Source organism: Aeromonas sp. 2HA2, assembly GCF_029237345.1.
GTDB classification, from domain to species: domain Bacteria; phylum Pseudomonadota; class Gammaproteobacteria; order Enterobacterales; family Aeromonadaceae; genus Aeromonas; species Aeromonas salmonicida.
In genome coordinates, this window is sequence record NZ_JAACGB010000005.1 from 1 (window position 1) to 111,892 (window position 111,892).

At 60.0% G+C, this 111,892-nt stretch carries 104 protein-coding genes, 2 tRNA genes and 1 riboswitch (1 of these 107 cut by a window edge); of the genes, 57 read left to right on the forward strand and 49 right to left on the reverse strand.

Going from position 1 to position 111,892, the window contains the following annotated elements; all coding sequences use genetic code 11:
• Positions 1–161: 161 nt before the first annotated feature.
• The 8 genes from mltB to GWQ29_RS08710 all read right to left on the reverse strand — a co-directional run bounded on the left by mltB (position 162) and on the right by GWQ29_RS08710 (position 9,041).
• On the reverse strand, positions 162–1,250 hold the full coding sequence (gene mltB / locus GWQ29_RS08675) for a lytic murein transglycosylase B (RefSeq protein WP_275919225.1): 1,089 nt from the start codon (positions 1,248–1,250) through the stop codon (positions 162–164).
• Positions 1,251–1,399: 149 nt separating this feature from the next.
• The gene (locus tag GWQ29_RS08680; RefSeq protein WP_005309725.1) at positions 1,400–2,005 is read right to left on the reverse strand and encodes a CDP-alcohol phosphatidyltransferase family protein; all 606 of its coding nucleotides are present in this window, start codon (positions 2,003–2,005) and stop codon (positions 1,400–1,402) included.
• A gap of 36 nt (positions 2,006–2,041) precedes the next feature.
• Positions 2,042–2,689, reverse strand: a complete 648-nt coding sequence (locus GWQ29_RS08685; RefSeq protein ID WP_275919226.1) for an ATP-binding cassette domain-containing protein — start codon at positions 2,687–2,689, stop codon at positions 2,042–2,044.
• Positions 2,690–2,705: 16 nt separating this feature from the next.
• On the reverse strand, positions 2,706–4,388 hold the full coding sequence (locus GWQ29_RS08690) for an ABC transporter permease (RefSeq protein WP_275919227.1): 1,683 nt from the start codon (positions 4,386–4,388) through the stop codon (positions 2,706–2,708).
• Positions 4,388–5,572, reverse strand: coding sequence for an ABC transporter substrate-binding protein (locus GWQ29_RS08695; RefSeq protein ID WP_275908593.1), 1,185 nt, complete (start codon positions 5,570–5,572; stop codon positions 4,388–4,390). Before GWQ29_RS08695 ends, GWQ29_RS08690 begins: the two co-directional genes overlap by 1 nt.
• 22 nt (positions 5,573–5,594) lie before the next feature.
• Positions 5,595–7,760, reverse strand: coding sequence for a bifunctional TVP38/TMEM64 family protein/FAD-dependent oxidoreductase (locus GWQ29_RS08700; RefSeq protein WP_275919228.1), 2,166 nt, complete (start codon positions 7,758–7,760; stop codon positions 5,595–5,597).
• On the reverse strand, positions 7,760–8,353 hold the full coding sequence (locus tag GWQ29_RS08705; protein ID WP_275919229.1) for a carboxymuconolactone decarboxylase family protein: 594 nt from the start codon (positions 8,351–8,353) through the stop codon (positions 7,760–7,762). The genes GWQ29_RS08700 and GWQ29_RS08705 overlap by 1 nt, the downstream gene beginning before the upstream one ends.
• A complete protein-coding gene (locus GWQ29_RS08710) occupies positions 8,343–9,041 on the reverse strand; it encodes a DUF1499 domain-containing protein (protein ID WP_125596402.1) in 699 nt (232 codons plus the stop codon). The genes GWQ29_RS08705 and GWQ29_RS08710 overlap by 11 nt, the downstream gene beginning before the upstream one ends.
• Before the next feature lie 51 nt (positions 9,042–9,092).
• Between GWQ29_RS08710 and GWQ29_RS08715 the strand changes: the two genes are divergently transcribed.
• The gene (locus GWQ29_RS08715) at positions 9,093–9,653 is read left to right on the forward strand and encodes a peptide-methionine (S)-S-oxide reductase (protein WP_275919230.1); all 561 of its coding nucleotides are present in this window, start codon (positions 9,093–9,095) and stop codon (positions 9,651–9,653) included.
• A 19-nt stretch (positions 9,654–9,672) separates the two neighbouring features.
• Here GWQ29_RS08715 and GWQ29_RS08720 read toward each other — a convergent pair whose 3' ends face one another.
• Positions 9,673–9,951 carry a peptidylprolyl isomerase gene (locus tag GWQ29_RS08720; RefSeq protein ID WP_005309750.1) on the reverse strand — a complete coding sequence of 93 codons (279 nt, stop codon included), beginning with the start codon at positions 9,949–9,951 and terminating at the stop codon, positions 9,673–9,675.
• Between the two features lie 78 nt (positions 9,952–10,029).
• On the reverse strand, positions 10,030–10,404 hold the full coding sequence (locus GWQ29_RS08725; RefSeq protein ID WP_275919231.1) for a hypothetical protein: 375 nt from the start codon (positions 10,402–10,404) through the stop codon (positions 10,030–10,032).
• A 14-nt stretch (positions 10,405–10,418) separates the two neighbouring features.
• On the opposite strand from GWQ29_RS08725, the gene GWQ29_RS08730 reads away from it, so the two are divergent.
• The 3 genes from GWQ29_RS08730 (at position 10,419) to GWQ29_RS08740 (ending at position 16,634) form a co-directional block, all read left to right on the forward strand.
• Positions 10,419–10,712: a hypothetical protein gene (locus tag GWQ29_RS08730; protein WP_275919232.1), complete on the forward strand. Its 294-nt coding sequence runs from the start codon at positions 10,419–10,421 to the stop codon at positions 10,710–10,712.
• A 269-nt stretch (positions 10,713–10,981) separates the two neighbouring features.
• The gene (locus GWQ29_RS08735; RefSeq protein WP_275919233.1) at positions 10,982–12,757 is read left to right on the forward strand and encodes an autotransporter assembly complex family protein; all 1,776 of its coding nucleotides are present in this window, start codon (positions 10,982–10,984) and stop codon (positions 12,755–12,757) included.
• A gap of 61 nt (positions 12,758–12,818) precedes the next feature.
• Complete coding sequence (locus GWQ29_RS08740; protein WP_275919234.1) at positions 12,819–16,634, forward strand: translocation/assembly module TamB domain-containing protein; 3,816 nt, start codon at positions 12,819–12,821, stop codon at positions 16,632–16,634.
• Between the two features lie 127 nt (positions 16,635–16,761).
• Here GWQ29_RS08740 and GWQ29_RS08745 read toward each other — a convergent pair.
• Both GWQ29_RS08745 and GWQ29_RS08750 read right to left on the reverse strand, forming a co-directional pair.
• Positions 16,762–16,846 (reverse strand) — tRNA-Tyr (locus tag GWQ29_RS08745).
• 54 nt (positions 16,847–16,900) lie between these two features.
• A tRNA-Tyr gene (locus tag GWQ29_RS08750) sits at positions 16,901–16,985 on the reverse strand.
• A gap of 125 nt (positions 16,986–17,110) precedes the next feature.
• Here GWQ29_RS08750 and GWQ29_RS08755 point away from each other — a divergent pair.
• Positions 17,111–17,620 (forward strand): VC2046/SO_2500 family protein, encoded by a 510-nt coding sequence (locus GWQ29_RS08755; protein WP_275919235.1) that lies wholly within the window; start codon positions 17,111–17,113, stop codon positions 17,618–17,620.
• Between the two features lie 101 nt (positions 17,621–17,721).
• Here the strand turns inward: GWQ29_RS08755 and raiA are convergent, their stop codons facing one another.
• Positions 17,722–18,060, reverse strand: a complete 339-nt coding sequence (gene raiA, locus GWQ29_RS08760; RefSeq protein ID WP_005309768.1) for a ribosome-associated translation inhibitor RaiA — start codon at positions 18,058–18,060, stop codon at positions 17,722–17,724.
• A gap of 370 nt (positions 18,061–18,430) precedes the next feature.
• Between raiA and GWQ29_RS08765 the strand changes: the two genes are divergently transcribed.
• From GWQ29_RS08765 to yciA, 5 genes are all read left to right on the forward strand, one after another.
• Positions 18,431–20,929, forward strand: coding sequence for an EAL domain-containing protein (locus tag GWQ29_RS08765; protein WP_275919236.1), 2,499 nt, complete (start codon positions 18,431–18,433; stop codon positions 20,927–20,929).
• A 103-nt stretch (positions 20,930–21,032) separates the two neighbouring features.
• Positions 21,033–22,949: a transglycosylase SLT domain-containing protein gene (locus GWQ29_RS08770; protein ID WP_275919317.1), complete on the forward strand. Its 1,917-nt coding sequence runs from the start codon at positions 21,033–21,035 to the stop codon at positions 22,947–22,949.
• 179 nt (positions 22,950–23,128) lie between these two features.
• On the forward strand, positions 23,129–24,127 hold the full coding sequence (locus tag GWQ29_RS08775; protein WP_058395010.1) for a LacI family DNA-binding transcriptional regulator: 999 nt from the start codon (positions 23,129–23,131) through the stop codon (positions 24,125–24,127).
• Between the two features lie 259 nt (positions 24,128–24,386).
• Positions 24,387–25,199: an NAD-dependent epimerase/dehydratase family protein gene (locus tag GWQ29_RS08780; protein WP_275919237.1), complete on the forward strand. Its 813-nt coding sequence runs from the start codon at positions 24,387–24,389 to the stop codon at positions 25,197–25,199.
• Between the two features lie 149 nt (positions 25,200–25,348).
• The gene (yciA, locus tag GWQ29_RS08785; RefSeq protein WP_005309782.1) at positions 25,349–25,747 is read left to right on the forward strand and encodes an acyl-CoA thioester hydrolase YciA; all 399 of its coding nucleotides are present in this window, start codon (positions 25,349–25,351) and stop codon (positions 25,745–25,747) included.
• Between the two features lie 6 nt (positions 25,748–25,753).
• Here the strand turns inward: yciA and GWQ29_RS08790 are convergent, their stop codons facing one another.
• Positions 25,754–25,978: a hypothetical protein gene (locus tag GWQ29_RS08790; protein WP_034523267.1), complete on the reverse strand. Its 225-nt coding sequence runs from the start codon at positions 25,976–25,978 to the stop codon at positions 25,754–25,756.
• A 111-nt stretch (positions 25,979–26,089) separates the two neighbouring features.
• Between GWQ29_RS08790 and GWQ29_RS08795 the strand changes: the two genes are divergently transcribed.
• Positions 26,090–26,935, forward strand: coding sequence for an endonuclease/exonuclease/phosphatase family protein (locus tag GWQ29_RS08795; RefSeq protein WP_011898910.1), 846 nt, complete (start codon positions 26,090–26,092; stop codon positions 26,933–26,935).
• Between the two features lie 85 nt (positions 26,936–27,020).
• On the opposite strand, the gene GWQ29_RS08800 is transcribed toward GWQ29_RS08795, so the two are convergent.
• Complete coding sequence (locus tag GWQ29_RS08800) at positions 27,021–28,568, reverse strand: LysM peptidoglycan-binding domain-containing protein (protein WP_034523263.1); 1,548 nt, start codon at positions 28,566–28,568, stop codon at positions 27,021–27,023.
• A 69-nt stretch (positions 28,569–28,637) separates the two neighbouring features.
• Positions 28,638–29,402 (reverse strand): hydroxyacylglutathione hydrolase, encoded by a 765-nt coding sequence (gloB, locus tag GWQ29_RS08805; protein ID WP_125596376.1) that lies wholly within the window; start codon positions 29,400–29,402, stop codon positions 28,638–28,640.
• 71 nt (positions 29,403–29,473) lie between these two features.
• On the opposite strand from gloB, the gene GWQ29_RS08810 reads away from it, so the two are divergent.
• The gene (locus GWQ29_RS08810; protein ID WP_005309825.1) at positions 29,474–30,196 is read left to right on the forward strand and encodes a methyltransferase domain-containing protein; all 723 of its coding nucleotides are present in this window, start codon (positions 29,474–29,476) and stop codon (positions 30,194–30,196) included.
• On the opposite strand, the gene rnhA is transcribed toward GWQ29_RS08810, so the two are convergent.
• Positions 30,184–30,648, reverse strand: a complete 465-nt coding sequence (rnhA, locus tag GWQ29_RS08815) for a ribonuclease HI (protein ID WP_005309827.1) — start codon at positions 30,646–30,648, stop codon at positions 30,184–30,186. The genes GWQ29_RS08810 and rnhA overlap by 13 nt on opposite strands.
• A gap of 75 nt (positions 30,649–30,723) precedes the next feature.
• Here rnhA and dnaQ point away from each other — a divergent pair, with 75 nt between their 5' ends.
• Positions 30,724–31,458 (forward strand): DNA polymerase III subunit epsilon, encoded by a 735-nt coding sequence (gene dnaQ, locus GWQ29_RS08820; protein ID WP_021137882.1) that lies wholly within the window; start codon positions 30,724–30,726, stop codon positions 31,456–31,458.
• Positions 31,455–32,711: a TIGR03503 family protein gene (locus GWQ29_RS08825; protein WP_058395004.1), complete on the forward strand. Its 1,257-nt coding sequence runs from the start codon at positions 31,455–31,457 to the stop codon at positions 32,709–32,711. The genes dnaQ and GWQ29_RS08825 overlap by 4 nt, the downstream gene beginning before the upstream one ends.
• Before the next feature lie 79 nt (positions 32,712–32,790).
• Here the strand turns inward: GWQ29_RS08825 and GWQ29_RS08830 are convergent, their stop codons facing one another.
• Complete coding sequence (locus GWQ29_RS08830) at positions 32,791–34,308, reverse strand: HD domain-containing phosphohydrolase (RefSeq protein ID WP_021137880.1); 1,518 nt, start codon at positions 34,306–34,308, stop codon at positions 32,791–32,793.
• A gap of 165 nt (positions 34,309–34,473) precedes the next feature.
• Complete coding sequence (gene fadE / locus GWQ29_RS08835) at positions 34,474–36,930, reverse strand: acyl-CoA dehydrogenase FadE (RefSeq protein ID WP_275919238.1); 2,457 nt, start codon at positions 36,928–36,930, stop codon at positions 34,474–34,476.
• Between the two features lie 246 nt (positions 36,931–37,176).
• Here fadE and lpcA point away from each other — a divergent pair, with 246 nt between their 5' ends.
• The 3 genes from lpcA (at position 37,177) to GWQ29_RS08850 (ending at position 39,211) form a co-directional block, all read left to right on the forward strand.
• The gene (gene lpcA / locus GWQ29_RS08840; protein ID WP_005309841.1) at positions 37,177–37,755 is read left to right on the forward strand and encodes a D-sedoheptulose 7-phosphate isomerase; all 579 of its coding nucleotides are present in this window, start codon (positions 37,177–37,179) and stop codon (positions 37,753–37,755) included.
• A gap of 17 nt (positions 37,756–37,772) precedes the next feature.
• A complete protein-coding gene (locus tag GWQ29_RS08845; protein WP_005309844.1) occupies positions 37,773–38,546 on the forward strand; it encodes a class II glutamine amidotransferase in 774 nt (257 codons plus the stop codon).
• A gap of 329 nt (positions 38,547–38,875) precedes the next feature.
• The gene (locus GWQ29_RS08850) at positions 38,876–39,211 is read left to right on the forward strand and encodes an Hpt domain-containing protein (RefSeq protein ID WP_005309846.1); all 336 of its coding nucleotides are present in this window, start codon (positions 38,876–38,878) and stop codon (positions 39,209–39,211) included.
• A gap of 50 nt (positions 39,212–39,261) precedes the next feature.
• Here GWQ29_RS08850 and yvcK read toward each other — a convergent pair whose 3' ends face one another.
• Positions 39,262–40,173 carry a uridine diphosphate-N-acetylglucosamine-binding protein YvcK gene (gene yvcK, locus GWQ29_RS08855; RefSeq protein WP_275919239.1) on the reverse strand — a complete coding sequence of 304 codons (912 nt, stop codon included), beginning with the start codon at positions 40,171–40,173 and terminating at the stop codon, positions 39,262–39,264.
• Positions 40,174–40,286: 113 nt separating this feature from the next.
• Here yvcK and GWQ29_RS08860 point away from each other — a divergent pair, with 113 nt between their 5' ends.
• Together GWQ29_RS08860 and GWQ29_RS08865 are read left to right on the forward strand one after the other, a co-directional pair.
• Complete coding sequence (locus GWQ29_RS08860; RefSeq protein WP_058395001.1) at positions 40,287–41,471, forward strand: FIST N-terminal domain-containing protein; 1,185 nt, start codon at positions 40,287–40,289, stop codon at positions 41,469–41,471.
• A 20-nt stretch (positions 41,472–41,491) separates the two neighbouring features.
• A complete protein-coding gene (locus tag GWQ29_RS08865) occupies positions 41,492–43,588 on the forward strand; it encodes an ATP-binding protein (RefSeq protein WP_059168586.1) in 2,097 nt (698 codons plus the stop codon).
• A 229-nt stretch (positions 43,589–43,817) separates the two neighbouring features.
• Here the strand turns inward: GWQ29_RS08865 and GWQ29_RS08870 are convergent, their stop codons facing one another.
• The 3 genes from GWQ29_RS08870 to narQ form a co-directional block, all read right to left on the reverse strand.
• A complete protein-coding gene (locus tag GWQ29_RS08870) occupies positions 43,818–44,393 on the reverse strand; it encodes an LON peptidase substrate-binding domain-containing protein (protein ID WP_005309859.1) in 576 nt (191 codons plus the stop codon).
• A gap of 624 nt (positions 44,394–45,017) precedes the next feature.
• Positions 45,018–45,656 (reverse strand): two-component system response regulator NarL, encoded by a 639-nt coding sequence (gene narL / locus GWQ29_RS08875; RefSeq protein ID WP_017411638.1) that lies wholly within the window; start codon positions 45,654–45,656, stop codon positions 45,018–45,020.
• The gene (gene narQ / locus GWQ29_RS08880) at positions 45,656–47,368 is read right to left on the reverse strand and encodes a nitrate/nitrite two-component system sensor histidine kinase NarQ (protein WP_275919240.1); all 1,713 of its coding nucleotides are present in this window, start codon (positions 47,366–47,368) and stop codon (positions 45,656–45,658) included. The genes narL and narQ overlap by 1 nt, the downstream gene beginning before the upstream one ends.
• Before the next feature lie 79 nt (positions 47,369–47,447).
• A riboswitch (molybdenum cofactor riboswitch) is annotated at positions 47,448–47,587 on the forward strand.
• On the opposite strand from narQ, the gene moaA reads away from it, so the two are divergent.
• From moaA to GWQ29_RS08960, 16 genes are all read left to right on the forward strand, one after another.
• Positions 47,575–48,555 carry a GTP 3',8-cyclase MoaA gene (gene moaA / locus GWQ29_RS08885; protein ID WP_005309868.1) on the forward strand — a complete coding sequence of 327 codons (981 nt, stop codon included), beginning with the start codon at positions 47,575–47,577 and terminating at the stop codon, positions 48,553–48,555. (Overlaps the previous riboswitch by 13 nt.)
• 265 nt (positions 48,556–48,820) lie before the next feature.
• On the forward strand, positions 48,821–49,330 hold the full coding sequence (napF, locus tag GWQ29_RS08890) for a ferredoxin-type protein NapF (protein WP_275919241.1): 510 nt from the start codon (positions 48,821–48,823) through the stop codon (positions 49,328–49,330).
• Between the two features lie 28 nt (positions 49,331–49,358).
• A complete protein-coding gene (locus GWQ29_RS08895; RefSeq protein WP_275919242.1) occupies positions 49,359–49,622 on the forward strand; it encodes a chaperone NapD in 264 nt (87 codons plus the stop codon).
• A 129-nt stretch (positions 49,623–49,751) separates the two neighbouring features.
• Positions 49,752–52,241 carry a nitrate reductase catalytic subunit NapA gene (gene napA / locus GWQ29_RS08900; protein WP_125596359.1) on the forward strand — a complete coding sequence of 830 codons (2,490 nt, stop codon included), beginning with the start codon at positions 49,752–49,754 and terminating at the stop codon, positions 52,239–52,241.
• Positions 52,242–52,257: 16 nt separating this feature from the next.
• Complete coding sequence (gene napG, locus GWQ29_RS08905; RefSeq protein WP_005309879.1) at positions 52,258–52,992, forward strand: ferredoxin-type protein NapG; 735 nt, start codon at positions 52,258–52,260, stop codon at positions 52,990–52,992.
• Positions 52,989–53,864: a quinol dehydrogenase ferredoxin subunit NapH gene (gene napH / locus GWQ29_RS08910; protein ID WP_275919243.1), complete on the forward strand. Its 876-nt coding sequence runs from the start codon at positions 52,989–52,991 to the stop codon at positions 53,862–53,864. The genes napG and napH overlap by 4 nt, the downstream gene beginning before the upstream one ends.
• Positions 53,864–54,319, forward strand: a complete 456-nt coding sequence (locus GWQ29_RS08915) for a nitrate reductase cytochrome c-type subunit (protein ID WP_005309884.1) — start codon at positions 53,864–53,866, stop codon at positions 54,317–54,319. Before napH ends, GWQ29_RS08915 begins: the two co-directional genes overlap by 1 nt.
• A gap of 94 nt (positions 54,320–54,413) precedes the next feature.
• Positions 54,414–55,004, forward strand: a complete 591-nt coding sequence (locus tag GWQ29_RS08920) for a cytochrome c3 family protein (protein WP_005309887.1) — start codon at positions 54,414–54,416, stop codon at positions 55,002–55,004.
• A gap of 261 nt (positions 55,005–55,265) precedes the next feature.
• Entirely contained in the window at positions 55,266–55,772 is a 507-nt protein-coding gene (gene moaB, locus GWQ29_RS08925) for a molybdenum cofactor biosynthesis protein B (protein WP_159165998.1), read from the forward strand.
• A gap of 49 nt (positions 55,773–55,821) precedes the next feature.
• Positions 55,822–56,316, forward strand: a complete 495-nt coding sequence (gene moaC, locus GWQ29_RS08930) for a cyclic pyranopterin monophosphate synthase MoaC (protein ID WP_059113847.1) — start codon at positions 55,822–55,824, stop codon at positions 56,314–56,316.
• On the forward strand, positions 56,313–56,558 hold the full coding sequence (gene moaD / locus GWQ29_RS08935; protein WP_234592804.1) for a molybdopterin synthase sulfur carrier subunit: 246 nt from the start codon (positions 56,313–56,315) through the stop codon (positions 56,556–56,558). Before moaC ends, moaD begins: the two co-directional genes overlap by 4 nt.
• Before the next feature lie 199 nt (positions 56,559–56,757).
• Positions 56,758–57,237 (forward strand): molybdopterin synthase catalytic subunit MoaE, encoded by a 480-nt coding sequence (gene moaE / locus GWQ29_RS08940; protein WP_275919244.1) that lies wholly within the window; start codon positions 56,758–56,760, stop codon positions 57,235–57,237.
• Positions 57,238–57,324: 87 nt separating this feature from the next.
• Positions 57,325–58,053, forward strand: coding sequence for a molybdate ABC transporter substrate-binding protein (gene modA, locus GWQ29_RS08945; RefSeq protein WP_275919245.1), 729 nt, complete (start codon positions 57,325–57,327; stop codon positions 58,051–58,053).
• A 217-nt stretch (positions 58,054–58,270) separates the two neighbouring features.
• On the forward strand, positions 58,271–58,951 hold the full coding sequence (gene modB / locus GWQ29_RS08950; RefSeq protein WP_275919246.1) for a molybdate ABC transporter permease subunit: 681 nt from the start codon (positions 58,271–58,273) through the stop codon (positions 58,949–58,951).
• The gene (modC, locus tag GWQ29_RS08955) at positions 58,948–60,048 is read left to right on the forward strand and encodes a molybdenum ABC transporter ATP-binding protein (protein WP_275919247.1); all 1,101 of its coding nucleotides are present in this window, start codon (positions 58,948–58,950) and stop codon (positions 60,046–60,048) included. Before modB ends, modC begins: the two co-directional genes overlap by 4 nt.
• A gap of 131 nt (positions 60,049–60,179) precedes the next feature.
• A complete protein-coding gene (locus GWQ29_RS08960; protein WP_169046417.1) occupies positions 60,180–60,959 on the forward strand; it encodes an alpha/beta fold hydrolase in 780 nt (259 codons plus the stop codon).
• 67 nt (positions 60,960–61,026) lie between these two features.
• Here the strand turns inward: GWQ29_RS08960 and moeB are convergent, their stop codons facing one another.
• Both moeB and moeA read right to left on the reverse strand, forming a co-directional pair.
• The gene (gene moeB, locus GWQ29_RS08965; protein ID WP_275919248.1) at positions 61,027–61,782 is read right to left on the reverse strand and encodes a molybdopterin-synthase adenylyltransferase MoeB; all 756 of its coding nucleotides are present in this window, start codon (positions 61,780–61,782) and stop codon (positions 61,027–61,029) included.
• Positions 61,779–63,005, reverse strand: a complete 1,227-nt coding sequence (gene moeA / locus GWQ29_RS08970; protein ID WP_275919249.1) for a molybdopterin molybdotransferase MoeA — start codon at positions 63,003–63,005, stop codon at positions 61,779–61,781. The genes moeB and moeA overlap by 4 nt, the downstream gene beginning before the upstream one ends.
• 320 nt (positions 63,006–63,325) lie before the next feature.
• Between moeA and folE the strand changes: the two genes are divergently transcribed.
• Entirely contained in the window at positions 63,326–63,982 is a 657-nt protein-coding gene (gene folE, locus GWQ29_RS08975; protein WP_059113584.1) for a GTP cyclohydrolase I FolE, read from the forward strand.
• Between the two features lie 402 nt (positions 63,983–64,384).
• Positions 64,385–66,040 (forward strand): methyl-accepting chemotaxis protein, encoded by a 1,656-nt coding sequence (locus GWQ29_RS08980; protein WP_275919250.1) that lies wholly within the window; start codon positions 64,385–64,387, stop codon positions 66,038–66,040.
• A 100-nt stretch (positions 66,041–66,140) separates the two neighbouring features.
• Here GWQ29_RS08980 and GWQ29_RS08985 read toward each other — a convergent pair whose 3' ends face one another.
• Entirely contained in the window at positions 66,141–67,883 is a 1,743-nt protein-coding gene (locus GWQ29_RS08985; RefSeq protein ID WP_275919251.1) for a formate--tetrahydrofolate ligase, read from the reverse strand.
• Positions 67,884–67,949: 66 nt separating this feature from the next.
• On the opposite strand from GWQ29_RS08985, the gene GWQ29_RS08990 reads away from it, so the two are divergent.
• The gene (locus GWQ29_RS08990) at positions 67,950–68,387 is read left to right on the forward strand and encodes a hypothetical protein (RefSeq protein WP_219598696.1); all 438 of its coding nucleotides are present in this window, start codon (positions 67,950–67,952) and stop codon (positions 68,385–68,387) included.
• Between the two features lie 14 nt (positions 68,388–68,401).
• On the opposite strand, the gene GWQ29_RS08995 is transcribed toward GWQ29_RS08990, so the two are convergent.
• Entirely contained in the window at positions 68,402–69,304 is a 903-nt protein-coding gene (locus GWQ29_RS08995; RefSeq protein WP_275919252.1) for a LysR family transcriptional regulator, read from the reverse strand.
• A 110-nt stretch (positions 69,305–69,414) separates the two neighbouring features.
• Between GWQ29_RS08995 and GWQ29_RS09000 the strand changes: the two genes are divergently transcribed.
• The 4 genes from GWQ29_RS09000 to GWQ29_RS09015 all read left to right on the forward strand — a co-directional run bounded on the left by GWQ29_RS09000 (position 69,415) and on the right by GWQ29_RS09015 (position 72,423).
• Positions 69,415–69,975, forward strand: a complete 561-nt coding sequence (locus tag GWQ29_RS09000) for a YceI family protein (RefSeq protein ID WP_058395707.1) — start codon at positions 69,415–69,417, stop codon at positions 69,973–69,975.
• The gene (locus tag GWQ29_RS09005; protein ID WP_275919253.1) at positions 69,975–70,712 is read left to right on the forward strand and encodes a hypothetical protein; all 738 of its coding nucleotides are present in this window, start codon (positions 69,975–69,977) and stop codon (positions 70,710–70,712) included. Before GWQ29_RS09000 ends, GWQ29_RS09005 begins: the two co-directional genes overlap by 1 nt.
• 186 nt (positions 70,713–70,898) lie before the next feature.
• A complete protein-coding gene (locus GWQ29_RS09010; RefSeq protein WP_275919254.1) occupies positions 70,899–72,020 on the forward strand; it encodes an adenosylhomocysteinase in 1,122 nt (373 codons plus the stop codon).
• Between the two features lie 91 nt (positions 72,021–72,111).
• The gene (locus tag GWQ29_RS09015; protein ID WP_275919255.1) at positions 72,112–72,423 is read left to right on the forward strand and encodes a SelT/SelW/SelH family protein; all 312 of its coding nucleotides are present in this window, start codon (positions 72,112–72,114) and stop codon (positions 72,421–72,423) included.
• A 107-nt stretch (positions 72,424–72,530) separates the two neighbouring features.
• Here the strand turns inward: GWQ29_RS09015 and GWQ29_RS09020 are convergent, their stop codons facing one another.
• Together GWQ29_RS09020 and pepT are read right to left on the reverse strand one after the other, a co-directional pair.
• Positions 72,531–74,297, reverse strand: a complete 1,767-nt coding sequence (locus GWQ29_RS09020) for a GNAT family N-acyltransferase (protein ID WP_275919256.1) — start codon at positions 74,295–74,297, stop codon at positions 72,531–72,533.
• A 259-nt stretch (positions 74,298–74,556) separates the two neighbouring features.
• Positions 74,557–75,780 (reverse strand): peptidase T, encoded by a 1,224-nt coding sequence (pepT, locus tag GWQ29_RS09025; protein ID WP_059113591.1) that lies wholly within the window; start codon positions 75,778–75,780, stop codon positions 74,557–74,559.
• Between the two features lie 1,077 nt (positions 75,781–76,857).
• Between pepT and speA the strand changes: the two genes are divergently transcribed.
• Entirely contained in the window at positions 76,858–78,759 is a 1,902-nt protein-coding gene (gene speA / locus GWQ29_RS09030) for a biosynthetic arginine decarboxylase (protein WP_017411628.1), read from the forward strand.
• 288 nt (positions 78,760–79,047) lie between these two features.
• Positions 79,048–79,236, forward strand: coding sequence for a hypothetical protein (locus tag GWQ29_RS09035; RefSeq protein WP_005309974.1), 189 nt, complete (start codon positions 79,048–79,050; stop codon positions 79,234–79,236).
• A 119-nt stretch (positions 79,237–79,355) separates the two neighbouring features.
• On the opposite strand, the gene GWQ29_RS09040 is transcribed toward GWQ29_RS09035, so the two are convergent.
• On the reverse strand, positions 79,356–79,643 hold the full coding sequence (locus tag GWQ29_RS09040; protein ID WP_234575901.1) for a hypothetical protein: 288 nt from the start codon (positions 79,641–79,643) through the stop codon (positions 79,356–79,358).
• A gap of 401 nt (positions 79,644–80,044) precedes the next feature.
• On the opposite strand from GWQ29_RS09040, the gene GWQ29_RS09045 reads away from it, so the two are divergent.
• A complete protein-coding gene (locus tag GWQ29_RS09045; protein ID WP_275919257.1) occupies positions 80,045–80,632 on the forward strand; it encodes a histidine phosphatase family protein in 588 nt (195 codons plus the stop codon).
• 63 nt (positions 80,633–80,695) lie between these two features.
• Here the strand turns inward: GWQ29_RS09045 and GWQ29_RS09050 are convergent, their stop codons facing one another.
• A complete protein-coding gene (locus GWQ29_RS09050) occupies positions 80,696–81,373 on the reverse strand; it encodes an HNH endonuclease (protein ID WP_275919258.1) in 678 nt (225 codons plus the stop codon).
• Positions 81,374–81,653: 280 nt separating this feature from the next.
• Between GWQ29_RS09050 and GWQ29_RS09055 the strand changes: the two genes are divergently transcribed.
• Both GWQ29_RS09055 and GWQ29_RS09060 read left to right on the forward strand, forming a co-directional pair.
• Complete coding sequence (locus GWQ29_RS09055; RefSeq protein WP_265431123.1) at positions 81,654–82,121, forward strand: hypothetical protein; 468 nt, start codon at positions 81,654–81,656, stop codon at positions 82,119–82,121.
• A gap of 165 nt (positions 82,122–82,286) precedes the next feature.
• Complete coding sequence (locus tag GWQ29_RS09060; protein ID WP_125607911.1) at positions 82,287–82,655, forward strand: VOC family protein; 369 nt, start codon at positions 82,287–82,289, stop codon at positions 82,653–82,655.
• Positions 82,656–82,772: 117 nt separating this feature from the next.
• Here GWQ29_RS09060 and GWQ29_RS09065 read toward each other — a convergent pair whose 3' ends face one another.
• From GWQ29_RS09065 to gdhA, 3 genes are all read right to left on the reverse strand, one after another.
• The gene (locus GWQ29_RS09065; protein WP_275919259.1) at positions 82,773–85,175 is read right to left on the reverse strand and encodes a family 20 glycosylhydrolase; all 2,403 of its coding nucleotides are present in this window, start codon (positions 85,173–85,175) and stop codon (positions 82,773–82,775) included.
• A 415-nt stretch (positions 85,176–85,590) separates the two neighbouring features.
• Positions 85,591–87,171, reverse strand: a complete 1,581-nt coding sequence (locus tag GWQ29_RS09070; RefSeq protein WP_275919260.1) for an alpha/beta hydrolase — start codon at positions 87,169–87,171, stop codon at positions 85,591–85,593.
• Between the two features lie 229 nt (positions 87,172–87,400).
• Positions 87,401–88,747, reverse strand: a complete 1,347-nt coding sequence (gene gdhA / locus GWQ29_RS09075) for an NADP-specific glutamate dehydrogenase (RefSeq protein ID WP_212540547.1) — start codon at positions 88,745–88,747, stop codon at positions 87,401–87,403.
• Between the two features lie 557 nt (positions 88,748–89,304).
• Here gdhA and GWQ29_RS09080 point away from each other — a divergent pair.
• Together GWQ29_RS09080 and rluF are read left to right on the forward strand one after the other, a co-directional pair.
• Entirely contained in the window at positions 89,305–89,427 is a 123-nt protein-coding gene (locus tag GWQ29_RS09080; protein ID WP_256688087.1) for a hypothetical protein, read from the forward strand.
• The gene (gene rluF / locus GWQ29_RS09085) at positions 89,417–90,451 is read left to right on the forward strand and encodes a 23S rRNA pseudouridine(2604) synthase RluF (protein WP_059168555.1); all 1,035 of its coding nucleotides are present in this window, start codon (positions 89,417–89,419) and stop codon (positions 90,449–90,451) included. The genes GWQ29_RS09080 and rluF overlap by 11 nt, the downstream gene beginning before the upstream one ends.
• A gap of 87 nt (positions 90,452–90,538) precedes the next feature.
• Here rluF and GWQ29_RS09090 read toward each other — a convergent pair whose 3' ends face one another.
• The 3 genes from GWQ29_RS09090 to GWQ29_RS09100 form a co-directional block, all read right to left on the reverse strand.
• Positions 90,539–92,419 carry an exotoxin A binding domain-containing protein gene (locus tag GWQ29_RS09090; protein WP_345893296.1) on the reverse strand — a complete coding sequence of 627 codons (1,881 nt, stop codon included), beginning with the start codon at positions 92,417–92,419 and terminating at the stop codon, positions 90,539–90,541.
• Between the two features lie 357 nt (positions 92,420–92,776).
• The gene (locus tag GWQ29_RS09095; protein ID WP_275919262.1) at positions 92,777–94,012 is read right to left on the reverse strand and encodes a cyanate transporter; all 1,236 of its coding nucleotides are present in this window, start codon (positions 94,010–94,012) and stop codon (positions 92,777–92,779) included.
• Positions 94,005–94,529 carry a nucleoside deaminase gene (locus GWQ29_RS09100; protein ID WP_275919263.1) on the reverse strand — a complete coding sequence of 175 codons (525 nt, stop codon included), beginning with the start codon at positions 94,527–94,529 and terminating at the stop codon, positions 94,005–94,007. The genes GWQ29_RS09095 and GWQ29_RS09100 overlap by 8 nt, the downstream gene beginning before the upstream one ends.
• A 109-nt stretch (positions 94,530–94,638) precedes the next feature.
• Between GWQ29_RS09100 and GWQ29_RS09105 the strand changes: the two genes are divergently transcribed.
• Positions 94,639–95,481, forward strand: a complete 843-nt coding sequence (locus GWQ29_RS09105; RefSeq protein ID WP_058395718.1) for a LysR family transcriptional regulator — start codon at positions 94,639–94,641, stop codon at positions 95,479–95,481.
• Between the two features lie 31 nt (positions 95,482–95,512).
• Here GWQ29_RS09105 and GWQ29_RS09110 read toward each other — a convergent pair whose 3' ends face one another.
• The 3 genes from GWQ29_RS09110 to GWQ29_RS09120 form a co-directional block, all read right to left on the reverse strand.
• Entirely contained in the window at positions 95,513–95,980 is a 468-nt protein-coding gene (locus GWQ29_RS09110; protein WP_219593663.1) for a GyrI-like domain-containing protein, read from the reverse strand.
• Positions 95,981–96,003: 23 nt separating this feature from the next.
• A complete protein-coding gene (gene rsmS, locus GWQ29_RS09115) occupies positions 96,004–96,159 on the reverse strand; it encodes a pleiotropic regulatory protein RsmS (protein ID WP_005310018.1) in 156 nt (51 codons plus the stop codon).
• Positions 96,160–96,243: 84 nt separating this feature from the next.
• A complete protein-coding gene (locus GWQ29_RS09120) occupies positions 96,244–96,714 on the reverse strand; it encodes an acyl-CoA thioesterase (RefSeq protein ID WP_021141144.1) in 471 nt (156 codons plus the stop codon).
• 201 nt (positions 96,715–96,915) lie between these two features.
• Between GWQ29_RS09120 and GWQ29_RS09125 the strand changes: the two genes are divergently transcribed.
• Positions 96,916–97,566, forward strand: coding sequence for a tellurite resistance TerB family protein (locus GWQ29_RS09125; RefSeq protein WP_005310022.1), 651 nt, complete (start codon positions 96,916–96,918; stop codon positions 97,564–97,566).
• A gap of 195 nt (positions 97,567–97,761) precedes the next feature.
• The gene (locus tag GWQ29_RS09130) at positions 97,762–98,220 is read left to right on the forward strand and encodes a GNAT family N-acetyltransferase (RefSeq protein WP_275919264.1); all 459 of its coding nucleotides are present in this window, start codon (positions 97,762–97,764) and stop codon (positions 98,218–98,220) included.
• A gap of 64 nt (positions 98,221–98,284) precedes the next feature.
• On the opposite strand, the gene GWQ29_RS09135 is transcribed toward GWQ29_RS09130, so the two are convergent.
• The gene (locus GWQ29_RS09135) at positions 98,285–99,727 is read right to left on the reverse strand and encodes a PLP-dependent aminotransferase family protein (protein WP_275919265.1); all 1,443 of its coding nucleotides are present in this window, start codon (positions 99,725–99,727) and stop codon (positions 98,285–98,287) included.
• A 120-nt stretch (positions 99,728–99,847) separates the two neighbouring features.
• On the opposite strand from GWQ29_RS09135, the gene GWQ29_RS09140 reads away from it, so the two are divergent.
• Genes GWQ29_RS09140 through cydX form a run of 3 tightly spaced genes read left to right on the forward strand, consistent with a single transcriptional unit; the run spans position 99,848 to position 102,684 of the window.
• The gene (locus GWQ29_RS09140; protein WP_275919266.1) at positions 99,848–101,419 is read left to right on the forward strand and encodes a cytochrome ubiquinol oxidase subunit I; all 1,572 of its coding nucleotides are present in this window, start codon (positions 99,848–99,850) and stop codon (positions 101,417–101,419) included.
• Complete coding sequence (gene cydB, locus GWQ29_RS09145; protein ID WP_265421595.1) at positions 101,419–102,546, forward strand: cytochrome d ubiquinol oxidase subunit II; 1,128 nt, start codon at positions 101,419–101,421, stop codon at positions 102,544–102,546. Before GWQ29_RS09140 ends, cydB begins: the two co-directional genes overlap by 1 nt.
• A 24-nt stretch (positions 102,547–102,570) precedes the next feature.
• Positions 102,571–102,684 carry a cytochrome bd-I oxidase subunit CydX gene (gene cydX, locus GWQ29_RS09150; RefSeq protein WP_005310033.1) on the forward strand — a complete coding sequence of 38 codons (114 nt, stop codon included), beginning with the start codon at positions 102,571–102,573 and terminating at the stop codon, positions 102,682–102,684.
• A gap of 69 nt (positions 102,685–102,753) precedes the next feature.
• Here the strand turns inward: cydX and GWQ29_RS09155 are convergent, their stop codons facing one another.
• From GWQ29_RS09155 to GWQ29_RS09170, 4 genes are all read right to left on the reverse strand, one after another.
• Positions 102,754–103,932 carry an MFS transporter gene (locus GWQ29_RS09155; RefSeq protein ID WP_275919267.1) on the reverse strand — a complete coding sequence of 393 codons (1,179 nt, stop codon included), beginning with the start codon at positions 103,930–103,932 and terminating at the stop codon, positions 102,754–102,756.
• A 422-nt stretch (positions 103,933–104,354) separates the two neighbouring features.
• Positions 104,355–105,158, reverse strand: a complete 804-nt coding sequence (gene dkgB, locus GWQ29_RS09160; protein WP_275919268.1) for a 2,5-didehydrogluconate reductase DkgB — start codon at positions 105,156–105,158, stop codon at positions 104,355–104,357.
• A 115-nt stretch (positions 105,159–105,273) separates the two neighbouring features.
• Positions 105,274–105,570, reverse strand: coding sequence for a putative quinol monooxygenase (locus GWQ29_RS09165; RefSeq protein WP_275919269.1), 297 nt, complete (start codon positions 105,568–105,570; stop codon positions 105,274–105,276).
• Between the two features lie 188 nt (positions 105,571–105,758).
• Positions 105,759–106,124 (reverse strand): VOC family protein, encoded by a 366-nt coding sequence (locus GWQ29_RS09170; RefSeq protein ID WP_275919270.1) that lies wholly within the window; start codon positions 106,122–106,124, stop codon positions 105,759–105,761.
• A 37-nt stretch (positions 106,125–106,161) separates the two neighbouring features.
• Between GWQ29_RS09170 and GWQ29_RS09175 the strand changes: the two genes are divergently transcribed.
• A protein-coding gene (locus GWQ29_RS09175; RefSeq protein ID WP_275919271.1) for an IS3 family transposase occupies positions 106,162–107,312 on the forward strand; the annotation gives its coding sequence in 2 pieces (ribosomal slippage) (positions 106,162–106,390 and positions 106,390–107,312; 1,152 coding nt in all).
• A gap of 84 nt (positions 107,313–107,396) precedes the next feature.
• Here GWQ29_RS09175 and GWQ29_RS09180 read toward each other — a convergent pair.
• The 3 genes from GWQ29_RS09180 to GWQ29_RS09190 all read right to left on the reverse strand — a co-directional run bounded on the left by GWQ29_RS09180 (position 107,397) and on the right by GWQ29_RS09190 (position 109,351).
• Positions 107,397–108,002, reverse strand: coding sequence for a DJ-1/PfpI family protein (locus GWQ29_RS09180; RefSeq protein ID WP_005310045.1), 606 nt, complete (start codon positions 108,000–108,002; stop codon positions 107,397–107,399).
• A 51-nt stretch (positions 108,003–108,053) separates the two neighbouring features.
• Positions 108,054–108,425, reverse strand: a complete 372-nt coding sequence (locus GWQ29_RS09185) for a DUF6404 family protein (RefSeq protein WP_265448538.1) — start codon at positions 108,423–108,425, stop codon at positions 108,054–108,056.
• 539 nt (positions 108,426–108,964) lie between these two features.
• Positions 108,965–109,351 carry a DUF6404 family protein gene (locus tag GWQ29_RS09190; protein ID WP_275919272.1) on the reverse strand — a complete coding sequence of 129 codons (387 nt, stop codon included), beginning with the start codon at positions 109,349–109,351 and terminating at the stop codon, positions 108,965–108,967.
• A gap of 191 nt (positions 109,352–109,542) precedes the next feature.
• Here GWQ29_RS09190 and GWQ29_RS09195 point away from each other — a divergent pair, with 191 nt between their 5' ends.
• The gene (locus GWQ29_RS09195; RefSeq protein ID WP_275919273.1) at positions 109,543–110,445 is read left to right on the forward strand and encodes a LysR substrate-binding domain-containing protein; all 903 of its coding nucleotides are present in this window, start codon (positions 109,543–109,545) and stop codon (positions 110,443–110,445) included.
• 207 nt (positions 110,446–110,652) lie between these two features.
• Here the strand turns inward: GWQ29_RS09195 and glpK are convergent, their stop codons facing one another.
• Positions 110,653–111,892, reverse strand: the 3' portion of a protein-coding gene (gene glpK, locus GWQ29_RS09200; RefSeq protein ID WP_005310059.1) for a glycerol kinase GlpK. Its footprint extends 263 nt past the window's final position; the window shows 1,240 of its 1,503 coding nt (coding positions 264–1,503); its start codon lies beyond the right edge, outside the window; it ends in the stop codon at positions 110,653–110,655.

Genomic DNA, 111,892 nt, shown 5'->3' on the forward strand with positions numbered 1-111,892 from the left:
AGTTTGTGCTGCCGGCACGAAGGGAACGAAGTTACCCCCGCTGCGTGAAGCCAAGGCCACAGAAATACAGTGTAAAAAAAGCCAATAAAAACAATGCCAGTCAGGCTTAACTGACTGGCATTAGGCCCGTTGGGCCCGTTTTTATTGGCAAGCAGCCTGACTCAGTAACCGCCTCTGGCAGCTTTTACCGCCAGCCCCAGCTGCCACACCGCCATGGCGTAGTGGGTGCTGTGGTTGTAGCGGGTGATAGTGTAGAAGTTCGGCAGGCCGTACCAGTATTGATAGCCGGTGCCGACATCCAGGCGCAGCAGGCTTGCTTCGCTGTGGTTGCCAAGGTTGCTGATGGGATTCAGACCGGCGCGGTGCAAGGTGGTGATCGGGTAACGGGTCTGGAATCCATGCTCATAGCCGGGCAGCTGGCCCTGACCACGCACCGCTACCGGTTGACCCTGCTCCCAGCCATGCGCCTTGAAGTAGTTGGCCACGCTGCCGATGGCATCCACCGGATCCCACAAGTTGGTGTGGCCATTGCCGTCAAAGTCCACCGCGTAGCGCTGGAAGCTCGATGGCATGAACTGGCCATACCCCATGGCGCCGGCGTAGGAGCCCTTGGGTTCAGTGGGGTCCATCCCCTCATCCCGGGTCATCACCAGGAAGGCCTCCAGTTCGCCGGTGAAGAATTCGGCGCGGCGCGGATAGTCGAAGGCCAGGGTCGCCAGCGCATCCAGAATACGGGTCTTGCCCATTACCCGACCCCAGCGGGTCTCCACGCCTATGATGCCGACGATGATTTCGGGCGGTACCCCATACTCCTGCTCGGCACGGTTGAGCTCGCTCTCGTACTCACGCCAGAAGTTGACGCCATTTTGCACGTTGTCCGGCGTGATGAACTTGGCGCGGTAGCGATTCCAGGCGCCGGTCGGTCCGATTGGCTTGGTGGTGGTGGGTGCCTGGGCATCCATCAGCCGTATTATCCAGTCATAACGCTGGGCCTGGGCCAGCAGTCGATGCAGCTCGACGCTGTCAAAACCGTGCTTCTCGACCATGCGTTGGACGAAGCTGTCCACGTTGTTGCGATTGGCGAAGTCTCCCTTGCTAACCCCTTGGCTGTAAGCAGATTTTATTTGTGGCGTCTGATTGATGAAGGCACTTTTGAACGGCTTGGCCACAGGTTTGGGGGCAGGCGTGCTGCTGCAACCGTAGAGCAGGGGAAACAGGGAAAGAGTGAGCACGGAGACAAGGCGACGCATAAGGTTCTCATGAGCCTGAAAAAGAGTGTCGACATGGTAAAACATTGTCATCCATGCGCAAGTGCTCAGTGCATGGATGACGGCTCAAACTCGTGGCCTGTCGATGGGCTGGTGCGCTCCGCGCCGCTATGCCCTCAGCCCGAATAACGTTACTCGCCAAGGGTATGGTAACCGCTCCAGAGCCGGGTCAGGGTGGTGACAAGACAGAGCAGGGCAAAGCCGTAGGCCAGGGTGGCAAACCCGGCAGGCCAGAGGCACATCAGCACGAACAGGGTTATGGTCTCGCTCCCCTCCGTCAGGCCCCCGAGATAATAGAGGGACTTGTGGTGATAGACGGGATTTTCAATCCCCCGCTTGCCCGCCATGATGGCAAAGGCCAGAAAGCTCGACCCCGTGCCCATGAAAGCGAACAGCAGGGTGGCGGCGGGCAGGGCGTTGGCGGGGGCGCTCAGGGCAAACCCCAGCACTACGGCGGCGTAGAAGATGAAATCGAGGGTGATGTCCAGAAAGCCGCCGCAATCCGTGATCTTCGTCTCTCGCGCCACAGCGCCATCGAGCCCGTCCAGCAGCCGGTTGAACAAGATGACGAGCAGCGCCCAGGAATAGAGCTCCAGGGCCAGCAGTGGCAGTGCCAGCATGCCGATGGCAAAGCCGGTCAGGCTTATCTGGTTGGCGCTGATCCCGGCTCGGCAGAGGGGTTTGGCCAGCCGGGTGAGGGGACTGCGAATAAGGGGAATAAGGTGGCGATCAAACAAGATGAGTCTCCTTCGCGATCAATCAGCCGCGATCAATCAGCATAGTGGGGTGAGGTGCGGGGTGAGGTGAAGGATAGCGCCGGGGGCATCTTCCTCGTCATGGGTCACCAGAATGGCAGGGATGCTCAAGGCTGTGAGTCGCTCGAACACCAGGGTGCTGAAGGCGGCGCGCAGCGGCTTGTCGAGGCGGGAAAAGGGCTCGTCCAGCAACAGGGCCCTGGGTTCTGCCAGCAAAGCCCGCAGCAGACTGACCCGAGCCCTCTGGCCGCCGGAGAGTGCTCCCGGCAGCTTGTCGGCCTGATCGACCAGCGCTACTTCTGCCAGCGTGTCCAACGCCTTTGCCCGTCTGGCCGCCGCGCCCTTGAGGGTGGCAGGCATGCCGAACATCAGGTTTTCAGCCACCGTCAGATGGGCAAACAGCAGGTCATCCTGAAACAGCATGCCGATACGCCGTGTCTGGGGGGGCAGTGAGGTGAGCAGCCGTTCACCCAGCCGTATATCCCCTTCCAGCCGGATCGGCCCCCTGGGCGGCAAGACGCCCGCCAGCGCCCCCAGCAGCGAGCTCTTGCCACAGCCACTGGGGCCCATCAGAGTCAGCACCTCACCGGGAGCAACCTGTAGCGCAGGCAGCGACAGCAGCAGGTTCTCATCGAGGTAGAGATGAAGTGGGGTTGTGCTTAGCATCGGCAGCTTCTCGTGTTCATCGGGCGTCCTTGAGCGCAGGGTTGAGCCGGGCTGGCAGCCAGAGTGCCAGCAGATAGATGACAAGGGGCAGCAGCAGTTGCAGCAGGCCGTAGAGGCCAGCCAGCCGCCGGTTGAGGCCGCTGCCAATGGCCACCGCCTCGGTAGTGATGGTGACGACTCTGCCTGCGCCAAACAGCAGGGTCGGCAGGTATTGGGCCAGACTCACCGCTGCCCCCACCGCAAAAGCAAAGAGCAGCGGACGTGCCAGCAATGGCCCTTTCACCCGCCACCAGACGCGCCAGGGGCGGGCCCCCAGGGTGAGCGCGGCCTGAGTGATGCGCGGGTCGAACTGGCGATAGGGCCCCTGCAGGCAGAGATAGACATAGGGGAAGACAAACAGCAGCTGGCTCCAGAGCACCCAGTCCCACCCAATCCCGCCCCCCAGCCAGTCAAGCCCCAGCCGGATGCCAAACAGCAGGCTGGCCTGGGGCAGCAGCAGGGGTAAACAGATGAGCCAGAGGGGCCAGGGCCGACGGCCTTGCTGGGCCTCCAGACTCAATACCGCCATCACCAGCGCCAGCAGCCCGCTCGCCAGTGCCAGCAGAGCACTCGTTACAAGCAGGGGCATCAGGCCGGGCAGGAGTGCATGCCAATGGTGGCCGCTCCACTGACCAGGCAGCAGGTCGGGAAAGGACCAGCGGCGGGTCAGCGACCAGATCACCAAGGCTGCCAGCACCGCCAGATTGATGGCCATCAGGGTAAAGGTTGTGATGCAGGTCAATCTGGCTGTCAGCGGATTTGGCACGGCGCGCCGGCCATCGAGCCAGGCGTGCTTGCCGACAGTCGTGTGGCCCCACTCCAGCAGCCGCAAACCGGCGAGCAGCAGCAGGTTGATGGCGAGCAGCAAGAGGGCGCCGCTGGCGGTGGCGCCGCGCCAGCCAAGGTCTGGATCCTGATACCAGAGCCAGAGCCGCACGGCCAGCGGGGCAGGGGCATCGGGTCCCAGCAGCAGTGCGAGATCCACCACGGCCACTCCGTACGCGGCCACCGCATAGAGGGGCAGGCGTAGAGCGGGCCAGAGCGCAGGCAACAACAGGCGCCACCAGATCTGCGGGGCACTGAAACCCAGGCTGGCGCCAAGCCACTGCTGGCGGGCCAGCTTGGCGGGTTCTTGCGCTGCCAGTGCCATCAGCAGCAGGAAAGGGGTCTCTTTGAGGATCAGCGCCAGGATAAGACCGAGCCCGACCGGGTCTTTGATGGTCTGCCAGTCCGGGGGCAGCTCAAAACCGGTCAAGGAGGGAGAGACGAGCCGCAACAACCAGCCGGAGGGGGCGAGCAGGAAAGCAAAACCGATGGCAAAGGCGACGTGGGGCAGCGCCAGCAGGGGGGAGAGCAGACGGCGCAGCAGCCGAAAGCTGCGGCTCTCTTCCCCGTTCTTGACGCTGTACGCCAGCAGTAGTGCGGTCAACAGCAGACTGCCCAGGGTGGAGGCAGCCGCAATCCAGAAGCTCAAGGCTGCCGAGTGCCAGAGCCCGGGCTGGGCCAGCAGGCGCTGAATATGCGGGCTGAGTGTCCCCTGTGTCACCAGCAGCCACAGCCCTCCCAGCAGGGGGGCGGCCAGCAGGAGGGCGCAGAGGAGGGTAAACATGGGGCGCCAGCCGAGGGTGCGGCGGATGGCGTTGCCGAGTCCTGCCGTCATCAGTGACCGTAACGCTCGGCCCAGGCCGCTTCGAGCTTGGTCTGCCAGCTGGGATGGGGTTCAGCCACCGCCTTGAAGCGCAGGGCTGGTACCTGTTTGGTGGTCGCTGGCAAGGCGTCGCTGCGCAGCACGCTGGGATCTCCCCAAAAGGCGGGCTCGGCCTTGCGGGCCTGGGCTGCCGGGCTCAGCAGAAAGTTGGCTACCACCTTGGCACCCGCGCGGGCGTTGGCGTTGAACGGGATGGCGAGAAAATGGCTGTTGGTGAGCGCCCCTTTCTCCATGGCCACGGCCACCACGCTGGGGGGCAGGGCGCCGTTTTGCACCGCACTCTGCGCTTCTTGCGGGTTGAAGCTGATGGCCATGGCCAGCTCACCGTCATCCAGCAACTGGCGAGTCTCGGCGGCGCCGGTGGGGAACAGCTTGCCCTTGCGCCAGAGCACCGGGTGCAGTTCATCGAGCCAGACCCAGAGCGGCGCTGTGAGTCTGGCAAAATCGGCATCGGTTGCCTCCCGATAGAGTGGGTCAGGAGCCGGGGTCAGCTCCAGCAATATCTGTTTGAGAAAGCTGGAGCCATGAAACTGGGGCGGCTTGGGATAGCTGAAACGACCGGGATGGGCCTTGGCCCAGGCGAGCAGCGCCTCTGCGGAGCGGGGGGGATTGCTCACCTCGTCCCTGTTCACCATCAGGTTGAGCTGGCCTATGCCCCAAGGCGCTTCCAGTCCCTCTACCGGTACCGTGAAGTCCTCATTCACCGGCAGGCTCTTGTCCACCAGGGCCAGGTTGGGCAGCTCATGGCTGAAGGGGGTACCCAACAGCCCCTGCTCCTTGAGCGCCTTGAAATTCTCGCCGTTGACCCAGAGCAGATCGATGGGGCCGCCCGTAGTTTTGCCAGCCTGTTTGTTGGCCAGCAGCTGGCTGACGCTCTGGGCTATGTCATCCACTTTCACCTGCACCAGCTTGACCTGATACTGACGCTCAAGCTCCTGCCCCGCCCACACCAGATAGGTGTTGATCTCCGGGCTGCCGCCCCAGGCGTTGAAGTAGACGGTCTGGCCCTTCGCCTGATCAAGGGTCTGCTGCCAACGGGATCCCTCGTCGGCAGTGTCATCGGCAAAGAGTGTGCCGCTTGCCAGCAGGGGCAGGGCGCACAACAGGGATTTGAGCAAAGGCAGGGTCTTGAACATGGGCGTTACCTTGGGCAAAGGGTCAGGCGCCGCGGCGCCAGTGGTGATAACGGGCCAGCAGGGCCAGCACCCGAGTGGGCTGATGGGCCCGTTTCCATTCACCGGCCACGTACTTGTTCCCCTCCATCAGGGTGGGATAGGCGTGGATGGTGGCGAGTATCTTGCCAAGCCCCAGTTGGTGGCGCATGGCGAGCACGAATTCGGCGAGCCGCTCACCGGCGTGAGTGCCCACTATGGTGGCGCCGAGGATCTTGTCGTTGCCGGGCATCGTCAGCACCTCGATAAAGCCATGGCGCTCCCCATCGGCAATGGCGCGATCCAGCTCCCCTAGCGCGAAGCGGGTCACCTCGAAGGGGATTCCTTGAGCCATGGCCTCCTTGCGGTTGAGACCCACCCTGGCAATTTCCGGGCTGGTGTAGGTCGCCGCGGGGATCACCCTGTAATCCGCCTTGAAGCGCTTGAACTGGCCGAACAGGGCATTGACGGCGGCATACCAGGCCTGATGGGCGGCAAAGTGAGTGAACTGGTAGGGTCCTGCCACGTCCCCCACCGCCAGTATGCTGGGGTAGTTGGTGGCGAGAAAACCATCGACAGCAATAGTGCCGCGTGGCGCCAGCTCGACCCCCAGCGTTTCGAGGCCGAAGCCGCTTACATTTGCAATCCGTCCCAGTGCCAGCAGCAGTTGATCCCCTTCAACCATCAGGCGTTGATCGCCCCGACACAGGTGGAGCCGGATGGGGAGGTGTTCCCCTTGCTCACTCCCTTCTTGCGGCAAATAATCGACCCGCTCGGCACGCCAGCTGGTGAGCAGGGTGACGCCGTCCGCCGCCATCTGGTGCTGCACGGCATCGGCTACGTCGCGCTCTTCACGAGGCAGCAGCTGATCGGCCAGCTCCACTTGGGTGACCGGAATGCCAAGCAGGGCGAAGCTCTGGGCCAGCTCGCAGCCAATGGGGCCGCCACCAAGCACCAGCAGGCGGCGGGGCGGGGTGCGCAGCTGCCAGACGGTATCCGAGGTGAGATAAGGCGTGTCGGCCAATCCGGGCAGATCCGGCACCAGGGGGCTTGCCCCGGTGGCGATCACGATATGGCGGCTGGTGAGGCGCTGGCCATTCACCTCCACCTCCCAGGGAGAGGCCAGTTTTGCTTCGCCCTCGATGCACTCCACGCCTAGGCCCTGATAGCGTGCCACCGAGTCGTGGGGCTCGACCTCCTTGATCACCTGTGCCACCCGCGCCATCACGGCGGCAAAATCGGCGCGGGCCTGACTCGGGCTAAAACCCAGTTCCCCGGCCCTGCGCTGCTCCGCGGCAAAGCGGCTACTTCGGATCAGTGCCTTGGAGGGAACGCAGCCGGTATTGAGGCAGTCCCCGCCCATCCTGTGCTTCTCGATGAGCGCCACCTTGGCCTTCACCGCCGCGGCAATGTAGCTGGTCACCAGACCACCGGCGCCGGCACCTATCACCAGCAGGTTGTAGTCATAGCGGCTTGGCTTTTGATAGGGGGCATGGAGGCGACGCAGGGCCAGCCATGTCATCGCCCTCTTCATCAGAAAGGGCATCAATCCCAGCAGGGTCAGCGCCACCATCAGGCCGGGGGAGAGAATATTCCCCGTGCTGGTTAATTGGCCAAGCTCGCTCCCTGCCAGCACATAGACGAAGGTGCCGGGCAGCATGCCAAGCTGGCTCACCCAGTAGTAGGTACTGACTCTGATGGGGGTGAGCCCCATCAACAGATTGACCAGAAAGAAGGGGAAGAGCGGGATGAGGCGCAGGCTCAGCAGGTAGGCGGCGCCGTCTTTTGCCATGCCGGCCTGAAACGTGGCCAGCTTGTCGCCAAAGTGCCTGAGTACCCAGTCGCGCAGCAGAAAGCGGGCGCTGAGAAAAGCCAGTGTGGCCCCGAACGTACTGGCAAAGGAGACCAGCAGCAGCCCCCAGCCAATATCGAATACAGCGCTGCCCCCCAGGGTCAGCAGGCTGGCGCCGGGCAGTGAGAGGGCGGTACTGATCACATAGATAGCCACAAACAGCAGGCAGGCGGCGACAAAATGGGTGTTGACCAGTTGTGCCAGTGCATCCTGGTGGGCCTGCAACTGGGACAGGCTCAGGTAGCGGCCGAGATCGAGGGCGAAAAAGGCGCCAATCAGGCATCCCATCACCAGCAGGAGCAGCAGGCGGGCGCGTTTCATCAGGCGTCCTTGCCGGGTTGCTGTTCTGGGGCTGCCACGGGGCGCTCAGGTTGCACCGGCAACTGGCAGAAGCCCTGGGGGGCAATATCGAGGGCCGCATTGAACTTGGCTGACATGTTCTGGAAGGCGACAAGACCGGTCAGCTCCACCATGGCATCGTCATCGAACCAGGGCTTGAGGCGAGCCGCCTGCTCGTCGCTCACCCCATCGAGCCCTGTCATGGCTTCGGTGTAGTCGAGCACCGCCTTTTCCCGTTCATCGAACAGGGGGCTGATGCGCCAGTGGGCCAGCGCCTCCACCTTGTCGCTGGAGCCCGCTCGCTTGATGAGGGTCATTGCGTTGATGTCGACGCAGAAACGGCACCAGTTGAGCTGGGAGACCCTGACCGTCACCAGGGAGCGCAGCACGGGATCGATGGGAGAGCGCTTGCGGTTGATGACACCATACAGGGTGGCCACGGCAGCAAACAGCCGTGGTGAGCGGCCCCAGCATTTGCCCGGGATCAGCACCTGACCGTAGTTGCGTTTTTGCAGCCAGAAGAAGGGGCGGATAAACCAGGCATATTCCCGGTCCGGTTTGACCTCAACGCGCATACTGATCCTCTTCAATTTTCTTCATCTTGGGTTTATAGGCGCCGCCTAACCGTTCGTTGAGCAGATCCAGAAATGCATGGATCCGTGCCCGATTCGCCCCCAGATCGCTGCGCCCCTGACGGGAGGCAGAGCGCATGTCGACTCGGGTCTCCTTGGGACCCGCGAAGACCCTCAAGGCCACGTCATCCTGAAAGCCGAACCAGCGAGAGGTGACGACGGCATCAATGCCGGTTGGGCTCGGTCGTTGCTGCCAGCCGAGCTCTTCCATCAGCTCGCTCGCCTCCGTGATCACCTCGACCGGGGAGGCTCTGGTATAGAGAGGACCGGGATTTTTCTCAAATACTTGCAAGGGGGCCGGATTTATCGGCAGATCCTGCGGGCTTCTCAGTTCGGCAGCCCAGGCAAGGGCGGGGGGATGATAGGGATCCGTGCTGACATCGTTGGTCAGCGGCATGCGCAGTGCTTGCACCACAAACAGCAGGGGCAGCAACAGGGGAACTATGCCCCACAGGCTTGGCACCTTGTGCCGGCTCCAGGGCAGGCGCAGCAAGAGACCAAGGGCGATCAGGGCGCTGACGAGACAGAGGGCGAAGCCTGCCCACCAGGGCCAGAGATGCATGCGACTGCCGAGGGCGCCAGCCAAGGGCAGCATCCAGGCCAGCAGTGGCCACCACAAATAACTGGGCATAACGGGGATCCACTGGTTATGATGGACATGTGCCCAGAAGGATAAACTTAATTGACTGATAACGTTAGTAAATTTATCTCAATCCTGCTGCTTTTCCAAAGCACACCGCTCTGGGCGGACACGGCTGTCATGGCGGCAGGGGACATGTGGCGCGCCGAGATCATATATGAAGCCGTGCCCGGCGTGACCCGGGTCGAGCCCGGTTATGTCACGCCCGAGCTGAAAGGAAAGCCGGAGGCTGAAAAGAGGGCGCTGCGGCGTCAGGCGGTACGCATCGAATACGATCCGGCTTTGGTGGGATATGGGGATCTGCTCAACATTTTCTGGCAACTGGTGGATGGCAATGATGGGGGCGGACAATATTGCAACCGTGGTCAGGCATTCGCCCCAGCGCTGTTGCCAAGGGATGATTTTCAATGGCGTCTGGCTGACATCAGCCTGACCCGCTGGCAGGCCCTGCATGGTCGGGCTAGCCGGGTATCGCTCTGGCCGGACAGCCGGTTCACGCCGGCACCCGAGATGGATAACTGGGCACAACGCCATCCTTGGCGCTTTGGCTTCTATGCCCGCCGGTGCGGCGGTTGGCCCCTGGTCTTGTCACCCGAGCTCTGAGCCATCAGTTTACGAGCGCTCAGTTGCGGTATAGCACCTTGATGAGGTGAAAGCCGAACTTGGTGCGCACAGGCCCTAGTACGGTCAGCAGTTCACCCTTGAACACGGCATCGTCAAACGGCTTGACCATGTCACCCTTCGAAAATTCCCCCAGATCCCCCGAGCGCTTGGATGAGGCGCAGGTGGAGAAGCGCTTGGCCATCTGGCCAAAGTCGGCTCCCTTGGCAAGTTTCTCCTTGATCTCCAGACACTGCTTCTCGGTCTTGACCAGGATGTGCTGGGCACAGGCTTTCTTCATTCGGGTGCTCCTCGGCGGATGGCAAATCGGGGCGCAAGATTACCCCAATTCATCGCACACGTCAGCCGGACTCTGGTATTAGCCACGCATGTGAGCCGTCAGATGTGCCCTTGGGCGTGATTGCCACAGTATCTCCAGGCCCAGCAGGGCATGCAGGCTCCAGATGGCCAAGGGGTTGAGCCAGTTGCCACCCAGTTGCAGGGTGGCCAGCGCACTGCCCGCCAGCAGCAGGGTGACACCCGGCAGGCGCCAGTGTGCCGGCAGCGGTGCCAGCATGGCTAGCCCCAGCAAAATGGCGAGCCCGAACGGCAGATTGAGCGCGGTAAAGGCCAGCGCCTGCTGGCCGTTCATGCCCGTCAGCAAGGCCAGCATGGCGCTGCAACAGGCGAGAAAAGTGATGAACTCGAGACGATCGGCAATATAGTCAGCCATCTGTTCGCTACGTGCATGCATGATGTGTCCCCTCAATGAATAACGCCAAGGCTGGCGAAGATGATGTGCGTCCCTTTGTTGATAGACCCAGTGTGGTGGAGGGAGAAGCAAGGTGGCAGCGGGATAAATCGATTGAGGTGAACGAGGCTTTGATTATTGTTACTCAACCAATTGATTTATATCGTCTAAATAGACATGCCTTCAAGGGAGGGGGACGCCAGGGCCAGTGTTTGGGGGCAGGCCATGAGGGCGGTGATGTCATTTTGACCGTTTGCCGACAATGTATGTCGCATCATCCGGAGCGCCTTGAGAGTGGGCCCCTGGCGTGAGTCGCCGTCGTTGAGGCGGTACTTCATGGCCTGACGGGCGAGGAATTCCCCTTTTTACCCCCAATGGCGCAGGTCAGTGTGGCCGGCGCGGGGGTAAAGGGGGTCACCCGGTCGGCAAAGGCTTCAATAATATGGTGAATTTCAATGCCACCCCGCTCTGATGTTGGGCTGGGGATATGCTAGGATGAGGCGCGCTTGCCATCGAGTGAGCCTCATTATCGTTCTGAATACTGCATTATTTTAATCATGTTCTTCGGGGAAATTGACGTTTGACAGGATGCAATCCGCCCCTGCCAGCAGGGATCTCACCGCCCGGACGGGCGTTCCGTCGCGGGCTTCGCGCACTTGGCCTGAGCCTCTGTCTGCTGCTGGTTGTCACGCCCGCCATGGCGGCCAAGCTCACCTATCAGATCAAGGGTCTGAGAGGGGATAACAAGAGCAACGTTGAAGCCTACCTCAATGCCCTGCCTGTCTATCAGGAACGCCAGTTCCGCCCCGCGCGCGCCAAGATCACCGAGAGCGTGCAAAAAGCCTTGCAGGTCTATGGCTACTATCAGCCCAAGATCATCCTGAGTCGCGACAAGCAGGCTCCCTCCAAGGTGGTGATAGAGGTGGATCCGGGCAAGCCTGTCATCATCTCTCGCCTCGATATTTTGCTGGAAGGGGACGCGGGCAGCGACGAGGTTTACAGTGAGCTGCTGGACAAGCTGCCCTTGAAAGAGGGCGATGCCCTCAACCACGGCAAGTACGAATCCATCAAGGCGGATCTGGGCAACCTGGGGCTGGCCCGGGGTTATTTCGATGCCAAGATCAGCAAGAGCCAGGTCAAGGTGTTCCCGGATCAGGGCACGGCCGAAATCTTCATCCTGTTCCGCTCCGGCCCCCGCTATCACTTTGGCGAGATCCACTACGACGCCACACCGGAGGCGCTGCGCCTCATTCGACCGCTCATCAACATCAAGCGTGGCGACCCTTATCTGGCGATCCGGATGGCCGAGATGTCGCAGGATGTCTCCTCCACCAAGCTGTTCAAGCAGGTGGATATCAAGCCCATGATCAGTCAGGCCGAGGGCAACCGTGTACCTGTGCAGGTCACCTTGTCCAACCGGGTTGACCACGAGATTGAGACGGGGGTCGGCTTTGCCACCGACGTGGGCCCGCGCATGAGTGCTACCTGGGAGAAGCCCTGGGTCAACCGCTATGGTCACCGTCTCAACGCGACAGCCAATGTCTCCGCCCCTCAGGCCGATCTCAGCTTCGATTACCAGATCCCGGTGGGCAACCCGCTGCGGGATTACTACTCCCTGCAAACCGGTTATCGCTATACCAACAACAACGACACCCGCTCCGATCTCGCCACCTTCAGCGTCCACCGCTGGACGCGGCGTCCGGAGACATGGGACCGCGATGTCTTCATCCGGCTTGAAAACGAAAGCTATGTGCAGGGCAAGGATGAAGGGAACAGCTTGCTGCTGATCCCCGGCGTCTCCTGGTCGCGGCTGCGGGTGCGCGGTGGTCTGGTACCGGACTGGGGCGATCGCCAGCAACTGACCCTGGAGTTTTCCGACCCTTACTGGGGATCGGATATCAGCTTCATGCGGGTGTGGGGCCGCAGCAAGTGGCTGCGCACTCTGGGGGATGATCACCGCTTCCTGCTGCGGGCCGAGCAGGGCGCCATCATTGGGGACAGCTTCTCGCTGGTACCCCCTTCCTTACGCTTCTTTACCGGGGGCGATCAGACGGTACGTGGCTACGGCTATGAGACCATCTCGCCGCGAGACAGTGATGGCAAGTTGTTGGGGGGGCGCTACGTGAGCGCCGCCAGTGCCGAATACAACTACCGGTTCAGCGACAAGTGGCTAGGTGCCCTGTTCGTGGATGGCGGCACGGCAACCGAGGATTACAGCGAAGCCTGGAAGATAGGGACAGGTGTCGGCGTGCGCTGGGTGACCCCCATAGGTCAGGTCAGGCTCGATCTGGCGGTGGGCATTTCCGAGGAAGACAAGCCGCTGCGGCTGCATTTCGCGCTGGGGCCTGAATTATGATTTCGTTTGAACGCACGTTTCTTTGGCCGCTGCGGCTGCATGTTTCGCGGGGGTCTGCACTGTGATCTGGGTAAAACGCATTTTTCTCTGGCTGATGGGGCTGGTCTTCTTGCTGCTCATCGGCGTCAGCCTGCTGGGGTTCACCCACCAGGGCAACAAGTGGCTGTGGTTGCAGGCCAGGGCTGCGCTGCCTTCCCTCAAGGGGGAGCTGGTGGCTGGCCAACTGGGCTACGGCTGGACCCTGGAAGGGGTCGGCTGGCAGGATGAACTGGTGGATGTCACTGTGGATCGGGCCGTGCTGGACTGGGATCTGGGCAAGCTGCTGCAGGGCAAGCTCTGGATAAAATCCCTGTCGGTCACCCATCCCGTGGTGAAGGTTGCCGAGTCTGAACCGACACCGGAAACGCCATCGGAGCCTTTTGTCTGGCGGCCCTTGCCGCTGAAAATCCAGATCGACAGCCTCAAGGTGGCAGATCTGGATCTGGCGGTACCCGGGGTCGCGGTAACCCTCACGTCGCTGGATATCGGTGCCTCCCTCAGTCGCAAGGGGCTCATAGTGCGTGGGCCCGTGCTCGATGGTCTGAGTGTGATCCTGGCCGAGACACCGCCTGCCAATGCAGCCAAGCCAGCTGCCGACAAGGCTGCCAGGGAGAAAGCGATCAAAGACAAGGCGACTGCAGATAAGGCTGCCACCCAACCCATGCTGAGCGCCAAGGCGCAGCAGGCGGGCAAGGGCAAGGCAGAGCAGACAGCACCCATAACCTTGCCTGCCATTCACTTGCCATTCCCGATCCAGCTGGAAGGCTTGCACGCCACCAAGCTGCACTACCAGCAAGGGGAGCTGATCGAAGGGCTCGATTTTCTGCGGTTGTCGGCCACGGCAAAAGAGGAGCGCATCGAGGTGCGCGAGCTCTCCCTGCGCCATGCCATGGCGGATCTGGCGCTCAAGGGCCATGTCCGGCTGACCGAGGATTATCCGCTGACGTTGACCCTGGATGCCAAAGCCCGCAAGGGGTTGCTGGATGGTGAACTGAAAGGGGAGCAGGCGACCCTGACCCTGGGTGGCTCAGTGGGCAAGCTGGCGCTGGCGCTGCAAGCCAAGGGGCCTGTGGCCGCCAACCTCAAAGGGTCATTGGCCCCCCTCAACCCTGACTTGCCGTTTGACCTGGCGCTGGAGTGGAAGCGCCTCGGCTGGCCCCTGCACACCGTCACCAAACAAGCAGCCAAGGACGAGCCCGGCTATCAGCTGGACAAGGGCAGCCTGACCGCCAAGGGCAAGCTCTCTGCCTACCAATTTGCCTTGAATACCGCCGGCAAGGGCACGGATGTGCCCCCCTTCAAGCTGGCGCTGACGGGCAAGGGGGATCTGGAACAACTCAACCAGATAAACCTGCTGCTCAACGCCCTGAAGGGGGAGCTCAAGCTCGATGGCAAGCTGGCCTGGAACAAGGGGGTTCGCTGGCAGGGCACCACCGAATTCAAGGAGATCAATCCCGCCGAACTGGTGCCTGAACTCAAGGGCAAGCTGGCGGGCAAGATAGTCAGCCGTTTCGAGCTGAGCGAGGCGGGTCACTGGCAGTTGCAACTGCCCGAGCTGAAAGTCGAGGGAAAGCTTAATCAGTATCCGCTCGCTATCCAGGGCGAGCTCAGCGGCAACGACAAGATGGAGTGGCAGATCCCGGCTCTGGCGCTGCAAAGCGGTCCCAACCGGTTGCAGGCCAAGGGCAGCCTCAGCCAGCAGGCGTGGCGACTGGATGCGGATCTCGATGCCCCCAATCTGACGGGGCTCTACCCTGGCCTGAAAGGGGACATAAAGGGACAGGTGCGTCTGACCGGTAATCAGAAAGCGCCGCGGGTCACCACTGAACTGGTCTCCAGCCGTCTCTATTATGCGGGCACGGATCTGAAAGGGATCGCCATCAAGGGCAATGCCCTGGTCGGTGACAAGCCGGCCGGTGAACTGGCGCTGACGGTGGCGAGTCTGGTGCAGGGAAAAACCACCCTCAGTCAGCTGGCCCTGACGCTCAGTGGCGACCTCAACCAACATGTGCTGAGTCTGACCATGAAGGGCGATCCGGTTGCAGCCAACCTCAACCTGAGCGGCGGGCTGCGCGGAGATCGCTGGCGTGGTGCCTTGTCGGAGCTCAAGCTGAAGACGCCGTTGCGGCGCTGGGAGTTGACCGACCCCTGGGCCCTTGATCTCGATCTGCCACGCCAGCGGCTGACCATGGGTGATCTCTGCCTGACCTCCCAAGGGGCCAGCTTCTGCGTCAAGGGGAGCCAGGTCTCGGCCCAGCAAGGAAGCCTGGAGTTTGCCCTAAGCGAGTTTGACCTCAAGCGCCTGCGTCCCTGGCTGCCGGAAAACTTCCGCTGGCAGGCGGTGCTCTCTGCGGATGGTCGCGCCAGCTGGCGTGGCAATCAGCCGACACTGCATGCCAATGTACGCACCACACCGGGTACCTTCGTGGCTGACGGGCTCAAGACCGATTATCAGCGCCTCGAACTGGGGGTGGACTTTGAACGCCAGCAGGCGGCGATCCGGCTCGACTTCGTCTCCAAACAGATAGGTCATATCGATACCGATCTGCTGATCAAGGATCCGGCCGGTCGTGGCACTCTATCGGGCCAGCTCAAGTTTGATGACCTCAAGCTGACGACGTTTGCACCCCTCATTCCCGAGGTGCGCTCCCTGCAGGGGGTCATCTCGGCCGATGCCCGCTTCGATGGCACACTGGCGTCCCCTCTGCTGTTCGGTCAGCTCAACCTGCTCGATGGAGAGGTGCAGACCCACTCCGACATGGTGACCCTCTCCAAGTTGGTGACCCACCTCAAGATAGAAGGCAACCGGGCCGAGCTTGACGGTACCATGCTGGTGGGCAAGGGCCCGCTGGCGCTGGGTGGCTGGCTGAGCTGGGCCAGCATGCCGGTGACCGGCAGTCTCACCATTCAGGGCAAGGAGCTGGAAGCCCAGTATCCGGGCATGGGACGGGTACGGCTCTCCCCCGACATCGCCATCTCGCTGGGAGAGGAGACCCAGGTCAGTGGTCAGGTCGATATTCCCTGGGCGCGGATCCTGGTCAAGAGCCTGCCAGAGAGTGCTGTCTCTGTCTCAGACGATGTGACCGTGATCTATGACGACCTGCCGCCTGTGCCCAAGGCGGCGCCGCTGCCGATGGCCATCAAGCTGGCCATTCGGCTCGGGGATGACGTTCGGCTCGATGCCATGGGGCTCAAGACCCGGGTGGGCGGCGGCATCAATATCAGCCAGCAGCCTTCCCGGCCACTGGCGGGCAATGGTCAGCTGGTGCTCAACGATGGTCGCTTCAGGGCTTATGGCCAGAACCTCATCATCAAGGATGGCCGCATCCTCTTCTCCGGCCCGCTCGATCGGCCCTTCCTCAACATAGAGGCCTATCGGGATCCGGATACCATAGAGGACAAGGTGACGGTCGGGGTACGGGTGACCGGGCCGGCGAGCAAGCCCAAGATCACCGTCTATTCCGAGCCGCAGATGGCACAATCCGAACAGCTCTCCTATCTGCTGCGAGGCAAGGGCCTGCAGACCAGTGGTGAAGATGGCGGTTTCAACGGCCTGCTGGTGGCCGGTGCCGTCAGCCAGGCCAATGGCGTGGTCTCCAGCCTGGGGGAATCCCTCGGCATGAGCGATGTGGCGCTCGATACCGCCGGCAGTGGCAACAACACTCAGGTGACCCTGTCGGCCTATCTGTTGCCCGGTTTGCAGTTCCAGTACGGGGTCGGTGTGTTCAGCCCCATCGCCGAGTTCAAACTGCGTTACGAGCTGATGCCCAGGCTCTATCTACAGGCCATGAGCGGCGTCGCCCAGGCGGTGGACATCTTCTACCGCTTCACCCTGTAGGGCTGGGGGATGCAAAACGGGAGGCCTTGGCCTCCCGTTTTCATGGGGGCAGTGTGAGGGTGGGTCACACGACATCCTGATGGCCAGAAATGCGAAAACCCGGCGCCAGGCCGGGTTTTCTGAAGAGTGGTGGAGGGAGAAGGATTCGAACCTTCGAAGGCAGAGCCGTCAGATTTACAGTCTGATCCCTTTGGCCGCTCGGGAACCCCTCCACGGGGTATTGCATACTTTTATTGGCCTGACTTGCGTACTGGCTGCACTTGAAATGGTGGAGGGAGAAGGATTCGAACCTTCGAAGGCAGAGCCGTCAGATTTACAGTCTGATCCCTTTGGCCACTCGGGAACCCCTCCACAAGTGCGAGGCGCATACTAACAGATCTTCTGTCGTTGTGAACCCCTTGGCAGGATTTTTCCTGCTCAAAGGATCCGATTTGCGGCCGATAAGCAATGAAACCACTATTTCCAAGAGTTATCTCATGTTACCCAGCGCGATTCGTGATCAGCTGTTGGTTGACGAGGCCCAGCTGGGGCAGCGTCTCAACCGTGATCTCCAGCATGGAGACAGGGCCGACTTTCGTCTGCACCTGGCCCTGCTGACCGATGCTGTGGAAGAGCAGCCCTGGTTCGATCCGGTGCGGGTTTCCAAGCCAGATACCCTGGTCTGGCGCAGCCATTTTGAACTACCGGCCGTGACCCCCTTGCAAGGAGGCGAGGATGATGGGGGATCTGCGCACCTCAATGAGCGGTTGCAGCAGGGGGGATCCATGGTGGATGTGAGGCTTTGGCTGGCGCTGCGATCACCACCTTTGCTCGGCCCGCAAGCTGCGCTGGATCCTGCCGTCTATGACAACCTCTCGCCCCTGGGTCGCGAGCGCTGGCAGCACAAGCTGGCGGATCAACCAAGGCGTGACGATCCCTTGCTCATGTTGCCAGTCCTCAATGCACTGCAAGAAGGGGTGGATACGCGCTTGCACTGGTTAAGTTGAGGACAGCGGCACAAGCATGAAGGGGGTCGTACAACAGTCAGCATGCAAAAAGGCGGGAAGATCCCGCCTTTGAATTCAAATTGGTGTGATGTGATTGCGGATTATGCGTCGGCTTCGTCCGGCTGGGGAATTTCCTTGGCACTGGCCGCCGCACGACGGGCAATGGGTTTTTCGATGTGACGGGTGAGCTGACGCTCCAGCTTTTGCCCCAGTTCAGTGATGGCGGCGTAGAGATCCTCGTGTTCTGCCTGGGCAAACAGTTTGCCGTTGGGGATGCCAGCAGTGGCTTCAATGATGAACATCAGACGCTCTTTGGAGACAATCACATGAGGTGTGATGAGAGGCACCTGAAGACGTTCGAGCTTTTCAAAGCGGGATTCAATGCGCTCGCGGATAGCCGGGGTAATGTCGATGATTTTGCTGGTAATTTCGATTTTCATATTGGCCCCCTTCGGGTCGTCTTGCTTGTGTCTTCACCTTCAGATTACTCATGGGGGAATAATGAAATGTGATCTGGGTCACGAAATGAGCCCTTTACTATCACGGGACATATAAATTGTGATCTTTTCCCGTTCTGCACCAAAAAGCGCTTGAGCTCCATGAAACAGGCAGGCAGTATGGGAAAACTTGGATCGTTTCTGTCCCTTCTTGGCAGCGCCGCATGTCGACCTCATGTCCGGTTTCCACCGCTTAGTCTCGCATCTTTCGCACTTCCCGCCGCACCTCGTCATCCGTAGTGCGACCTGTGAATGTGGGCGCTATCAAGTTATTCGGGCATTGAACGTGGTTGTTGTGGTGTTGGAGTAGTACATGAAACAGCAGGCCACTCAAATGATGTGGTTTTATGATCGACAACAGGAGCAGTGGAGCCTGTCCGATCATGCCTCTTACCAGCTTTGGCAAGGGGAGGGCGCACACCCCTGGGCCGGTCAGCTGGCTGCAGATGATGAACCCGGATTCTCCGATTTTCTCTCCAGACTCTATCACTCGCACCAACCGGCCCAGTTTATCGGCCATTTGAACGATGAAGAGGGGAGCGTGCGCCATGTGCTCTGGAGCGGTCAGTACATCCCCGCCCAGCAGGTTTGCTGTGGCTGGCTTGCGCCGCTCGATACCACCCGCAGCACCCCCTTGCCTGCCGAGTTATCCCAGCAGCTTCCTCTGTTGCAAGACCCCCTGCTGGCCCAGCTGGCCCAGGCACTTTCCGCCAGAACCGGGCTCGATTTTTTCGATACCCTGGTCAATCAGCTTGCCCATATTCTGGTTGCGGATGCGGTCTGGCTGGCAGAGCGTACCGGCAGCGATCGCCTCAAGGTGCTGGCCTGTCACGGCATCGACCTCAAGGAGTACGAGCTCGCTGGCATGCCCTGTCAGCAGGTTTATCGGCGCGGTGAAGCCTGTGTGGTTACCCTTGAGGCCCATTGTCAGCTCAACCCCCAACTAAAGGCGGGGCAGCGTTATTACGCCCAGCCGCTGTTTGACCGAAATGGCCAGATCCTGGGTCATCTGGCCCTGCTTTTCTCCGGCGAACTTGAGATCCCCAATCTGGGCTCAGTGTTGACCATCTTCTCCGTGCGTATGGTGGCCGAGCTGGAGCGGCTGCAGAGCGACGCCCAGTTGCGGCTCTCTGCGGTGGCGTTTGAAACTCATGAAGGCATCATCATCACGGATCCTGACTTCAAGATCCTGCGGGTCAACCATGCCTTCAGCCAGATCACCGGTTTTGACAGCCAGCGGGTGATAGGTCTGCATCTGGGCAATGAGCTTTGGTCAGGGCTTGATGGCCTTGGCTACGAGCTCAATACCCTCAACCGCTGGCAGGGGGAGACTCAGCGCCTGCACCTCGATGGGCACACCTATCCCCAGTGGGAAATCGTCACGCCTGTGCAGGATGACAAAGGCGTCATCAGCCATTTCGTCATCTGCTTCGAAGACATCTCTGAGCGCAAAGCGGCTGAGCGCCGCATTCAGGATCTTGCCTACTACGACGAGCTGACCGGCCTGCCCAATCGCCGTCAGTTGCACGAAACCCTGGCGCAGGCATTCAGCGAAGCGAGCCGTGACAACCTGATCGGGGCCCTGCTGTTCATCGATCTGGATCACTTCAAGACCATCAACGACTCCCTCGGTCACGCTACCGGCGACTGGTTGCTCAAGGAGGTATCCAGCCGCCTCAAGCGATTGGTGCGTCAGGGGGACTGCCTGGCCAGACTCGGCGGTGACGAGTTCGTGCTGCTGCTGCCCTCCCTCTCGGCCAGCCCGCCTCAAGCGGAGATGCAGGCCGACCTCATCGCCGAGCGGCTCATCAGCGAGATTGCTGCGCCTTACAACCATGGTGTGCAGGTGCTGCACATAGGTGCCAGCGTCGGTATTACCCTCTTTCCTGGGCGTGAGCAGGGGGTGGATGACTTGCTCAAGCAGGCTGATACCGCCATGTATCAGGCCAAGTCGGCGGGCCGCAAGACTCGGCGTTTCTTCGATGCTTCCATGCAGCAACAGGCGGATCGTCGCTTGCTCATTCATAACGAATTGCGCAATGCCTTGAGCCAGCAGGAGCTGACGCTCTATTACCAGCCCCAGCACATGGTGGCGGGAGGCGACATCATAGGCGTTGAGGCGCTGATCCGCTGGCAACCGCCGGGGAGGGCACTGGTCTCACCCGCCGAGTTCATTCCCATCGCCGAGGAGACGGATCTCATCGTCGACATCGGCAACTGGGTGCTGCACGAGGCGTGCGCCCAGTATGTGCTGTGGGAGGAAAACGGCATCCATATCCCCCAGCTGTCGGTCAATGTGAGTGCCAAGCAGTTCCATGCCACCGATTTTGTCGAATGCATTCATGACGTACTGGCGGCGACCGGCATGGACCCCGCCTGCCTGAATCTGGAGATCACCGAGTCGGTGGTGCTGGGGCATGCGGAAGACACCATCAGCAAGATGAGCGAGCTCAAGGCCATTGGCATCAGCTTCGCCATCGATGACTTCGGTGCCGGCTACTCCTCCCTTAGTTACCTGAAACGGCTGCCGGCCGATGAGCTCAAGATCGACCGCTCCTTCATTCAGGACATTCCCAAGGATGGCGACAACATGGCCATCGTCGAGGCGGTCATCGCCATGGCGCGTCACATGGGTTTCAACGTGACGGCAGAGGGGGTGGAATCCCGCCAGCAGCTGGAGTTCCTGCAAGCTCAGGGCTGCCATTTCTATCAGGGCTACCTCGCCTCCAAACCGCTGCCTGTGCCCTATCTGGAGCGCTATGTCCGGCGTCTGACCCACAACGACCATACCTGTGTGGTGGCAGAAAAATAGTATGGTGGGCGAGCTGTAGCCCTTGATGTTAACGGGTAGAATGAGTGGACATGACACCACCGCCAGCGGGCGGTGGCATTGCTGCTCAATGGAGACGTCTTTGGTGAAAGCCGTGCAGGGAATCATATTATCGGCGCTGTTCGTGCCAGGACTTCTGATGCCAGTCGCGGCACAGACAATGGATCAGTCCCTCTATCGTCAGGCTTATGACGCGGTACGTGCCAACGATCAGGCTCGTTTCCAGCAAATTCGTGCCCGTTTGACCCATTATCCGCTGTTGCCCTATCTGGATTATTACCAGTTGGCCTTTCGGCCCGGGGCAGCAGATTATGACAAAGTAACCCGCTTCATTCGCGAACACGGCGATACGCCGCAATCCAATCGCCTGGAGCGCAGCTACCTGACCCATCTGGCCCAGAGCCAGCAGTGGTCTCAGTTCCTGCGCTTCTACCCGGCCAAGCCGAGTTCCACCGATCTGCTCTGCATGCACTATCAGGCCCGCTACTACACGGGACAGCAGACCCAGGCCTTGCAGGAGGCAGGCAAGCTCTGGTTGAGTGGCCAATCCCGTCCCGATGCCTGTACCCCTTTGTTCCAGCTCTGGCAGCAGGCCGGATTGCGCACTCAGGAGAAGGTCTGGACCCGCATGACCTTGGCGTTTGAAGCGGAAAACCCCAACCTGATCCGCCACCTTGGAGCCCAGCTTGGCAGTGGCATGCAGCCTTATGCAGACCAGATGATCGCCTTGTTCGAGCAGCCTGCAAGGGCGATGAATCCGGCTTATTTTTCCACGGCAGCGCCCTCCCGGCGCCTGCTGTCACTGGGACTGGCCCGTTATGCCAATCAGCAGCCCGAATCCGTGTTGCGCCAGCTTGCGCAAGCTCGCTCCCGCTTTGGTTTGACGCCAGCCGAGGTGGCGCCGGTGGAGTGGGCTGTGGCCCGTCGCCTGCTGCTGGATCGATCCATTTCCCAGCGCAGTTGGGTGGATGCCACTGTCGTGCGGCTCGATGATTCGGATCTGCTGGAGCTCAGAGCCCGCCTTGCCATCTGGGAACAGGACTGGCGCGGCCTCTCCGGTTGGGTCAAGCGCATGCCGATGGCCTTGCAGAAAGAGGACCGCTGGCGTTACTGGCTGGCCCGCTCGCTGGAAGTGCAGGGGCAGAAGAAACCGGCGCGGGATCTCTATCTGGAAACTGCCAACTTGCGCGGCTTCTATGGCTTCATGGCGGCTCAGCGTACCGGCGTGCCTTATCGCATCAAGAACCAGAGTACCGGCACCAAGGTGCCTGACTGGCGTACTGCAACTCACCGCTGGCCCTTCCTGCTGCGGGTGCGTGAGCTGCTGGACATGAACGAAATCACGGCGGCGCGCGCTGAGTGGGTCCACAACATGGATCGCAACCCGGTTGCCCAGCGCATCGAGTTCGGTCATATAGCGCTCAATCAGGGCTGGCATGAGCTGGCTATTCTGGCCAGCATCCGCGCCGAAGCCTGGGATGCGATCGAGTTGCGTTTTCCCAAACCCTACAAGCAGACCTTCAGCCAGATGGCGCGGGAGCGCTCGGTCGATATGAGCCTGCTTTATGCGGTGTCGCGCCAGGAGAGCGCCCTCTACCCGCGGGCAGAATCGCCGGTGGGTGCGCGCGGCCTGATGCAGTTGATGCCGGGTACCGCCAAGGAGACAGCCAGCAAGCTGGGGGTGCCTTATCGCAATCCCGAGCAGTTGTTCGAGCCTACCCTCAATGTCAGGTTGGGGAGTGCCTACCTCAAGCGCTTGCTGGATGTGTATGACGGCAACCGTATTCTGGCGACGGCGGCTTACAACGCCGGGCCGGGGAGGGTGAAACGCTGGCGGGAGCAGAGCCGCAATCGGCCAATGGATGTCTGGGTCGAGAGTATCCCCTACAAGGAGACGCGCAACTATGTGCAGAATGTGCTGTCGTTCGATCTCATCTACCAGCACAAGCTGCAACAGCCGCTGCGCTTTATGTCTGAACGCGAGCTGAGTCACGCTTATTGAGACGGCAGCCGCCCTGGCGGCTGCCCAATTCCCTTTCCTTCCCCAAAATGGTTATTATCCCACAAGGTTTTGTTACAAAAGGAAACCTGTCAGGTGATCGCGCGCCACGTCTTGGTCTGACAGGTTCGATATAATCGCCCGATCAACACAGACAGGCTTCCCCAACAAAGGAATTGATAGTGGCAACGATTAAAGACGTTTCTCGGTTGGCCAATGTGTCCATTTCAACTGTGTCGCGGGTGATCAACAACACGGCACAAGTGGCACCAGAAAAGCGTGTGGCCGTATTGGCGGCCATGAAGGAACTGAATTTTCGTCCCAACAGTTTTGCCCAGGCGCTGGTCAGCAAACGCTCCAACTGCATCGGCGTACTGGTAGGGGACCTGTGTGGTGGCCCCTTTTTCGCCCAGATGATGCGCGGCATCGAGACCATGGTCGACAAGGCGGACAAATTCACCATCGTCATGTCCGGCAACCATGATGCGGCACGTGAGCGTCATGCCATTCAGGCGCTGCTGCAGCGCCAGTGCGATGCCTTGATCTTGCACAGCAAGGCACTGCCGGACGAGGAGCTGAGCGAACTGGTGGCAGGCAATACCCCCATTGTCTTCATCAACCGACAGGTACCGGGTGCAGAGGATCGCTGTGTCTGGCTGGATAACCAGGCCGGTATTACCACAGCGTGTCAGCATCTACTGGATGCCGGGCATAGCAAGATTGCCTTCGTGACCTCGGATGACGAAGAGTTTGTGGATGGCTTGCAGCGGATGGCGGGTTACCGCTACGCCCTGCAACGGGCGGGCATTGAGCTGGATCCTGCACTGATTGGCCGTGCCTTCGCCGATGAAAATGGCGGTTATGTGGCCATGGGCGAGCTGCTGGAGCGGGGCGTAGAGTTCACTGCCGTGCTCGGTTTCAACGACGCCATGGTGGCGGGAGCCATCTCCTGTCTGCTGGAGCGTGGCTACAAGATCCCGCAGCAGATCTCTGTGGTGGGTTTTGATGACATCCCTTATGCCCGTTACATCTACCCCAAGCTCACGACAGTGCGCTATCCCATCGAGGAGATGGGTGGCCGCGCGGCCGAGCTGGCCTTGCGTCTGCTGGATCACAAGCCGGTTGACGGGCTGACGCTCAAGTTCGAAGCAGAACTGGTCCGTCGCGAATCTGTCGCCTGATGAGATGAAATTGGCCCTGAATGGGCCATTTTTTTGCTGACTCCGCATTAAAAATTGAAACCGTTTTCAGAAATCCTTTTCAACTGTGATCCGCTTCAAAGCTTTTTGGCCAGCCTGCCACTAGCATAGGCCCCACGAATTAGGAGCCTGCGCTCCCGATTTTCCCGCTGTGGGAGGTAACTGGTCAATCCAGCTATTTCCTTCGTTACTTTCGACGGTCATCATGGATGGCCGTTTTTTTTTGCCAGGATTTTTGCCAATGACAACAGAATGCAGGAACCAGACGGGAATAGTGGGAGCCGGTTGGCTGGGATTGCCGCTGGCGCGGGCGTTGCAGGCGCAAGGCAAGGCCGTGGTAGTGACGGTCAGCTCGGCCGAGAAGGCCGAGCGCTTGACCGCCGAAGGCGTGAAGGCCTGGCCGCTGCAATTGTCGGCCCGGCTGGATGTTTTGCCACTGGTCTGCCGCGAGCTGGTGATCTGCGTGCCACCGAGCAAGACGGAGGATTACCCTGCGGCCATCGCCCGGCTATGCCAGCTGGCAAAAGCTGCGGGTGTGCAGAGAGTGCTCTTCGTCAGCGCCACTTCGGTATGGGCGCCAGGGCAGGGGGAAGGGGAGCAGCCCAGACCCGGCCACGCCAGAGGGGAGCGAATGCTCGCTGCCGAGCAGGCGGTGTTGACCGCCGGTTTTGAGTGCGCCATGGTGCTGCGCTCCGCCGGTCTTTACGGCCCGGATCGCCATCCCGGTCGTTTTCTGGCGGGCAAGACCCTCGATGGCGGAGCCCAAGCGGTAAACCTGGTGCATCTGGAGGATGTGGTGGCGGCCTGTCAGCTGATGCTGGCGCACGCAGAGAACGGGGATGCCTATAACCTGAGCGCTCCCGTGCATCCGCGCCGCGAGCAGTTCTATCCATTTGCGGCTCGCCTGCTCGGTTTGCCGGCACCCAGCTTCATCGAACCTGCCGGGATCTTTGCCCCCATCGAGGGGCAGCTTATCTGCCAGCGCCTCGGTTTTAGCTACCGCTGGCCCGATCCGGCCCACTGGTTTGCCGAGCAGGCCGCACTGGGTCACTGAGGCTGCCTCGCCTTCGTTCAATTGTGTTTCCCTGCCGGGTAACATGCGGCTCCAAAGGCCCATTTTGGCTGAGAACGCAGGGCAATTGAGGTTTGCCAAGGCGGGGCTCGCCCCCTATCATGCCGCCATTCATGATAGAGAGAGCGGTAATGATGGTAGATACAAAACGTCACCCTGACGGGGAACTGTTGCTGAGAACCCTGGCGATGCCAGCCGATACCAACCCCAATGGCGATATCTTCGGTGGCTGGATCATGTCCCAGATGGATATAGGTGGGGGCATCATGGCCAAGGAGCTGGCAAAAGGACGTATTTGTACCGTTTCCGTCGAAGGCATGACCTTTCACAGCCCGGTCAAGGTCGGTGATGTGGTGTGTTGCTACGGGCGTTGCCTGAAGATTGGCCGCAGCTCCATGCGTCTGAAGCTGGAGGTCTGGGTCAAGCCGGTGCTGCGTGCAAACGAGGCTCAACGTTACTGCGTGACCGAGGGGATTTTCACCTATGTTGCCATCGACGAGCAGGGTAAATCCCGTCCGGTACCCGTCTGATCCGGCTCAGACAAGTCGGGCGTTGATGATGGATATTTCCTGCTCAAAGCCGGTTTTTTGCCGTATCATGCGTTCCAGCATCTCTTCCGAGCCGACACACTGCTCGGTGTCGAACAGGCAGAGATCGCACTGGGGATCCCGTCTGATCTGATAGACGGTGGAAAGCTCCACTTGATGACAATTTCCTTGTTGATCATAAAATGTCACGCGGTACTGGTGCTGTCTCGCCATCGTTGAATTCCTTCTGGATGAGTCGGGCCGGACACGAGCTATGAGCCTAGTCGGCAGCGGTGACGTTTGTGATGGTCATGACACAATGCAGAGGCAGGTGGTTGTTAGCCAATGAAAAATAGTTATCGCATTCTGGGTACGTCGCTGTTGACGTTGGGGTTGGTTGGCTGTTTCGAGGTACCGGATCAGGATCATATGATCACGGCGCAGGGCATCATTCCCGGCGTCAACTGCCAGAAGCCGCCACTGGTGGCGCTGGCCTCCACCGCCTTGCCCCGCGAGTTTGGCATTACAGTCTGGAACCTCTACAAGGGTCAGCGTAAAAACTGGCGCGAGGGGCTGGACGAGTATGCCAAATCCCAGGATCTAGTGTTGTTGCAGGAGTCGGCGACCCGTCCGGACATGCTGGACTGGCTCAAAGCCGGTGAGTTTCAGTGGCAACAGTTGCAAGCCTTTACTCAGGGCGGCGTTTCATTTGGCGTCATGACGGTCGCCAAAACACCACAGGCTTTCGTCTGCGGCGTTCGTTCCCCCGAGCCTCTGCTACGCATTCCAAAATCTGGTCTGGTCAGCCTGTACCCCTTGCAGGGCGATCCTGACGGTGTGCTGGTGGTAAACCTGCATGCGGTCAACTTCGAACTGGGCATGGCCACCTTCCGCGAACAGCTCAATGACCTGACGGCTCTCATTCGCCGTCATCAGGGGCCCGTCATTCTGGCCGGGGATTTCAACACCTGGAGCGACAAACGGGAATTCTGGTTGAACAAGCTGGTGGGGGAGCTGGGGTTGCAGGAAGCCATTCCTGTGCCGGATCTGCGCCGTACCGCATTTGGCCGTCCGCTGGATCACCTCTATTACCGCAATCTGGATCTGGTAGAAGTGAGCAGCCCGGCCACCGATGCCTCGGATCACAATCCCATCATGGCGCGCTTTTCGGCCCAGGCCATCACCCCCTGATGGATGCTCCCGGATAGGAGCAGCAAGACGTGATAAAAAAACACCCCGCACTTGGCGGGGTGTTTTCGTATTGAGTGGTGAACAATCAGCTGCTGTTCTTCACGAACAGGGTCAGTTCCTGACCCGGCTTGAGATAGTCACTCTTGCCGAGCTGATTCCAGCGCATCACATCCATTACGGCGACCTGAAAACGGGCGGCAATGGCGGAGAGGGAGTCACCGCGGCGTACCTGATAGACCATGGACTTGTTGCTGCTCTTGCCCTGCTTGGGCCAGATCACCAGCTTCATGCCGGGTTTCAGAGACGATTTGGCATTGAGACCGTTCCACTTTGCCAGCTCGTCATGATTGACCCCGTGAGCCTGGCTGATGCTCCAGAGGCTGTCGCCGGAACGCACCTTGTACTGGAGCTTGCCACCGCTGCGCTTGGCGACTTGCTGCGGCTTGCTCTGAACGGCCGGACTGACAACAGCCTTGCTGCTGCCGGTCGGGATCATCAGGGTCTGGCCACGGCGCAGATTGTTGCCACGCAGGTTGTTGGCCAACTTGAGCTGTTGCACACTCACCCCGTTGTTCTGGGCGATGCGGGAGAGGGTATCGCCACTGACGACCTGATAGGAGCGGGTGCGGATACGCTCGCCCTGTGGCAGATCGGCCAGCGCCAGCTCCAGAGTATCGGCATATTCGACCGGTACCAGCAGCCGATAGGGGCCCTGGGGAGACGTCGACCAGCGGCTCAGGGCCGGGTTGACCTCTTTCAGCTGAGCCGGACGCAAGCCCGCCAGCTGAGCTGCCACATTCAAGTCGATCTGGCCTCCGGTATTGACCACCCGCAGCTGCGGTTTGTTGGCCAGTACCGGCAGGGTGACATTGTAGTTGTCCGCATTGCGGATCATGTCAGCCATCGCCAGGATCTTGGGGACATACATCCGGGTTTCGCGCGGCAGATCGAGAGACCAGTAATCGGTGGGACGACCGGCCTTCTGGTTGCGCACAATGGCGTTTCGCACGCGCCCTTCACCGGCATTGTAGGCAGCCAGAGTTTGCAGCCAGTCGCCATCAAAGAAGCGGTTCAGGTATTCCAGGTAATCCAGCGCGGCATTGGTGGAGGCCAATACATCGCGTCGGCCGTCATACCAGCTGTCCTGGCGCAGACCGAAGTTCTTGCCGGTCGCAGGCACGAATTGCCACAGGCCGACCGCATTGCTGCGGGAGCGGGCGTGGGGATCGAACATGCTCTCGATCATGGGAATGGTAATAAGCTCCATTGGCAGCTCACGCCGTTCGATTTCCTCTACCATCAGATACAGGTAGGGCTCAGCCCGGCTGGCAATGGTCGCCAGATGCTTATCGTTGCGCAGTAACCAATCACGCTGTTGGCTGACACGGGCATTGTCCTGTGGTTCAAACTGCATATCATCGCTGATACGCACCCACAGGTTATCCGTGTCATCCAGTGCGTCGATCTGTTCGTCACCGAACAGGAAGCGCGTCGAATGTTTTTTATACGCTTTTTTGTTGACTTGGGGGGACTTGATCGGCTCGATTGCCGTTAGCGCCCGGTCATCCTGATGGCTCAGGTTTTGGCAGCCGCTGAGAAACAGCGCCGCCAATAAGGCCGTTCGTACCTTCATCTCGCTCAGGTCATCTCTTGAAAAACAGCTGGCATCATAAGGGGCAATGGCCCCCTGATCAAGGTTCGTTCAAAAAACGTCCTTCCAGCTGCGCAGGACGGCGAAGGTATCCTCTGGATTTTCCAAGCATTTTAAGGCGTGTTTTTCAGCAGAAAATTTCACGGAATCCTGCTCGCAACGCAGAAAAACGTTGAAATCGCGCTCATCGCCCAGGCGAGAAGGGAGACTCGGCAGGCCCTGCTGGCGCAGTTTGCTGATCATGCCGATCCGCTGCTGGATCGCCTTGTTGTCGGGCTCGACTGCGTAGGCGAAGCGCAGGTTGGAGAGAGTGTATTCGTGGGCACAATAGATGAGGGTGTCGTCGGGCAGGGCCGCAAGCCGCTGCAGCGAGTCATGCATCTGGGCCGGGGTGCCTTCGAACAGGCGACCGCAACCGCCGGAGAAGAGCGTATCACCGCAAAACAGCATGCCATGGCCGTGGTAGGCGATATGGCCATGGGTATGACCGGGCACATGAATGACATCCAGGCTCAAACCATGCCAGTTGATCTGATCCCCGTCATCGAGCCACTGGCCATGGTGATCGGGCATGGGGTCATGTTTGGGGCCATACAATCTGGCATGGGGGAAATGCTTGAGCAGGGCGGTGACGCCGCCCACATGATCCTGGTGGTGGTGAGTCAGCAAGATGGCATCGAGCTGCAAGTCCAGGGCAGCCAGCCGATCCAGCACGGGGCCCGCATCGCCCGGGTCGACCACCAGGCAGTGATTTTCGTGTCTGATCAACCAGATGTAATTGTCGGTAAAGGCAGGAACTGTGATAACGGTATACATGAGTTAGCTTCTCTTTAGGGAGGGTATCTTATATAACTGGATGGCGTTCGCACCCCAAGTTGAGCCCCATTATGCAGTTGGCACGTACCGAACAACAAATCGAGGTCCCGACCAGCTGGTCGGCGTTACCCATGGGGGACTGGGTGGCTGCCGAGATCCAGGAGCGGCTCGATAGCTGGTGCCCACATCTGTTTGGTTATCATCTGCTTAAAGTGGGCGCTCTGAGCGCCGAGCTCTCTTGCGGTTGCTCTTCCATTCGCCACCAGATAGGGGTGGCGACCAGTGGCCGCTTGCTGGATATCAAGGGCGATCCGCTGGCCTTGCCGGTACGCACCGGCAGTGTGGATGCCTGTCTGCTTGCCCATTGCCTCGACTTCTCGCCCGATCCCCACCAGGTACTGCGTGAAGCAGAGCGGGTGCTGACCGACGATGGCTGGCTCATCGTCAGCGGCTATAACCCGCTCAGTCTGGTCGGTATTGGTCATTGTCTGCCTTTCCTGCGCCAACGTCTGCCCTGGTCGGCACGAATGTTCACCCCGGCACGGGTCACCGACTGGTTGCAACTGCTCGGTTGTGAGGTGATGTTTGACGAACGCTTCGGCTATTCGTTCATGGGCAAACAGAGCCGGATCGGCTGGTGGCGGGAGAGTGTGGGGCGGGATTACTGCAGACCGTTTGCATCCGTCTATGTAATAGCGGCGCGCAAACGGCGTTTTCCGCTCATCCCGGTGCGTCGTCGCTGGCGTTTGCCTGAGTCGATAGCGGCACCGGGCATGGCACGTCAGGGCTGGTAGCCGGTGTCTTCGGCGAGTTCCTTGCCACTGGCGGCATCGCGCGCCAGTTCATCGCAGCGTTCGTTCTCGGGGTGACCCGAGTGCCCCTTGACCCAGAGCCACTCGATCTGATGGCGGGCCACTTCGGCATCCAGCTCTTTCCAGAGATCGACGTTCTTGACCGGCTGACGATTTGAGGTCATCCACCCCTTCTTCTTCCAGCCGATGATCCACTGGGTGATCCCCTGGCGCACATACTGGCTGTCGGTGGTGAGCCGTACCTGGCAGGCGGCATTGAGGGTACGCAGCCCCATGATGGCGGCCATCAGCTCCATCCGGTTATTGGTGGTCAACCGAAAACCGCCGGAAATCTCCTTGCGGTGATCGCCATAGACCAGGACGGCGCCATAACCACCCGGGCCGGGATTACCTAGGCAGGAACCATCCGTGTATAAATCAATGTGTTTTAACATGAGCAATCGATCTTTTTTAGCGTGAGTCTTGGGGTAAACTAGCGGGTAAGGCCGAAGTTTGACATAGATTGGATCATGAACACACCCCAACTGAATCGCCAGATCATTCTGGATACTGAAACCACAGGTATGAACACAGCCGGTGGCCCCATCTATCTGGGACACCGCATCATCGAGATTGGCTGTGTGGAGGTGATCAACCGCAAGCTGACCGGTAATCACTACCACGTCTATATCAAGCCGGATCGGCTGGTGGATCCCGAGGCCATCCAGGTGCATGGCATCACGGATGCCTTCCTGGCGGACAAGCCCTCGTTCAGCCAGATCGCCAACGATTTCATCGAGTTCATTCGTGGTGCCGAGCTTATCGCCCACAACGCCCCCTTTGACGTGAGCTTCATGGACTATGAGTTCGGCAAGCTCGGACTCAACTTCAAAACCAGGGATATCTGCAGCATCACGGATACCCTGGCGATGGCGCGGGATCTTTTCCCGGGCAAACGCAACAACCTGGATGTGCTGTGCGATCGCTACGGCATAGACAACTCTCACCGCACCCTGCACGGCGCCTTGCTCGATGCGGAGATCCTGGCCGACGTTTACCTGCTGATGACGGGTGGCCAGACCAAGCTGAACCTGGCCACCGAAAGCAGTGAGAGCGAGCGCAATCAGGACACCAGTATTCGTCGACTGGAGAGCAATCGTCCGCCGCTCAAGGTAGTGCGCGCCGGCGCCGATATTGAAGCGGTGCACGAGGCCAGGTTAGATCTGGTCCAGAAGAAGGGAGGTGCCTGCCTGTGGCGGCAATGAGCAAGCTATGGAGTGGCCTGCTGCTGTTGACCTCATTGACGGTCACGGCCAACGAGGTGTTTGCCCCCTCTGACATTCCCCTGCTCGATAATCGCTTTCGCATCGATTATGGCGTGAAGGAGATTACCTTCATCGTCACGCGCAAGCCGGGCACCTCCTCCGTGATCCTGGTGCGACCCGATGGCAGCAAGCTCTATGTCGGCAAGGTCACACCACCCGAGGTGGGCTGGTTGGCGCTCAAGGACCATGATCTCATCACCATTCGAGATCCCATGCCGGGTCCTTGGCAGGCCATCGGCGAGGTAGACCCTGACAATCGGGTGCGGATCCTGTCGAACATCAAGCTTGAAACCGAGCAGTTGCCGACCCAGCTCTATCAAGGGGAGGTGATCAAACTCAAATCCTGGCTGTTGATTGACGATGCGCCGCCCAAAGACGGGTATTACCTCACGGATCTCGGCATGACGGTGAAGTTGCAGCGTTTCAACGATGATACCCAGCAGGGTGAGCCCATTCTGGATGAAGTGCTTGGCCACTACCTTGATGATGGCAAGGGGCTCGACGAGGTGCCGGGAGATGGCGTCATGACCGCCGAGGCTCTGCTCGATGTTCCGGCCGGCAAGTATCGGGCTTTGTACAGCACCGGCAATCAGGTCTTCTCCCGGGCCAGGTCTCAGGATGTCCTTGTCTATCCGCTCCCCGTCAACTTCACCTTGACGCCCCCGTCACAAGAGGTCGGTGCCCGGCTCTCTTTTTTGATCGACGGCGATGAGCTGGATCCCGCCTCCGTGGTCGTCAAAGGCAAGGCGATGAACACGACCAATGAGAGTCTGCCTTTCAGTGCTGTGGCAACCGGGTTCAAAGTCGAAGTGGATCTGTCGGCGCTCAAGGCGGTTGGTCAGTATGAGGTGAGTGCGACTCTGTTTGGGACAACCCGGTTGGGCCGCGAGATCCAGGTCATACTGCCGGTCAAATCGTTCAATATTTTCCCCGTGCAGGCGGCCCCCCCTCCGGTTACACCGGTGGCATCGGTTGCGGTACCGACCCAGGTCAAATTTGAGGAGAAAGAGAGCAGCGGCTGGTTGATATGGTTGCTAGGCGGGGCTGGGATACTGGTTGTCCTGCTCGGCGGGGTGGGATTCATCTTGCTGCAAAAGCGCCGTGCGATGAAGAAAGCGATGGCCGCGCACAAGGCCGAAAGCGAAGGGGCCAAACCCGAGGCCAAGCTGGACCTGAACTTGCCCGAACAGTAACGAACAGGCCTTCACTAAAAAGCCGCCTGTTGAGGCGGCTTTTTTATATGCGGCAGTTGGTGCACGGGTGTGAAAGGGGTCAATGATCCCCGACGTAGATATCCTTGTGCTGATCGCGGATCTCGAGGAACTTGTCCAGATTGGCCAGCATCAACTCCACCAGTTGGGGATCGAAGTGCTGTCCCTTCTCTTCTTCTATCAGCGCCAGTACCTTGTCCAGCGGCCACGCCTTCTTGTAGCAGCGATCCGACCCGAGAGCATCAAACACGTCGGCCAGCGCCACGACTCGTCCCTCCAGCGGAATGTCATCTCCCTTGAGACCACGGGGATAACCACTGCCATTCCACTTTTCGTGGTGGTTACCGGCTATGGTGGCACCTATCTGGAACAGGGCCAGGTCGCTGCCGGAGAGCATGTCCTGCCCCAGTTGGGCATGGGTTTTCATGATCTCCCACTCTTCCGGGGTCAGCTTGCCTGGCTTGTGCAAGATGGCATCCGGGACCCCGACCTTGCCGATATCGTGCAGGGGAGAGGCGCGCTTGATGAGCTCGCTCTGCTCCTCGCTCATGCCAAGCAGCTGGCAGAGCAGCTCAGTGTAGAGGGCAACCCGCTTGACGTGCAGGCCGGACTCCTTGGAGCGGGTTTCCACCAGCTCGCCGATGCGATAGATGATCTCGCGCTGGTTATCTGCAATGACCTCGTTGAGCCGGATGTTCTCCAGCGCCACTATGATGTTTTCGGTAAACAGACTCAGCAACCCCATGTCCATCTGGCTGAGCTGACGGGTGGTTTCGATGTGAAACAACAGGTGATGGCGGGGGTTCTGACAGTAGAGCACCATCTGGTTGCCATCATAGACGTTGGCACGATTGGTCATGGCCTGACGCAAAATAGCAGGAGCATCGACAAGCCGCACGGACGGGTGGCCGGGCAGCAGAGGCTCCAGGATCTGATCCCTCACCTCATAGGCAAGCTGCTTCACGTCATAGATCTGGGACTCTTCCAGATTGAGCAGAGCGCTGAGCTGTTCCTGCGCGCCCTCAACAAACTGGCGTAGCGCCCGTTTTTCGAAGATCCCCTTGGAAGCCTCAATGACCTTTTCCAGTCCCTGGCGATTGCTCTCCAGGGTACGGATGTCGCGGTATGAACGCAGGCTGGCCCGCAGCAGGGTACGCAGCTTCTGGGAGGTGAGCTCTGTCTTGTCCTTGTAATCGTTGATGTCGTAGTTGGTAACCACATCATCTTCCGGCGCTTGTCCCGGTTGCCCGGTTCGCAGCACGATACGCACCATCTTGTTTTGCAGATCTTCGCGCACGAATTTGACCACATCGAGACCGGCGTGATCGACTTCCATGACCACGTCGAGCAGCAACAAAGCTACGTCCGGGGTCTTGGCGAGCAACTCCTTGGCCTTGGCAGCTGAATAAGCATGCAAAAATTCAATGGGTTTGTTATCGAATTCAAACTTGCTCAGGGTGATCTTGGTGATGCGATGCACTTCGGGCTCATCATCCACAATCATCACCTTCCATCCAGCTTGCTGCTGTTCCTGAAGGGGCAGATCGTCATCGTCAATAATCAGGATTTGGTCATCCATCATGCAATCCTGTTTGGGATCCTGTGCTTACATTAACTGCTTCACTAAGGATAGGAAACTTATTGAGAAATAAAATTTGATCTGTGAAATCTCTTTGTTGTCATCGTGATCCAGGTCCATAAAAAACGCCTCCACATGGGAGGCGTCAGGTTCGTTTTCTGCGTATCAGGCAGCTCTGTGATAGGCCGATGGTTCGAACAGGGCCTTGTTGGCAACCAAGTCGATGGGGTCGAAATCATCGACGTTGATGGTACGCAGGCGGCTCTCTTCGGCCCGGCGCAGCAAGTCGGCCTCATTCTGGTTGAGCACACCGAGCGCCAGACCCGCATCCGCCACCTTGTCCAGTTGCATAAACAGACGCTTGATACCGTCAGCCTTGCATACTTTGTCAAACAGCGGTTCGGCTGCCAGCACGTCATCCAGCGCCTGTTCCAGCAAGCCGAAGGGGTTGCCCTCTTCGCGGGTCAGGTATTGACCCTGTGCCAGTCGGCTGCGAGTCTCGCTCGGCGTTTGCAGCAGGCGTGCCACTTGCTGGTCCAGCTTGTCGCTCGGGCGCTTCATGTCACGGCCAAGGGGCAGCACTATGACGCGCAGCGCAAGGCCAATCCAGCGGTTCGGGAAGTTGCGCAGCAGCTCGTCGATCGCCTCTTGCGCCTTGAACATGGCATCTTGCAGTGCCCAGTGCAGCAGTGGCAGATCCGCCTGCTGACGACCCTCATCCTGATAGCGCTTGAGGGCACTTGAGGCCAGATAGAGCTGACTCAACACGTCACCCAGGCGAGCGGAGACGCGCTCCTTGCGTTTGAGCTCGCCGCCCAGGGTGCCCATGGCCATGTCTGACAGGAAGGCCAGGTTGGCCGAGAGGCGGGAGAGCTGCTGGTAATAGCCCTTGGTCTGATCCTTGTAAGGGGCTGCGGCGAAGCGAGCACCGGTCAAGCCCAGCCAGAAACTGCGCACCAGGTTGCTGATGGCAAAACCGACGTGGCTGAACATGGCCTTGTCGAAATCCTTCAGCGCTTGCTCCTTGTCCGGATGGCTGGCTGCCAGCATCTCCGGCAGGACATAGGGGTGACAGCGGATGGCGCCCTGACCGTAGATGATCATGCTGCGGGTCAGGATGTTGGCCCCTTCCACCGTAACGGCGATGGGGGCTCCCTGATAGCCACGGGCCAGATAGTTGTTCGGGCCCATGCAGATGGCCTTGCCGCCGTGGATGTCCATGGCATCTATGATGCACTTCTGGGCACGGTCGGTGAGGTGGTATTTGACGATGGCGGAGATGACCGAGGGTTTTTCCCCCAGATCGATACCGGTCACTGTCAGGTTGGCGGCAGCGCCCATGATGTAGGCGTTGCCACCGAGACGGGCCAGCGGCTCTTCAATGCCTTCCATCTTGCCGATGGGCAGCTTGAACTGGCGGCGGATGCGGCTGTAGGCGCCGGTCGCCAGGGCCAGCATCTTGACGCCGCCCGTGCTGTTGGAGGGCAACGTGATACCGCGGCCAACCGAGAGGCATTCGACCAGCATGCGCCAGCCCTGACCGGCCATGGCCGGGCCACCTATGATGAAGTCGAGCGGTACAAACACATTGTCGCCACGGGTCGGACCATTCTGGAACGGCACGTTGAGCGGGAAGTGACGACGGCCTATCTCGACCCCCTTGATGTGGGTCGGGATCAGGGCACAGGTGATGCCCAGCTCCTCGTCTTCACCCAGCAGGTGATCCGGGTCGCGCAGCTTGAAGGCCAGACCCAGCACGGTAGCAATAGGGGCGAGCGTGATGTAGCGCTTGTTCCAGGTCAGGCGCATGCCAAGCACCTCTTCCCCTTCCCATTCACCCTTGCAGATAATGCCGAAGTCGGGAATGGAGCCGGCGTCGGAACCCGCTTCCGGGCTGGTCAGGGCGAAGCAGGGGATCTCTTTGCCTACCGCCAGGCGGGGCAGGTAGTGGTCTTTCTGCTCATCGGTGCCGTAATGTTGCAGCAGTTCACCCGGGCCGAGGGAGTTGGGGACGCCTACTGTGGAGGCCAGCACGGCGCTGGCGCCACACAGTTTTTGCAGCACACAGGACTGGGCATAGGCGGAGAATTCCAGACCACCGTATTTCTTCTTGATGATCATGGCGAAGAACTTGTTGTCCTTCAGGTATTGCCACACCTCGGGGGAGAGATCGGCCCGCTCGTGGGTCACTTCCCAGTCGTTGACCATGCGGCAGACGTTTTCAACCGGGCCATCCATGAAGGCTTGCTCTTCGGCTGACAGCACGCTGACCGGGATGGCGTGCAGCTTCTTCCAGTTCGGGTTGCCGGCGAACAGGTCCGCTTCCCACCAGGTGGTCCCGGCTTCGATGGCTTCCTTCTCGGTGCGGGACATCTCCGGCATGATCGACTTGTAGATCTTGAACAGCGGCTTGGTCAGCTGATTGCGGCGAAAATCCACCAGGTTGAGGGGGATGGCAATCACGGCAAACAGTGCCCACACCAGCAGGGGGACATGGCCATAGAGGGTGCCAGCGACCAGGGCGGCGGCCGTGGCAAGCGTGGATGTGAACAGAGACGCCCGGCGATAAGCCATGGCGCCGATCACCAGGATCACCCCGAGCAGAGTGAGGGTCGTCGTCATTTTTCGCTCCTTGCATGAGTTGCCGAAGTTGGCTAAGCAGTAGATTAACTGATCCAGAGGTCTGACCTGTTGGATATGGCCCCTGTTGTAATTCATACGCACAAACTTATCAAGCTGTTTACAAGCTCGTTACCTTCACGCTGTGAGCGGCATAACGTCCTGCAGGCGGCATCTTGGCTGGCTGGGGGGCGACGATTGGATTGGCTTGTGCGACAATGACGCCGCCCACATTTTGGAAGAGACATCATGTACCAAGAACTGATCCGCAATGAATTGACCGAAGCTGCTGGCGTGCTCCAGGCGTTCCTGGCAGATGAGCAGAATCTGAAGAACATAGAGGCAGCCGCCAAACTGCTGGCAGACTCCTTTAAACAGGAAGGCAAGGTGCTCTCCTGTGGCAATGGTGGCTCCCACTGTGATGCCATGCATTTTGCCGAGGAGCTGACTGGCCGTTATCGCGAGAACCGTCCAGGCTATGCCGGTATTGCCATTTCCGATCCCAGCCACCTCTCCTGCGTCTCCAACGACTTTGGCTACGACTATGTGTTCTCCCGTTATGTGGAAGCGGTCGGCCGTCGCGGTGACGTCTTGCTCGGCATTTCCACCAGTGGCAACTCGGGCAATATCCTCAAGGCCATCGAAGCCGCCCATGCCAAGGGCATGAAGGTGATAGCGCTGACCGGCAAGGATGGTGGCAAGATGGCGGGTCTGGCCGATGTCGAGATCCGGGTGCCGCACTTTGGTTATGCCGACCGCATTCAGGAAGTGCACATCAAGGTGATTCATATCTTGATCCAGTTGGTCGAAAAAGAGATGGCCAAGTAATAAGGAGTCCGCTGGTTATGTGCGAACTGCTCGGCATGAGTGCCAATGTGCCGACCGATATCTGCTTCAGCTTTACCGGTCTGATGCTGCGCGGCGGCAAGACGGGGCCACACAAGGATGGCTGGGGGATCACCTTCTATGAGGGGAGGGGGTTTCGCACCTTCAAGGATCCCGAGCCCAGTGCCCAGTCGCCGATAGCCAAGCTGGTACAGGCGTTGCCCATCAAGAGTCGCGCCGTGGTCAGCCATATCCGGCAGGCGAACCGCGGCTGCGTGTCGCTGGAAAACACCCATCCGTTCACCCGTGAACTGTGGGGCCGCTACTGGACCTTTGCCCATAATGGCCAGCTGACCGGCTACAAGCGACTTGCAACCGGGCGGCACCGTCCGGTGGGAGACACCGACAGCGAACATGCTTTTTGCTGGTTGCTCAACCGACTTGAGCAGAAATACCCCAAGCGTCCCGCCAATTTCCCCGCCATGTTTCGCTATCTGGCGACCCTGTGCGATGAATTGCGCGGACTCGGGGTATTCAACATGCTGCTGTCGGATGGGGAGTTTGTGATGACCTATTGCAGCAACAACCTGCACTGGCTCACCCGGCGTGCTCCGTTTGGCGAGGCCCGGCTGCTGGATGAAGATGTGGCCATCGATTTTCAGAGCGAGACAACCCCGGATGACGTGGTCACCCTGGTGGCGACCCGCCCGCTCACTGGCAATGAAAATTGGGTCAAAATGGCGCCCGGCGAGTTCAGCCTGTTTCGCCTTGGTGAGCGAGTATGCGGCAGTTAGATTCGGTAATCATCTGATTTAAATGTAAAAAAATACCAGGGTAGAATCCTACCCTGGTTCTTCGCAGCAGCCATACAGGCAAAAAGGGATGAGAGAGGTGTTGCTGAGCTGCATCATTCTCACGGCCTTTATTGTTATTTAAATGTTAATTTATTGGCAATGTTTATATTTCAATAACGCCTGCCTCTCACCAAATTAATAGAGCTCGATCACACTTTCCTTCTCTCCACCGTTTGCCGGTCAGCAAGTGAATATGGGCGAGGGATGACGCTGTCACGTTGGGCATCTATAGTATGGTCTGTTTGAATACCACCAGAGAGGGCTGAGGGATGGAATGGTTGGATCAGAAAGTGTTGCGACAGCTGGCGGAAGATATAGGTCAGGAGATGATGCCGGTCGTGATCTCGGTGTTCATCGAAGAGGTGGGTGAGCAGCTCACCCAGCTTCGGCCTCTCTATGAACGGCGGGACTGGCCCGCGCTGGCCCGGCTTGCCCACAGCATGAAATCGTCCTGCGGCAGCTATGGTGCCCAGCTCAGCTATCAGCAGGTGGTGGCACTGGAGCTGGCCTGCAAGCACGAAGATGCCGACGAGGTTGCCCGCTTGCTGACCCAGCTGGAGCAATCCCTGCCTCAGGTCCTCTCCCACCTTGCCAACTATCACTGAGCTTGTTGCGCAGTGACCCCGTGTTCATCGCTGCGCGTCTTTGCCAGTTACTAGCGTTGATTGATTAGTTGCTGGATAACCCTATCCAGCGCCAATTTGAGTTTCAGTCGATCGTGGCGATGGGGGAGGTCCGCCTCACCCAGTTCGGCCTGGATCAGCTGGCTGGCGAGCTCGACAGGATATTCCCCTGCTGGCGCCAGAATGGCATCGACACGGCCTGCACCGACCCGTGATTCCAGCCAGCGCCACTGATTGAGCAGACTCAACTGGCTGGCAGGGCCATTTTCGGCCACCAGATTGCAGATGAACACCAGCATGGCGTCGCTCTCGTTGATGGCTTGTGCCACTTCGGCCAGCAGCAGGGGCGGCATGATGGAGGTGAGGAAGCTGCCGGGTCCGAGGATGATCATGTCGGCCTGAGCCAGGGCTTGCACTGCCTCGCGAGTCGCCGGTACTTCCGGGCTCAGGCTCAGGGAGAGGGGAGGCGTATCGAGTTGATCGATGGAGACCTCTCCCAGGATCTGGTTGCCACAGAAGGTGTGGGCACACAGATCGGTGGGAAATTCTGACATGGGTAACAATTGTGACTCTATTTTCAGCATGTCACTGATGAGCTTGATAGCATCAAGAGGGCGTACGCAGAGGTTATCGAGCGCCAGCAGCATCAGATTGCCGAGGTTGTGGCCCGCCAGCTCGCCGCGGCCGGCGAAGCGGTATTCGAACAGCAGGCTGCCAATACTGGGGTCGGTGACCAGTTGATTGAGGCAGTTGCGCAGATCTCCCCAGGCGATGCACTCCTGGCTCTTGCGCAGCCGTCCTGTGGATCCGCCGTCGTCCGTGGTGGCGACGATACCGGTCAGGCGCTGGCCGAGAAACGAGAGTGAGGAGAGCACACGGCCCATGCCGTGGCCACCACCGATGGCGACGACCCGGTCAAAGTCATTGATATTTTTCTGCCACATGCAGCTGTCCTGTGGTTGGGCTCAATCGAGGGCCATTCTAGCCGACGAAACGGGATAATTGTTTGATTAAGGTATGATTTTTGCTTACCTCCAGCATCATGAACAACTAGGAGATGGTGTTGAACTTTCTGACGGCTCACTCTCTTGAAGAGACCTCCCTGCTGGCTGCGCGGCAGGTCAGTGAGCGGCTGCTCGCTCAAGCACCCCATTCCCCTTCGCTGTTATTGGTCTATTTTACCCAAGCCCACGATGCCGAGGAACTGCGTCGCCACCTCAAACTGCAGTTCCCAACCACTCGACTGATAGGTTGCAGCTCCTGCGGCGGTGTCATGACCCAGACAGGGCACCACGCTCGTCAGGGATTCGGGCTGGCGGTGGCGGCTCTCTATGATGACAAGGGTGCCTACGGGGTGGCCGGGCAGGCGGGTGATGACGTGGATGTGCGCCAGTTGCTGCGCAGTGCCATCGCCGATGGCGGGCGTCCCGGCGAATTGCCCCAGCTCATCTTGTTGCACGCCAGTCCAGGTCAGGAGGAGGCGATGCTTGCCAGCATCGAAGCCGAGCTGGGCACGACCGTCCCTGTCGTGGGGGGCTCGGCGGCGGACAACAGCGTCGGCGGTGACTGGCAGCTGTGCTGGGATGAGGGCAGTGCCCGCGAGGGCGTCGCGCTGGCCGTGCTCTATCCTGAGTGCCAGCTGGCGTTCCAGTTCCACTCCAGCTATGTCCCTACCGAGCATCGTGGCACCATTACCGCCCTGGCAGGACGGGAGATCCTCACCATTGATCATGCGCCTGCCGCCGAGGTCTATGCCCGCTGGATTGGACGAACCACGCCCTGGCCTGTGGGGCCCATACTGCGGGAGACAACGCTCTCGCCGCTGGCTCGTCAGGTGGGCACTTTGGACGACATGCCCTACTACAAGCTCTCCCACCCGGAGGCGGTGACAGAAGGGGGCGGTTTGCGCCTCTTTACCGATACCCAGATCGGGGAGAAATTGCTGCTGATGTACAGCAGCCAGGAGGGGCTGTTGCAGCGGAGTCTGAACGCTACCCGCATCGAACCCGAATACGGCATGACCACAGAGATGCGGCCGTTCGGGGCCCTAGTGATCTTTTGTGCTGGTTGTCGCTTGGCTCTTGGTGATAGCTTATGCCAATTCGTCGACCAATTTCACACACGGCTGGGGGATATCCCCTTTATTACCCCGTTTACCTTCGGTGAGCAGGGGCGTTTACCCCACGGTGAGCTGGCACACGGCAACCTGATGGTATCGAGCGTGATCTTCCTCGACAGCTGATATATGGCGCTGGAAACAAGATGATAGGTAATACCGAACTGGAAGCCCTCGGGGACAAGCTGCAGACCACGCTGGTGGAGCTGGTGCGTTGTCGGGAACGCGAGGCCAAATATCGCCAGGAGTCGCAGACCCTGCTGTGTGGCGTGGCTACGCTGGCCGATGCCCAGACCCTGGAGCAGGTGCTGGACAGTCTGATCCAGGTGCTCAAGCCCTTCATCGGTTTCGAACATGCAGACGTGGTGGCTTGGGAGGGGGATGTCGGCGTCACTCACCTCAGTACCCAGGATGGCGAAGTGGGTCGGGACTGGCAACTGACGCCCCTCTTCTCCCGCGCCATCGAGGGGGAAACACTGGTCATCTATGATCCCACCCAATTGCCTGAGCTGGCGCCACTGGCCCACGTATCCGGCTGGGCCAGTGTCATGATGACGGGGCTGCGCGCCCCCGGTTTCTCCGGTGTTCTCATCTGCCGTCACGCCGTCATGGGTACCTTCGATCTCAAGAGCAAGGCCGCGATGCAGCGCTGCCGCCCGCTCATCTCCCAGGCCCTGGTCAACATCGCCTATCGTGCCCGGCTGCAAGAACAGGTTGAACTCAAGACCCTGGCGTTGCAGACCAGCGAACAGCGTTTTCGCAGCTTTGCTGGCATGGCCTCCGACTGGTTCTGGGAGACGGACACAGAGCACAGGCTCAGCTATGTGTCGGCGCCCGGCTATCACGGGGACGTGCTGGTGCATCAGCCCGGCCAGAGCCTCTACGATTACGCCTATGACAGACGGGATCCCGAGTGGGGCAAGTACCGTCGTCTCATCGCGCTGCATCTGCCGGTACGGGCGGTACGGGCCCAGGTCAGCCTGGTCAAGGGCCCCTGCTGGATGGAGATCAACGCCGAGCCCTGCTTCGATGCCGCCGGTGTATTCATCGGCTATCGGGGGACTGCGCGGGATGTGGGCAACCAGATCCGCCGCGAGCAGGAATTGGCACGGGCACGAGATGAGGCCGAGGCAGCCAACCGCGCCAAGTCGCAGTTTCTGGCCATGATGACCCACGAAATTCGTTCCCCCATGAATGCGGTGCTGGGCATGCTGGACCTGTTGCAGCACGCCCAGCTTGAACCCCAGCAGCAGACTCTGCTGGGACATGCCACCCACTCGGCACGCCTGCTGCAAACCATCATCGACGATGTGCTCGACTTCTCGAAAATCGAATCCCATACCCTGGAATTTCATTGCGAGACCCTGCACCCGACCCAGCTGTGCCAATCCCTGATCGAGCCGCTGCAAGCGCGTGCCAGTAGCAAGGGAATTATCCTGCGCTGGCTGGTGGATGAGGCAGTACCCCCCCAGTTGCAGGGGGATCCGGTACGCCTGTCACAGGTCATCAGCAACCTGCTCGGCAATGCGGTGAAGTTCACCAGTCAGGGCAGCGTATCCTTGCAACTGGGTTGGCGCCATGAGCGGCTGCGAGTCTCGGTCACCGACACCGGCATCGGTATCTCGGCCGAAGATCAGGCGCTCCTGTTCGAGCCTTTCTCCCAGGTCGACAGCTCGGCGACCCGCCGCTTCTCCGGCACCGGCCTGGGGCTGGCCATCAGCAAACGGCTGGTGGAGCTGATGGGCGGCGAGATCCGATTGCAGAGCGCCCCTGGTCAGGGCAGTTGCTTCTGGTTCGAGCTGCCCGGCATGGCGCTGCCATGCGAGTGCAGCAGCCGGCCCGAGCCGGATCAATTGCCCATTCAGGATCTGGATGTGCTGGTGGTGGAAGACAGCCCGGTCAACCAGCTGGTGGTGTCCCTCATGCTGCAAAAACTGGTGACCCGGGTACGGCTGGCGGCCAATGGTCTGGAAGCGCTGGCCCAGGTGGCGGAGCAAAAGCCGGATCTCATCCTGATGGATATGCGGATGCCGCAGATGGATGGATTGGAGGCGACTCGCCGCCTGCGGGAGCTGGGCTGCAAGATGCCCATCGTCGCCTTGACGGCCAATGCCATGGCCGAGGACAGGGCTCGTTGTCTGGCTCAGGGAATGGATGACTTTCTGGCCAAGCCCATCAGCCTGATGCGGCTGAGAGAGTGCCTGCAACGCTATTTTCATCCCGAACTGCCGGATCGCAGGTAAAAAAAATGGTCAACCTGGGTGGTTGACCAATTCTTCAGCAAATACTGAAGAGAGCACGGGATAAATCGGGTTGTACTGTTCTATATGAAAAAGTCGTGCCAACTTTTTCAGAACCTGTTTAAGCGGCTTGCAGCGGTATTGTCTGTTTTTATTGCTATCCGCTGTTTGCAAAATGCGAAATTGTTATTTTCATTGTGGGAATATTCGCATTTTGCAAAGACTTTTTGACTCACTGTGCGATCAGTCGGCGCAAGAATTGACGAGCCGCTTCGCTATTTTGTTTGGCAATCAACATCTGTTTTTCATAGATCGGCATGGGCAGGATCTCGAGCCAGCGTTGGCAGAGCCAGGCCGCATCGTCAAACTGCTTGTCCGGATAGAGCTCATCGAGCTCGGGATACTGCTCGAACACTTCCCGCAGCCGGGTGACCAGCGGCTTGTCACTGAAGTCTGAATGGGCGCTTGGCCAGTTCGGCAGGGCTTCGACCCTGGCACGGCGCAATCCCATCTCGTCCGTTTCCATCTCATGAATGCAGAAGCGTTCCATGCCGAGCACAGTGACGCCGAGCAGACCATCATTCAGGGTATAAAAATCGGTCACCTTGACCCGGGTGCCGACCGGCAGGATCCGCCCGGATTTACCCGTGGTGGTCGCCTCTTCCATCACTATGCCGAACCCCTGGTCATTGATGAATGACTCTTTGAGCATCTGCAGGTGGCGCGGTTCAAACAAACGCAGCGGAAGCTTGCCACCAGGCAGTATGTGGGAAGGCAAGGGGAACAATGCCAAAGGTTGAAGTTTCATGTTCCGTCCTCCATTGAGTAGTTGCTGAATAGGACAATGCAGCGACTGTGCCAGAGGATGATAAAAGCCTCGGAATGGGGGCGTCAGTATCCAGTTTTAGGATTAAATTTATTAATAATCAGTAGTCTATGTTTTTATATTTTCTGCCGATGTGACCCCGTAGTCAGCTGAATACGGCCGGTTCCTGGTTACTTGGTCCCCACTCTCTTCGCGTCCTGAATTGAAGCGCATCGCATCTTGCAAAGAGCCAAGTGCAAAATGCGCATGGCCGTTGCGGCGGCTTGTGAGCCGCGCCGCTGGCCTGAGTGCAAGGTGCGAGCAGGCAGGGGAGCCCTGTTCGGGCACGAGAAGATAGAAGTGTGTCGCAGTGACGGATGTGGTGAATCGGTGGGTGACTCCCGCTTCCACACAAGCGGGATTATGTGGTCGCCCATCTTGCTTCTTGCAGAGGCAAAGGGTGGCAGGCCCGGTTTCGGGCGGATTTAGCGCAGATGGCAGATTCGGGCAAATTTAGCGCAGATAAGGAAAGCCCCGACGATGCGGGGCTTTGGTTTTTTCTCAGTTTGGTCAAGGCATGAATATAGAGCGCAACAAGGCGCTCGGTTGCCTGCTCTGCCAGGCGCGTTAGTTGCGCTGCTCCAGGTACATGACAGCCGCTTCCACGCGGCTCTGGGCCTCGAGTTTCTTCAGCAGGCTCTTGACGTGAACCTTGACCGTGCCTTCGGAGATATGAAGCACGGAAGCGACCTGTTTGTTGGAGAGGCCCTTTGCAATTTCGCGCAGGATTTGCATTTCGCGACGCGTTAAGCTTTCCAGCTTCTGTTGCAGGTGGTCCAGCTCGTAGATGTTCTCGAGGTAGGGACGCAGCGGCTCGCTCAGGATCTGCTTGCCGGTCATCACGTCTGCCAGCTGGGCCAGCAACATCTCTGGCTCGGTATCTTTCAGCAGGTAACCATCGGCGCCGGCCTTGAGCAGGGCGACCACGTCCTGGCGAGCGTCGGAGACGGTCAGGATCACCACGCGGGAGGTGACTTCCTCGGTGCGCAGCGCCTTGAGGGTATCCAGACCGGAGAGCCCCTTCATGTTGAGATCGAGCAGGATCAGATCCGGTTCGGACTCTTTGGCCATGGCGACGGCATCGGTGCCGTTGGACGCCTCGCCAATCACCTCTATGTTCTCTTCCAGGGCCAGCAGTTGCACAATCCCTTTGCGCATGAGGGGATGGTCATCCACGACCAGAACACTATATTTCATCTCGTCCATCAGGCATCTCTTGTTAGGCTGGTGGGAAAGGTCAGATGTACGCAGGTGCCTCTGGGCGGCTGTTCGCTGATGGTCAGCAGACCATGCAGCTTGCTGGCTCGCTCATTCATGATGCTGAGGCCATAGTGGTTGACCGCCGAGCTTGCGATCCCTATTCCAACACCGTCATCTGAAATCTGAACCTGAATGTTACCATCGGCGAGGGTCTCACAGCTAACATCAATCACTTGCGCGCTGGCATGTTTGATGGCATTGAGCACTGCCTCACGGATCAGCTGCAGAATATGAATGTGCTGACCCGCTTCAAGATCCGTGTCAGCCAGACCGTAATGGAGCCTGATCTCGGCCTGGGTCTGAGGCTTGAGCTGCTCCAGCATCACCTTGATGGCTTCCCCCAGATTGGCATCGCCGATGCTGAGGCGGAAAGTGCCCAGCAGCTCGCGCAGCTGGGTGTAGGCGCTGCTGAGTCCCTCGTCGATCTGCTGCATGGCCGCCTCTGCCTTGGCGGTATCGCCCTTGGCAAAAGAGCGTTTGAGCAGAGTGGACTGGATCTTGAGGTAAGAGAGCGCCTGGGCCAGCGAGTCGTGCAGCTCGCGGGCGATGACGGCTCTCTCTTCCATCAGCAACAGCCGCTGATGTTGCAGCAGGGTCTGATCCTTGTGCAGCACCTGGGCCAGCAGCATGGAGAAGTTTTTCATCAGCCGCTCGTCGATGGGGTGAGTGCTTATCATGTCGAGCCGGCCGTACTCCTGCTCATCCATCTGCAGATGAAAGCTCACCACTGAGTCGAGATCGCCGGGCCAGCCCTTGCGGCCTGTGATGAAGTCCGGCATGGCGTTGTGTTCAAAGCGGGTCAGCCGGATATGGTCTATGTGCTGATGGGCCGCGGCCCGCTCCAGTAGTTTGAGCAGAGTGCGCCGACTCAGCGGCGCCGCATGCAGCTTCTGGGCGGTGGAATAGAGAAAGGAGAGGGTGTCGTTGGCCTGTTGCAGCTTGGCCGTTTTCTCTTCTACTTTGCTCTCCAGCTCCCGATAGAGCTTGCCGAGCTCATCTGCCATGGTGACGAAGGCGGCCGACAATTCTCCCAGTTCATTCTCGCAATGGGGAGGCAGGGTGAGATCGAACTCCTGGCGCTGGATCTGGCGGGCGCAATAGACCAGCTGGTTTAGCGGTGCCACCACCTGCTGACGGGTGAAGCGCACGGTAAACCAGGCGATGGTGATGATGGAGAGCAGGCCCAGCCCCTCCGCCAATGCCAGCATGCGCACCTTGAACTCCACGTGGTACTGCATCTGATTGACGAAATCATCGATGGCCGCGACAAACTGTTCCGCATTGTCGGTGTAGCGTTTGGGGGTGGCGTTCTCGATGTGCTCGCGCATCATCTGCCATTGCAGCAACACCTCGCCATAGGTACGGCGCAGGGAGGCTGGAGTAATCCAACGCTGTGTCTCTTGCAGCTCGCGTGCATGCAGGGTCTGTTCGAACTGATCGAGCCGTCCCAGCACTGGCTGGCCCTGCTCTATTTCATAGGCCATGCGATAGGCCTGCATCCGCAGCGAACCCGACAGGTTGATCGCCTTGGCATCGGGCACCGAGTAAAACAGGGTCACCATGGCCACGACGGCGATCAGGCTCGCCATGAACAGAATGAGTACCATGGAACGCCCGATGGCGCTGCTGACCGAATGTACTTTGAACCATTTTCCCATGCTGGCTGGCGTCCCCGACCTCTGGCAATAACCCCATAAAGTTGCGTGGGAGTGTACTCCAACTTGTGCTAGCATCGAAAAACTAGATGAACTCCGAGCTGTTTTGCCTAAGTCCTTGGGATAGGGGAAAGCCGCCGTCAGCCGATGTTCGAGCTGTAAGGGTCAGGAAAGAAATGCCCTGGCCTCCCGTATTTGGAAAGGTGTTTATGTTGCCACTGCAAGATGGTTTTTCCCGTCGTTTTTACTATTTGCGCCTGTCGGTTACCGACGTGTGCAATTTTCGTTGTACCTACTGTTTGCCCGACGGTTATCGTCCCGAGGGTAGAAAGTCGTTCCTGTCTCTCGATGAGATCCGCCGCATTGTCTCCGGCTTTGCCGCCATGGGCACCCGCAAGGTGCGTCTGACCGGGGGGGAGCCGTCACTGCGTCGTGATTTCACCGCCATCATAGAGACGGTGGCCAATACCCCGGGTATCGAAAAGGTGGCCATGACCACCAATGGCTATCGCTTGAAAGAGCGGGCCCGGGAGTGGTTCGATGCGGGCCTCACCGCCCTCAATGTCAGCGTCGACAGCCTGGATCCCCGCCAGTTTCACCAGATAACCGGTGAAAACAAGCTGGCGGAGGTGATGGATGGTATTGAGGCGGCGCTGGCCGCCGGCTTCAAATCGGTGAAGATCAATGCGGTACTGCTCAAGGGGCTCAATGACCATCAGCTGGATGCATTTCTGGCCTGGATCAGGCACAAGCCCATCGAGCTGCGTTTCATCGAACTGATGCAGACCGGCGAGATGGACACCCTGTTTCGTGACCACCACGCCAGCGGCGAGCTCATCAAGCAGCGGCTGCTGGATGGCGGCTGGGTACAGCAGTTGCGCGGTACTGATGACGGTCCGGCGCAGGTATTCATGCATCCGGCTTCGTTGGGGGGCGTGGGGCTCATCATGCCCTACAGCAAGGATTTCTGCGCCGGTTGCAACCGGTTGAGGGTCTCCTCAGTGGGCAAGCTGCACCTGTGTCTGTTCGGTGATAACGGGGTGGAACTGCGTGACTTGCTGTCAGCCGACAGCCAGCAGGATGCGTTGCAACAGCGCATTCGTCAGGCCCTCATCGGCAAGGCGGCCACCCACAGGTTGCATGAGGGGAATGCCGGTATGACCCCTCATCTGGCTTCCATCGGCGGTTAAGCCGCCAACCCCTCCGCAAAAATAGCCATCGATTAATAAGCAATCCTCAAATGGGGGTATTTTGACCTGCCCCCATTCTTTGTTCCTGCGCCAAGGGTTTGATCCAGCGCAATAATCCCCCCTGTTTATCTCCCTGGTGGTATATCCCTGAACTTGTCAGGGCCGCAATATACACCCACTCTTATAATAGGTATTGAAAATGCCTGTCATGAGACTCGCTTGTGCGCTATATGGCACCAGACGTTACCACCAGGAAGGAGTCGATATGCCGGATAGGGTCAACCTGTCACGTCGTGGTTTGTTTCGGGGACGCCTGACATCGAGCGAGCCTCAGGTGCAGTTGCCCTGGTCCGTCGCCTGGCCCGATTTTGTGGCCGACTGTACCCGTTGTGGTGACTGTCTGACGGCCTGTCCGGAGCAGATCCTCATCAAGGGTGACGGTGGTTTCCCTGCGGTGGACTTCCTGCGTGGTGAGTGCACCTTCTGCGGTGACTGCGTCACAGCTTGCAAGGCGCCGGTATTTCGTTCCGTGACGGAGGCGCCCTGGCAATACATAGCCCATATTGAAGCCAACTGTCTGGCCAGTGCGCAGGTCTTTTGCCAGCGCTGCCAGGACAGCTGCGAAACCCGTGCGATCCGCTTTTCTCCCATGCTGGGCCGCGTGCCGACTCCCAGCATAGATACCGCCTCGTGTACCGGTTGTGGCGCCTGCGTGATGGATTGCCCGGTGGGCAGCATCCGGGTTGGTGTGCCCAGATCCGAGGCTCCAACATGAATCATGTATGTGTGAAGCAGGAGCCACAATGAACCAAGAGTTCCATGTATCGAGCCTGGTGGTGCTGACCCAACCCCCCTTTCGTCACCAGCTCGCGCAGCAGATTACGACCCTTGAAGGGGCCGAGGTCCACGCTGTCAGCGACGAGGGCAAGCTGGTGGTGACGCTGGAAGGTCCCAGCCAGCGTCCCATCATGTCCGCCATTGATGCGATACAGGCAATGCCGGGCGTGCTGTCCGCTGCCTTGATTTACCACCAGTTCGATGATCTCGATGTCGAATGCAAGGAATAGAAACGCCGTGAGGCCGGAGCCGCGAGGTTCACGATGCCCGATAAAAGCAATAAAGCGCCATGAAGCTGAGCCAGCGCGGCTCGTCACAATGGCTGTCATTGATGTGATTACGCAATGCGAGGAGATGTCATGAAGCTGAGTCGACGCGACTTTATGAAGGCCAACGCGGTGGCAGCTGCCGCAGCCGTGGCCGGTGTCAGTGCCCCCACCCTGGCGGCGAACCTGATCACCAGTACCGACAAGACCGCCATCAAGTGGGATAAAGCCCCGTGCCGCTTCTGCGGTACCGGCTGTTCCGTGCTGGTGGGTTCCCAGGATGGGCGTGTCGTGGCGACCCAGGGTGACCCGGATGCGCCGGTCAACCGTGGCCTCAACTGTATCAAGGGCTACTTCCTCTCCAAAATCATGTATGGCGAGGATCGTCTGACCCAGCCCATGCTGCGTATGACCAATGGCAAGTTCGACAAGAATGGTGACTTTGCCCCTGTCAGCTGGGATCAGGCATTCGACATCATGGCCGAGAAGTTCAAGGCGACCCTGAAAGAGAAGGGCCCCACCGCCGTCGGCATGTTCGGCTCCGGTCAGTGGACTGTGTGGGAAGGCTACGCCGCCGCCAAGTTGATGAAGGCGGGTTTTCGTACCAACAACCTGGATCCCAACGCTCGTCACTGCATGGCTTCCGCCGTGGTTGGCTTCATGCGTACCTTCGGCATGGATGAGCCCATGGGTTGCTATGACGACATCGAGCAGGCCGATGCCTTCGTGTTGTGGGGATCCAACATGGCCGAGATGCACCCCATTCTCTGGTCACGGATGTCCGATCGTCGCCTCTCCAACCCGGATGTGCAGGTGCATGTGCTCTCCACCTTCGAGCACCGCAGCTTCGAACTGGCAGACAACGGCATGGTGTTCACGCCCCAGACCGATCTGGCGATCCTCAACTACGTCGCCAACTACATCATCCAGAACGACAAAGTGAACTGGGAGTTTGTCAACAAGCACACCCAGTTCCGCAAGGGGACCACCGACATCGGCTATGGCCTGCGTCCGACGCACCCGACCGAAGCCAGGGCCAAAAATCCCGGCAATGGCGACTCCACGCCGATGAGTTTCGATGACTTCGCCAAGTTCGTGGCGGACTACGACCTGGAGTCTGTCTCCAAGCTCAGTGGCGTGTCGAAAGAGAAGCTGGAAAAACTGGCTCAGCTCTATGCCGACCCGAGCAAGAAGGTGGTCTCCTACTGGACCATGGGCTTCAACCAGCACACCCGTGGTGTCTGGGCCAACAACCTCTGCTACAACATCCACCTGCTGACCGGCAAGATCTCCACTCCGGGCAGTGGTCCCTTCTCCCTGACCGGTCAGCCCTCTGCCTGCGGTACCGCGCGGGAAGTCGGCACCTTTGCCCACCGCCTGCCCGCCGACATGGTCGTGACTGATCCCAAGCACCGCGCCATCGCCGAGAAGATCTGGAAACTGCCGGAAGGCACTATCCCTGAGCAGGTGGGGTATCACGCCGTGCTGCAAAACCGCATGCTCAAAGATGGCAAGCTCAACGCCTACTGGGTGATGTGCAACAACAACATGCAGGCCGGCCCCAACATGAACGAAGAAGCGCTGCCCGGTTATCGCAACCCGGCCAACTTCATCGTGGTGTCCGACCCTTACCCGACCGTCACGGCGCAAGCGGCTGATCTTATTCTGCCCACCGCCATGTGGGTGGAGAAAGAGGGTGCCTACGGCAATGCCGAGCGTCGCACCCAGTTCTGGCACCAGCAGGTCAAGCCGCCGGAAGGAGCCAAGTCCGACTTGTGGCAGCTGATGGAGTTCGCCAAGCGCTTCACGGTGGAAGAGGTGTGGCCGGCCGAGCTTATCGCCAAGATGCCGGAAGTGAAGGGCAAGACGCTATTCGACGTGCTCTACGCCAACGGCCAGGTCGATCAGTTCCCCAAAGAGCAGAGCAAGGGCGAGTTCAATGACGAGTCCGAGTCCTTCGGTTTTTACGTCCAGAAAGGGCTGTTCGAGGAGTACGCCACTTTCGGCCGTGGCCATGGTCACGATCTGGCGCCGTTCGATCAGTACCATGAGGCGCGCGGTCTGCGCTGGCCGGTAGTGGATGGCAAGGAGACGCTGTGGCGCTATCGCGAAGGCTTCGACCCTTACGTGAAGGCGGGCGAGGGGGTGCGTTTCTACGGCAAGCCCGATGGCCGCGCCGTTATCTTCGCACTGCCTTACGAGCCGGCCGCCGAGGCGCCGGACAAAGAGTACGACATGTGGCTCTCCACCGGTCGTGTGCTGGAGCACTGGCACACAGGCACCATGACCCGTCGGGTGCCCGAGCTCTATCGCGCCTTCCCGGATGCGGTGCTCTTCATGCACCCGGAAGATGCCAAGGCCCGTGGCGTACGCCGTGGCGAAGAGGTGATCGTCTCCTCTCGCCGTGGCGAGGTGAAGACAAGGGTCGAGACCCGTGGTCGCAACCGTCCGCCCAAAGGCCTGGTGTTCATGCCCTTCTTTGACGCAAGCCAGCTGGTCAACAAGTTGACCCTGGATGCGACGGATCCGCTCTCCAAAGAGACGGATTACAAGAAGTGCGCCGTCAAGGTCGTCAAGGCGTAAGGCGGGGGAGCGCGAGATGAGTCGTAGTCGCCGCCAGTTTCTGGCCGACATGGCCAAGGGGGCCTGCGGTGTGGGCCTGCTTGGTGTCGGTCTGGGCGGAATGGCGCGTCAGCAGGCAGCGGCGGTGCCCGCCCAGGCACTGCGTCCGCCGGCAGCCCTCGACGAGGCCGAGTTCCTCAGTGCCTGTGTGCGCTGCGGGCTCTGCGTCGACGCCTGTCCCTACGACACCCTCAAGCTTGCCCGGCTGTTTGAACCTGTCACCACGGGCACCCCTTATTTCCAGGCGCGCGCCGTGCCATGCGAGATGTGTGACGACATCCCCTGCGTGGTGGCCTGCCCAAGCGGAGCCCTGGATCAGGGGATGACCGACATCGATCAGGCACGAATGGGGGTGGCTGTGCTCATCGATCATGAGACCTGCCTCAACTATCTGGGTCTGCGCTGCGATGTCTGCTACCGGGTCTGTCCCTTGATTGACAAGGCCATCTCGCTCGAACTGGTGCGCAACCCGCGCACCGGCAAACACGCCATGTTTTTGCCGACGGTGCACAGCGACATCTGCACCGGTTGTGGCAAGTGCGAGCATGCCTGCGTGCTGGAGGAGTCCGCCATCAAGGTGGTGCCGCGCCAGCTCGCCAAAGGGGAGCTTGGCCATCACTACCGGCTCGGCTGGGAAGAGAAGCGCAAAGCGGGCAAGTCACTCATCGGTGAGCGGCTCACACTGCCGACCCGTAAACCGGAGGGGTTATGAGCCGTTATCCGGGAGCAGAGGCCAGGGTGCGACTGGGCTGGTGGCGAGCACACCGCTTCTTGCTGCTGCGTCGTCTGACCCAGTTCAGCGTGCTGGGGTTGTTTCTGCTGGGGCCGCTGGCGGGTGTCTGGATCCTCAAGGGCAACCTCTCCAGTTCGCTGTTGCTGGAAACGGTGCCGCTGAGCGATCCCTTGACCCTGCTGCAGTCGGTGGCGGCGGGTCATTGGCCCATCACCACCCTCTGGATCGGGGCTGTCATTGTGCTCTTGGGGTACTGGCTGGTCGGGGGGCGGGTGTTCTGCTCCTGGGTCTGTCCGGTCAACCTCGTCACGGATGCCGCCGCCTGGGCCAGGGCCAGACTTGGCCTCAAGGGCAATGGCCAGTTCAGTCGCAATACGCGCTACTGGTTGCTGGCCATGGTGCTGGTGGCCCCGGCCATTGCGGGCGTGCTGGTGTGGGAGCTGGTCAATCCGGTGTCCCTGGCCATGCGCGGTCTGCTGTTTGGAATGGGGGCTGGCTGGGCACTGTTGGCGATGATCTTCCTGTTCGACTTGTTCGTGGTGGAGCGGGGCTGGTGTGGTCATCTCTGTCCTGTGGGGGCCTTCTATGCCCTGGTCAACCGGGTCGGGTTTATCAAAATTTCTGCCAAGGGACGCGAGCGGTGCAGCAACTGCATGGATTGTTATGCGGTCTGCCCGGAGCGCCCCATTCTGCGCGGCCCCGTTCACGGTGCCAAGCGTGGTCACGGGCCCCTGATTGCGGCTCAAGAGTGTACCAACTGCGGCCGTTGCATTGATGTCTGCGCGGAGCAAGTTTTTGAAATCACTGTAGGTTTTGCCGTCAAGGCAGAGAAAATGTCGGAGAACACATAATGAAAAAGCTGATTGGAGCAATGCTGGCCTGCCTGATGGCGGGTTCCTTGATGGCCGCCATCCCCGAGATCACCAATAGCACAGGGGGGATCAAATCCGAGCGGGGGAGCACGGATCTCACCACGGAGGCTGAAGCCGCCCCTTTGAAGAACTTTCGCAAGGACGGGGATCTCTACGATCGCCAGTACATGCATCAGCCGCCGCTGATCCCCCACGATGTTCGCAACTATGAAGTGGACACCAAGGTCAACAAGTGTCTGGCCTGTCACAGCTTCAAGAATGCCAGCAAGATGAAGGCCCCCAAGATCAGTCCCACTCACTTTGAGACCCGTGACGGCATGACCCTGGGTGAAGTGTCACCGCGTCGCTACTTCTGCCTGCAGTGCCACGTACCGCAAGCGGATGCCAAGCCGCTGGTGGAAAATACCTTTAAACCGGTTGAAGCACTGAACTGAGGAGTTCGCAGATGACATTATTCGGCGTTGTTCAGCGAGTCTGGAACACCTTTAACACTCCAGTGAACGAAGCACTGAACTGAGGAACCCATAGATGAAATTACCCGGCTTTATCCAGCGTCTGTGGACCACGTTCAAGTCACCGTCAAAGGCGGCACTCTGGGTGCTGCTGCTGATGGGCTTTTTCGGTGGCGTCATCTTCTGGGGTGGCTTCAACACCGCCATGGAAGCTTCCAATACCGAGAAGTTCTGTGTCGGTTGCCACGAGATGAAAGACAACGTGTTCGTGGAGTACCGCGACACCATTCACTATGCCAACCGTTCCGGTGTGCGGGCCAGTTGCCCGGATTGCCACGTGCCTCACGAGTGGACCTACAAGATCATTCGCAAGGTACAGGCCTCGAAAGAGCTGTGGGGCATGTTGACTGGCAAGGTGGATACCCGCGAGAAGTTCGAGTCGCACCGGCGCGAAATGGCCGAGCGGGAGTGGCAACGCATGAAGGATACAGACTCGAGGGAGTGCCGCAATTGCCATAACTTCGAGTACATGGACTTCTCTTTGCAAGGCAAGCGGGGTGCCCAGATGCATTCCACCAGTCTGGCCAGTGGCGAGAACACCTGCATCGACTGTCACAAGGGCATAGCTCACCAATTGCCTGACATGACGGGGGTAAAGGGCTTTTAAGCCATCTTGAACAGACCGGGGTTGGCCGGTCTGTTCATATTCCCGCCAGCCAGCTTGAAACGGTATTTGTGCCTCCTTTAAATCCCCCCTCTTGCGCGAGTTTTGGTAGAATCGGGCCGCCGTGAGTCGCAGGGAGTGAGCCGGTGGTCAAGGTTGTGCCCGAGCAGGCACTGGCCATCCCGAGAGCAGGTACCGCAAGCCGGGATCCTGACCACTCTCTTCTTCTCTTTTCTCACGGTCTTTTGCTATCAGGAGCTGCCCATGGGACAGAAAAACAGCGCATTCATTCCTCTCAAGATCGCCGTGTTGACGGTCTCCGACAGTCGTACCAGTGCCAATGACAGTTCGGGCGATTATCTGGTGTCTGCCGTGACAGAAGCAGGTCACCAGCTGGCCGATCGTGCCCTGCTCGCCGACAACCTTTATCAGGTTCGTTCCCGGGTCAGCCAGTGGATTGCCGATGAAACCATACAGGTGGTGCTGATCAATGGCGGCACGGGTTTTACCGATCAGAACTGGGTGCCGGAGGCGGTCGGCGTACTGTTCGATCGCACCGTCAAGGGCTTTGGCGAGTTGTTCCGCCAGCTCTCGTTTGCCGAAATCGAAGGGTCGGCCATGCAGAGCCGTGCCCTGGCCGGGCTCGCCAACCGTACTCTGGTCTGCTGCCTGCCCGGTTCTCCCGGTGCTTGCCAGCTCGGCTGGGAGCAGCTTATCCGGGATCAGCTCGATGCCCGTACCCAGCCCTGCAACTTCGTGGCCCATCTCTGAGTCGCGAGTCATTGATCCCAACACTATGTCAGCCTTAAAGGGGAGCGTGATGAACCTGACCCATCTCAACCAAAGCGGCGAAGCCCACATGGTGGACGTGACCGACAAGCAGGTCACCGAGCGTGAGGCCCGCGCCGAGGCCTTCGTCGCCATGGCATCTGACACCCTGGCCCTGATCCTGAGCGGTCAGCACCACAAGGGTGACGTGTTCGCTACCGCCCGCATCGCCGGCATCATGGCGGCCAAGAAGACCTCGGATCTTATCCCGCTCTGCCATCCGCTGGCATTGACCAGGGTCGAGGTGGAGATAGTGCCGTTACCCGAGCAAAACAGGGTTCATATCCGCACCCTCTGCAAACTCTCCGGCAAGACAGGGGTGGAGATGGAGGCACTGACGGCCGCATCGGTTGCAGCGCTGACCATCTATGACATGTGCAAGGCGGTGCAAAAGGACATGGTGATCGAACAGGTTCGACTGGTGGAGAAAAAGGGCGGCAAGTCCGGTCACTTTCAGTTGGGATCGAATGCAGGAGATAACGCATGATCAAGGTACTGTTTTTTGCGCAAGTAAGAGAGCTGGTGGCCTGTGACGAGCTGAGCCTGCCGTGCGATTACGCCACCGCCGAAGCTCTGCGTGCAGAGCTCTGTGAGCGCGGTGACAAGTGGGCACTGGCGCTGGAGGCTGGCAAATTGCTGGTCGCGGTCAACCAGACCCTGGTGCCCCTCGATACGCCCATCAATGACGGCGATGAAGTGGCCTTCTTCCCCCCTGTGACCGGAGGTTAAGGATGCGCGAGATAATGACCGTGGATCGCACCACTGAGCTGTGCGGTGGCGACGAAGTGGCCTTCTTCCCTCTCCTTCCAGTAACGACCGGAGGTTAAGGATGCGCGAGATAATGACCGTGGATCGCACCACTGAGCTGTGCGGTGGCGACGAAGTGGCTTTCTTCCCTCTCCTTCCAGTAACGACCGGAGGCTGAGCCATGTCTCAAGCAACCACGACACCCATAGATCGCATTCTGGTCCAGCGGGAGGACTTCTCGCTGGCAGACGAATATGCCCGCCTCGCCACCCGCGCCGACAGTGGCGCCATCGTCACCTTCGTTGGCAAGGTGCGCGACTTCAATCAGGGGGAGGAGGTGAAGGGGCTGGCCCTCGAGCACTACCCAGGCATGACAGAGAAGGCGTTGGCCGATATCGTGCATGAGGCCCGCGAGCGCTGGCCGTTGCAGGAGTGCACCCTGATCCACCGCATCGGCGAGCTGTGGCTTGGCGATCAGATAGTGCTGGTGGCGGTGAGCAGCGCCCACCGTGATGCCGCCTTTGATGCCTGTCACTTCATCATGGATTTCTTGAAAACCCGGGCGCCGTTCTGGAAAAAAGAGCTGACCGCCGAGGGGGGGCAACGCTGGGTCGAGGCCAAGGATAGCGACAACGCCGCCGCTGCCCGCTGGCAAGCCTGACCTGTTCATCACGAGGGGCGAAGGTTCAACGGGAACCACGGCCCCGCTTAGGGGCGCGGATGTTCGGGCCTCATCAGGAGAAAGGGAATGAAACCGCTGTTATCTGTTGTCATCGCAGGGGTCTGCGCCGCCACCTTGCATATCGGTGCCGTGCAGGCCGATGAAGTGAAGGTGGCCGTGGCTGCCAACTTCAAGGGCACCATGGAGCGCATCGGCAAGGCGTTCACTGCCAAGACCGGCCATACCCTGGCCATCTCGTCTGCCGCCACCGGAGTGCTCTACACCCAGATCAGTCACGGCGCGCCGTTCGATCTCTTCCTCTCCGCCGATGTGGCGACTCCCGAGAAGCTGGAAAAAGAGGGCAAGGGGAGCGATCGCTTCACCTACGCCATCGGCCAGCTGGGACTGTGGCAGAAGGGGGGGCCTGCTCCTGACGAGGCGACCCTGCGCAGCTGGAAGGGCAACCTTGCCATCGCCAATGCCCGCACCGCACCCTATGGTGCCGCCGCCATGGCGACCCTCACCCATCTCAAGATCGATCCCAAGCAGTACCGGCTGCTGACCGGTGCCAACATCGGCCAGACCTGGCAATTTGTCGATACCGGCAATGCCGAGCTGGGCTTCGTCGCCTGGGCCAATCTGGTGGAAGCGGGCAAGACCGGCGAAGCCTGGGCGGTGCCAGCGAGCTTCTACCCCCCCATCGAGCAACAGGGGCTGGTATTGAAGAAAGGGGCCGCGGTGGAGGCGCTGGTCGCCTGGCTCAAGGGGCCGGGCCAGGCGCAGATCAAGGCCGCGGGCTATGCCCTGCCCCGATAAGGGCATGGGGCTGACGCGATACCCTGAGTGGTCGGCCTTCGGGTCGGCCACTCTTTGCAATGAGGATAGGCACCATGCCGTTGGCTGCATTCAACCGGGAGCCGGACGATGAGTAGAGATCTGTTGGCGATGGCTTGCCTGACTCAGGATCAGGTCTTCTGGGAGTGCGGCTCGTTTGCCGTGTCTGGTGCTGAACCTGGCGTTGAGGGTGAGTCCGATGAGTGAAGGGGATCTGCTGGCGGTCTGGCTCACCCTCAAGCTGGCAGCCTGTACCACCGGCATATTATTGCTGCTGTCGCCGCCGCTGGCCTGGTGGTTGTCCCGCAGCCAGCACAGATTGCGGCCTCTGGTGGAGGCGTTGGTGGCCTTGCCGCTGGTATTGCCCCCCACTGTACTGGGTTTTTATCTGCTGCTCGCCTTCTCCCCCGAATATGGCTTTGGTGCCTGGTGGCGCGACACCTTCGGCGCTCCGCTCGCCTTCAGTTTTCTCGGCCTGCTGCTTGCCTCCATCCTCTATTCGCTACCGTTCGTGGTGCAGCCGCTCACCTCCGCTTTCGTCAACATGGGCAACAAAGAGCTGGAAGCCGCCGCCACCCTGGGGCTGGGGCCGGTCGAGCGCTTCTTCCACATTATTTTGCCGATGACCCTGCCCAGCTTCGTGATGGCGGCGGCCCTCGGCTTTGCCCACACCCTGGGGGAGTTTGGTGTGGTGCTGATGATTGGCGGCAATATCCCTGGAGAGACGCAAGTGCTTTCGATTGCCCTGTTTGATCATGTGGAGGCGATGGATTACCGACACGCCCATTATCTGGCGGGCGGCCTGATGGGCTTCTCGCTGGTGATGCTGGTGCTGGTCTATGGCGTATTGCAGCGCCGGCAGCGGAGATTGTTCGGATGAGCCAGCCAGCTACTATTCCGCAAGACAATGCCCCGTGCCGCCATCCCCTGAACCTCCATGCCCGGCGCGAGTTTGGCCCCTTTACCCTCGATTGCGAACTGGCGCTTGAGCTGGGGGGGATTCTCGGTCTGTTTGGCCCTTCCGGCTGCGGCAAGAGCACACTGCTGCGCATCATGGCTGGGCTCGATCGTCAAAGCAGGGATCGCTTGTGGTGGGGCGATCGGGAGTGCGCTGAACTGCTGCCCGAAGCACGCCGTATCGGACTGGTGTTTCAGGATTCGCGCCTCTTCCCCCATCTGACGGTGCTCGGCAATCTGCATCTGGCGGCCCGCAAGGGGCGAGGGCGCTGGCAGCCCGAGTCGCTGGCGGCGCGACTCGGCTTTGCCGATCTGCTGGCGCAGCCGGCCCATGGTCTCTCCGGCGGCCAGCGTCAGCGGGTGGCGCTGGGGCGGGCGCTGCTGGCTGAGCCCGATCTGCTGCTGCTCGATGAGCCCTTCTCGGCGCTGGACAGCCGCAGCCGCATCCATCAGGCCCACGTGCTCAAGGGGTTGCAGCGCGAAAGCGGCATCCCCATGATCTTCGTCAGCCACGCCATGGAGGAGGTGAGCCTGCTCTGCGATCAGCTGGTGCTGCTGGAAGGTGGCAGGGTGGAAGCGCAAGGCAGGCCGAGCGAGATCTTTGCCCGCACGGATCTGTCGCTCGCCAGTCGCGATGATGCCGGTGTGATGCTGGATGCCACCCTGGCCCACTACGATGACGACGAGCAGATGGCGACCCTGCAGCTCGGCGAGCAGACATTGCGGGTCACCATGAACCGGATGCCGGACGAGAGTGGCCCCTTGCAGATCAAGGTGGCGGGGCGGGATGTGGTGATCGCCACGGCGCCTATCGAGCACTCCAGTCTCTCCAACTGTCTCACCACCCGTTTGATGGCGGTGCGCGAGGTGCGCCCCGGCCAGACCCTGTTGCAGTTGGCGCTGGGTGAGCAGATACTGCTGGCCCGGATCACCAGTCGCTCCGCCACCCGTCTGGCGCTGGCGCCGGAGCAGCAGATATACGCCTATATCAAAGCGGTCAGTCTGGTCAGTGAAGGTTGAATGGGTGGTGATCTGATACATTGTGGGGCGGCATACCTCGGTTAGCGCAGAGGATATGCCCGCAAGCTGGCTGGTGACTATCGGGATAAACAAGGCATGGTTCAGGCGATGAGTCGAGAGGCGATGAACTGATGCGTCGCAATCAGGTAATGAAATCCAACGGTCTTGCCCTGCGCAGTGCGGGGGAGGGCCCCTTGCTGTTGCTGTTGCACGGGCTTGGCTCTTCCAGCCTCGACTGGCAGGCGCAGATAGAGCGTTTTTCCGAACACTACCGGGTGGTGGCGCTGGACTTGCGCGGCCACGGCCAGAGCATGCAGGAGGGGCCGTTCGACGTGGCGACTCTGGCGGCCGACGTGGTGAACTGGCTTGATGAACAGCCTGAGCCCGCCTGGGTGGTGGGATTGTCGCTGGGGGCCATGGTGGCGCTGGAGCTGGCCTTGCAACTGCCGCACAAGGTGCGAGGGCTGGTGCTGGTCAACGGCTTTAGCGAGTTTTTGCTGGAGACCCCCAAGGAGCAGGAGCGTTACGCCCAGCGCCTCAAGTGGCTGCGCTGGTTTGGCATGCGCCCCCTCGCCTGGTGGCTGGGTCGCGAGCTCTTCCCGGGGCCCGATCTCGCCCAGGTGCGCCACACCTTTCGGCTGCGCTTCGTGCGCAGCAACAAAAAGAAGACCTATCGGGCGCTGCTCGATGCGCTGCCCGGCTGGTCGGTACGCGCACGGCTTGGCAGCATCTGGCAGCCGGTGGCCATCATCTCCACCAGTCACGACTACCTGCCGCTTGCCAAACGGGTGGAGCAGTTCGCCGCCCTGCCCAACGCCAGTATTCATACCCCCAATGGCCACCATGCCTGGCCGGCAGAAGATCCCTCAGGGTTCAATCACCTGCTGCAGCGGATCCTCTCGACCCATTGAACAGATCCTGCCAGACAGCAAAAAGCCGAACCTGCAGGTTCGGCTTTTTTGTGGGTATCAACCGGGTTCAAGGGTGAGAGCAGACCGGGCAGTCGGGGCGTTTTGGCAGCTTCATCTCGCGGAAGGTGCCAGTGAGACCGTCGATCATCAGGAGGCGGCCGCTGTAACTGCGGCCCATCCCCGCCAGCAGCTTGATGGCCTCCAGCGCTTGCAGGCTGCCGACCAGTCCGACCACGGGGGCGAGCACCCCCGCTTCGACGCAGGTCAGCGCTTGCTCGCCAAACAGGGCGCTGAGGCAGGCGTAACAGGGTTCACTCTCCTGCCAGGTAAAGCTGCACAACTGCCCTTCGAGCCGGATGGCGGCACCACTGACCAACGGTACCCCGTGTTTGCGCGCGTATTGGTTGAGCAGATTGCGGATGGCCAGGTTGTCGGTGCAATCCAATACCAGCTGGTGCCGGGGCAACAGAGCATCGAGCAGTGCCTCGTCGGCAACCGCGGCGTGAGTCTCCACTTTGAGCCAGGGAGTGAGGGCGCGCAGCGCCTCTGCCGCTGACGCCACCTTGAGCTGGCCAATGCGCGCATCCGTGTGCAGTACCTGCCGTTGCAGGTTGGAGAGTTCCACCTTGTCAAAATCCACCAGGGTGAGCTGGCCGACCCCGGCCACCGCCAGATACTGGCTGGCGGCGCAGCCCAGGCCCCCTGCGCCAATGACCAGCACGCGGGCCTGTTTGAGCGCCTCCTGCCCCTCGAAGTCGAAGGATTTGAGCACTATCTGGCGGTTGTAGCGCAAGAGTTCTGCGTCAGAGAGAATGTCGCTCACAACAGCAAGCTCCCGAACGGCTCGACGGTGACGGTTTCCCCTGCCGCCACCTTGCCCCGCTCACGCTCCAGCACTATGTAGCAGTTGGCGTGGGACAATGAACTGAACACGGCAGAATCCTGGGAGCCTGTGCTGCGCACTTCCAGGCCGTCTGGCCCCTGGCTCAGAATGCCGCGCTGAAAATCGAGCCGACCCGGCGCTTTTTTCAGAGTCTCGCCGGCGACGGCCAGCAGTTGCAGCGGACGCTCGAATTGCTGGCCGGCCAGCTTGGCCAGAGCCGGTTGCACCAGCTGATCGAAGGTAACCATGGCAGAGACAGGATTGCCCGGCAGGCCAAAGAACCAGGCGCGGGGCAGGCGGCCGAAGGCGAATGGTTTGCCCGGCTTGATGGCCAGTTTCCAGAAGCCGATCTCGCCGAGCTCCTCCAGCAACTGCTTGGTGAAGTCTGCTTCACCGACCGACACGCCACCCGTGGTAATGAGGGCATCGGCCTCGCTGTCGGCCCGCAGGAAGGCGGCGCGGAGGGCGGCAGGGTCGTCCGGTATGATGCCAAGGTCGAGGCACTCACAGCCAAGGCGCGCCAGCATGGCCTTGACCCCGTAGCGGTTGGAGTCATAGATGTCGCCGTGGGCGAGCGGGGTACCGACCGGCTTGAGCTCGTCCCCCGTGCTGAAGATGGCGACTTTTAGCGGGCGGCGCACCGGCACGGTGGCGATGCCCAAGGAGGCCAGCAGTGGCAGCTCTCGCGGGGTGAGGCGGCAACCCGCACTCAGTACGCTGGCTCCCTCGTGAATGTCTTCCCCGCGGCGGCGGATATTCTGGCCCAGGGTGGGCGGCACCAGAAAGGTGACCTGGTTGCCGTCGGCCTGCGTTTCTTCCTGCATCACCACAGCGTCTGTGCCCATGGGTATCGGAGCACCGGTCATGATCCGCACGCAGTGACCGGCGGGCCACTCCCCCTGATAGGGCTGACCGGCAAACGCCTTGCCTGCCATGGTGAGCGGAGCGCCGCCAGCCAGATCCGCCAGCCGCACTGCGTAACCGTCCATGGCCGCGTTGTCGAAGGGAGGCACTGACAGAGGGGAGGCGATATCGCCAGCGATCACGCGGCCAAGGGCGTGGGGCAGGGGCACTTGCTCTGTGTCGCAGCAGCAGGCGAGTTGGTCCAGCATCCCTTGCAGGGCATCGCTCAGGGGGAGTAGTCCGCTGGTATCAAATCCCATCGTCATTACCTCTTTGGTGTGGTTGAGGGCAGATTATCCCAAAAATCAGTGTGGATGGGCAGGCTTATCAAGGGCTGGCATCAGGTTGCCTGACACAGGGTGGTGGTGGAATGGCGGCGGAATAGAGGTCGTTTGTCGCAATCCTCCCCGTATGGGGTGGGTCATCAAGGGGTAAAACCCGACGGATTGGCATAAAGTCAGGGGACGGACTTGAGTTAGCTTGAATTATGGCAATAATCGCCGTTTACTATTGCGCCACAACAAAGTGCCGCCACAGACAAGGTGGCCATTACAGTCCCTGAGCGTGGGAGAGGAACAAGATGACGAGCTTAAGCCAGGAAGCCCTGTTGGTCAGGGCAGCCCTCGAGGCCGAGGGCCTCGAGACACCTCTGGTGGCCAATGCGTTGAATGGTCAGCAGAAGAAGGAGAAGATCGAAGGCCACATGCGCGCCATCATGGAGACGCTGGGGCTGGATCTGACCGATGACAGTCTGGCGGAGACGCCGCACCGCATCGCCAAGATGTACGTGAACGAGATCTTCTCCGGTCTCGATTACACCACCTTCCCCAAGGTGACTGTGATCGAGAACAAGATGAAGGTGGACGAGATGATCATGGTGCGGGATATCAGCCTCACCAGCACCTGCGAACACCACTTCGTCACTATCGACGGGCTGGCCCATGTGGCCTATATCCCCCGTGGCAAGGTGATCGGGCTGTCGAAGATCAACCGCATAGTGCAGTTCTTCGCCCGCCGTCCCCAGGTGCAGGAGCGCCTCACCCAGCAGATCCTGCTGGCGTTGCAGACCCTGCTTGGCACCAAGGATGTGGCCATCAGCATCAAGGCGACCCACTTCTGCGTGAAGGCACGGGGCGTGATGGATTCCACCTCCTACACCACCACCACCTCCCTCGGTGGTGTGTTCAAGACCCAACCCGATACCCGCGCCGAGTTTCTGGGCGGTTTGAAGGGCTGATCTGTCAGGAGGCATGGCGCCATGGTGGCATGCCTCCTTTCTCCCTCTTCAGCTCATGGGGCCCGTCGGCCATCTCTCCTGTTTCAGCCACAAATTTCCTTAAGGGATTGACCGGTGCGGTCGATATACCTCGGTATGGTTCACTTTGGCTCTCTTTTGGGCTCATGCTGAGCCACAAGGGGCGGGCATCCGTGGTTATGTTGGCCGCCGCCATGCCTCCCAGCAGGCCTGAGCGGGCTTGTCAGGCAGGCACCCCGCACCCTTGAAAGGTTCTCGCCTCGCTCATGTAAGGATACATATTCATCAGGGCTGGATGAGCCGCCATGGATGGCAGTCACAGGTCCGTGCCGACAGGCGCGGATCAAACGGGCGCTATCTGTTCACTCATATCCAGGACATGCCATGACTACCAGTACCATGACCATAGGCAAGAAGCTCACCGCCGGCTTTGCCGTGCTCGGCCTGATGGTGGCCTTTATCGGCGGCTTCTCGCTGCTCGAGTTCAGCAACATGAACCGTGCCGCCATCGGTTTCACCGACAGCATTTTGCCCGCCGTCAACCGCACCAGCGCCATCGGCGAGAGCATCAGCGAGCTGCGCCGCTATGAGCTGGGATTCTTCCTGGTGGCTTCGGATCCGCAGAAAAAAGCGGAGTATCGCAGCGAAACCAGCCGCAGGTTTGAACAGGTCGCCCAGCAACTGGTCGAGCATGACGCCACCATCTGGGCGGAAGATGTGGAAGAGCGCCGCACTTTCGATACCGTCAAGGCTGACTGGGCCCGCTACGCGGCGCTGCACCAGAGGGTGAAGCAGTTGCAGGATAGCGATCAGCTGGCCTCTGCCCAGCAGGTCTTCATGAGCGAGGGGATCCCGCTCTACCTCAACCTGACCAAGTCGGTCAGTGACCTCATTCGCATCAACCATGGCTATGCCAAGGCGTCGCGCAAGGTGGTGGTGGCCGCTTATGACTCCGCCAAGTTGAGCGTCACAGTGTCGCTGCTGGTCGGTCTGGTGCTGGTGGTCGGCCTCTCGATGGTGCTGACCCGTCAGATCCGGGACCCGCTCATCATGCTGGCCCGTCAGGCTCAGCGCATTGCCAACGGCGATCTGGGCAAGGGAGAGTTGCAGGAGTGGATCCAGGACAACCGCTTCAACCGCGACGAGCTGGGTCAACTGGGCTCGGCCCTCAACCGGATGCAAAACGCACTGGCCAATCTGGTGAGCGAAATCGCCGGCTCAGTGAGCCAGCTCAGCAGTGCTGTGGAGGAAGTGAGTGCCATCTCCGAGCAGTCCGCTACCGGCATGGCTCGCCAGCAGAGCGAGGTTTCCCAGGTGGCTACCGCCATGAACGAGATGCAGTCCACCGTCAACGAAGTGGCCCGCAATACCACGGATGCCATGAGTGCGGCCAAGGATGCTTCCCATACCTCGGCCCAGGGCAACCAGGTGGTGCGCAGCGCCATCAGCAGCATCGAGGATGTGTCGGTCAAGATTGAACAGGCGGGCGCCGTGGTGCAGCAGCTGGAGACCGACAGCGCCAACATAAGCATGGTGCTGGACGTTATTCGCGACATCGCCGGTCAGACCAACCTGCTGGCGCTCAACGCCGCCATCGAGGCCGCTCGCGCCGGTGAGCAGGGACGCGGTTTTGCGGTGGTGGCGGACGAAGTGCGCTCCCTGGCGCAGCGTACCCAGGACTCCACTGCCGAGATCAGCAAGATGATAGAGCTGCTGCAGAGCCGCGCCGCCGAGGCGGGCAGCGCCATGCAGCTGAGCCGTCAGCAGATGCAGGCGAGCGTCGGGTTGGCGCGGGATGCGGGCAGCAGCATAGATACCATCAATGGGGCCGTCACCCAGATCACCGACATGAACACCCTGATCGCCACCGCCACCGAGGAGCAGAATGCGGTGACCGAGGAGCTCAACCGCAGCATAGTCAACATCCACAATGCTGCCGACGAGAACGCCCAGGGGGCGCAGCAGACTGCCCGGGCCTGTGTCGAACTGAGCAAGCTGGCCACCTCGCTGCATCATATGACCCAGCGCTTCACCCTCTAGGGGCAAACTCGTCACTTAACGGGTGACCGCTGTTATAAAACAAGGCCCCGCCAAATTGGCGGGGCCTTGTTGTTTCTGGCGATCTTGAGCATGGAGAACGTCAGCTCAGTCCGACTATCTCGCCGTCATCATCAATGTCGATATGGCGATAGGCCGGCAGGCTGCCGAGCCCCGGCATTGTCATGATGGGGCCCGCCAGCGCATAGACGAAGCCAGCACCGGCGCACAGCTTCACCTCGTCGATGGGCACCTCGAAATCGGTCGGCACTCCCTTCCTGGCGGGATCGTGGCTGATGGAGAGCGGCGTCTTGGCCACGCAGATGGGCAGGTGATCCCAGCCTGCGGCCGAGAGCGCGGCCAGCTGTCGGTGCGCCTTGTCAGAGAGGATGACACCACGGCCGCCATAGCCGCACTCCACCAGGGTGGCGAGCTTGGCACACAAGCTCATCTCATCGGGATAGAGCAGCTGGATCTGGCTTGGCATCTCGCAGGCGGCGACCACTGCCCTGGCCAGTTCACTGGCGCCCGCACCGCCCTCTACAAAGGCGGTAGATATGGCTGCACCACAGGCACCGGCTTGGCGCGCCTCGCGCATCAGCAGATCCAGCTCGGCCTTGCTGTCGGTGGGGAAGCGATTGACTGCTACCACAACGGGCAGTCCATAACGGCGGGCGTTGTGGATGTGCCAGGCGAGGTTGGCACACCCCTTTTCAAGGGTGGGCAAGTCTTCCCCCAGGAGGCTCGCAGGCAGCGGCTGGCCCGGGCGGATGTCGAGCAGGCCGCTGTTGGCCTTGAGGCCGCGCACCGTTGCCACCAGTACCACGCAGGCCGGCGTGATGCCGGACTGGCGGCTCTTGATGTTGAAGAACTTCTCCAGCCCCATGTCGGAGCCAAAGCCGGCCTCTGTCACTACATAGTCGGTCAGTTGCAGCGCCATGCGGTCGGCAATCACAGAAGAGTTGCCGTGGGCTATGTTGGCAAAGGGGCCGGAGTGCACCAGCACAGGGGTCTGCTCCGTGGTCTGCATCAGGGTCGGTTGCAGCGCCTCTTTGAGCAGCACCGTCATGGCGCCGGCGACTTCCAGTTGCTCGGCCGTGATGGGGTTGCCATGGCTGTCGAGGGCCAGCTGGATGCGGCCGATGCGCTCGCGCAAGTCTTTCAGATCGCTTGCCAGCGCCAGAATGGCCATCAGCTCGGAAGCCGCCGTGATGACGAAGCGATCCTGGCGTTCAACGCCATCGGCGGCGCACCCCTGCCCAATCGTGAGGTGGCGCAGGGCGCGGTCATTCATGTCGAGGGTGCGCGGCCAGAGGATGTTGGCCGGATCGATATCGAGCCTTGCCAGCCCCGTCCTGGCGGTGAACTGACTACCGAGTTTGGTCTCATGGAACAGGCGGGCATCCAGTGCGGCGGCAGCCAGGTTGTGGGCGGCGGTGAGGGCGTGGAAGTCACCGGTCAGGTGCAGGTTCATCTCCTCCATCGGCACCACCTGGGCATGGCCGCCACCGGCAGCGCCGCCCTTGACCCCGAATACGGGACCTAGGCTCGGCTGGCGTATGGTGGCGATGCTGGGCTGGCCAATATGGTTGAGCCCCATGGAGAGACCTAGGGTGGTGACCGTCTTGCCCTCGCCAAGGGGCGTCGGCGTGATGGCGCTCACCAGCACCAGCTTGCCCGCTTTTTTGCCGGGCTTGCTGGCGGCTTGCTTGAGCAGTTCGAGACTGAGCTTGCCCTTGTAGTGGCCGTGAGGGCTGAGCAGATGGGCCGGGATACCCAGGCGCGAAGCCAGGGCCTGGATGGAGAGACAGGGGGACTGGCGGGAGATCTCGATATCGCTTAGCATCAGCACCTCGTTGGCATGTCAGGTCAAATATGCGGCGCAGTCTAGTGGAATCAACAGGGTTATCCAATGAGTAATAACATTTTGTCCGGCAGTCGTGAGCTGCATCTAACACCCATACTGCTGGATCTCAATGCGCTCTACCATCCGCCCAAGCGGCCACTCACCGCCCTTGGCGTGATCAGCGCCTTCATGCCGCTGTTTGGCTATGGCTGGCAGGCGATGACCCAGGATCCCGAGACCCACTTTCGCCATGAGATTGGCAAGCGCATCAATAAGCACAAGACGGATGAGGCCAACCTCGTGCTCATACTCCAATTGGCGGCCATGCTTGACTGTTATTGCCTGCATATCACGCTGCCCTATACCCTCGGCGAGGAGCAGCTCGCCACCTTGCAGCGCCGTCTGCCGCGCTGGCAAATAGCGCAGACCGATCAACTGCTGGTGGCCGAGCTGCCGCTGCCCGCTGCACCTGCATCCCCACAGTCCGACACCTCTGCATCATAAATTCCGGCACTGGCTCACGCTTTGCGATCCCAGTAGTGAGGCGCCAGGTAGCGCTCCTGCACGAACTCGATAAAGCAGCGCACCTTGCCGGAGACGAATCGGCGATGAGGGTAGAGGGCATAGAGCCCCACCTGCCCCTTCTCCCACTCCGGCAGCAGTGATACCAGCTCCCCAGAGCGCAGCGCATCCCCGACGATGAAGGTGGGCTGCAAGATAATGCCCTGATGATCGCAGGCGGCCCGGGTCAGGGCCACGCCATTGTTGGCCCGAAGTGGTCCCTGCGGGCGCACGCTCAGCTGTTCTCCTCCCTGCTTGAACACCCAGTCAGGCTGGGTCAGGGTATAGATGAGGCAGTCGTGCTGCTTGAGATCCTCGGGGCTGTTCGGGGTGCCCCTGCGGGCCAGATAGGTAGGGCTGGCACACACCTCCAGTTTCATCATGGCCAGCGGCTTGGCGACCAGAGAGGAATCCGGCAGGTTGCCGATGCGCAGCGCCAGATCGAATCCCTCTTCCACCAGGGCCACCCGCCGGTCGCTGTACTCTATTTCCAGTTTCAGATCCGGGAAGCGTTCACGAAACAGCGGCAGGGCAGGGGAGAGATGCAGGTAGCCAAAGTCCATCGGCACGGACAGCTTGAGGGTGCCCTGGGGCTGCTGGTTGTTGCGGGTGAGCTGGCTGTGGGTCTCTTCCAGCTCTGCCAGCAGGGCCTGGGAGCGCTGGTAGTAGAACTGTCCCGCCTCAGTGGGGTTGACCTGACGGGTGGTGCGCGACAGCAAGCGGGTGGAGAGGGACTCCTCCAGTTGCTGCATCAGCTTGGAGGTCATGGCGACCGAGATGCCGAGCTGGTTGGCGGCCTTGGTAAAACTCTGACATTCCACCACCTTGATGAAGGTGCGCATGGCGGCTATCTGGTCCATCTTTCACTCTCAGTTGATAATTATTTTAATAAATCGCTGATTATCTATTCCGATATGGAGGTTAGCATCTTGGTTGTTGTTGTGAACCCCCAATATGAAGGAACGAACGGATGAAAATGACTCAGGCCCTGCTGGCCTCCTGCCTGTTTATGGCGGCTCCCCTGATGGCGGCCGATTACGACGTCGATGCGGCTCACACCACAGTCCAGTTCAAGGTGGGGCACCTCGGCTTCTCCGAGCTGGTAGGCCGTTTCAACACCTTCAGCGGCACCTTCAGCATGGATGATGCCAACCCGGCAGCGGCCAAGGCGAGCTTCGAGATCGACGCCGCCAGCGTGGACTCCAACCATGAAGCCCGCGACAAACACCTGCGCAGCCCCGATTTTCTGGACGTGAAGCAGTACCCCAAGATGACCTTCGTCAGCACAGCGTATGAAGGGACCAAGGAGAAGGGCGTATTGAAAGGTACCCTGACCCTGCACGGCGTTGCCAAGGAAGTGGCGTTTGACCTGGTCAAGATTGGTGAAGGCAAGGATCCCTGGGGCGGCTATCGCAGCGGCTTCAACGCCTCTACCACCATCAAGCGCAGCGACTTTGGCGTGAACTACATGTTGCCGGGTATCCCGGACGAGATGAGCATCAATCTGTTCGTCGAAGGTGTGCGCAAGTAATGGGCGCAGCACTCTTGTTACAAACCCTGGCGGCCCCTTTGGGGGCCGCTTTGCTGTCATGGCGCTGGCCACGACTCGGGTATCTGTGGGGCGCCCTGGCGCTCTGGCTGGTGGGCTGCCTGCTGGGTGGCGTCTATGGCGTGCCGGTCAAGGCGTGGCAGTGGCTGCCACTGGCCTTGCTGGTGCCTGCGATTGCTGCGCAACTGGCAGACAAGCGGGCCGCGCTGTTGCTGTTCGCGGGGCTCGGTGCCCTGGTGTGGTGGCAGGGGCTCGCCTCTGTGCTGACCAGTGAACCGCGGATCTGGCTGGCGTTGCTGCCTGCCATCGTCTGGGTTGGCTGGACTGATCTGCGTGGTGACAGCCGGGAAGGGCTGGGTTTTGCCCTTGGCTTTATCTGGTTGGCGCTGGTGATCGGTATCGATGGCAGCCTGCTGATTGCCCAGCTGGCCGGGGCGCTCGCTGCCTTTGCCGGTTTCCGTGCCTTGATCGCTGTGTTTGCGGGTGTGACCGCCACCCCTGCGGCCCTGGCCCTGGCGCTCGCTTTTATGCAGATGCTTGCCTGGCAGTATGTGGAAGTACCACTCATTGTCTTGCTGCCGGTCTGGCTGCTGCCCCTGCTGGAGTGGACCCTGCGCAACAAGCCTTGGCTACAGCGCTGGCTTGTGCTGATCCTGCTGGCGGGTACGGGCACGGGGTTGAGTCTGTGGAAGGTGTGGCCCGAGGCCTCTATTTACTGATTTTTAGCATAAAAAACAGGCTATTAACGCTAAAGTTGCCGACCTCGTCATAGTCTGTACAGATAAAGATTGAGCCACTTGGTGGTTTCAGATAAAAAGGATTTTCAATTATCTGGACACACACAGAACCCGGTCATGCCGGGTTTTGTTTGCCTGCATGTTTGCGGCGCGCTAAGGAGGCCACAGTTGCGCAGTCAAGGATCTGAGCATCTGTTTTTTCGCCATTTCACCGAGCAGGGACGTCTCGACGGTCTCTGCATCCTGCTGGTTACCCATCTGCTTCCCGATCGCCCCCAGTTTATCCAGGCCCTCGCGCAAATCGGGCGGATCGGCGCCATCTTGCCCAAACCCAAGTCAGTACACGGACCGACCCTGACCTGGGCCCAGCAGTACTATCCCGTGTTGCCACTGAACCGGCAGTGGACCAATGCGCCGCAGGGGGTGATCGATCATATCGCTCCCTTGGTCACCCCCCACGAGCGGCTCATCATACTGGATATAGGCGGCTACTTTGCCAAGACCCAGGCGACCCTGAGCGAGTATTTCGGTCCCCGCTTTCTCGGTGTGGTGGAGATGACCGAAAATGGTCATCAGCGCTACGAGCAGGAGGTGCTGGCCACCCCTGTCATTTCGGTGGCGCGCAGCCCCCTCAAGCAGGCCGAGGATATCCAGATTGGTCTGAGTGTTGTCTATTCCGCCGAGTCTCTGGTCCGTACCCTCAACCGTACCTTCAACGTCTGCCAGGCCGCCCTGTTTGGCTATGGCAAGGTGGGGCGCAGCATTGCCCGCGAGCTCAGGTGCCGCAATTTGCACCTGGAGCTGGTGGAGACAGATGTGCTGCGCCAGGTGGAGGCGCTCTCCCACGGCTTCAAGCTGGTGGGAAAAGAAGAGGCCCTCAGCCGGGCCGAGCTGGTGATCTGCTCCACCGGCAACGGCTCGCTGGACCTGGCCGATTTGCAGCGATTGCGCCCCGGCACCATGCTGGCGTCGGTCACCTCGGCGGATGACGAGTTTGCATTTTGTCTCTCCCAGTTGCCCTGGCCAAGCCAGGAGGTGTGCCCCCATGTGCTGGCGCTGACGCGCCCGGATGGCAGTCAGATTTTTTTGCTCAATCGGGGGGAGGCGGTCAACTTCGTCCATGGCGCCGTCATCGGCGAATATGTCTATCTGGTGCTGGCGGAGATCATCGAAGGTGTGCGTCAACTGGCGCAGCAATCCATGGCCCCCGGCTTGTTCGATCTGCCGCAATCGACCATGCGCACCATAGCCCGCCACTGGTTGGCCGATTTTCACGGGGTCAGCCAATAAGCGAGGCAGGTCGCGCATCTGCTTTTTGAGCAAGGCATGGCCGGCTGTTATTGGTTTATCATCCGCTGGCCGATTTTTATGGAGTGATTCAATGACCGACGTACAGAGCCCCATCAGCAAGCCCCGTATCGAAATTCGTTACTGCACCCTCTGTCGCTGGATGCTGCGCGCTGCCTGGCTGGCCCAGGAGCTGCTATCCACATTTGACAGCGATCTTGGCGAGGTGGCGCTGGTGCCTGCCAGCAAGGGGGAGTTTCGCATCCTGGTGAATGGTGTGCTGGTGTGGGACAGGGTGGCCGACGAGGGTTTTCCCGAGGCGAAAGAGATCAAGCAGCGGGTGCGCGACATTATCGCCCCACAGCGGGATCTGGGTCACTCGGATCGCCAACCTGCCGGTGAGTGATGGCCGGGGATAGAATATAAAAATGTGGATATGAGCGATTCGGATACCAACAGGGAGGCGGCGGCCTCCCTGTTTGCTGTCTGCCCGTCACTGTCTGTGGCGTATGCTCAGGCGCGCGCCGCTGTGGCAGCGGGTGTCCTGCCTTGTTCATCCATCTGGGGGCCGTCGGGCTGGTCGCCAATCTGCTGGCTGCCGATATAGCGGGCCCGCTTGTGGGGTTTGATGCGACTCACGTCCACCCACACCAGGCCATCGATGCAGTGGTTGAAATCGGGGTCGATGCCAAAGTCCATAAACTGCACCCCCCCCGGTTCGCACAGCTCGGAATACTGCTTGTAGAGGGTGGGGATGGCGCAACCCAGGTTGTCGAGCCGGGCCTTGAGCGCCTTGAGATCCGTCCCGTAATCCTGCCCCTCAAATAGCGGCAGCGTCTCGGGATAGGGGCGACGGGAGGGCGCCAGCGCCAGCTCGGGGGCAAAGTGCTGGCGATAGAAGCTCACCAGCAGATCCTTGGCCGCTGGCGGCAGGCTGCCGGAGAGTGAGACGGGTCCGAACAGGTAGCGGTAGCGGGGATAGCGGGCCAGGTAGGCGCCGATGCCGAACCAGAGGTAATCCAGTCCCCGTTTGCCCCAGTAGGCGGGCTGAATAAAGCTGCGGCCCAGCTCTATGGCCAGCTCAAGTCTTGGCAGCAGCCTGGCTTCAAAGCCGAACAGGGTGTGGCTGTAGAGGCCATCCAGCCCCTTGCTTGCCATCAGCTCGGCCACAGGGGCGAAGCGATAGGCGCCTATGATCTCGAGCCGGGCAGGATCCCACAGGATCAGGTGGTGATAGTCATCGTCGAAGCCATCGAGATCCCGCCGTTTGCCCGAGCCTTCCCCCACGGCGCGAAAGGCGATCTCCCGCAGACGGCCGAGCTCGCGCAGTATCACCGAATGGCTCAGTTCATGGCGCCGGTAGAGGTAGATCCCCTGACCATCGGGGGTATGGCCGAGAGCTTCACACGCCTCTATGGCCTGCTTGAGCTGACGGCGTTCCTCCGGCTGGGCAATGGGGGCCTCGGTCGCCAGCTTGCCCTTTTTACCTCTCCCGATGCGATAGAGGTGACTGCGGACCAGTTGCGCCGCCGTCTTGGCGGGCAGGTCGCGAAAGCTGTCGACGGGAATGCGCGCCCCTATGGTGACGGGGATACGCCCCCCTTGCTGGCGAAACAGTTGCTTGACCAGCAAGAGCCCCGCCCAGGCGTTGTTGAGCCAGGCGCCGAAATAAAACCCCAGGCCATTGCGCCCGCCGACGTGAATGGGCACCAGCGGGGTGCGTGTGCGTTGGGCCAGCTTGATAAAGCCCCCTTGCCAGGGGCCATCCTTCACTCCCTTGATGCCGAGTCGCGACACTTCACCGGCGGGGAAGATCACCAGGGCCCCCTCGCTGGCCAGATGCTCGCCCATGGCCAGAATGGCGCGCCTGTCCGTCTTGCCATGCATGTTGTCGACCGGCAGCAGCAGCGGGCGCAGCGCCGTGAGTTGTGCCAGCAGCTGGTTGGCGACTATCTTCACATCCGGCCGGATGCGGCCGAGCAGGCGAAGCAGTGCCAGCCCGTCCAGCGACCCTATGGGATGGTTGGCCACTATGATGACCCGGCCGCTGCTGGGTATGTGCTCCAGCTCCGCCTCGCTCACCTTGTAGTCAAAGTCGATCTGTTGCAGCGCCTGCTCGACAAAGTCGAGGCCGCGCAGATGGGGGTAGCTGCTGGCAAAGTGCTGGAATGCCTTCTCGTGCAGCAACCAGCGCAGGCCCTGGCCAAGCAGGGGGCGCAGCACTGGGTTGTTCGAGAGATGGGGGAGGTGCTGTCGTAGCAGGGTATCGACGCTGAACATGGGGCTGGGCTCCGGTGATCCTTTGCCCCAGCATGTGCCGCCTCTGTTCCCGCTGTGTGTCGGCGGTATGAAAATTTTGTGGCAGGGGCTGCATGTTACCCCAGTGCTCGCATTTCCTGTTCCCCCTTTTCTTGGTGTGGGCAGGATAATAATGTTGTGGCAGTGGCTGCTTGTTACCCTCGTTCCCTCTCTTTGCTGGCCGCGAAATGGCCGTGTGATGGCGGGGCGAGCCCATTGTCTCGCCCCGCACGAACCCGGGTTATCCCCGCCAGGCGGAGGTCAGCCGCACCAGCGCCACCAGGGTGGCGACCGCTTTTTCCATGGATTGCAGCGGGATGAACTCGTGCTTGCCGTGGAAGTTGTGACCGCCGGTAAAGAGGTTGGGGCAGGGCAGCCCCATGAAGGAGAGGCGGGCCCCATCCGTGCCGCCACGGATGGGTTTGATCTTGGGCACCACGTCGGCCGCCAGCATGGCGGCCCTGGCCAGCTCGACTATGTGCATGTGCGGCTCTATCTGGCTGCGCATGTTGCGATAGCTGTCGGTCAGGGTGAGCTCGATGCGGGCCTTGGGGGCATCCAGCTGCAGCGAGGCGACCCGCTCCTTGAGCTGGGCCTTGCGGGCGGCGAAGGCGTCATCATCAAAGTCGCGGATGATGTAGTGCAGTGTGCTCTCCTCCACAGTGCCGCTCATCTGGGCCAGGTGGAAGAAGCCCTCGTAACCGTCAGTACACTCCGGGGTCTGCTCGGGGGGCATGGCGGCATGAAAGCGGGCGGCCAGGGTCTGGCTGTTGATCATGCTGCCCTTGGCGGTGCCGGGGTGCACATTGTTGCCCGTGATGCGCACAGTGGCGCTGGCGGCGTTGAAGTTCTCGTATTCGAGCTCCCCCAGCTCGCCACCATCGACGGTATAAGCCCATTTGGCCGGGAATCTGTCCAGGGGGAACAGGTCGGCGCCACGGCCTATCTCTTCATCCGGGGTGAGACCGACCCAGAGATCGCCGCGGGGGATGTCGGGGTGTGCCAGCAGATAGTCGATGGCGGTGAGGATCTCGGCGATCCCGGCCTTGTCATCGGCCCCCAGCAGGGTAGAACCGTCGGTGGTGATGAGATCCTGCCCCAGGTAGTTTTTCAGGCAGCGGTATTGGCGAATGGCCAGTACCTCGTCCCCCTTGCCAAGGCAAATATCGCCTCCCTGATAGCTTTCGATGATCTGGGGCACCACCTGCTCGGCGGCGTAATCGGCTGTGTCCATATGGGCGATGAGGCCGATGGCAGGGGCATCCGGCTGGTTGCCAGGCAGGCAGGCAGTCAGGTAGCCGTGCTCATCCAGGGTGACCCGGGTCAGCCCCATCTGCTCCATTTCATCTCGCAGGGCCCGGGCAAAGATCAGCTGCCCCTCGCTGCTGGGACAGGCGGGATTGGTCGCATCGGAGCGGGTATGAAAAGTCACGTAACGCAGAAAACGCTCAAGCAGGGTATCCATTGGCAAGCCTCACACTTCAAACCGGTAATGAAGGGCCATTTTGGCCAATCAGGTTGAGAGTCTTATTGCGTCAGCGCAGGTTTTCCCCATTTTCTGACGCAGCGGCCAGGGAGGTATTGAGTCGGAGGGGGCAGTTTGTTGCCATTTTTCATGCATAAAAATAGCGTTTTTATTGATACGCAAGCATCGCCATAACGACAGGAAATCCCCTGAACTGCCCCCTGACAAGGCATGCAGCCTGCCATGCCCCGAGAGCAGGCTTTTCATGGGGAGCAACTGCAGGGGAATAATCTGCGCCATCCCAGAGCCAGCCTGCCTGGCAGCAAGATTTGCTCACCTTATTAAAAGCAGTTTTTGAACACTATTTTTTATTGTCACCGCTGGCGGTAAGTGTGTACACTCCGCGCCGATCCAAGGGTAACTCTGAAGCAGGCAGACGCCACCAGAAACCTGAAAGATCATACGCCTATAGGGCGAGGCACGCAGAAACGACAGACACTGCTGGGGTATGGTTTCTTTAATACCGGTTAGGCTCCGGTATCAGGGAGAACAACGGACACTCATTAACCATCTGACCGAGTGAGCCAGCGGCTCATCATCTTCCCTTGTCATGGGCGGTCACTGGTGTTGGGTAGGCTGTGGTTGTTGTCGTCTATCAACACGCTTGCGTGCTGACGCCTTCGCTTCTCTTCCTTGAAACCTCCCTTGTCGTTGTGATGGTGCCGAATGATGAACTGACGGCGTGGCTGATGCTGTCTGTCATCAAAGTACCGCGGCGCCCCTAAGGCGGCACCGCATACCGTTGAGCTTGATGTAAAGCCACCAGCCCCACATCAAGACTCGTTACTTCCCAAGATCCACCAGGCAGCCTTTGGCTTGCCGCGATGTGCAATAGCTGGATGTGATGGAAGGTAACAAGTGGTGAAACGAAGGCGGTCATCCGTCGCACTTTCATGACTCGTTGCTGTTCAGATCCCACCAGGCAGCCTTGGCTTGCCGCAACTTGCAATCGATGGTCTGGATGTGATTGAGGGTAACGAAGGCGGCCACTGGTCGCTCATTTGCGAGGCATAGCCCATGACTAACTGGTCCAGCAAGGACTCCTTGAAGGTCTACAACGTTCCCTACTGGGGTGCGGGTTTTTTCAACATCAATGACGCCGGTCATGTGACCGTCGCTCCCGACAAATCGCGCCCTGATGCACACATTGTCATCTCTGATGCCATCGAACAGTTGCGCCAGTCCGGTTTGACCACTCCCGTGTTGCTGCGTTTCCCCGACATCCTCAAGAGTCGGGTCGATGCACTGTTCAACGCTTTTGGTCAGGCCATCGAGAAGTCAGGCTATGAAGGGGATTACCTCTGTGTTTACCCGATCAAGGTAAACCAGCAGAGTCGAGTCATCGAGACCATCAGCCAGTCTTACAGCGACAAGCCACGGCTTGGCCTGGAAGCGGGTTCCAAACCGGAGCTGCTGGCCGTGCTCTCCCATCACCATGAGCAAGGCTCGGTGATCGTCTGCAACGGTTACAAAGACCGCGAATATATCCGCCACGCCCTGCTCGGCAACCTGATGGGCCACAAGGTCTACATAGTGGTGGAAAAACCCTCCGAACTGGAAATGGTGCTGGACGAGTCAGCTCGCCTCAACATCAAGCCCAATATCGGGGTGCGTGCCAAGCTCGCGTCCACCGGCTCCGGCATGTGGGAATCGAGCGGCGGCTCCATGTCCAAATTTGGTCTCTCCGCCTCCCAGATCCTGGCGCTGGTCGAGCGTCTGCGCAGCCTGGACAAGCTGGATTGCCTGCAACTGCTGCACTTCCATCTGGGCTCCCAGATCGCCAACATCCGTGACATTCAGGGCGGTATCCGCGAGTGCGGTCGCTTCTATTCCGAGTTGCGTCGTCTGGGTGTGCCCATCGACGTGGTCGACGTCGGCGGTGGCCTGGGTGTGGACTATGAGGGCACTCGCTCCCAGAGCCACTGCTCCGCCAACTACAGCCTGTCCGAGTACGCCAACAACGTGGTGTGGGGCATCGGCGATGTGTGCCGCGAGTTTGATCTGCCGCACCCGACCATCATCAGCGAGTCCGGCCGTGCCCTGACCGCTCACCACGCCGTGCTGGTCACCAATCTGATTGGTGCCGAAGGGGTGGAGATGAGCGACATCAGCGCGCCGGATGAGGATGCGCCGACCCTCCTGCAGAACATGTGGCAAGGGTGGCTGGATCTGCGCGGTGAAGATCCCTCTTTGCTGGAGATCTTCCACGACTCTGTGGCGGATCTGGGTGATGTAAACACCCAGTACACCATGGGCTTGCTCAATCTGGAGCAACGCGCCTGGGCCGAGATGCTGCACCAGAACACCTGTCTGGCACTGAAAGAGATGCTCAACCCGGTCAACCGCAACCACCGCGCCCTGGCCGACGAGCTCTCCGAGAAACTGGCCGACAAGTGCTTTGCCAACTTCTCCCTGTTCCAGTCCCTGCCGGATGCCTGGGGTATCGGTCAGGTGTTCCCCGTGATGCCGCTGACCGGGCTCGATCGTCCGCTCAGTCGTCGTGGCATCCTGATGGATATCACCTGTGACTCCGATGGTCAGGTTGAACACTACGTTGACGGTCTGGGGGTCGAGAGCACGCTGCCGATGCCGCAGTATGAAGAGAACGAAGTGTGCTACGTCGGTTTCTTCCTGGTCGGTGCCTATCAGGAGATCCTGGGGGATCTGCACAACCTGTTCGGTGACACCCACTGCGCGGAAGTGTGTCTCGATGAAGAGGGCAAGATGGACATTCGCAATGTGGTGCGCGGCGATACCGTCGACCAGCTGCTGCGTTACGTCAACATCGACCCCTCCGTCATTCGCGAGAACTACCAGCGTATTGTCTCCCACCCGGCGCTTGACGACGCGACCCGCAAAGCCCTGCTCGACGAGCTGGAGCTGGGCCTGCAAGGCTATGCCTATCTGGAAGACGAATAAGCCTCTGGCTTGTTCGCCCCGTCGGTGGAAACAAAAAGACGGGAATGAAAAAACGGCGCCTTCGGGCGCCGTTTTTGTCGATGGCATCTCATCCCCTTCACAAGAGCAGGAAGGCGGACAGCCATCTTCATATGAGTGGTGGATGGCGGTAGTGCGCGGCTCAGGGCCCGGATCCGGCAGATATCCGCCTCAGCCAGCCTTTTCCCTTGATCTGCATCAAACCTGTCGCGGGCGGGTTATTTTACGGTCAGGAGTGATGTGGGTGGTATGTAACAAAAGGAGGTGACTATGGAACTGGAAAGGGACCCGAGATGCTATACCGACCTCTGTATCGACGGTAAGTGGTATCACTATGACCACTGCAGCACGCATGTCTACATGCTGATGGGGGGCGCGGCCCCGAGTCTGGAGCTGACCCATGAGCCCCGCAGCGAAGAGGAGCTGATCGAGATGCTCCAGCAACTGGCCCGCTTCTGACGCAGGTTGTCTGCTGCTCGTCACATGGCCATCGGGCACCTTGCCGCGATGGCCACTTATCGTCTCTTGTTGGTTTTCTGCTAACGATGCCTGCTGGCGACTTCGGTTAACGAGTCTTGTCAGCGCGTTTTGCCGCCCAACAACCCCTTGCCGACGTCCATCAGGGCGATCGCCGCAGCGTAGCTACTGTCTGATTTGCCCATCTCGTCCGCCACGTAGAGGAAGTTGGATTTGTATTTCTCGACGGCCTCACTGCGACTCGCGGCATCGATAAAGTCTTCTTGTACCTCGAATCCCTGCGCCAGCAGCGCCTCTTTCTCGGTCAGAAAGGTGGGGGAGGCCATGTCGATAAAGGTGTACTGCTGCCGGTTGGATGCCGGAATGGAGAAAAACTGGTATCTAGCCATGTGCGATTCCTCGCCTGAACGGGTGATAAATGATGTGACCTTCTTCTCGTCGAACTGTCCCCTTGGGCGCCATGATAAAGCGGCCATAAAAAGTAACGTTCGAGTCTTGTATTTTGCTCGAGATTACCCTGACTCAAAGCACGGCACAACGAAAATATGCGACTTTTTTCGCCAAGAAAAAAATGAAGTGATCTCATCCTTCTGACAGTGAAAATCAGGCCCACTCTGGTCAGGTTTTCATGGCTGCCCTGTTTCAGCGCGCATAGCGTGGGGGATTGCCCCGGCCGATTGAAGCCTGGGTCCTGCTCGTATTGTCCCGTTTGTATCTGTGTCCGTACGGCACATCTGTTATCATCATGGCCTTTCATGCCACTTATCTAATTGAACTTGCTGGAGAAACCATGTCTCGAACCCTCTATCTGCTTCGTCACGGCCAGACCCGCTATAACGCCGAGCAGCGGTTACAGGGGCGCTGCAACTCCGACCTGACTGACAAGGGGGAGGCGCAGGCCACCGCCATGGGGGCTCGTCTGCGCGATGTGCTGGACGAACCCGCACGCTGGACTCTCTACGCCAGCCCCCTTGGCCGAGCTCGGGAGACGGCGCTGTTGGTGTGCCAGCAGCTGGGGCTCGATAGTGAGCGCATCGTCTGGGATGAGCGACTGGTGGAGTTGAACATGGGGGAGTGGGAGGGCTGCCGGGTATCGGATCTGGTGGCAGCTCACCCCGAGCTTGATATCAGCCAGCCGGACTGGTATCTGCAGGCGCCTGGTGGTGAAGATTTTCAATGCATACAGCGCCGGGCCCAACAGTGGCTGCAGGATGAGGGCATTGCCGATCGTGCTATCTTGGTTTCCCACGGGTTGTTTGGCGCCATGCTGCGCGGTGCCTATGCCGACATCGACTACACCACCACCTGGTCACAAGACCTGCCGCAGGATGCTTTCTTCAAGCTAAATGATGGCCAGATCGAGCGGATTGAGTGCTAACCCCGACGAAAACGGCTCGCCATTAGCGAGCCGTTTGTTTGTGAGTGTTGTATAGAAATGGTTTTATTCTCGCACCAGCCGGGGGAGTTTTTGGTAAAGGGCCTCGCGTTTCTGCGCCTTATTGGCGCCATAGTGCAGCTCGCGGTGGCAATTGGGGCAGAGCGCTACCGTGTTGCTGACCTTATCCGAGCCCCCTTCCGCCAAGGTTCGCAGATGATGCACCTCCAGAAAGGGCTCCCCGGTAGCCGTAGTAAAGGGAGCCAGGTTACCGCAGCCTTCGCACTTCTGTGCCGCCATCATGAGTACCCAGGCTTTTACCTGAGGATCCCTCACATAGCTGGTTGTGGCGTTGTAACTCTGGGTCGGCTCCTGGATCCCCTCAGGCATTGGCAGCGCTGGTTTCGCCTTGTAACGGATGACCTGGTGTTCAAACTCTGCCAGCCCTGTATAAGGCTGGCCGTCGAGCTCACAGATTAAGCGCTCGATAATAGGCGCATTATGCGGCCCTATGTTTTTAGCGGGCTTTAAGCCGGAGATCCATGCTAGGCCCATCAAGGAGCAGATATAGGAGATATTCTGCATCCGATATTCAAACGACTTCTCTGTACGTCCAAATCGGCCAGCGAGTTCGGCGTAATGATGCTTTTTAACGAAGGGGATACCGTTTAACTCTTTCGATCGCATCTCCATGTAAGCCGCTACCGTTGCTCTTAACTCTTCTTCCGTCCAATTGCCGCTCAAGACCGACTCCTATCATTTAGGACGCAATGCCGATGGTGCCACCCTTAACCGTTTTTCACGATAGGGTTGGCTTCATATGGATTGCATCATATCGGTCTGCATATTAATCCAAACGACACCATTATTCAGTCGGCATCTCACTATAATGTGCGCACAGTCATTGGATTTTTTAAATAAATCAGTAGGCTAGTTTTTTTCTTTCGTCTTAGATGGTGAATAGATGTGATGAAGGGGGTCGCCATATAGTGGAGCACGCCATAGCAACCACAGGGAGGTGGTGATGGATCCGGTTTCTTATCTTTTTTCGGCTTATCTCAATCTGGTACAGCAGCAAGTGTCGGATCACTACGGCACAGAGCCCAAGACGTTGGTGGTGGAATATGAGGGGGAGCAGGTGCCCTTTGCTTTCCAGTTTTGGCAGATCCAACCCAAAAGCGTCTGTCGCTCTTATGAACAGGATGTGCGGCGCTTTAGCCAGTGTACGGTCAAGGCGGCTGCTCTGTTTCAGACGCTCTGCGATGATCTGACTCGACAGGATGATAGCAGCTGGCAACTGCCCAAATTTCGCACCATGTACTGCTCGGCGGCTATCAGCTATCGGCCAATGATTGCGGAGATTGGGGATGCCCAGCAGAGTCCGGCCAAGCTGGCGGAGCGCGCCTGCAATCAGGCGATTCTGGCTGCGATGGACAGTGACGATGAGACCTTACTGGCCCAGCGCGACAAAGCGTGCGCCGCGGTGCAGTGAGGCGGATTTATTTGACAACATACTCACTTGGCTTGTCTGTGCGCGCCACGACACACATCCGCTTCTCCTTGCCGGGTATGATGGGGTTGCTCACGGTTGTGGAAAGCGTCGGGCATTCATGGGCATATGCAGGTCACATCAGCCAGATCACCACCAGGAGTAGCAATGATCAGCCACATCGACCATCTGGTATTGACGGTCAGTGATATTGAACGTGCAGTGACGTTTTACAGCTCTGTGCTCAAGATGGAGGCCATCACCTTTGGTGCAGGGCGCCGGGCGCTGCGTTTTGGCAACCAGAAGATCAATCTGCAACTGCTTGGGCAGGAGCCTCGCAACCGGGCTCAGGTGGGGGCGGGGGATCTTTGCCTCATCACCCGTTGGCCGCTGGCACAGGTCATCGCCCAGCTTGCCAGCCACGGGGTGGCGATAGTCGAAGGGCCCGTCACCAAAAGCGGCGCCTGCGGGCCGATAGAGTCAGTCTATTTCCTCGACCCGGATCAGAACCTGATTGAAGTCAGCATCTATCCCTGAGCCATCACCCACGTCGGCATCATCAACAAAAGGGGCCGTCAATTGACGGCCCCTTTTGGTTGCGGCTCCCTATTTTTCTGTACTACGTGGTGAGGCGGGATGGCCTTCTTTGGCTCGCTAACTGGCCTCCAGCAGCTTTTCGATGGGATAGGCGCTGGAGACGACCAGCTCATCCCGGATTTGTTTGGCCTCCCGGATCAATGTGCGGGCGGCGTTCTGTTCGGCGGCAGAGAGCGGCTGTTGCTCTTGCCTGGCGTCAAGCAATCGCACCCCGAGCCGGGAGAGGGCATCCACTTGTTCCACCATGGGGGCGAGCGCGGCAAGATCCCGGTTGTTGGCGCTGAGCTGACGCATCGCGGGGGTATTGGCCTGCCAGCCGAGCAGCAGGGTGCGGATCTCCAACTGGCGCGCCTGGTGCACCGGATCGGCGAGTAGTTCATCAACCCAGCCGTCGAGTTGGCGAATGGTCGCGCTTTCGGGGGGAAGTGCATCGGCCAGCCGGTTTAGGGGATCGTAGCGGTCATAATTTTCATTGGCCGACTTTTCGTGGTGGCGATGATAGTACTGGGCCTGTTCGACTGCCTCGGCAAAGCGTTGTAGGGGGGAGATATCTGACTGATTGGCCAGCCGCATCATGTTCCGGATGCCGTCCCACTGGTGCTGCAGTCCGACGGAGAGGGTGCCCCAGCGGTCCATGTAGGCCAGTCGCTGATACATGCTCTTTTCATCGTTAATATCCTGCGCCGACCAGAGGCGCTCGGCGATGGCATAGGTGCGCGGCCAGAGCCGCAGATCCAGCGTTTGCTCATTGACCAGCTCGCTCCAGAGGGTGACCTCGCCGCCGAGCACACGGCGGGTCTCATCCCCTTGCAGAAATACCGAGTAGCTGTTTTCAGGCAGTTTGGTCCCTGCCATCTGGCTGCCACCTATCTGTTTGCCCGTGATGGGGTAGGTGGCGTTGGCCACCTGCAGCACCCCGGAGAGGGTACCAGAGGCGAGGGTTACGCGCGGCTGGGTCTTGCCCATCCAGCTGTCCATCCAGAAGGTGGTGATGCCGTTGTGCTCGCGTACATCCTGTACCGGACGTCGGGATTTTCCCTTGAAGTCGATGAAGCCGCGCAGCTTGCCTTGCTGATCCCTTATCAGGGTGAAACTGCCGCTGACCGGGCTGCCCCGCTTGCGAGGCGCTTCAAAGGCCCAGCTTTGCCACTGCTCGCCAGGCTGCGGGGTATCGGCAAGAGGTTGTGGGACGGGCAGGGGATCATTGCGGTAGTGATAGGCGGTTGGCTGGGGTTGATCGATGTAGTAGCCAGTGGAGAGCAGCGCTTGATGGCCCTGTCTGGCCGCTTCTCCCAGCGCATCTTGCCCCTGCCAGGACTGGATGACGACGCTTTTGGGCAGATCCGCGTGCAGTGTCTCATCCCAGCCGATCATCTTGCGGCCATGGCGGGCCAGGATCTGCTCCAGCTTACTGTTGAAGTGGGCATGCAGTTCTTGGGTTGTGGTCAGCTTGTTGGTCTGCATATAGGTCTGTACGGACTTACTTTGCTGCCACTGTTCGGGGTCTACTTCGTCCCCACCAATGTGCAGGTAGAGATCGGGGAAGAGGGTGACCACTTCGGTGACCAGCTGGTCGATAAAGTCGTAGACTGCCGGTTTGCTAGGATCGAGCAGCGGCTTGTGGACGCCCCAACGGCGCTCGGGGGCGTAGTCGGTGACCTCCGTCATTAGCTCGGGATAGGCCGCCGCAATGGCTGACGCGTGGCCGGGGAAGTCGAGCTCAGGCACGACTCGAATGCCGAGCTGGGCGGCATAGTCAACCAGCTCGCGGATTTGGGTCTGGGTGTAGAACTGGCCGTCTGATCCTGCCTCCTGAAGGCGCGGGAAGCGTTTGGATTCAAAACGCCACCCCTGATCATCGGTCAGGTGCCAGTGAAAGACGTTGAGTTTGGCTGACGCCATGCCGTCGAGTTGACGCTTGAGATCCTCGAGGGGCAGGAAGTGGCGAGCCGAATCAAGCAGCAGGCCACGCCAGGGAAAGCGCGGTTGATCCGCGATGGTGACAGCAGGGATTGAGTAGCCGCCTGGTCCGCTTTGCAGCAGCTGCAGGAAGGTCTCCATGCCGCGCAGGGCGCCATAGAAGGTGTTGGCTTCAAGGCGGGCACCCTGCTTGGTGATCTGCAGCTGATAACTCTCATCTTCACTCTCCTGCTGCGGGAAAGAGGGGATCCCCTGCTTGACCGCTATCTCTAGACCTGGGCCATCGGTGCCCGGTACCAGAAACAGGCCTGTCTGGCGTTCGATGCGTTGTTGCAGCCGACGTTGTGCCTGCAGCAAGGAGGGGGAGCGGGCCTCGCTCAGGGTGATGGTGAAGTGGCGATCGACGGGCAGCACCCCCTTGCCCAGCATCACCTCCTGGGGATAGGGCATCAGGGGAAGATCCGTATTGGGCGCAGCCGCCCAGGCGAGGGAGGAGCAGGCCAGGGCGCTTATCGCCAGCGCCAACATCGTTTTTTTCATCGAAGACCTCGAGTACAGAGTGGAAACTGGCCTGCCAGTATGGGGGGCCACAGTGTGTTGAAGGGGGGGCGTTTTTTCCGGCTGAAAATGGAAAAAAGGCGGCTGCACAGGGAAAGTTGTGAAGGAGCTAACAGTTCAGGGGGGGGACAGAAGCAAAGCTGTGATTCTGCAGGTGTTTTTCGACACCATCGCTTTGATAGAAGTTGCGTGCCCAATCACATTTCACAACATCTTGAGGACACCATAGCGACGTTTGGACAAGGAAAAGAAAAAAGAAAGAGAGACGCCACCTGTTGCGCTGCTTGATGTTGAAGAGCGCAGTCAGACCACTCATGTGCAAAGGGGCCGTCAATTGACTGCCCCTTGTGTTATCGCTATCGCGCCAGCGTTGCTGCGCCGATTTGCCAGCGATCCGCTAGAAAGGCGATCCGCTATCTTCTGCATCCTGTAAAAATTGCTCGACCTCGGCCTGATAGGCCTCGTCATTGTGACTGCTGCTGGCGGGTTTTACGGCTGCAGGCTGGGTGACTGGGGTTGCAGTGAGTGTCTCCATGACCCTCTCTTGCAGATAGGGATAGAAGGGGTTGGAGGAGGTGCGGGTGAGGGCGCCTGGATTGACGATCAACATGCCGCGCTCCCCGCGCAGGGCCAGCCCCCCCAGGTTGATACCGTACTGGTTCATCTGCTCCGGGCGCGGCGCCATGCCGTAGAGGGGATCGTCCATGGGGAAGGGCAGCGCCACGTGGGAGAGGGAGTAGATCTCCTTGGGGTAGTCGATGCCAAGGGGGCGAACTTGCTCGAGCGTGCTGCCTGCGACCATCGTTTTTGCCTGGGTCTGGGGGCTGGACGCCGCCTCGTTGCCTACCACCGTCAGAGCATAGGGCTGGGGCTGGCTCGGCAGCAGATGGCTCAGGGCTAGCTCGGAGGCTGTGTTGAGCAAGGGGCCGAAAACAGAGCCGCGATTGATGTCAAACAGCACCAGCTCGCTGCCGTTGTTCGGCAGGAAGTGGTAGAGATCGGCGATGATGGAGCGGGTGCTGACTGTGTAATCCATCACAGACTGGAAGGTGAGTGCCGGCGGGAAGGCCGCCAGTTCACCGCTGGTCGCCAGTTGGCGCACCTGCTGCTGAATGGCGTGGGTCAGCCGGTAGGATTGACGTGCCCCGTTGACTGGGAAGGAGTTGTATTTGAACGGGTTGAATTCGGGCATGATGCCAAGCCAGGCCGCGTTGGCAAAGGCGGGCAGCAGGGCGGGCACTGCCTTCAATCCGGCGAAACGGGCAAAGCGGGTCACCCCTATCATGGGGGAGATGAGCACCAGCCGATCCGGCCTTGCCAATGTCCCCGTTTTGTCTTCCAGCGCATCCAGCGCGTATTTCACCGCCAGCGCGCCGCCGTTGGAAAACCCCACCAGATGCAGTGGCAGCGGGCCCGGGACTTGTGCTCTGGCCTCGCGCACCGCCAGTCGTGTGGCCGCCAGCCAGGTCTCCCACTCCATATTGACCAGCCCGGCCGGCACTGTGCCGTGGCCGGGTATGCGCAAACCAAGGGCGATAAAGCCCCGCTCGCGATAGCGCTGGGCCAGGTGGCGCAGGCTGTAAGGAGAATCGGTCAGGCCGTGCAGGAACACGGCTACTCCCTTCACCTCGCCCTCGGGGCGCAGCAGGTAGGAGCGATTCCAGTCGTCTTGAAAGTGGGCTGGATTGATGGGCGAGCCCTGATAGTAGCGATTGCCCGCCAGCTGTTGCTCTGGCGGCGTCTTGGCGACCACCTCCTGCTCCACCAGATCGAACAACTGTTGCTCGCGGGCCTGATAGGCTGGCCAGTCGCTGCTATCCAGTTCGTCGGCGCTGAGCTCGGGGGGAATAAAGGTATGCCACAGCTGCAGCGGCGCAGCCTGCCAGGCGAAGTAGGCGATCACCCCCCAAGCGACCAGCAGCGCAAGCAAGAGGGTCAGAAGAGAGCGGCGAAGGAGGCGACGGGTACGAGCCAGCATGGTGTGATCCCTGGGCGATGGCGGTCGGGGCGAACCGCAGTCAAGCTGGCTCGCCGTGTCTGTCTGAACAGTTCAAACCTTGAAGCAAGGCTTAAAGCCTAATGTAAACAAGGTGATAAGTACAGGTGGCGGGCGATCGTCAAGACCATGAAAAGACGGCAGCCCATGGGCTGCCGTCTGGTGTTGCACGTCGTGCTCAATGCTTGCTGATGGCTCATCCTTGCCGGGACTAGCAGACTCCCTGCGCCAGCATGGCATCGGCCACCTTGACGAAACCGGCGATATTGGCGCCGCTCTCATAGTTCACGTGGCCCTGCTCCTCTTCACCGTAACGCACACAGGTGGCGTGTATGCTGGTCATGATCCCCTTGAGGCGGGCATCCACCTCCTCCCGTGTCCAGGAGAGGCGCTGGGCATTCTGGCTCATCTCAAGCCCGGAGGTGGCGACGCCCCCTGCATTGGCCGCCTTGCCCGGGGCAAACAGCACCTTTGCCTCATGAAAGACTTTGATGGCGGCGGCGCAGCTCGGCATGTTGGCGCCCTCGGCCACCAGCTGTACGCCATTGGCGACAAGTGCGGTGGCATCTTCTTCCCCCAGCTCGTTCTGGGTGGCGCAGGGCAGGGCTATCTGGGTCGGCAGGTGCCAGGGTGTGCGGCCACTGAAATACTCCAGCCCCTGATCATGGGCATAATCGGCGATACGCTGGCGTTGCTCGTTCTTGAGCTCCATCAATCTGGCGAGTTTGTCGGGGGTGAAACCGTCAGGATCATAGACTGTGCCACCCGAGTCGGAGGCGGTGATCACCTTGGCACCCAGCGCCATCGCCTTCTCGATGGCATATTGCGCCACGTTGCCGGAGCCCGACACAGAGACAGTCATGCCCGCCAGCGACTGGTCACGGTTGGCCAGCATGGCCTCGACAAAATAGAGCAGGCCGTAGCCGGTGGCCTCGGGGCGAATGAGGCTGCCCCCAAACGAGAGCCCCTTGCCGGTGAAGATACATTCGGCGCTGTTGGTGAGCTTCTTCATCATGCCTGCCATGTAGCTCACCTCGCGCCCGCCTACCCCGATATCGCCGGCAGGCACATCTGTATTGGCCCCCAGATGACGGTAGAGCTCCAGCATCAGCGCCTGACAGAAGCGCATCACTTCCCCCTCGCTCTTGCCCTTGGGGTCAAAATCGCTGCCGCCCTTGCCGCCACCCATGGGCAGGGTAGTGAGGGCGTTCTTGAAGGTCTGCTCGAAGGCGAGGAACTTGAGCACAGAGAGATCCACAGAGGGATGAAAACGCATGCCCCCCTTGAAGGGGCCGATAGCCGAGCTGTGCTGGATGCGATAGCCGCGATTGACTTGCACCTTACCCTTGTCATCGACCCAGCTTATTCGAAACTGGATAAGTCGCTCCGGCTCCACCAGCCGCTCCAGCAGGCCCTGTTGCAGGTAGCGGGGGTGACGTTCCACGTAAGGCCAGATGGAGGCGATCACCTCGCTCACTGCCTGAATAAATTCCGGTTGATGGGGATTGCGGCTGGCCACCTGGGCCAGAAAATCCGCCTGAGATAGGGAATGACTCATCTGTAACTCCTGTAGTGAATGATGAAATTGGCCTCTTGCCAGAGAAAAGCGCATGCCGTGCATCCAAATTTATGATTTGTGTTGGGGATGAATGCGGACAAAAATTCTATCTTGTACCGAGTTTGCCAACGATTGTTGGATTAGCCGCCGAAAACGACAGAATGCAGACAGGGTCATGGCAAGATAATTCGCGCAGATTTTAATCTTTTTATGCGTTTTTATTTAATAAATAGCAAGGTGCTTCTTTATAGGATGTGGCGTGATGGCAAGCGGGCTGCATATTGTGTGAATGTTACATGCCCGCGCCGAGCGCCGTTTTTCTGTCCGGCCTGCGACCGTATTTTGTGTTTTTTTCTCAGCCCTCTGGATCCTGACCCCGTCGTCTGGTCCGCGTTATCAGGAAATAGGCTTGCGGTATGCGGTGATGAGAGTGGGATCCAGGCACACAGGACCGGAGTGGGTGACAAGTATCCGGCGTGCTGGACGGGGCAATATGCTACTGTATCGGCGTTTTTTGATGGTTAAGCTGGCCTTGGCCTTTTTGAAGATGGAATGGTATGCAGAACTTTGACGAAGTGAACCGGCTGATGCAGCAAACAGCCTCCCTGGCGATGCCGGCACCGGCAACCGTGCAACTGGATGGGGCTATCAGCCTGTGGCAGGTGACCCATGCTGGCTAATGAATCCATGCGCCTGAACAAGTACATCAGCGAGAGCGGCATCTGCTCGCGCCGCGAGGCCGACCGCTTTATCGAGCAGGGCCAGGTCTTTATCAACGGCAAGCGGGCCGGGATCGGCGATCAGGTGTTTGCCGGGGATCTGGTCAAGGTCAATGGTCAGGTGATTGAGGCGCGGGAAGCCGACAGTCTGGTCTTCATCGTGCTTAACAAGCCGGTGGGCATAGTCTCCACCACTGAGGCGGGCGAGAAGGACAACATAGTCGACTTCGTCAACCACAGCACCCGTGTCTTCCCCATAGGGCGGCTCGACAAGGACTCCCAGGGGCTCATCTTTCTGACCAACCACGGCGATCTGGTCAACAAGATACTGAGGGCGGGCAACGATCACGAGAAAGAGTACCTGGTGACCGTCGACAAGCCGGTGACCGATGACTTTATCAAAGGGATGGGGGCCGGTGTGCCTATCCTCGGCGCCGTCACCAAGAAGTGCAAGGTGAAGAAAGAGGCGCCCTTCGTGTTTCGCATCACGCTAGTGCAGGGGCTGAATCGCCAGATCCGCCGCATGTGCGAGCACTTCGGTTTTGAAGTGACCAAGCTGGAACGCATTCGCATCATGAACGTCAGCCTCAAGGGGTTGCCGGTGGGCGAGTGGCGCGATCTGACCGACGATGAGCTGATCGAGCTGTTCAAGCTGATTGAGGACTCCTCCTCCGAAGTGAAACCGGCCAAAGGCGACAAGCCCAAGGTGGCCAAAGCCGCTGTTGCTCAAACCGGCAAAGCGGCGCAAGGCAAAAAGCCGCGCCGGGATGATGACCACGAGATTGGCGGCCGCCCCAATGTGCCGGGCCCTGAGGCCTTCGAGAAGAAGATCCCCGTGGGCAAGGGGGCTGTTGGCAAAGGCGGCGCCGGTAAAGCCGCCGCGGGCAAAGGCAGTGCAGGTAAAGGGGCGCCCAACAAGGGCAGCAAACCGGCCGCAGCCAAACCGCGTGCCGGGCAGTCCGGCCGCCAGAAGAAGGGGCGCTGAGGCGCAACCCTGAGCTGCGTCAGCCTCCCCTTGTTATCCCCCAAAACACCGGCCTCAGGCCGGTGTTTTGGTATCTGCATACAGGGATTACAGCTCGTCGCGGGGTGTGGTGACGTAGTCAGGCAGTGTGCTGATAGCGCGCTCTTCCTGTAACACAGTGGCAGGATCAAGGTTTCCACCCACGTTGCGCGGATCCGTCGGTATGGTGGAGGGGATCACCACCGCCTGCTCCGCCAGGCGCCATCCCAATATGGTTTCGAGGCGTCCACCTTCTTCTTCCGGCCCTGTGATGGCGTCCAGTTGCAGCGGCAAGGGGTGCCCAATCAGGCGACTGACCTCATCAACGGCATCAGGGGACGCCAGTGTCAACGAAGTGGCATAGAGACGGGGCAGGGCGGTACGGGGAACATAGACCCGTAACAGGACGCCATTGCGGATCCGTCCCCGCTCATCTGCGTCCTGATCCTGAGCGTAGCCATAGGCGAGGGCAGGATCCCCTGCGACATAGAAGCCTTGCCAGGGGGCTATCGAGGATTGATCGCGCTCGTGAACACCTTCAAACACTATGCTGTGGGCCGCTTCGATAAAGGTGCCGTGATAGCCGACAAAGGCATAGCCACTGTCAATCAACTGTTGATGGGCCTGGCTTAGACGGGCCATCGACCAATTCTGGGTGCCAGCCGTTGTAAAACGGACGCTCTCCCCCTCACCCAGGAAGCTGGCACCATTCGGATAATCTCGCTCTTGCAGGGCATTGGCACTGTCGGCCGGAGAAAGGCAATTGAGATCTGCCGCCGGACAGGTGAGATTGACCACATCGGCGCTGGCGGCTTGCTCTTGAGTATTGTCTGCACTCTGTCGGGTAAAGGCGTCACTCTGGGCGGCTGCCATGGTCAGGGCCAGTCGCGCCTGGGCCGGGTTTTCCCGGATGGCTTGTGCCAGCTGCCCTCGGGGTGTTGAACCATCCTCGGGAGTGGTGTGGCTCAGCGCCTGGGCAATCACGGAATCAAGCTGGGACCATGGCAAGTGTGTCAGGACATAAAGGGTGATCAGATTGTGGACCGGGTAGCCGCATTGGCTCAGTTCTTCCCAGCCTCTGGGTTGACGACTGCGCGCCAACGCTTCGAGCGGAATGGCACACACCTGATGGGTGGTCAGGGCTGCCAGGCTGTCGGCCTTGGCAAAATGAAGGCGATGGCTGATGGCGGTAGGGACAATATGGGTGTCGTGAGAAGCCGGAGCCCCAGCCAGTATCCGATAAACCTTGCCTTCCCAGGTATCGCCCAGATTACAGCTGCGCTGAGATAGATAGTTGTAAACCGCATCCAGCGGGTCCAACAGGCAAAGCACCTTGCCGGTATGCCACTCGCTCCAGCGCTTTTGGCGACTGTGATGGGTCGGCGCGGCCACGAAGCCGACTCCCGCAGCGCTGAGGGTGAGCGTGCGGTTGACCTCGTTGTTTTCAACATGTCTGACATAGAGTGTCGCGTTTTTTGCCATGTTGCGCAGCAGAGCGTCACTGACTTCGATGCTGTAAATGGGGGATATATGGCTGATGTCGGAGCCTGCATCCAGTTCATGGAAGAAGACCTTGATGCTGGCGGGCGCTTCATCCCCGACGGGCACCAGCCAGTGCAGGGACCAACTGCCCTTCCCCTGTCTGTGGTAGCTGTAACTGCGAGGCTCCTTGCCTGCGGTGGCGCTGGTTAGCGTGATGCTTGAGCCATCGCTGCGCAGGGTCAGGGCATTGTCGATGGCGAGTTTGAGGCTGTTGCTTCCTTCACCCAGCACCATGGAGTAGTGCAATACGCCTTGTTCTGCTTGTTCATCAAGCAAAGTGGAGAGATCGAGTTGGCTGGATCTGACACCTTGGCCAAGGTCCAGGTTGCAGCGGGTTGCGCACTCCTGCCAAAGATTGAATGACTCTTCCGCCATGGCCGGTGAGATGACACCGCCTAACATGGCCAAGCCACTGAGTAGAGAAGCCCATTTTGCATTTTTCCGCATGTTTTTACCTTCTGGTGATATCAGGGCCACTGGTGTGTGGCGTTGTCTTCCTTGGTGATTACGACATCATCCCTGCCAGACGAAATGAGAATTATGCTCGTCTGAGCTCCTCACCATAACGGCCCATAATGCTGGGGCAACCCTCCATATGGGGTCGGTTAATATGTTTAAAATCAATGTGATATGAAATCATCTGTTGATGATGTACACAGCTGGCAGTGGTGAGGGGCATGATGGCAACCGTTTTGCCAGCGAGGAAGCGGGCAGGCAGGAGACATCCTCACCCGGTCGGTGTGAGGATGTGCTGACGCAGAAGGGTCAATTGACGGCGACGGGGTTGGGGGCCGGCTTGGCCAGCCCCATTACGCTGGGGTAGCCGCGGGGATCCAGGCGCAGCACCAGCAGGCTCATCAGCGCCAATCCCCCCAGTTGCCACTGCCAGGCGGCCGCGAAGTCGCCACTCAGATGATGGAGGCGGGCCGCAACCCAGGGGCCGGTTGCTGCCAGCATAAAGCCGAATCCCTGCATCAGGGCGCTGAGGGTACCGGCGCGGCGTGGGTCGGGCAGGTGATCCAGCGCTATCACCATGATGAGGGAAAAGCTGCCGCCAAGCCCGGCGCCGCACAGCATGCACCAGAGGATGGGGGCGGCTTGTGGCGCGAGCCAGAGGCCGCCAAATCCTGCTACCTGCATGATGATGGCAAGGCCCATCCAGGGGCGGCGATCTGTGTTGCGTGCCGCCAGCAGGGGCAGGCCGAGACCGCTGGCTGTCTGGGCCAGCGCCAGCCAGGCCACCAGCTCGCCCCCTTGCTGGGCGCTCCACCCTTGCGCCATATAGGCGGGCGCAAGCCAGGCGACGACGATGCCGTAGCCGCTGTTGATGATGCCAAAGCAGCCTATCAGCAACCAGCTGCGGGGCAGGGTGATCAGCCGCTGCTCACCGTGGGGAATAGCCACCACGGCGGCGCTTGGCAGGCGGACTTTCCACGCCAGCCAGACCATGGCCAACAGCACCGGCAGACTCCACAGAGCGAGCGCCCGCGACCAGTCGAGGCTTGCCGCCAGTTGCGGGGTGAGGCTGGCTCCCAGCGCTCCGCCCCCCATCATGCAGGCCGAGAAGATCCCCATCACCAGTGGCACCTTGTGGGCGAAGCTCTGCTTGATAAGGCCGGGTAGCACCCCTTGCACCAGCGCCGAGCCGAGGCCACAAAGCGCCGCGCTGGCGATCAGCAGGGCGCCGCTTTGGGCATCAAAGCGCATGGCGTTTCCCATCCCCAGCAGCAAGAGAGCAGCCCCCAGCAGTTGGCTTGGACCCGTGAAGCGGCGCAGGCCAGGGGTTATCAGCACGCCGACCCCAATGAGCCAGAGGGGCAGCAGGGTGAGCCAGGCCAGGGTATCCATGCCGAGGCCAAGGCGGTTGTCTATTGCTTGGGCCAGCGGCCCTATGGCGGTGAGAAAGGGACGCAGATTGAGGCCAATCAGGATCACCAGCACCAGCAGGGCCAGCGTCTGCTTGCTGTGGTGCAGGGTGCTGGCGGGCAGGTCCTTACTCATGGGCTGGTTCCGCCTCTGAGTTGTCTCCATAGAGCGCGGCGGCGCCGAGGGAGACTGGCAGTTTGATGAGGGGCAGAGGTGGCGGGCTGAGGGGCAGTCGCAGCTTGTCATAGCTCGATGTGCTGTCAAAGCCGAAGGGGGCCGCATCATGGTTATCAAAGGCGTAATAGACGGCGCGGATACCGTTCATCACCAGCGCACTCAGGCACATGGGGCAGGGGTGGCCGCTGGCATAGACGATGGCGCCCGCCAGCGGCCCGGATTGGCTGGCCTGGCGCAGGGCTTCCAGCTCCGCATGGCGGGTGGGGTCACCCTCCAGATGCATGGCATTGACGGCGCTTGCCACCAGTCGGTCATTTTGCACCAGCAGGGCTGCGAAGGGGCGACCTCCTCGCTGCCGATTCTGCAGGGCCAGTTGCAGCGCCTGCTCCAGCCACTCTGGATGGGAAGGGGCCGTGAGGGCGGTCAGCGACGAGACAAGGTAGGAGCCTGAGGGCTCGGCAGGAGAGTGGGGCATAAGAGAAACCTTGAACCTATAGGGGAGCAGACCAGCCTAGTGGTGCCATCAATCATTTGGAAATTAAATGATAGAATGACATCCAGTAATTTCGTAAATGGATAATGCCATGCTGGATCCCCTGTTGCTGCGCAGCTTCGTCGCCATCATAGACACGGGCAGCTTCACCCGTGCCGGTGAGCGGGTACACCTGACCCAGTCCACCATCAGCCAGCAGATACGGCGCCTCGAGCAGCAGCTCGGCTGCCCGCTGCTGGACAGAAGTGGTCGTCAGGTGGTGACCACGGCGGAAGGTGAAAAGCTGTTGGGGCTGGCCCGCCGCATTCTGGCGTTGCTGGCAGAAGCCGAGGCACAGGTGACAGAAGCGAGCCTGCAATTGAGCCTGGGGGTGCCGGAGGATTTCGCCGCCGGCGCCATTGCCCCCGTGTTGGCCGCGTTTGCCCGCCAATATCCACAGGTGCGGCTGGAGGTACAAAGTGGCCTCAGCCACGGGATTTGGCAGCGCTTCGAGGCCGGTGAGCTGGATCTGGCGCTGGTCAAGCAGGGCCGGGGGCGAGGAGCACCACTCGCCAGCTGGCGTGAACCCCTGGCCTGGGTCGACAGCCGCGACTGGCCTGCCTGTGATCGGGATCCCCTGCCGCTGGTGGTGTTCCCAAGTGAAGGGCTCTATCGACGCCAGATCACGGATGCGCTCGATGGCCTCGGGCGGCGTTGGCGCATCGCTTATGTGAGTGCCAGCCTCGCCAGCTTGCAGGGTGCGGTGAGCGCCGGGATCGGGGTCAGTCTGCTGCCAACACGTCTGCTGCAACCGGATCAGGTGGCCCTTTCGCACTGGCCCAGGATCAATCCGGTCGAGTTGGCCCTGCACCTGGGGGCGGAGCGGGGCGAACCCCTGGCCCGCCTCAGCGAGGCCCTGATCGCCCTGTGTGACCAGGTGATGGGGCCTGCCTGAATGGGTCGGGCGCGCTGTTGAGGGGCCCGCCTCAGGCCATGGCCTGGCGCGGCACAACGGCGAGCCAGAGTTCCACTTCGCCGCTGCCGGTGTGGGGGTCATATTCGGCGCCATATCGCTCGAAGTCGGGCTGGTGGGCAGACTGGTAATCCGATTGCGCCAGCCAGTCCAGCGCCTGCTGCCAGGTGTTTGGCATGGTCGAGACATGACCCTGATGCAAAAAGACGGCATAGGTCTGGGGCTGGATGCGCATCCGCCCCAGCGTCTTGGGCAGTACCTCCAGCGCGGCGACTTCCACCGCACACATATATTCGCATTCCGTGGCGGTCACGCCGCAAATGACGCCATAGGCATGCTCCCCCAGCTGGCCCGGCAGCGGACCCAGGGCGCTGAAATCGCGCCACTGACCGCCGAAGTCGGCGTGCGCGAAGGCATGATGGCGACGCAGGCCGCCAAACAGCATGGGGCGGCCACTTTCGAAACGGATGGGATCTGTCATCTTGCCTCCTGTGCGGGGTGAGGTCAGTGATCCTTGCCTTCCTTGAGCTTGCGTTGATAGTCCTCGGACACGATGGCCAGCGCCGCCAGCGCCAGCGCCGGATCGATCCGGTTGGTTTCCAGCAGCTCGATAAGATCCACCGCCAGCTTGACCTCGGGCGGGGCATTTTCCAATGACATGACAGACTCCGTAATGGGAAAAGCGCCATTATACAGAGCCGCACCCGGATAGGGACCGGCCCTGTATCACGGGCGATGAAGGGCTCAGAGGTGCTGACGCATCTCCTTGTCTATCTCTTCGCGCAGGGCCATCAGTTTTTTGGCGTATTGCTGCAAGCTCAGATCGGCGGCCGAGACAGGTTGCCACTGGGGCACCCTGGTCGGCGTGCCCGTCTCGTCCATGGCGACGAAGATGATGATGCAGTGGGTGGTCTTGTGGCGCTGCCGGTCCGCTGGATGGCGGCTGTAGACATCCACCGCCAGGTGCATGCTGGTGGTGCCAGTGTGGATCACCTGGGCGTGTACTTCCACAAGCTGGCCTATCTGGATGGGCCGCAGGAAGCGGATCCCCCCCACGTAGACGGTGACCGCATAGCCGCTGCACCAGCCGGCGGCGCAGGCGTAACCGGCCTGATCGATCCACTTCATCACCATGCCGCCGTGTACCTTGCCGCCAAAGTTCACGTCGGCGGGCTCTGCCAGAAACTGCAGGGTCAGCTCGCGGGGTGGGGTCATGCTCTCTCCTTGTCTTGACATGGTCGCGGTGCCGGTTGGTTCATTGGCGCCATGGCGGGCCTGAGAAGCTGGCCAGCATTTATGTCAGGTATACCGCGAATGGCGACAAGATGCACAGCGCCTGGCGTGATATTGGGCGCGTATTCACTCTTGGTTCATAAACTCGGCGCAAGCATGGGGGGTCAATTGCGAGGAGTCATGATGAAACAAATGCTGGATCAGTTGTTGGGCGCTGGCAAAGGTTGGCTCAACGAAGGCGGCGACAGCCGTAAGGCGCAGATGAAGGGTGTGGCGCAGGGCGGCCTGGCTGCCGGTGCCATGGCCTTGCTGCTCGGCAACAAGAAGATCCGCAAATATGGCGGCAAGGTGGCGGCGGTGGGCGGTGCAGCGGCCCTCGGCGGGCTGGCCTACAAGCTTTATCAGGATTGGCAGGCCCAGCAGTCGAGCCCGGCGCAGCCGACCCAGCCCCTCGATACCTTGCAGGGCAATGCGCTGGATGCCCGTGCAGCCTTGCTGGTCCGCGCCATGGTGGCGGCCGCACGGGCCGACGGTCATATCGACAGTGCCGAGCGCGAGAAGATCCAGCAGTACCTGACCGAGCAGGGGCAAAGTGACACGGCGCGCTGGATTGACACCGAGCTTGCCCGCCCCCTCGACCCCCATGCCCTGGCGCGTGAGGTGACCGACATGGAGCTGGCCACCGAGGTGTACCTTGCCTCCCTGCTCGCCATCGAGACGGATCACTTTATGGAGCGCGGTTATCTCGACGAGCTGGCCCGTGCGCTCAAGCTCGATGACAACCTCAAGAGCAGCATAGAGCGGCAGGTAGCCCAGCTGAGCGCTCCCGCCTGACAGGAACCAATACCATCGATAGCCGATAACGCCCCTGTCATGGGGCGTTGTTGTGTGTGCATCTTGCTGCCATCAAACTGCACTCGGATACGATTGACCCTTTTTGTTGTCGGTGACTCCCCCTATGATAAGCCGTTCCCCGCAGGCTAAAGTGGGGATCACTTTGTCAGCAGCAAGCCATGCAAGGAGCATCCATTGGAAATACGCAGGGCAGCAGAGAGCGATATTGACGCCATTGTCGAACTGAATCGGCAAATAGGCTTGATGCACTTTGAGCATGTGCCGCAGGTGTTTTGTGCTCCTTCTGTCGAGGAGCGAGATTTTCTGCTCAATACCATCAGAAACGAAGGCCGTCTGTTTTGTGTTGCCGTGGATAATGAGCAGGTGTTGGGGTTTCTGAGCGCAAGAATCGACATCAATGAAGCCATCCCCTTTCTCACCAAGTTGCCCATCTGTCACATCAGCTCTGTGGTGGTGGATGAAAACCACAGATCCAAAGGTATAGGCAAGGCGCTGATTGACCATTGCGATGGCTGGGCCAAGGCCCATGATGCCAGCCAGATCAAGCTGGAAGTCATGTCATTCAATGAGAGAGCCAAGTCGCTTTACGAGTCCCTCGGCTTTAAACGACAGTCTGAAATTTATGCCAGATAGCCCCATGGATCAGGCTCGCTGCGGAGCCTCTTGGCTGTACGGATAGCCGTCGACCAGGCCCCAGTCACGGGGCCTTGTGGTTTCCGGCATCCAGATGGGGCGCAAGCTGCTGGTGAATAAGTTCGGCCAGCTGGGCGAGGGCGGTTTCCAGTTGGGGGCTCCAGGGATGGGAGCTGTTGAGGCGCAGGCAGTGGTTGTACTGCCCCTGACTGGAGAAGAGCGCGCCGGGCGCCAGTGAAAAGCCGCAGGTGAGCGCCCGGGCGTGCAGTGCCCGGCTGTCGAGACGGGTGTCAAATTCCAGCCAGAGGAAGTAGCCGCCATCGGGGGCGCTGATGCGCACTTCATCCGGAAAGAGGCGCAGCAGGGCGGCCCGCATCTGTTGCTGGCGCTGGGCCAGGGTGTGGCGCAGACGGCGAAAATGGGCATCTACCCCGCCCTGGCGCAACATCTCGGCCAGTGCCAGCTGGCTTGGCACATTGGTCGACAGGGTCGACATCAGTTGCAGCCGCTGAATGCGCTCGGCATGGGGCCCCGCCACCACCCAGCCGACCCGAAAGCCAGGGGCCAGGCATTTGGAAAACGAGCTGCACAGCAGGCTGTCGCCCCGCACATCCCAGCACTTGAGCGGTTTGGGCCGTTCACGGCCAAAGTAGAGATCGGCGTAGACGTCGTCCTCCACCAGTGGCACCTCATGCTGGCTCAGCAACTGCATCAGCGCCTGCTTGTGGCCGTCTGGCATTGTGTGGCCCAAGGGGTGCTGCACATTGCCCATCAGCCAGCACGCCTTGATGGGGCGCTGGGCCAGCGCCTCGGCCAGCAGGGCGAGATCGATGCCCACCCCCGGGATCACGGGGATCTCCACCGCATTGAGTTTCAGCCTCTCTATGGCCTGCAGGGCGCCATAGAAAGTGGGGGATTCCACCACCACCCAGTCCCCCGGCTCTGTCAGTACCTGCAAGCTCAAGGAGAGTGCCTCCATGGCCCCGGTTGTGATGATGATCTCCTGCGGGCTCACCGCCAGGCCATCACTGGCGTAGCGCTGGGCGATGGCGCGGCGCAGCGCCTCGTTGCCGGGAGGCAAATCGGCTACCGTGCTGAAGGGATCGAGTTTGCGCATGCAGCTCGCCAGTGCCCGCCCGAGCTGGGGATGGGGGAACAGGGTCGGATCGGCCACCGACATGCCAAGGGGCACCAGTTCCCGCGACTTGCTCGCCTGCAGCACCTCGAACACCAGATCGTTGATGTCCACCGAGCCTGTGTAGTGCGCTTGCTGCTGTGCGCTGGCTCGCAGCGGGGAGGGGGCGGCCTTGACGTAGTAGCCGGACTGGGGTCGCGCCAGTATGAGACCGCGGCTTTCCAGCAGCTGATAGGCCTGCAGCACCGTCATGGGGCTCAGATGGTGGATCTTGCAGCTCTGGCGGATGGAAGGAATGCGCTCCCCCGCTTGCCAGACGCCGCTCGCTATCTGTTGCTGCAACTGATCTGCCAGCTGGCCGTAGAGGGACATGGAGTACCCAAACTGTTATAGGTGTAATTCACTATAACTGCATCTGTTATAGGTGTCATGACCCATGGTGTACTTAACGGACGAGAACCTGTCTGTTAAATGCAACATAGAGAGTCATGCATGATAAGCCTGGATGATGTGGTCAGCCTGTCCCGAATACAGTTCGGTGCGACGGCGATGTTCCATTTTCTGTTTGTGCCCCTCACTCTGGGGCTGTCCTGGATCCTGGTGATCGCCGAGTCGGCCTACGTGATGACCGGCAAGGTGATCTACAAGGACATTACCCGCTTCTGGGGCAAGCTGTTTGGTATCAACTTCGTGATGGGAGTGACCACGGGGATCACCCTGGAGTTCCAGTTCGGCACCAACTGGGCTTACTACTCCCAGTATGTGGGGGACATCTTCGGTACCCCGCTGGCGGTGGAGGGGCTGATGGCCTTCTTCCTGGAATCCACTTTGGTCGGCCTCTTCTTTTTCGGCTGGGACAAGCTCTCCCGTGGTCAACACCTGCTGGTGACCATGCTGGTGGCGCTCGGCTCCAATCTCTCCGCGCTCTGGATCCTCATTGCCAACGGCTGGATGCAAAACCCGGTGGGCGCCGAGTTCAACCCCGTCACAATGCGCATGGAGCTGGTGGATATCGCCGCCGTGCTGTTCAACCCTGTGGCTCAGGTCAAGTTCGTGCATACGGTGGCGGCGGGTTATGTGGCGGCCTCCCTGTTCGTGATGGGGATCAGCAGCTGGTATCTGCTGCGCCGCATGGAAGTACGTTTCGCCCTGCGATCCTTCGCCATCGCTTCGGGCTTTGGTCTGGCCGCCATCCTCTCGGTCATCATACTGGGTGACGAGTCGGGCTATACCTCGGGGGAGGCGCAGAAGGTCAAGCTCGCCGCCATCGAGGCGGAGTGGGAGACAGAGCCAGCCCCGGCCGCCTTCACCCTGTTCGGCTGGCCCGATCAGGATGCCGAGACCACCCATGCCGCCGTCAAAATCCCCTACCTGATGGGCATCATAGCCACCCGTTCCCTCGATGAGGTGGTGACCGGCATCAAGGATCTCAAGGTGCAGCACGAGGCGCGGATCCGCAGCGGCATGCTGGCTCATGATGCGCTGGAAGCGCTGCGGGCAGATGGCAACAACGCAGCCGCGCAGGCCACCTTCGAGCGTCACCGTCATGATCTCGGTTACGGCCTGCTGCTCACCCCCTATGCCAGGGAGATCGGCAAAGCAGATGAAGGGGCCATTGCCAGGGCCGTGGCGGACTCAATCCCGCAAGTGGCGCCACTGTTCTGGAGCTTCAGGCTGATGGTGGGGATTGGCATAGTGCTGCTGGTGCTGTTTGCCGCCTCTTTCCTGCAACTGTGTCGTGGCAGACTGGTGCAGTCGCCGCGCCTGCTCAAAGTACTGTTCTGGAGCATACCCCTGCCCTGGATTGCCATAGAGGCGGGCTGGTTCGTGGCCGAGTTCGGCCGCCAGCCCTGGACCATCAGCGACGTGCTGCCGGTGTCTGCCTCCGTCTCCTTGCTGCAACCGGGCCAGCTCTGGTTCAGTCTCATCGCCATTTGTCTCATCTACACCAGCCTGCTGGTGGTAGAGCTGTTCTTGTTGCGTCATGTGATCCGCAAAGGGCCTGCCAGCCTGCAGACGGGTCGTTATCAAGGTGAAGTGTTGCAAAACGGGAGTCCTGCCTGATGGATTACGAAACCCTGAAATTGGTCTGGTGGGGGCTGGTGCTCTTCATGCTCATCGGCTTCGTGGTGATGGATGGCTTTGACTTGGGGGTTGGCCTGCTGTTGCCCCTGGTCGGCAAAACAGACGATGAGCGGCGGGTGCTGCTCAACAGTGTGGGCCCTGTGTGGGAGGGCAATCAGGTGTGGCTGATTGCCGGTGCAGGCGCCCTGTTTGCCGCCTGGCCCCTGGTCTATGCCGCCGCCTTCTCGGCGCTCTACGTGCCCTTCATGTTCCTGCTGTTTGGGCTTTTTCTGCGCCCGGTCGGCTTTGACTATCGCAGCAAGCTGGCCTCACCCCGCTGGCGACGCTGGTGGGACAGAGCCCTGGTGACGGGAGCCCTGCTGCCGACCCTGGTGTTTGGTGCGACGCTCGGTTTTCTGCTGCAAGGCTTGCCGTTTCGCTTCGACGCTGCCCTGCGCATCCACTACGGTGCCTTTGAGTTTCACTGGCCCTTGTTGTTGACCTGCATGGGCACGGCACTGGCCCTGCTGATGCTGCACGGTGCCAGCTTCTTGCAGTGCAAGACGCAAGGGATCATCGCCGAGCGCTGCGCCCGTCAGAGCCTCTGGCTCGGCCCCCTTGCCAGTGGCCTGTTTGCCCTCGGCGGCGTCTGGCTCAGCCAGATGGCGGGTTACCAGATCAATGAGATAGGTGATCTCAATGGTGCCCTCACGCCGCTGATGAAGCAGGTGGGGCTGGCGCCGGCGGGTTGGTTCACCAACTTCCTGTCGCACCCCTGGCTCTGGAGTGTGCCGGTCCTCGGCCTCTTGCTGCCAATGGTGAGCACGCTGGCAAGCAGTTTTGGCCGGGCGCGGCTGGCCATCCTTGCCAGCGGCGGTGCCTGCGCCACCATGATGCTGACCATCGCCATCGCCCTGTTCCCCTTCGTACTGCCCTCGTCGCTGGATCCGTCGAGCAGTCTGACCCTGTGGGATGGCACCTCCAGCGAGCGCACCCTCTTCATCATGCTGGGGATAGTCGCCGTGCTGATGCCCATCAATATCGGCTACACCCTCTGGGTCTACCGGGTGGTGCGGGGCAAGGTGAGCACCCAGCAGGTGCGCCAGCACGGCCATAGCCTCTACTAACTCAACTAAAGGGACATCTCGACTATGTGGTATTTTACCTGGATATTGGGGCTGGGGTTTGCCCTGCTGTGCGGCTTGGTCAACCTGCTCTGGCTGGAGGCCCGCTGGGCCGCTGACGAGGATCTCAAGGAGTCTTGAGTCCGCTATAGCTTTTTTGGATATGGAAAAGGCCGACACCCAGTGTCGGCCTTTTGTCTGCACAAGGGTTTAGAGTGCCAGCGCCAGTCTGGCTTCGCGGCGCTCGCTGACATGGGTCAGCCCATAGGCCAGCAGCACGATAAGGGCGCCAATCCAGGGTGTGTGCATCAGGCCCAGGTGTTCCACCACCAGGCCACCCACCACGGATCCCAGTGCTATGCCGACGTTGAAGGCGGCGATGTTGAGGCCGGAGGCGACATCCACCGCATTGGGGGTATGGCGCTCGGCCTGTTGCACCACCAGCACCTGCAAGCCTGGCACGTTGCCAAAGGCAAAGGCGCCCCACACCAGCACGGTCAGCACCGCCAGCACAGGGTGTGGCGCAGTGAAGGTGAGAGTGAGCAACACCAGCGCCAGACCACCGAACAGCAGTTTCAGGGCGGGCAGGGGGCCCAGTCGGTCTGCCAGCTTGCCACCCCAGATATTGCCAAAGGCTACAGAGACACCGTACACCAGCAGGATCAGGATCAGGCTCACGGCACCGGCACCAAAGCCGCTCACCTGCTGCAAGATGGGAGCGAGGAACGTAAAGGCGGTGAAGGCGCCGCCGTAACCCAGGGCTGTCTTGGCATACACCAGCAGCAGCGGTTTCTTGGTCAACACGGCGAGCTGTTCGCGGATGGTCGAGGCCGCCCCCTTGGGCAGGTTACTCGGGATCAGCAGCAGGCTGCCTACCATGGCGATCAGCCCCAGCAGGCTCACCACCAGAAAGGTTTCACGCCAGCCAAACACCTGACCAATCCAGGTGCCGAGTGGCACACCAGTCACCAGCGCCACTGTCAGGCCGCTGAACATGATGGCGATGGCGCTCGCCGCCTTCTCTTTGGCTACCAGGCCGGTGGCTATGGTGCTGCCCACCGAGAAGAAGACCCCGTGGGCCAGACCGGTCAGCACCCGAGCGACGATCAGGCTCTCGTAACCCGGTGCCTGCCAGGCCAGCAGGTTGCCGGCGGTAAAGAGCGCCATCAAGCCCACCAGCAGCCACTTGCGCGGCAACTTGCCAGCGAACGCAGTCAGCAGCGGCGCGCCTATGGCCACCCCCATTGCATAGATGCTGACCAGCAGGCCCGCCGAGGGGAGCGAGACATTGAGTTGTTCTGCAATGGTGGGAATAAGCCCCACGATCACGAATTCGGTGGTACCGATCGCAAAGGCACTCAGGGTGAGGGCAAATAATGCCAGTGGCATACAAACTCCTTGGATAGGGACTCCCGACGGGAGAAGGTGGCCAGTATGCCGAGTCGCTTTGGTGGCAAAAATGACGGTAACGTCAAATTACTTTTGCCAAATCAGCATCAATAGGCGACTCTGCTGTGCCCCGTTCGACCAAGGATGACGGCAGGCCGGGAGCGTGAAGGCGAGATAAAGAGGGTTTGAGAAAAGAAGTCTTGAGAAAAGAGGGGAAAGGCGGAGAGGAAAGCTGGGGGTGGGCATGGCTGGTGGCTAGCCGGGGTCAGGATTGGAAGAGGGGTAACAAAAAACGGGAGGCATTGTGCCTCCCGTTTTGGTGCTTTCTGGCGCTGTCGTCATGGGGGAGTCCCTATGATTCTCACGCCTTCCAAGGGGGCCTTTACTCTCCCTTGAGCAGGGAAAGTTCGTGAGGGCCGAGTTTAGTCCCAGGCCGGCGCAAAGTCGGGGTCGGCGCAGCGTTCACCCCGCTCCAGGGTGGCGATCTGGGCCATCTCTTCACTGCTCAGGGAAACCTCGAGGGCGGCCAGATTGGCGGCTTGATGCTCCCGCTTGGTGGAGCTCGGGATCACCGTCATGCCCTGGGCCAGTAGCCATGCCAACGACACCTGGGCTGCCGACACCTTGTGGTACTTGCCTATCTCCATCAAGATCGGCTCACTCAGCACCTTGCCGTAAGCCAGCGGCATATAGGCGGTGATGGCGATGCCCTGCTCCTGGCAGAATTCCACCACCTTGCGGTTTTGCAGCAAGGGGTGGATCTCTACCTGCTGGTGAGCGATGGCGCCGGGACCCAGAATGGCGATGGCTTCTTTAAGCTGGGTAACCGTGAAGTTGGAGACCCCAATCCCCCGGGTCAGGCCCAGGGATTTGGCTTCGGCCAGCTGCTCCAGATAGACCGCCATCGGCACCTCGTCGTTGGGGGAGGGCCAGTGAATGAGCGCCAGATCCAGATAGTCGGTGCCCAGCTTTTCAAGGCTGGTTTTCAGGCTAGGGATCAGCTTGCCTTCGGCAAACTCGCTGGTCCACACCTTGGTGGTGAGGTAGATATCCGAGCGGGGCACCGAGGTCGTCGCCAGCACCTCGCCCACTTCGCTTTCGTTGTCGTAAATCTGGGCGGTATCGATATGGCGATAGCCGAGCGCCAGGCCGGTGTTCAGGGTCGCAAGCAGTGGCTCACCTTTCAGGCGAAAGGTTCCCAGACCCATGGCAGGCATTTTCATCATCAATTTCCTCAAATGGGGTGTTTGGCCCTTGCCCAGAGCAAAGGCGTTGGTTTGGTGCAAAGGCCGTGGCGGCGGTGCAAGTTGGCAGCGCCATCGTCAACGAGTCTCGGGGTATTCAGGCCGGCAGTCGGCGGTAATTGCGAATATTGCTGCTGGCAAACCAGGGCTCGGCCGTGGCGATAAAGTCGAGGAAGTGAGATTGCTGCTGGTGGGCCTTGAGCGCGGCTTCGCTCTCCCACTCTTCGTGCAGCATCCAGCCATGGGGATTGTCCCTATCCTGATGCAGCTGGTAGCGCTGGCAGCCCGCCTCTTGCAGGGTGGCTGCAATCAGCGGCTCAAGGGCGGTCCGAAACTGGGCGGAAAATTCGGGTTTGGCTTCAAGTTGGGCAATCACAATCACGGGTGATGACATCTGAACCTCCTTGCTAAAACGAAGGTCAGTATGCCTGCCGCAAGGGGAGGGGAATAGGGCAACAGTCGCAAAACACTATTGAGAAAAGAGCAGCAATGAAAGAGCAGACGCTGCGCCAGAGGCCGATATGGGTGAAGGGTTAATAAGGGGGAAATAGAGAAGGGGACGGTTGGCGCGCCCCCTTGCCATCAGGCATTGGCCGGTTCGGACCAGACCGCAAACTCGTTGCCGCTGGGTTCGACAAAGTGGAAGCGGCGGCCACCGGGGAAGTCAAACAGCGGGCGGTTGAGGGTGCCGCCATGCTGGCTCACCTTGGCCTGGGTTGCCTCTATATCGGTGCTGTAGAACACCAGCAGGGCCCCCCCCTGAGCCGTGTGGCTGCACAGATCCGCTTTATAGAAACCACCATCCAGCCCCTCATCGGCAAAGGCGCAGTAGTCGGGACCGTAATCGACAAACTGCCAGCCAAATACGGCTTGAAAGAAGGCTTTGGTGGCCGCGAGATCACTGGCCGCAAACTCCACATAGTGAATCGCCCCCAGTTCCCTAGACACCTCAGAGCCTTAAAATGAGGCAACTATTGGAGGTGTTATGACCCGTCAGCGTTATCCAGAAACATTCAAAATCGAAGCGGTTAAACAAGTCACCGAGCGCGGGCGGCCTGTGGCTGATGTTGCACGAGCCCTCGGGGTATCCAGCCACAGTCTGTATGCCTGGCTCAAGCAGTACGGTAAGCCCGCTGACCAGCAGCACGAAGAGTCTGCCTTGCAAGCCGAGATACGCCGTCTGAAAGCCGAACTGCGCCAAGTCACCGAGGAGCGCAACATTTTAAAGGAGGCCGCCGCGTACTTTGCCAGCGAGTCAAGGAAAGGTACGCGTTCATAACCTCCCGACTCGACCGGTACTGTGTCGTTACCCTGTGCCAGACCCTGGGGGTTCACCGAAGTGGCTTCTATGCGTGGTTGAAACAGCCCGCGTCGCCACGGCAGCAGGAGGACGAACGACTGACCGGATTGGTCAAGCAATCCTGGCTGGAAAGTGGTGCTGTCTACGGTTATCGCAAGATCCATCGCGATCTTCGTGACTTGGGGGAAGCCTGCGGCAAGCACCGTGTGGCCAAATTAATGAAGCAGGAGGGGCTGCGTTCACAAACGGGCTATCAACGCCGTAAGGGGCATTATGGAGGCAAGAGCCCACAGGCGGCCCCAAACACGCTGGCACGTCAGTTTAAGGTGCCAGCCCCCAACATCTCCTGGGTGACTGACATTACCTGCATCCGCACTCAAGAAGGGTGGCTGTATCTGGCGGTGGTGCTCGACCTGTTCTCTCGCCAGATCATCGGTTGGGCGATGAGGCCACGTATGACGGCAGACTTGGCGGTTGATGCGTTATTGATGGCCGTCTGGCGGCGCAAGCCCAAGCAGGCGGTACTGGTGCATTCGGATCAGGGCAGCCAGTTTACCGGTGGTGAATGGCAGGACTTTCTGAAGGCTCACAACCTGAGTTGCAGTATGAGCCGACGTGGCAACTGTCACGACAACGCTGTCGCCGAGAGCTTCTTTCAGTTACTCAAACGGGAGCGGATCAAGCGCAGGATTTACCCGACAAGAGACGAAGCACGCAGCGACGTATTTGATTATATCGAGATGTTTTACAACCCAATCAGGCGCCATGGTTCCAATGATGGGCTGTCGCCGGTAGAGTTTGAAAAGCAGTTCAATGTTCAACAACAGAGTGTCTAGAAAACCCGGGGCGATTCATAGTTCAGTTTTTCATGGGTTTTCATATGGGTTATCTCCGTTGGTGTCGCTGCACAATATTACGAGTTAGCTGCGACAGGCTGCAGCAATTGATGACTGGATCAGTTCTTCATAGATATCCGCTTGTCCAGCTGGCAGGAGTTGCCGGTGAATCTCGCGACGTTTGGCGGTATTGCAGAGTCTTTCGGCTAACCAGCCGGTCAGATAGATCGATGATAGACAACCTCCTGCGGTGGCGATATTGCCCTCAACCACCAGTGGTTTATCTTGCACATCTACCCCCAGGGTGAGCAGGGCAGGCTTGGCATCCGGATGTGTCGTGGCTTGCTTGCCATCGAGCAGACCCAGTTTCGCCAAAATAAAGGAGCCTGCGCAGATCGAACCAATCAACTGTTTTGCAGGATCCAGTTTGAAAGAGGACATAAATTGCGGGTCGGCCAGCACGGCCGGAATACCTTGTTGTCCACTACAGAAAATGACGGCGTCGGCATCATTAGCTGCCATAAGATGGTCATCGGTGGTGACAGTGTTACCCAGTACGGAATGGTGGCTTGGCTTGGTGCCCAGTACTTTCACCACCCAGTCGTGCCTGGTTCTGCCAAGAATGTCTTTTATCAAGAAAAAATCGATGTCGGTAAAATCGTCAAAAAGAACAATGGCGATGGTATGCATTCGAGCTTCCTGCTGTTTTGTCTGGGGGAAATGAGCGATGGTGGGAGTAGGCTATTTGAATTCTTCACCATGGCTTTCCAGTCGTTCCCAAGGGATCAATTTCAGCTGCTTGCACCTAAGCCAGAGCCAACTTGCCATCAAAATACCGAATAATCCGGCAAACAGGGCTGTTTGGCGCAGTGCAAATAGCGGATCCATCCCCATGGGTTGCCAGCTGAAAAACCACATAAACAAGCCCCAGATCAGCCCGGCGCTCACGCCAAACCAGAGCGTATTGCTTAGCCAGCCCTGATAGTGAGGCGGTTTGACTGGGCAACCCAGCCTGCGCAGCAATCTGCACAGTGGCGGATTGTAGTTGGCATGCCATACCCCTTTGCTGGCCAGCTCCTGATGGGCTGCGGTCAGCCGCTTTTCAAATGTCATGGTGTTCGTCCTTGTTACGCGCTGGTTTCATACGATGCCGTTTTGGCTGCATTCTACTGGCAAACCATCAACGCGATGTGAGCTCTCTGTCACGTTATTTGTCTGCGCACTGTAAGCTCTGGCGTCACGGCACACTTGCCAATCCAGATCTGCTGCGACGATTAAGATCCTTACTCCTGTCGGGATTGCAGCAATGAATCCCTATTCTGATCAGTGATGGACATAGCCCGACCCGTTGCCAATCACTACAGGGCGGCCAAGATGGCTGGATGAAGCCTTCTTGCGATCACCATACCAAGGAAAATGGAAGCGAAGAGAGGGAGAGGATCCCTGCTGCGTTGATAGCTGTGCCAGTTGCCATTGTGGTGGCGGAAAAGTCGGTAGGCGAGTACCAACAGGACAATGGCGGTCTGAATGAGGCAGTGAATTGAAAAGCTGATAAAAAATTTAACGAAATAGGGCAAGGTTGAGAGTCCGTGTCTGTGAAATTTGCTTTTCAGCGCGTGGGTTGCACTTGGCTCAAATCCGAAGAGGGGGGGTCAGCCTTCTCCTGCCGCGCCTTCACTGATTGGTTGGCATTCCAGCTGCTCCCAGGTGGTCAAACCAAGCTGTCTGCGTGCCAGCCAGAGCCTGATTAAGGTCAAGAGGCCAAATATGACGGCGGATAGCGCTGTGCTGTACAAGGCAGAAACGGGATCCCTTCCCTCCGGGTACCAGACGAAAATCCACATCGTCAGACCATAGATCGGCGCCAGATTAAGGCCGGCACAGAGGAAATTGACCAGCCAGCCCGCGTAATAAGGGGGCTTGAGGGTACAGCCAATTTTACGCGGCAGTTTGAAAATCCACGGGTTGTAGTTGCATTCCTTGATGCCTTTGTCAGCCAAAGTCTGATGGGCGATGGTCAGCCGCTCTTCAAATGTCATTGATTTGTCTCATGCTGGAGTGGCTCCATACGGTGCTTTTTTGGCGGCATTCTACTGATTAAGTCGGCGGAGGGATAGTGCTTATCTCTGGGTGTTTCTCTTTAAAAAACAAGATCCGCTGTCAGAGTGCCCTTGCCAATCCTGAGCGATTACACCTATAAAGGCCCAATACTCTTGTCCGGATAACAGCAATGAAGACCCATTCTGATGAACTGACCCTGTTTGTGGCCGTGGTGGAGGCGGGCAGTTTTCGCCAGGCGGCGGAGAACCTGGGCATGGACAACTCCGTGGTGAGCCGCGGCATCAAGCGGCTGGAGGAAAAACTCGCCACCCTGCTGCTCAACCGCACCACCCGCCGAGTCAGCCTGACCGAGGAGGGGAGCTGGTTCTATCAGCGGGCGGTAAATATCCTGACCGAGATGAGCGAGGCGGAGGGGCATCTGTTGATGCGCAAGGAGCAGCCGGAGGGAATATTGCGGGTCGATGCGGCCACCCCCTTTATCCTGCATCGACTGGTGCCCATCATAGGCGAGTTTCGCCGCCGCTATCCCGCCATCGAGCTGCAACTGCACAGCTCGGAGGGTTTCATCAATCTGATGGAGCGGCGGGTGGACATGGCCATCCGGATCGGCGAGCTGACGGATTCTTCCCTGCGTGCCTTGCCGCTGGGGCGTTCGCGGCTGCGGCTGCTGGCATCCCCTGCGTATTTGAACGAACGTGGCACACCGCGCCAACCGGCGGATCTGCTGGCGGGCCACGAACTGCTGGGCTTTTTGCATCCCGATCACCTCAACCACTGGCCGCAGCTCAGTGCCGAGCAGGGGGATCGCTTCGCCATTACCCCGACTCTGCGGGCCAGCAGCGGCGAGACCCTGCGTCAGCTGGCGCTGGCGGGGCAGGGGATCGTCTGTCTGTCGGACTTCATGACAGGGCCGGATCGTGCAAGCGGGGCCCTGGTGGAGGTGCTGGCTCGCAGCAACAGCGGTGCCTCGCGTCCCGTCAATGCGGTCTTCTACTCCGATGCCCAGCGGGATATCCGGTTGCGGGTCTGGCTCGACTTTATCAAGGAGCAGATCGGCAGCCATACCCTGTGAGGGGGGAGTGGGAAGGGCCGACCCCTCCCGGCTTCCCCTTTGCAGGGGGAAGACGTCGCTGGCACCCAGCCGTGACAAGGGAAGGGATTTGACTGGCCGGCAGATATACGTTGCCAATGGCCGGAGTGGATAAAGAGCTCAAAGAAGAGGCCGACATCGCTGTCGGCCTCTTTGTATTTTCATCTCGGAAAGATGTCGGTTGCTCGATTAATCCTCTTCGGCCCAGCGGCGTGAACGCTCAACCGCTTTCTGCCAGCCGTGATAGAGCTTGTTGCGCTCTTCGTGGCTCATCTGCGGGATGAATTCACGATCCACGCTGAACTTGTCTTCCAGCTCGTCAGAGCTCTTCCAGAAGCCGACGGCCAGACCGGCCAGGAAGGCGGCGCCCATGGCGGTGGTCTCGATACGGGTCGGACGCACCACAGGGGTGTGCATCATGTCGGACTGGAACTGCATCAGGAAGTCGTTGGCAACCGCGCCGCCGTCTACCTTGAGGGCCGCCAGCTTGATGCCGGAGTCCTGCTGCATGGCATCCAGCACATCACGGCTCTGGTAGGCGATGGATTCCAGCGCGGCACGGATGATGTGGTTGCGGTTGGCGCCACGGGTCAGGCCGACCATGGTGCCGCGAGCATAGGGATCCCAGTAGGGGGCGCCCAGGCCGACGAAGGCCGGCACCAGATAGACGCCATTGGTGTCACCCACCTTGGAGGCAAAGTAGTCGGTATCGCGGGCATCATGGATGAGCTTCAGCTCGTCACGCAGCCACTGCACGGTAGCGCCGCCCATAAAGACAGCCCCTTCCAGCGCGTAGTTCACTTCCCCTTTCGGGCCGATGGCGACGGTGGTCAGCAGGCCGTTGCTGGAGCGAACCGGCTCTGTGCCCGTGTTCATCAGCAAGAAGCAGCCGGTACCGTAGGTGTTCTTGGCCATCCCTTTTTCGAAGCAGAGCTGGCCGAACAGGGCAGACTGCTGGTCACCGGCAATACCGGCGATGGGGATGCGGGAGCCGCCGCCACGGGTGGTGTAGCCATACACTTCGGAAGAGGGCTTGACCTCTGGCAGCATGGACAAGGGAATGCCCAGCTCGTCCAGCATCTTCTCGTCCCACTTCAGGTCGCGGATGTTGTAGAGCATGGTACGGGAGGCGTTGGTCGGGTCAGTGACGTGCACTTCGCCGTTGGTCATCTTCCACACCAGCCAGGTGTCTATGGTACCGAACAGCAGTTCGCCGTTCATCGCCTTCTCGCGGGCCCCTTCGACGTTGTCGAGGATCCACTTCACCTTGGTGCCGGAGAAGTAGGCATCCAGCACCAGGCCGGTGTTCTCGCGCACATACTCTTCCAGGCCACGGGCCTTGAGCTCTTCGCAGATGGCCGCGGTACGGCGGCACTGCCAGACGATGGCGTTGTAGATGGGTTTGCCGGTGGCCTTTTCCCACACCACT

What these genes read in the sequence shown, in the direction of transcription:
- GWQ29_RS08690 (WP_275919227.1), bottom strand. Translation starts at nt 4,388, where the DNA reads ATGACGGCAGGACTCGGCAACGCCATCCGCCGCACCCTCGGCTGGCGC.
- GWQ29_RS08695 (WP_275908593.1), bottom strand. Translation starts at nt 5,572, where the DNA reads ATGTTCAAGACCCTGCCTTTGCTCAAATCCCTGTTGTGCGCCCTGCCC.
- napF (WP_275919241.1), top strand. Translation starts at nt 48,821, where the DNA reads ATGCCGGATAGGGTCAACCTGTCACGTCGTGGTTTGTTTCGGGGACGC.
- GWQ29_RS09110 (WP_219593663.1), bottom strand. Translation starts at nt 95,980, where the DNA reads ATGACAGATCCCATCCGTTTCGAAAGTGGCCGCCCCATGCTGTTTGGC.
- rnhA (WP_005309827.1), bottom strand. Translation starts at nt 30,648, where the DNA reads ATGTTAAAACACATTGATTTATACACGGATGGTTCCTGCCTAGGTAAT.
- GWQ29_RS08800 (WP_034523263.1), bottom strand. Translation starts at nt 28,568, where the DNA reads ATGAAGGTACGAACGGCCTTATTGGCGGCGCTGTTTCTCAGCGGCTGC.
- GWQ29_RS08755 (WP_275919235.1), top strand. Translation starts at nt 17,111, where the DNA reads ATGTTACCCAGCGCGATTCGTGATCAGCTGTTGGTTGACGAGGCCCAG.
- folE (WP_059113584.1), top strand. Translation starts at nt 63,326, where the DNA reads ATGACGAGCTTAAGCCAGGAAGCCCTGTTGGTCAGGGCAGCCCTCGAG.
- GWQ29_RS09135 (WP_275919265.1), bottom strand. Translation starts at nt 99,727, where the DNA reads ATGTCCCTCTACGGCCAGCTGGCAGATCAGTTGCAGCAACAGATAGCG.
- narQ (WP_275919240.1), bottom strand. Translation starts at nt 47,368, where the DNA reads ATGGGAAAATGGTTCAAAGTACATTCGGTCAGCAGCGCCATCGGGCGT.
- GWQ29_RS08710 (WP_125596402.1), bottom strand. Translation starts at nt 9,041, where the DNA reads ATGCCCAGTTATTTGTGGTGGCCACTGCTGGCCTGGATGCTGCCCTTG.
- GWQ29_RS09035 (WP_005309974.1), top strand. Translation starts at nt 79,048, where the DNA reads ATGGAACTGGAAAGGGACCCGAGATGCTATACCGACCTCTGTATCGAC.
- GWQ29_RS08795 (WP_011898910.1), top strand. Translation starts at nt 26,090, where the DNA reads ATGAAAAATAGTTATCGCATTCTGGGTACGTCGCTGTTGACGTTGGGG.
- GWQ29_RS09000 (WP_058395707.1), top strand. Translation starts at nt 69,415, where the DNA reads ATGAAAATGACTCAGGCCCTGCTGGCCTCCTGCCTGTTTATGGCGGCT.
- GWQ29_RS08990 (WP_219598696.1), top strand. Translation starts at nt 67,950, where the DNA reads ATGAGTAATAACATTTTGTCCGGCAGTCGTGAGCTGCATCTAACACCC.
- GWQ29_RS09195 (WP_275919273.1), top strand. Translation starts at nt 109,543, where the DNA reads ATGAAGACCCATTCTGATGAACTGACCCTGTTTGTGGCCGTGGTGGAG.
- GWQ29_RS08870 (WP_005309859.1), bottom strand. Translation starts at nt 44,393, where the DNA reads ATGAAACTTCAACCTTTGGCATTGTTCCCCTTGCCTTCCCACATACTG.
- GWQ29_RS09165 (WP_275919269.1), bottom strand. Translation starts at nt 105,570, where the DNA reads ATGTCATCACCCGTGATTGTGATTGCCCAACTTGAAGCCAAACCCGAA.
- GWQ29_RS09015 (WP_275919255.1), top strand. Translation starts at nt 72,112, where the DNA reads ATGACCGACGTACAGAGCCCCATCAGCAAGCCCCGTATCGAAATTCGT.
- GWQ29_RS09120 (WP_021141144.1), bottom strand. Translation starts at nt 96,714, where the DNA reads ATGACCCCACCCCGCGAGCTGACCCTGCAGTTTCTGGCAGAGCCCGCC.
- speA (WP_017411628.1), top strand. Translation starts at nt 76,858, where the DNA reads ATGACTAACTGGTCCAGCAAGGACTCCTTGAAGGTCTACAACGTTCCC.
- GWQ29_RS09095 (WP_275919262.1), bottom strand. Translation starts at nt 94,012, where the DNA reads ATGAGTAAGGACCTGCCCGCCAGCACCCTGCACCACAGCAAGCAGACG.
- GWQ29_RS08865 (WP_059168586.1), top strand. Translation starts at nt 41,492, where the DNA reads ATGATAGGTAATACCGAACTGGAAGCCCTCGGGGACAAGCTGCAGACC.
- GWQ29_RS09005 (WP_275919253.1), top strand. Translation starts at nt 69,975, where the DNA reads ATGGGCGCAGCACTCTTGTTACAAACCCTGGCGGCCCCTTTGGGGGCC.
- GWQ29_RS08725 (WP_275919231.1), bottom strand. Translation starts at nt 10,404, where the DNA reads ATGCATGCACGTAGCGAACAGATGGCTGACTATATTGCCGATCGTCTC.
- GWQ29_RS08700 (WP_275919228.1), bottom strand. Translation starts at nt 7,760, where the DNA reads ATGAAACGCGCCCGCCTGCTGCTCCTGCTGGTGATGGGATGCCTGATT.
- GWQ29_RS09020 (WP_275919256.1), bottom strand. Translation starts at nt 74,297, where the DNA reads ATGTTCAGCGTCGATACCCTGCTACGACAGCACCTCCCCCATCTCTCG.
- GWQ29_RS09190 (WP_275919272.1), bottom strand. Translation starts at nt 109,351, where the DNA reads ATGACATTTGAAGAGCGGCTGACCATCGCCCATCAGACTTTGGCTGAC.
- GWQ29_RS09105 (WP_058395718.1), top strand. Translation starts at nt 94,639, where the DNA reads ATGCTGGATCCCCTGTTGCTGCGCAGCTTCGTCGCCATCATAGACACG.
- dkgB (WP_275919268.1), bottom strand. Translation starts at nt 105,158, where the DNA reads ATGATGAAAATGCCTGCCATGGGTCTGGGAACCTTTCGCCTGAAAGGT.
- GWQ29_RS09070 (WP_275919260.1), bottom strand. Translation starts at nt 87,171, where the DNA reads ATGCTGGCTCGTACCCGTCGCCTCCTTCGCCGCTCTCTTCTGACCCTC.
- GWQ29_RS09060 (WP_125607911.1), top strand. Translation starts at nt 82,287, where the DNA reads ATGATCAGCCACATCGACCATCTGGTATTGACGGTCAGTGATATTGAA.
- GWQ29_RS08780 (WP_275919237.1), top strand. Translation starts at nt 24,387, where the DNA reads ATGACAACAGAATGCAGGAACCAGACGGGAATAGTGGGAGCCGGTTGG.
- GWQ29_RS09055 (WP_265431123.1), top strand. Translation starts at nt 81,654, where the DNA reads ATGGATCCGGTTTCTTATCTTTTTTCGGCTTATCTCAATCTGGTACAG.
- mltB (WP_275919225.1), bottom strand. Translation starts at nt 1,250, where the DNA reads ATGCGTCGCCTTGTCTCCGTGCTCACTCTTTCCCTGTTTCCCCTGCTC.
- GWQ29_RS08980 (WP_275919250.1), top strand. Translation starts at nt 64,385, where the DNA reads ATGACTACCAGTACCATGACCATAGGCAAGAAGCTCACCGCCGGCTTT.
- GWQ29_RS08790 (WP_034523267.1), bottom strand. Translation starts at nt 25,978, where the DNA reads ATGGCGAGACAGCACCAGTACCGCGTGACATTTTATGATCAACAAGGA.
- GWQ29_RS08920 (WP_005309887.1), top strand. Translation starts at nt 54,414, where the DNA reads ATGAAATTACCCGGCTTTATCCAGCGTCTGTGGACCACGTTCAAGTCA.
- GWQ29_RS08995 (WP_275919252.1), bottom strand. Translation starts at nt 69,304, where the DNA reads ATGGACCAGATAGCCGCCATGCGCACCTTCATCAAGGTGGTGGAATGT.
- moaA (WP_005309868.1), top strand. Translation starts at nt 47,575, where the DNA reads ATGTTGCCACTGCAAGATGGTTTTTCCCGTCGTTTTTACTATTTGCGC.
- yvcK (WP_275919239.1), bottom strand. Translation starts at nt 40,173, where the DNA reads ATGTGGCAGAAAAATATCAATGACTTTGACCGGGTCGTCGCCATCGGT.
- cydB (WP_265421595.1), top strand. Translation starts at nt 101,419, where the DNA reads ATGGATTACGAAACCCTGAAATTGGTCTGGTGGGGGCTGGTGCTCTTC.
- GWQ29_RS08915 (WP_005309884.1), top strand. Translation starts at nt 53,864, where the DNA reads ATGAAAAAGCTGATTGGAGCAATGCTGGCCTGCCTGATGGCGGGTTCC.
- GWQ29_RS09155 (WP_275919267.1), bottom strand. Translation starts at nt 103,932, where the DNA reads ATGCCACTGGCATTATTTGCCCTCACCCTGAGTGCCTTTGCGATCGGT.
- GWQ29_RS08895 (WP_275919242.1), top strand. Translation starts at nt 49,359, where the DNA reads ATGAACCAAGAGTTCCATGTATCGAGCCTGGTGGTGCTGACCCAACCC.
- GWQ29_RS08720 (WP_005309750.1), bottom strand. Translation starts at nt 9,951, where the DNA reads ATGAAGAAAGCCTGTGCCCAGCACATCCTGGTCAAGACCGAGAAGCAG.
- GWQ29_RS08960 (WP_169046417.1), top strand. Translation starts at nt 60,180, where the DNA reads ATGCGTCGCAATCAGGTAATGAAATCCAACGGTCTTGCCCTGCGCAGT.
- pepT (WP_059113591.1), bottom strand. Translation starts at nt 75,780, where the DNA reads ATGGATACCCTGCTTGAGCGTTTTCTGCGTTACGTGACTTTTCATACC.
- yciA (WP_005309782.1), top strand. Translation starts at nt 25,349, where the DNA reads ATGATGGTAGATACAAAACGTCACCCTGACGGGGAACTGTTGCTGAGA.
- modA (WP_275919245.1), top strand. Translation starts at nt 57,325, where the DNA reads ATGAAACCGCTGTTATCTGTTGTCATCGCAGGGGTCTGCGCCGCCACC.
- GWQ29_RS09080 (WP_256688087.1), top strand. Translation starts at nt 89,305, where the DNA reads ATGCAGAACTTTGACGAAGTGAACCGGCTGATGCAGCAAACAGCCTCC.
- moaD (WP_234592804.1), top strand. Translation starts at nt 56,313, where the DNA reads ATGATCAAGGTACTGTTTTTTGCGCAAGTAAGAGAGCTGGTGGCCTGT.
- rluF (WP_059168555.1), top strand. Translation starts at nt 89,417, where the DNA reads ATGCTGGCTAATGAATCCATGCGCCTGAACAAGTACATCAGCGAGAGC.
- GWQ29_RS08830 (WP_021137880.1), bottom strand. Translation starts at nt 34,308, where the DNA reads ATGGATGACCAAATCCTGATTATTGACGATGACGATCTGCCCCTTCAG.
- GWQ29_RS09100 (WP_275919263.1), bottom strand. Translation starts at nt 94,529, where the DNA reads ATGCCCCACTCTCCTGCCGAGCCCTCAGGCTCCTACCTTGTCTCGTCG.
- dnaQ (WP_021137882.1), top strand. Translation starts at nt 30,724, where the DNA reads ATGAACACACCCCAACTGAATCGCCAGATCATTCTGGATACTGAAACC.
- GWQ29_RS09045 (WP_275919257.1), top strand. Translation starts at nt 80,045, where the DNA reads ATGTCTCGAACCCTCTATCTGCTTCGTCACGGCCAGACCCGCTATAAC.
- GWQ29_RS09040 (WP_234575901.1), bottom strand. Translation starts at nt 79,643, where the DNA reads ATGGCTAGATACCAGTTTTTCTCCATTCCGGCATCCAACCGGCAGCAG.
- GWQ29_RS08765 (WP_275919236.1), top strand. Translation starts at nt 18,431, where the DNA reads ATGAAACAGCAGGCCACTCAAATGATGTGGTTTTATGATCGACAACAG.
- GWQ29_RS08985 (WP_275919251.1), bottom strand. Translation starts at nt 67,883, where the DNA reads ATGCTAAGCGATATCGAGATCTCCCGCCAGTCCCCCTGTCTCTCCATC.
- moaC (WP_059113847.1), top strand. Translation starts at nt 55,822, where the DNA reads ATGAACCTGACCCATCTCAACCAAAGCGGCGAAGCCCACATGGTGGAC.
- moaE (WP_275919244.1), top strand. Translation starts at nt 56,758, where the DNA reads ATGTCTCAAGCAACCACGACACCCATAGATCGCATTCTGGTCCAGCGG.
- GWQ29_RS08730 (WP_275919232.1), top strand. Translation starts at nt 10,419, where the DNA reads ATGAATAACGCCAAGGCTGGCGAAGATGATGTGCGTCCCTTTGTTGAT.
- rsmS (WP_005310018.1), bottom strand. Translation starts at nt 96,159, where the DNA reads ATGTCATTGGAAAATGCCCCGCCCGAGGTCAAGCTGGCGGTGGATCTT.
- GWQ29_RS08845 (WP_005309844.1), top strand. Translation starts at nt 37,773, where the DNA reads ATGTGCGAACTGCTCGGCATGAGTGCCAATGTGCCGACCGATATCTGC.
- narL (WP_017411638.1), bottom strand. Translation starts at nt 45,656, where the DNA reads ATGGACGAGATGAAATATAGTGTTCTGGTCGTGGATGACCATCCCCTC.
- GWQ29_RS09065 (WP_275919259.1), bottom strand. Translation starts at nt 85,175, where the DNA reads ATGAAAAAAACGATGTTGGCGCTGGCGATAAGCGCCCTGGCCTGCTCC.
- GWQ29_RS08825 (WP_058395004.1), top strand. Translation starts at nt 31,455, where the DNA reads ATGAGCAAGCTATGGAGTGGCCTGCTGCTGTTGACCTCATTGACGGTC.
- gloB (WP_125596376.1), bottom strand. Translation starts at nt 29,402, where the DNA reads ATGTATACCGTTATCACAGTTCCTGCCTTTACCGACAATTACATCTGG.
- GWQ29_RS09180 (WP_005310045.1), bottom strand. Translation starts at nt 108,002, where the DNA reads ATGCATACCATCGCCATTGTTCTTTTTGACGATTTTACCGACATCGAT.
- GWQ29_RS08685 (WP_275919226.1), bottom strand. Translation starts at nt 2,689, where the DNA reads ATGCTAAGCACAACCCCACTTCATCTCTACCTCGATGAGAACCTGCTG.
- GWQ29_RS08860 (WP_058395001.1), top strand. Translation starts at nt 40,287, where the DNA reads ATGGTGTTGAACTTTCTGACGGCTCACTCTCTTGAAGAGACCTCCCTG.
- napH (WP_275919243.1), top strand. Translation starts at nt 52,989, where the DNA reads ATGAGCCGTTATCCGGGAGCAGAGGCCAGGGTGCGACTGGGCTGGTGG.
- fadE (WP_275919238.1), bottom strand. Translation starts at nt 36,930, where the DNA reads ATGACGACGACCCTCACTCTGCTCGGGGTGATCCTGGTGATCGGCGCC.
- modC (WP_275919247.1), top strand. Translation starts at nt 58,948, where the DNA reads ATGAGCCAGCCAGCTACTATTCCGCAAGACAATGCCCCGTGCCGCCAT.
- gdhA (WP_212540547.1), bottom strand. Translation starts at nt 88,747, where the DNA reads ATGAGTCATTCCCTATCTCAGGCGGATTTTCTGGCCCAGGTGGCCAGC.
- modB (WP_275919246.1), top strand. Translation starts at nt 58,271, where the DNA reads ATGAGTGAAGGGGATCTGCTGGCGGTCTGGCTCACCCTCAAGCTGGCA.
- GWQ29_RS09140 (WP_275919266.1), top strand. Translation starts at nt 99,848, where the DNA reads ATGATAAGCCTGGATGATGTGGTCAGCCTGTCCCGAATACAGTTCGGT.
- GWQ29_RS08810 (WP_005309825.1), top strand. Translation starts at nt 29,474, where the DNA reads ATGCAGTTGGCACGTACCGAACAACAAATCGAGGTCCCGACCAGCTGG.
- napA (WP_125596359.1), top strand. Translation starts at nt 49,752, where the DNA reads ATGAAGCTGAGTCGACGCGACTTTATGAAGGCCAACGCGGTGGCAGCT.
- raiA (WP_005309768.1), bottom strand. Translation starts at nt 18,060, where the DNA reads ATGAAAATCGAAATTACCAGCAAAATCATCGACATTACCCCGGCTATC.
- GWQ29_RS08705 (WP_275919229.1), bottom strand. Translation starts at nt 8,353, where the DNA reads ATGCGCGTTGAGGTCAAACCGGACCGGGAATATGCCTGGTTTATCCGC.
- lpcA (WP_005309841.1), top strand. Translation starts at nt 37,177, where the DNA reads ATGTACCAAGAACTGATCCGCAATGAATTGACCGAAGCTGCTGGCGTG.
- moaB (WP_159165998.1), top strand. Translation starts at nt 55,266, where the DNA reads ATGGGACAGAAAAACAGCGCATTCATTCCTCTCAAGATCGCCGTGTTG.
- napG (WP_005309879.1), top strand. Translation starts at nt 52,258, where the DNA reads ATGAGTCGTAGTCGCCGCCAGTTTCTGGCCGACATGGCCAAGGGGGCC.
- GWQ29_RS09185 (WP_265448538.1), bottom strand. Translation starts at nt 108,425, where the DNA reads ATGACATTTGAAAAGCGGCTGACCGCAGCCCATCAGGAGCTGGCCAGC.
- GWQ29_RS09125 (WP_005310022.1), top strand. Translation starts at nt 96,916, where the DNA reads ATGAAACAAATGCTGGATCAGTTGTTGGGCGCTGGCAAAGGTTGGCTC.
- GWQ29_RS08850 (WP_005309846.1), top strand. Translation starts at nt 38,876, where the DNA reads ATGGAATGGTTGGATCAGAAAGTGTTGCGACAGCTGGCGGAAGATATA.
- cydX (WP_005310033.1), top strand. Translation starts at nt 102,571, where the DNA reads ATGTGGTATTTTACCTGGATATTGGGGCTGGGGTTTGCCCTGCTGTGC.
- moeA (WP_275919249.1), bottom strand. Translation starts at nt 63,005, where the DNA reads ATGGGATTTGATACCAGCGGACTACTCCCCCTGAGCGATGCCCTGCAA.